Here is a 115,343-nt window from a genome sequence, read left to right on the forward strand (position 1 = left end):
TATCCATTTAAATCTGATGGGAGAAAACACCAAGCTACAACTTGTATCTGAAGGTAACGTCTCCATTTCTGTCGCATTTGATATTGAATCAGATCAGTGGTCTGTCAATGCCACAAGTTCGAAGTGGCAAGTTCTTCCTCTGGATTCCTATCCAATACTAGAAGGATTGTCATTTGCAAAACCAGATTTGACTCTTTCTCACCGCTCACTGCAACAAAAGGATTACTTGCTGAATAAAAGACTGAATGAGCAGCTGGACATCGCTAAGGACTGAGCAGGTACATCAGTTTGGGCAAAGCAGAACCGCTTCGCCCAAACTATTTAAAAATCGTTAGTCTGCGTTTATCTATATTCATCTAAATGACTCTTCAGATAATACTCCCCCGACATAAACGTCGGGGGAAAATTTAGGTTATTGACACTTAGACACCATTACAGATTTTGGTTTTCCTGCATCATCAAATGTCAGGCTCCACACATATTTTCCATCTTCAGGGATCATTACTGCAGTATCTTTACCATAACCACCAAACACCAGACGCTTGCTCTCACCTAACTTCATGGAGAGCCCTTTCGCTGTGAACTGAGGTTTCCAGATACTCGACGCATATTGCATCTTATAGCGTCCGCGTTTTTCATCCACGACGGCTTGATACACGTTATTGCCTTTATATTGATACTCACGCTTAGGCACGTGCTTCCACTGAGAATCTTGGAAGTCACCGACAACGTAAAGCTGTCTACTAATTGGGCCGGCTTCTGTCGAGTTAGGATTGTCACACTGTGCTTCAAAGCCAACTGCACTCGTCGCAGCGACTGCGCTTCCCTTCACCACAGGCCCTGTTGCAATAGGCTCTGCAATAGAAAGGAATCGGCTCTGCAAACCTTCCAATGAAATATGATACTCACCACTTGATGGAACAAACTTCTCTCCGGTCAATAGATCAATGAGTGTGCCTGCTGACCCTGATTCCGCGGTAGAGATCTTAGCCTCAGCCCCTTTAGTTCCGGTGTTCAAAACAAATAAGATGGACTCCGAACTATCTTGCTTGTGGTCAACATAAATAAACTCATCTGCGATAATGTTCGTTCTCTTACCTTGATACATAGCTGGATGTCCCGCTCTTAATTTCATAAGCGACTGAACGTACTCCTTCAATGTTTTTTGCTCTGAGTTCAGTTCAGTATTCAAACCTTCAATCTTTGCGCTGGAACGAGCAACATGATCGTCACATAGGCCTCTTACCGCACAAGTATTCTGATCGGTTTTCCCCGCAAATTTATCAACCTGATCACCAATTTCGTCACCGTAGTACAGTGTTATAGGGCCGGTATATGCGGCCTGAAAAGCAAAAGCAGCCTTGTGTCTCAACCAGTACTCAGGATCTTCCGGGTTTGCAATCTGTCCACGTTGCAACAAGTCACCGAACCTGACCAGATCATGGTTACCCAACATAAGGTTAGGCTGTGCAAAATTAGGATACAGGCTGTGCAGAGACATCGTTTCATTCAGCCAGCTCGCTGGTTTTTCTCCAACACCATTTTCATTCACGGCTAATGTTTCGACTACGCTGTAGCGAACCGGAAAGTCAAAAGAAGAACATAATGCTGGTGCCTTTTCGGAGCCATACCCCTTAGCAGCAATGGTGTTTTCATTGTTCCAGATTTCAGCAACCATATATCCCAGCGGGTTGACCGACTCCCCCTCGGAATTTGTATAAGTAACACTTTTAGACGTTTCGTCTACGGCTTTTCTTATTTCAGTCCATGCTGCAGTAGGAACCTGGTAGGCCTGATCCAAACGCCATCCATCAATCTTTAGCTCTTTGATCCAATAGGTCGCGACTTCTTTATAAAAATCCAGGCTTTCAGGGTAGTCCACCGGATTGTTCGAACCAGAAGGCAGCTTACCCGTTGGAGAAGGCTTAATTAGGCCTTTTTTATGGTGGCCAAAAACTCCATCCAGAAAGACATATAGGCCGCGTTTATGTGCTTCTTCTACCAGTTCTTTCGCTTTTTCTAAATCACCAAATCTAGGATCAACCTTAAAATAGTCAGTCGAAAAATAACCAGTTGCATCCAATCGGTCAGCCCAGTGGTCTTGCCCTGGAATTGGCTCAGCCTCAAAGATCGGGGTAAGCCAGATAGCATTGACTCCTAGAGATTCAATATAGTCCAGAGAGTCGATGATACCTTGCAAATCACCATTGTGATGACTTGTACCATAACCAGTACCGTGACCAATGGAGTCATCACCATCAACAAAGCTCTCAACCATAATCTGATAGATACGCAGCTCATTACTTGCCTGGGCCAATGAACCAGAGCAAGCGTAAAACTCCGCTGAATTTTGATTCGTCGCCGTCTGCGTCTCATTGCTGGATGAACAAGCTTGTATAGCACCAGCGACAGCCAAAGCTACAATGGATTTCACTATGATGTTTTTCAAAATACAGATCCTTGTGTTTCAATTCTTATTTTTCAGATATAAAAAAAGACCTAATAAAGGTCTTTTTTTAAGATGTTTATTTATCTATTTATTATTAACAGCATTCACGAACGCTTCTTGAGCCCCTTCAACGTTAAGGGCCTTAGCTTCGTCCAACAGTCCTAGCGCTTTAGGTATGTTGCCTTCATTAACGGCATTTTCTATTGCTGATAGATAGTATTTTGTAGTCTCTGATTGTGGCTTTATCGCTGCTTTCTTAACGACTTCAGCTTGTGGTTTTGCTGGCTGTATTGCCTTAAAAGGGCGAAGTTTTAAGGTCTCAATATCGATGCCAATCTTACCTTCACTTTTATAGGTATAAACCGGATCCGTTACCATCGGCATTACTTCACCAAACTCTTTCGCTCGTATCTTAGCGGGGTGATCTATCGTTACTTTTTTCCCCAACTGATCCGCGGGAGTATAAATAACAATATATGGTGTTTTTGAAGCATTAATTTTTAATTTGCTAATATAGCTTGTTTTAGTAAATGCATCGGACGCTTGTACCTTAAACTCGCTTAAATCTATCTTTTCGACAGATTGGAATGATCCGTCAAGTAGCAAAATCTGTGGGGCAAAAACCGAGTCACTCATCATCTCACTGGTAACAATGACCTGCATATCAGCGGATCGTTCACTAAACCTAAAGGCAGTAAAGTGGCTATTACCTTCGCCAAACTTGCCAACAGGCGAGCCTTCATCAATATTGAACTTTAAGTCCTCATGGTCATCTAGTTGAGCAAATGGGAACTGAGAAAAATCTGTACAACAAACTTCCTGATTTGTGGGTGGGGTGATCTCTTCATATACCTTAGTATCGGAAGCACAACCTGTCAGTAATGCACCTAGTGCAAAGGCGAATATCGTTTTTTTATTTGTCATTTTATCCTCACTATAGGCTGTTATATAGGTTGTTATTTATTGGGGGGGAAGCCAAAAAGGCAGCCCGTGGGCTGCCTTTAACTTTAGTTCGATTAGAACCAGATTTCAGTGTGTACACCCACAACTACCTGGTCTTTACCGTTATCAATACCGATGATGCCGGCACTCGCTTCATCATCTGCTACGATGTAGCTCACGTAAGGTTTGATTTGTGGACGACCAAAGTAGTCAGCATTTACAGTGAAAGCTGTTGCAACTTCAAAGTTCCAAATATCACTTTCTAACGCATCACCAGAACGAGTCCAGTATCCATCTTTACCTTCTTCATGACCGTAAGAAACTGTCGCTTCTAAACGAACATTCTGGTTTAAGTTGTATGATGGACGAGCTGCCACCATGTAACGTTTCAGATCTTCGGCACCGAATAGTTTATCTAGTGCAGCCATATACACAACTTCTGTACCTAACTGGAACTTCTCAGTTACGTTCATCACACCGTAAGAAGTAAAGAAAATAGATTCAGCGTCGTCATCACCACCTGACCAGTTACCAAAGTTAACACCACGGTTTTGCATCACACCAGAGCCATACGCCAGAGCAGTTTGAGTCCAACCGTCCATACCATAGTAGCTGCTGTTTAGTGTCACAGACGCACCAAAACCATCTTCATCAGTATTAGCTTTGTTACCGAACTTAACATCTAGGTCAATACTACCGATACCAGCATCAATACCGTAGTAATATAGGTCGATAGATGAAAGTGTTTTACGGTCAGCATCAGGGATCATAGTATCTAGGTCACCTGGATCAGCCATTACATACGCAATACCTGCTGTTTTACCCGCAAGCTTAGTCTGGATACCAGCACCTACACCTGAAGACTGCTTCCAAAATTCACCTGAAAGGATACCAGCAGCACGGTTTAGATAACGTTGACCAGCCCAGATAGAGGTTTCGTCACCAAGGATACCACCTAACTCAACGAATGCTTCTTTTACTGCAAAACCGTCATCATTAGATACTTTCTGATCACCATCGGAAGAGTAAGCGTAAGAGTTACCGTTACCAAACTCACTACGTACTACGTAGTCAGCCCAAACACCGTTTGAATACTCTGAATGTTTCTTGATTACAAATTCAACTTGGTTAGTACTCTTACCGTGTGTACCTGCTGTTTTGTAATCTGGGCGACCAAACTCAGTGTCTGCAGATGCACCGTCAATAACTCGGGCGTTGGAAGACATGTAACCGTTTACTGACCAACCATCAGATGTCATTTCGGCTTTTTCTTCCGCGAAAGCCACACCGGTAGTTAACGCTGTCGCCACTGCTGCAGCAATAATACTTACTCTTTTCATTCTTAACTCCATTAAGGGTAATTTTATTTTTCCTTACTCTCTTTCCTGATGTTGAAGGCAGTTCAAATCCACCAGAGAAGAAGAGATAGGTTAGGGACGAGCCCTTGGTTTGTTTCAACGGAGACAATGTTAGAAAAGATAAGCCGGGATGACTTCCTCCACCCTCAATTAATTTTGGGGGGAGTAGAAAGGAGGAGTAATTCCTCCCTAATGTAAAATTGTTGGCGATGTCACTTATTTAGGGTGGAGAGATGGGGGAAACCCAAGAAATTCGAGCTACAAAATGTTACTGTCATCAAAGTTTCACCATTTTTGCGGTATAACAACTAATTTAAAAATTGTCGAAAAATTGAATCTAAGGATGTTGCCTTTATAGGACAAGACTATTAACTTTAAGTTCAGAAGCTTCGAAAAATTAAATAATAGAATTTAGAAATGAATAAAAAGCGCTCACGCCCCTATCCACTGGGAGCAACTCTGGATAGTGAAGGCTGTAATTTTTCCATATACGCGCCCAACTGTCTGGATATCTCACTCGCCTTGTTTAAAAGCGATAAAGAGTACGACCTCTATCCTCTGGTAGAAAATTACGCTGGTAACAGACATATCTATATAGAAAAAATAAAAGCAGGCCAGAAGTATGGTTATGTCATCGAAACCGATGAAGGCCAGCACCTGTTATCCGATCCTTACGCCAAATCATTAGACAAACCTCTCGATTACTCTCTTCCTTTCAGCAATAAAAAAACATGGCAAATGTCCAAATGTGTCGTTATCGACGACCAGTTTGACTGGCAAGGTACAGAGCCACCAAGAATTCCACGTGAAGAGATGGTTCTGTTCGAAACCCATGTAAAAGGGGTAAGTAAACTCAACCCAGAGATTCCACCTTCCAGACAAGGACGTTACCTTGGTCTGGTGAGTGATGCCATGCTTAAGTTTTATAAAGAGCAGAACATCACCTCTATTCAGTTGCTGCCAATCGCTGCCTGTATGCACGAGCCTCATCTGTTGAAAATGAACAAAGTCAACTATTGGGGATATAACCCATACTTATTCATGGTTCCTGACCCAAGGTATGCCAAAGACGACGCGGTAACTGAATTTAAAACGGCTGTCCGAGAACTGCACCGTAATGGCATAGAGGTGATTCTTGATGTGGTTTACAACCATACGGCTGAAGGTGGCAACGGTGGTCCTGTATTCAACTTGAAAGCTCTGGATCCAAGTTACTACATCATGCATGGCGAGAACTTCGCAAACTATGCGGGTACTGGTAACACGATGAACCTGATGCACCAGCCAACACTTAATCTGGTGATGGATTCTCTGAGGTACTGGGTAAATGAGTTTAAAATTGACGGCTTCCGTTTTGACCTGGCGGCAACATTAGGACGCGACGGAGACAACTACAATTACCACTCACCATTCTTTAAAGCAGTTGCACAAGACCCATCACTTAAAGAAGTTAAGCTGATTGCTGAACCCTGGGACATTGGCCCTAATGGATATCAGGTTGGTGGCTTCCCTGATGGCTGGAACGAGTGCAACGATAAGTTCCGCGATATTACCCGAAGCTTCTGGCGAGGGGATCAAGGCTATCTAAAAGAGTTTGCTACACGTCTGATGGGCTCTCGCGATATTTATAGTGCAAGCCGCTGGCCTCATAAACTCACAGTGAACTACATCACTTATCATGATGGTTTTACTCTGCAGGATTTAGTCTCTTATCGTCACAAGCACAATGAAGCTAATGGTGAAAACAACCATGATGGTCACGGAGACAATCGCTCTGACAACTATGGTGTTGAAGGTGAAACCGACAACATGCTTATTAAAGCCATCCGGGAGAAGCAAAAACGAAACTTCCTGGCTAGTTTGTTGTTTGCCTTCGGTATACCGCACATTCTGACTGCGGATATCCTTTCTCACTCGCAAAAGGGCAATAACAACGCCTATTGTCAGGACAATGATCTTAGTTGGCTGAACTGGTCACATACCGATCGAAAAGAGCACTTCAGAAGCTGGCTTAGCGATCTTGTACAAGCTCGCGCTAAATATATGACCCCATTCGTCATCGCCTTTAGTGGAGAGCAACGCAATCAAAACCGCGTTGGCTGGCGAAGACCAGACGGAGAGCATATGGAGCACGACGACTGGAATCAGTTGAACTCCGTCGCACTTCACCTTGGCATTGATAAAAACGGTAATGAGTTGATTTATCTGATAAACCAATCAAATGCACCAGCCCATTTCATCTTACCGTCAGACAAAGGTCAGAAATGGGAGACGATTTGCGATACCAACCTTCGCGATGTTTCTCATCAGATGGTAGATAAAGAGATGCTATTGGCACCAATGTCTCTGGCCATTTTGCATGCTGAAGGAAAAAGCTGTTAGTACTCTAAAACGGGCTTCCCGGAGCCCGTTTATATAAGCAAAAGCTTTTTTACACGAAAAATGATTAATATTTAGGCATTTATCCAAAATATTTTTAACCAAGTACGTGTAAACCAACTATATTTTAAGTGCACTATTTTTTAGAGCACTCATTTTAAGAGGGAAGTCATGGAAGACAAAAACTCAAACAGTGGAACTCATCACTCAGGGGAAATACCCGGTATTGGAGTCTACATTTGCACCCAATGCCATTTCGCTATCGTTGTTGTCAGAGATAATTTTATCCTCCCATCATGCCCTTGTTGCGAAAATAATAGCTTTACTGAATCCGATGATGGCGGTGAGTTTGATGACAAGCAATAGCCATCAACACTCACTCTTCGGTTCGATTCTCATCCATATCTATAAACTCTTTTCTTATTTTGTCTGATTATCAACGGAAGTACGTCTGTTAATCTATACGCATACAGATTTCCAACCAAAGGACATTCACAATGCAAAAAACCATTCTTGTTACCGGAGCTACTGACGGAATAGGCCTTGAAACCTCAAAAATGCTGGTTGCAGAGGGCCACCACGTACTGATTCATGGTCGAAACCCTGCTAAATTGCAGGCCGTACAAGAACAGCTGTCAAAGATTGCAGGTGAAGGTAAAGTAAAAAGTTACATCTCTGACCTATCGAGAATTGCAGATGTCGAAGCACTGATAGTTGCAATTGCGGCCGATCATCAAAGTTTGGATGTGATCATCAACAATGCTGGTGTTTACAACATTTCAAACCCAGTAACTCAAGATGGTTTGGACGCGCGTTTTGTCGTGAATACCCTCTCTCCTTACTTGCTAACACAGAGGCTTGCTCACCTGCTTGGTCCATCAGGTCGAGTGGTTAACCTCTCTTCAGCAGCTCAAGCCTCTATAGATCCTGTTGCCCTTTCTGCGCCGAGTTCACAGTCAGACGGAATGGTATATGCCCAAAGCAAACTCGCAATCACTATGTGGTCGCGCCACATGGCAAAGACATTTGCAGACAACGGTCCTTCCGTCATTGCTGTAAATCCCGCTTCAATGCTGGGAAGTAAGATGGTGAAAGAAGCTTACGGCGTTAGTGGTGGTGACTTGCGTATCGGTGCTGATATTCTTTTCAGAGCTGCACTGTCTGATGAGTTTTCTAATGCTTCGGGCAAATATTACGACAATGACGCAAGACAGTTTGCACAGCCACACCCTGATGCGTTAAACGATGACAAAAATAAAGCACTTGTTCAGGCCATAGAGAAAATCTTAGAAGAAAAAACACTATAGTTTTTTAAGAATATCTATGACAACAACGAAGCAAGCCTCTCCAACCCGTGCCCAAAGGCAGATAATCAGGGATGTTTTCAGCCAATTGGATGCACATTTCGGTCCGCTTCATTGGTGGCAAGACCACAAACCCTTTGAGGTCATGGTCGGTGCTATTCTGGTACAAAATACCGCATGGACCAATGTTGAGAAGGCACTTAAAAATCTCGGTGATGAACTTAACCCTCTCAGCATTACTAACATGCCGGAGCCTGAGCTTGCTGAAAAAATTCGCCCTTCCGGCTACTACAATCAGAAAGCAAAGAAACTAAAGTCACTGGTACAGTGGTACTGCAAGTACAATTTTCAGATTGAGCAGGTTCGCAAAGAAGAGGCATCCCTACTTAGACAAGAGCTTCTCGATATCAATGGTGTTGGAAATGAAACTGCGGATGCCATTCTTGTTTACGCAATCAAAAAGCCTTCTTTTGTGGTAGATGCTTACACGCGCAGGATCTTTTCCAGATATGGTTTAGATGTGCCCACGAAATATCAAGATTTTCAGTCTCTGCTTGAAAGTACATTTGCAAAAGATCTAGATGTTTACGCTCAGTATCATGGACTTATGGTTGAACATGCTCAGCAGTATTGTAAAAAAATCCCCCAGTGTTCTGGTTGTCCACTGGAGGAAAAATGCGTTCAAAAAGAAATAACTAAATAACGGGGTTGTTTGACATTGAGATTAGGAGGGCTAAGCCCTCCTGATAATTCACCCAAGCCTATAGGGGAGACTAAATGGTGAATTATATTTTTCCTTCACTACCGCATACACGGATCTTGTCCATAATCACTTGCTTCATTGCTTCCTTGCCAGGAACAATATATTTGCGAGGATCATTTGCTCCCGGATTCTCAGCGAAGTGCTGTTTCACTGCGTCTGCAAAGGCAATTTTCAACTCAGTCGCGACGTTCACTTTGCATATTCCAAGATCAATACAACGTCTAACCGCTTCATCTGGCACACCAGACGCACCATGCAAAACAAGAGGAATATCGACACGCTCGCGAATTTTACTCAACCTGTCAAAGTCCAGCTTTGGCTCTGATTTATACATCCCATGAGCCGTACCGATAGCAACTGCGAGTGAATCTACGCCTGTTGAGCCCACAAAATCCGCAGCTGACGCTGGATCGGTCATAAATGCGTCTGCGCTATCGACAATCAGATCATCCTCCTGACCGCCCAACCTGCCCAACTCAGCCTCTACGCTTGCATCAAACCGATTACAGTATTGAACCACACTCTTTACCAACGCGATGTTTTCTTCAAAAGCATAATGAGAACCATCGATCATAACTGAGCGGATACCATGCTGAACTTTGTGTTCAATATCTTGCTGTGACTCGTGATGATCCAGATGCAGCACTAGCGGGACAGAATGTCTATGTGCAGCTTCTTTACAAATACTCACCAGGTAATCTGTGCCCGCATAACTGTATGTACCCGGAGTACCAGCCAGAATGACCGGAGAACCCATTTCTGAGGCGGTTTCCACAACAACCTGTACCGTTTCCAGATTGTGGATGTTGAATGCTGGTACCGCGTAACCACCAGCCTGAGCGCGCTTTAACATTTCGCGTGAAGAAATCAGATACATACTGCCTCCGCTAAAGTATTTCTGTTGGCGGCAAAAACCTGTTTACCATCAACCCATGTATTCAAAATTTGTTTGTCATCTGCTACCGCTACCATCGAAGCCTTTTTACCGACTTCTAACGAACCATAGCTATCATCTATTCCCAAAAACCTGGCTGGAGTCAGAGACGCCAACATCCAGCACTGCTCAAAGGGTATTCTCAGCCAATCTGCTAAGTTCTTTACTGCATCAATCATGGTGAGCGTGCTTCCTGCCAGCCCACCCGCTTCTGTTCTGGCGATTCCAGCTTCCACATGTACAGGATTACCGCACAGGGCATATTGCCCATCGGGCATTCCAGCCGCCTGCATCGCGTCGGTTACTGGCATCAACCGTTCACGACAACAACGGTGTGCAACATCTACTGCGACCGGATGGACATGGTGTCCGTCTGCAATTAGCTCGATGTAACTGTTTGGCTCGCATAGGCCCACACCGACAACACCTGGATCTCTGTGATGCAGTCCTCGCATACCGTTGTAGCAATGAACCAAACCATCGGCACCTGCATCAAAGGCCGCTTTTACCTGATCTGCGTTAGCATCCGTATGGCCTAACATCACTCGGATTCCGTTGTGTTTAAGGTGTTTTATTGCCTTCCGGGCATCGTTCTTCTCTGGTGCAAGTGCGACCGTAAGCAAGCTACCGTCTGAATAAGAAATCCAACTATCAAGCTCCTGCGTATCCAGTTCACGAAACAACGCTTCAGAATGAGCCCCTTTGTTTTTCGCAGTAAAATAAGGCCCTTCCAGATACGCTCCAAGCAGACAGGCACCACTCACGCCCTTGCGTTTACTTTTGCCAATCTGCATCAACACTTCTTTTATTTCATTTACCGGTGCTGTCACCGTGGTCGCCACAAACCCTGTTACGCCTTTTGATGCAAAGTACTGAGACATCACCTCAAGACTCTCATGTTTAGCGTCCATGACATCACAACCCAGAGCACCATGAACATGAGTGTCGATCATCCCCGGCATTAATGTGCAGCTCTGCAGTTCGATACAAGGCTCGCTACAATCATCAGCCTCTAGAATTTGCTCGATAACGCCAAGTTTATTAATCACAAGCACCACGTTTTGACGCAGTTCGGAACCGATAAGCGCTTGTGAGGCTTTAATATGTTGATGCTCAGATGCCATCATCTGCCGTTTCCTGTTTTGCTGAGCTTGCCAGCTGTTCCGAGAGGCTTGTTATTCCTCTATGGCCACATTCGAGGGCTTGTTTTACAAACTCCCGGGCCGTTAAATCATCTCTATCCAAGAGCATTTCCGCAGCCATCTGAAGATTCGTACCTGCGATGACTTCCATATTGTCGTGCTCCTGGCTAAGCAAGGATGCAGAGCGGAAAGGTGTCCCTCCCAATAGGTCGGTCATAAATACCACGCCATCATCGCTATGCAGCTCAGTTAATGCTGTGCGCATAGACTGTTCCAGCTCTGGCGTTGTCGCTTCTGGCGGGAAATCAATGGCTCTGAATTGCTCTTGTTCGCCGATAATTTGATTGATCGCTTTTTCAAGTCCGGTAGCAAAGCCACCATGGCCGGATAGTATTACTGTCAACATCTTCGTGTTCCTTATGCGGAGCCGGGTTACCCGGCTCCTTTACTTACTGTTAGCTAAGGGCTTATAGGAAGCCGGCAAATCTTCCGACAACACCCAGTGTCATTGTGATTGCGATAAGGCGTAACGGACTCCAGCCACGCTTAACCAGTGCAAACATAAACAAGGTATAAACCAGCGGCAGGAATGCCGGCATTAGTTTGTCGATAACATCAGCCTGAAGTTTCACCACTGCATCACCTGCGGTGATCTCTGCTGTCGTAGCAAGTCTGACGTAAGTAGCAACCAGCGCTCCGATAACGGTCATACCCACCATGGAAGCAGCGTGCCCCACCTTCTTGGTGTTAGCCTTAATAACCGGTATTGCCGCTACCCCCATGCGGTAAGCGTAGTGAGCGAGACCGAAACGAAGACCGAAATGCACAACATTAAACAGAACCATGAAGAACACCGCGCCCATAATGGATCCCTGCAACGCGAGGTCTGCACCAATACCACCACAGATAGGTAGTAGCGTTAGCCAGAACATAGCGTCACCAATGCCTCCCATAGGTGCACCAACCGCAATCTTAGTGCTCTGAATACTGTTGATGTTCTGCTTTGAGCGCTCCATCGCCAGCACAATACCCATTACAAACGTCACCAGGAACGGGTGGGTATTAAAGAAACCCATGTGCCCTTTCATCGCTTTAGACAGATCCGCCTGATTCGGGTGGATTTTCTTAAGCGCTGGCAAGATGCCATACAACCAACCTGATGCTTGCATACGTTCATAGTTAAACGACGCCTGAAGAAGAAGTGAACGCCAAGCCATCTTGTTGATATCTGACTTCGTCAGTTCCGCACCAATTTCTTTGTTTTCGTACTCATCATTCGCGACACCCGGAGCCGGCTGAACACGGGTATTGGTCTGACGCAGGTCTAGTTCGTTACTTACATTAGATTCCATCGTTAAGTTCCTCAGCTGAAGCAGTTGCCGGAGCAGGTTCTGGTTTACGCATATAGTCAATGATTGCCATCGCAGTTACGGCAGCAGCAATTGCCAGAATAGGCAGTTCAAGCCATGCAGCGGCAACAAAGCCTAAGATGAAGTAAGGGATATACACATTCTTCATCATGATCTTCATCAGTACGGCAAAACCGATAGCTGGCATGATGCCACCCGCAACACCCAGTCCATCAATCAGGTCTTTCGGTAGCTTTTCAACAATTGCTCCTGCATGCTCAGCACCAAGGTAGATTGGCAGGAAGGCACACAAGAAATAGAACGTACCTAGCACAGCTAGAGCGAAGTAGTTAACTCGTTCAATGCCGTCAGTATCCGCATTTTCAGCGTATTCATCACAACGGGACATCACTGCAGACATGGCAGAGAAAAGTAGAGTGATACCCATCTGAACTGCGACGGCAAAAGGTACGGCTATACCCACAGCGACATTTGGTTCGACACCAGTAGTAATCGCAAAGGTAGTACCTACAATCGTACCTATGATTACGTTTGGTGGCTGAGCACCGGCCAGTGGAGCCAGTCCCATCCAGATGAGTTCCAGAGTACCGCCAACCAAAATACCAGTGTTAAGGTCACCAAGGATCAGACCAACCAAAGGCCCCAATACAACCGGGCGGTGAAAGTGGGTCAGACCATTGAATAGATCCAGACCAGCAAAGAAGGCAAGAACGCCAAGCATTGCTGCCTGTAAAATGCCTATTTCCATGTTTTGCTCCTTAAGGATTAAAGTAGAGTAAAGATGTCGGTAGCACTTTCTGTAGGCACGCCCTGCACGGTACAGGAAACACCGAGTGCTTTTAGTGTGTTAAAGTCGTCCACATCTGTTGCATCAACAGACACAGTCTTCGAAATCTGCGTTTTTCCTTTGGCATAGTGCATATTCCCCACATTTATCTGTGAGATAGGCACACCACCTTCAACCAGCTTTCGAAAATCAGACGGAGAGTTGCAGACAAGCAGAATTTTCTGACGGTCTGCCGCTTTGTGAATCGTGTCGATGGTTTTCTGAACAGACCAGAAGCGAATTGCAATCCCTTCTGCTAATACCATTTCCATCAGATTTTGCTGAATTTGATCCTCGGCAACTGCATCATTGGCTACAACAACAATGTTTGCGCCTGCAAAGCCTACCCACTGGACACCCACCTGCCCGTGAACCAGTCGCTCATCGATTCTGCTAAGTACTATATTTGGCATATGTTTTATCTCTCGTTAAATCAGTTACTTATTTTTGTTGTAGGTATGAATGGTGACCCCTTGAACCACGCGGTTAACCTCTCCGGTCGGGCATGGATTATCAGGGGTGAGGCCCAGTTTCAGAGACTTTCCGAGGGCAAGCATCTGGGCAAATACGATATACGGGAACAACAACCATTGTTCTTCAAGTTCATCGCAACCAAGTTCAATGGCACTGCTGGCGTGAAAACTTTCAGAGGTCAGCGCAACCTGAGCAAGCACTTGTTTGTCGTTGGCAATCTCATCATGCAAGTCGATGTCGTACTTTCGGGAATACGCGTCACTTGAGAAGAACTGAATGACTAATGAGGTGTTGTCGATAATAAATTTAGGTCCATGACGGAAACCTAATGGCGAATCAAATGCCGTCATAACGCGACCAGCACTAAGCTCTAGCGATTTAAGTGCAGCTTCACGAGCCAAACCGGAAAATCCTCCATTCCCTAACACAACTAGACGCTGGTATGGAAGATCGGTCAGTTCATCGATTTTTGATGGCCACGAACCGATAAGATTTTCGCAACGGGTCGCACAACTCTCTGCATTTAGAGCGAATGCAGTGAGGTCATCTGCACCCAGAATTGCAAGTGACGCCATCGTCATGCAGCTAAAGCTGGATGTCATAGCAAAGCTTTTGTCGTTTGAACGCTCTGGCATCAGTATGCAAAGCGCTCTTTCATCTTTTTGCGCATGCTTTGCTAGCTGGCCTTCCCCGTTACAAGTAAGGAAAAGATGGTAGCAATTAGGTACAACCTGACTTGCCAGCTCCACCGCAGCCACACTTTCCGGGCTGTTCCCCGAACGAGCAAATGAAACAACCAGGGTTGTGCGCTCAGGATCTAAGTATTGCTCCGGATTGGAAACAATATCTGTCGAAGCGATCGCCTCTACACAAAAGTCATTGTTGTGCTGCAAGAAAGGAACAACCGCATCACCTGCAAATGCGGACGTTCCCGCACCCGTCAGAATAATTCGAAGAGTCGAATCTTCCCGTAGTGGCTTCATAAAACGGCTAATCTCATCCTGTTTGCCAAACAAAATATCAACAAGCTCTCGCCATAGCTCTGGTTGTTGAGCGATCTCCCTGGCGGTATGAATGGCATTTTTTTCGACAAGCCAGGTTTTGTCGTATCCCAAATAACTGCTCATGTTTAGTACTCCAACGCTGGCGACTTTTCGGGAGAACAAGCGCGTGCGTATAGTTCAGTAACTTCCATTACTTTGTGAATGATTAAATCTTTTGGATTATTTTTGATAGCTCCCTCCATCACCGCTTTGGCCTGATTAGCCATGTACTGGCTGATCAAGGTGACAGGTGCAGGACGCTCCGTGAGGTTTTGAATAAGTTTGTCACACGCCTTTTCCACTTCTGGGTGTGGCCAGTAGTACCGAACGCGGTCGCTAAGGCTATAGGAGCAGTCCAGATATTGCTGACGTCCTTTCTCTTTGTAGTAAGAATGCCAATAGTCTCTGTTCTCATACATCACCTGATCAAGCGTCGCTCTCAGATGAGACGCTTCTCCCGGACCACACCACTCTTTCTCTATGGCATCCAAAGCAAACAAGGCTTCACGTAGCGCAAACGTCAGTGCCGGCCCGACTTTAAGAATGGCAAAGTGGTCCCTCACCAACGACTGATACACCTCAGCGACCTGATAGTCTGTCGAGTGAGCTTCAAACACCATGTTCGGATACTGTTCAATCATTTCTGACAGAGGTTGTGCTTTCTCCGCCTGATACCGAATGACGTTGTGATGGTCAAACTCAACACCCGGTTGAACAACCAGACCAATGACACGATCCCAGGCTAGCGTAAGTCCTACCGCATCAAACGCCTCTTTGTGAACGCGAATAGTCTGCTGTGCCGCTTCAGGAGAGGTAACTTCCACACCTTCATCCAGAGATTCCTGTGCACCACCGGGAACGGGTACTTCAGTTCCTACGATATAAACAGGCGCTTCACCACCAACGGATTGCCATGCCTTTTCAGCTACAAGACAAAGTCTTGCCGCCCGCTCAGCAACAATGGCGTCACTTAAAGGAACAGGATCACCTTTGCACGACATCGAGCAGTCAAGATGAATCTTTCGAAATCCAGCGGCGATGTAGTCGTGGATTAAGGTTTCTGATCTCTCCATCGCTTCATCGGCGTTCAAACTCTGCCAGCAGTTAGGACCCAGGTGATCGCCCCCAAGAATCAACTTATCCAGATTTAATCCGTTGTCTTCCGCTAACTCATAAACATAATCAACAAACGACTGAGGAGTCATTCCTGTGTACCCACCAAACTGGTTAACCTGATTGGAGGTCGACTCAATGAGTAATAGCTGCTCATCCCTGATGGCTTGCTTCATTGCGGCTTCAAGAACGTAAGAGTTTGCAGAGCAGACAGAGTAAATCCCCACTGACTCACCCTGTTTGTGCTTTTTAATTAAACTGGTTAATACCTTCATTTTTAGTCCTTAACAGGTAATCTTGTCAGCGATGATGACTTCTACACCCAGTTGGGTTAGCGTTTGGTAATAGTGTTCTGGTATCTGACTATCTGTAATCAGCGTATCTATCTGCTCGACTGAACGAATCATGCAAAAGCTCTTGCGACCAAACTTGCTAGAGTCCGTAACAGCAATCACCTGACGGGAAACATCGCACATCGCTCTGTTTACCTGCGCCTCACCCTGATTAGGTGTCGTAATTCCCGCTTCAAGATCAAACCCGTCAACACCCAGGAAAAGTTTGTCAAACCGATACTCCTTTACCTGTTGCACGCCTTGAGCACCCATCAATGAAAAGGAAGCACGACGAAGATTTCCACCAACTACGTACAGATCAACATTGTTAAAACCACTTAATTGATGAGCGGTATTGAGCGCATTGGTCATCACAACCAGGTCTTTCTTTTTGCTCAGATAAGTGGGCATATGCCCAATCGTAGAACCAGAATCCAGAATGACGGCTTCACCGTCATGAATCAGGGCTGCGGCACAAGCGGCAATTTTCTCTTTCGCGGATTTGTTGAGGAGCCCTTTGCGATGGAGTGGTTGGTCGAAAGCAAAGTTAGGATTGAGCGTCGCTCCACCGTAGCAACGATGCACACATCCTTGTTGTTCAAGGAGGTTGAGGTCGTGACGAATTGTCACCGCAGACACATTAAACATCGACGCGAACTGGTCGACTTTGCCATCGCCTTTTTGATGGATAATCTCAATTATCTTTTGTCTGCGTTCTGCACTTGTCATTTTTTCACTCACACTTTTCAGTTTATTTCGCTGAACAAGAAAACCTTTCGTTTTCTTTCGGTGAGAATTAAATCATTAGGGCAGAATGAATATTGTTGGCTAGATCACAAGGTTTTGGGCACTAAAATGAAAGAAAAAACCCTTTCACTTCATTAACAATGAAAGCAGAACGCAATTTTGTAACTTAAAGCGAATAATCATTAAACAGTGAATAACAAAGGATTTATTGATAACTAAAGTGAAAGAAGAAATAAAAGAGGTGAATGAGTAGGCATTTCGATATTCAGAACGATCAAGATCACACTTTGATAAATTGAGCTCAAAAGGAGCGTTATACTACTTACATACATCACTCCAAAAACAGGGGTTACTCTGCGATGATCACCTCAATATTATTTGCCTTAAGAGCGTCAACATAATGTAGAGGGATACCATTATCAGTTATCAATACGTCCACTTCCTCTAACGTGGCAATAATACAAAAACTCTTACGGTCAAATTTAGATGAGTCACAGACAGCAATAACGGTTTTCGCAACTTTGCACATCGCTCGGTTGACAAGCGCTTCACCTTTGTGCGGAGTTGTGACACCTAGATCAAGGTCGAAACCATCCACACCCAGAAACAATTTGTCAAAACGGTACTTACCAAGTTGTTCTTCTGCATTTTCACCATGCAGAGAAAAAGCATTTTTTCGGACTGTTCCGCCTGTGACCATCACTTCAACATTTTCGAAACTGGTTAGGTGGTAAGCAATATTGATAGCATTGGTCATCACCACCAACTGCTTGTCTGATTTAAGTTGCTGAGCAATTTTTTCTGTCGTAGAACCGGAGTCGAGGATGATATTGTCACCATCATCAATAAGCTCTTCCGCTTTTTTAGCAATCTTCAGTTTTACATCTGCGCGTATTTGTCCTTTCTCTTTTAGAGAGCGATCAAACGCAAAGTTCTTATTGATTGTGGCACCACCATAACAACGCACCACGCAGCCCCGCTTTTCCAGTTCGTTAAGATCGTTACGAATGGTCACGCTGGAAACCTGATATTTCTCGGCGAAATATTCAACATTACCTATTCCTGAAGTCTGGATAGTTTCAAGAATTTCTTCACGACGCTGGGCTGTTTTAGTCATAGTTTTCTGTTAGATATCATTCTTATATAAAGACATTTTTTGCTTTTATTCGTTAAGTTGCAAGCTCCAATTCGAACAGGGCTGTGTAACCAGAATGGCAACTATCTTTATATGGATGAAAACCTAAACTTAGACTCGCAATTTTATACATAATGTATAAAGTAATTATCCATTCAACCCCATTATCAACAATATATAACAATGCTAACCTTCTCTCATAAATTTTGGAGAAGAACTTATGCATTACGAAGGTAAAATTTATCGTCCATGGCCCGAAGCACAAAGCGTGCTTATTCAGACAACTCTGGGGTGTAGTAATAACCAGTGCACTTTTTGCAGTATGTTCGATGATAAGCGCTTTAAAGTAAGAGATTTGGAAGACATTTTCCTCGACATTGAAGAAGCGAGAAGAATCTACCCATTTGTTGAGTCCATTTTTCTGATTGATGGCAATGTCATGGCCATGCGTTCAGAGAAGTTAATAAAAATACTGGATAAGATCTCGGCTACTTTTCCTGAAATCAAAAACATCGCCCTTTATTCTGGCTTCAATGATTTCAGACGTAAGTCAGTACCTGAACTTAAAGAGATGGTTGATGCTGGCCTGACAATGGCCTATACCGGGTTGGAGTCTGGTGACCCTGTCGTACTCGAAAGAATTAAAAAAGGTATGACTCGGGAGCATGCAATTGAAGGAATGGCGCTAGCGAAAGAAGCAGGAATAAAGGTGCTCGCTTCCTTTATCTTTGGGTTGGGTGGCAAAGAACGCTCCAAAGAACACATTGAAGGGACAACAAGCTTACTGAACATTATTCAGCCTCATGAAATTGCTCCTATGGCTTTAGCGATTCAGCCAGGAACAGAGCTTGAAAAAGAAGTGCAACGAGGCGAGTTTGTTTTACCATCACCGTTGCAGATTCTGGAAGAAGAGAAGTACTTACTTGAAAACATGAAAGAGTTCGATTGCTTCTATTGGGGAGATCATGGCAACAATATTTCGCCAATGAAAGGCATGCTGCCTGCAGCACGCAAGCCATTTCTGGATAGGATTAACCGGGAGATAGCGGTTAACCCGGTTACAAAACAAAATGTCATTCAGACATTTGCCTGGTAGTTAAAGCCGTGACCTACAACAGATTTTTTACAAACACTTTTCTTTTGTAGGTCTGCTATCACATTTTTGTAGCACATCTGGGACTATGATATTTAGGACGTGCTTATCTTTTATACTAAGGGGTCATTATGCTAGGTGAAAACCATTCTCTACTAAACGAATTTCCTGAACACAAAGATCTAATTGCTCAACTCATTTCTGGTGACGAAAACTTCGCGAAAGATACAAAAACTTACGACGGTCTGGACGCTGAAATCCGCGAACTGGAACTCAACGGTGCCCCCGTTGACGATGAAACAATGCACAAAATGAAACATGATCGCGCGGAGCTTAAAGACTCGCTCTACCAGCGCCTTTTGAAAGCAAAATAAGAAATAAAGTACAAAACAATCAGGGCTGCATATGCAGCCCTGATTTATTTAACCTCTTCCAGCTCTCTGTCCCAAAATGGCGGGTTACCGTAAGAATCAGCCAAATGATCAATAAACACCCTCACCTTAGGTGCAAGCAATCTGGAGCTTGGATATACCGCCCAGACAGCAGCATCTGCAACAAGAGGATAATCTGAAAGGATTTCTACCAGCTCTCCCCTCTTCATATGTTCATACGCGATCCAGGTGGCACATAACGCAACTCCCATACCGTTGACACAGGCATCTCGCATTGCTTCACCATGGTCGGTCTTAAACACCCCTTTTGGTTTGATGTTTACCTGTCCATCAGGAGTATTAAACAAAATACTTTCAAAACCAGATAGGCTAAGGAAAGCATGCTCTTTAAGCTCATGTGGGGTTGTTGGCGTACCATGTTTCTTCAGGTATTCAGGAGAAGCGCAGATAATGCGTTTATCAACGGCTAATTTTCTCGCTATTAAACTGGAATCTTTCAGGTCAGCACTTCGAATGGCCACATCAAAACCACCTTCGACGAGGTCAACAATAGAGTCTGTCAGGCGTAAATCAATCATCAGTTCAGGGTATTTCTCCTGAAACGACTTAAGTACCGGCATCAAATGCATTCGGCCAAAAGAAGCTGGGGCTGTAATTCTTAATGTTCCTTTTGGTAAGGAACTTCCAGCTCCGACAGCGGCCCTTGCCGCTTCAACACTGGCGAGCACCTCTTCAGCGTGCGGCAAAAACGCCATTCCTTCTTCTGTTAACGACACTTTCCTTGTCGTCCGATGCACTAATCTGACACCTAAACCTTCTTCAAGTTTGTTGATATGCGAACTGGATACAGCAGGTGATAAACCCAACTCCTGGCCGGCCTGACTAATGTTGTGAGTCGCAGCGAGTCTTACAAATAATTTCAGGTGTTCAATGTTCATTTCATTATCAACAAAAAGTAGAAAGTGATTCTCAATATAGGCTATTTCTTTAGTAATGGCTATCTAATATATTGATAACTGCTAGATTCAAACTCGGAGTTTTAACTGGAATAGGATTGTTGCAAAACTGGCAAAGGTGAATTGTAAATTGAAACGTTACTTCACCATCAAATTTAGATTATTATCCACCTCCACATTAGCCAAAGAACCATTATGATAACCATTTCCCCAACACTGAAAATGATCATTGAGCGTACTGTTCCACTCACGTTAGGCGTATTTTCTATTATGCTGGTGCAGTTGGTAGATACGATTTTTATTGGTCAACTTGGTATCAATCAACTTACTGTTCAGGGGATTACTCTGCCCTTTTACACTATTGTCATCGGTTTTCAGGTTGGTATCGGTGTAGCGGCAACCTGTATTATTTCCCAGGCGGCAGGTGCAAAACAGGTAGAGAAAGCGACCACCACAGCCAGCATTACTGTGCTTTTCGGTACGCTATTCATTACACTGATTGCTTTGGTGTTCTGGTTGTTTAAAGAGCAAGTTTTCTCAATATTCATTTCTGAAGATGAAATTGCGGATAAGTCCGAAGTGTTAATGCAGATTTTCTTGCGATACTGGCCAATGTGGCTACTAAGTATTATTCCTAGCGCGGCATTGTATCTGATATCTGCTGTCTATAGAGCTAACCAGGACACTAAAACTCCAGGGATGATTCTCGTTGCTGCTAGTGCTATCAACCTGGTGCTCGATCCAATTCTTATTTTCGTACTCGACATGGGAATTGTTGGAGCGGCCGTTGCTTCCGCTATCGCATTTTCATCATGCGCGATCTATATGTGGTTCAAAGCAAGTGACAAAGCCTGGTTTGGTCCGGTCAAACTAAACGAAAAAACCATCAATTACTTTGTGGATTTGATCAAGATGGTTGTCCCTACAACGATGAATCAGATCCTGCCTTCAATAAGTGCGTTTTTTGGCATGTTGCTTATTTCCTCTTTAGGCGTTGACGCCATTGCATTCTGGAGTTTGCTCACTCGCTCTGAAACTTTCCTGCTTGTATTTACGCTTTCTCTTACCATGTCTGTCCCACCCCTTATCGGCAAATATCTTGGGGAAGGAAACTCTGAGCACATTGCTGACTTGCTCAACACAACAGCAAAGTTTGTCTTGTTTTTCCATACCAGCGTAGCAATAGTCATCGCATTGAGCTCCAGTTTGCTCGTACCCATTATGAGCAACGAACCTCAGTTAAGAGAGTGGATGTCATTTTCTCTCTGGATAATACCGTTTAGCTACGGACCTCTTGGGCTATGTATGGTTGTTGTCTCATCGTTTAATGCGCTGGGTGTCCCAAAAAGAGCATTGTTACTCTCTTTTGCCCGACTCTTTGTTTTCTACCTGCCCGCCATCTGGATCGGTACTCACACCAATGATGTGCCTACTACAGTAACCGCTGCGGCTGTCGCCAACTTATTTGCCGGCATAACAGCCTGGAAGCTGTTGAAGAGGCATCCTGTATTCTCGTCCACACATCGCTCTCCTGCCTTACATTCAGTTTCTGATTGACACAGGTAGAACGAATGCTTTACCTTAGAGGGTAGAACGAACGCTCTACCCTCTAAGGTTATTATGTTAAAAGAAAAGATTTCAGCAAATCTGGAGAAGGCTTTCAGCGAACACGGCTTTGCTGAATCCAGTGTCGCTATGCTCAAAGAAGCGTCCGGTGTAAGTCTCAGAACTCTCTACCGGCATTACCCCTCAAAAGAAGACATGATTGTCGGAGCGCTAGAATACCGCCACCGGAGATATATCCAGTTACTCACCGACAACACCTTTCCAGTCGGTGAAGAATCGATATTGCATGTACTCAACCTGTTAGAAGAATGGATGGAAAGCTCCGCTCCCAACGGTTGCATGTCCACTCAGGCCGTATCCGCTTACCCCGATAACCACCAAATTAAACAAGCTGTGAAAGAACATAAGCTAGAAGTGAAAGCACTGCTTGGAAAACTATGCGGCCAGGAAGAGCTTGCCACTGAGATTTTTCTCATCCACGAAGGTGTATCCGCAGCATGGCCTGTTTTACAAAAAGAAGCCATTTATGCAGCGAAAGCTTCACTGATCAAATTACTTAATGGAGTTCAGTCGTGACATACCACGTAAAAACAATGAAGGCAGTACAACTTACCGGACACGGTGGACCTGAAAAGCTGTTCCTTAATGAGGCTGTTTCTGTCCCCGAACTTTGCAATACAGATGTGCTAATCAAAGTTGCAGCTGCCGGAGTCAATAACACCGATATAAATACACGCATAGGCTGGTATTCCAAAAGTAATGACAGCGACGATGCAAGTTGGGCGGGTAAACCTCTCCCTCTTCCACTGATTCAGGGCGCTGATGTTTGTGGTGTCATTGTCGCGGTTGGCAGCGAGGTTTCTCAAGACCGTATTGGTGAACGCGTAATAATCGAACCCTGCATTATCGAAGCAGATGGTAAAGTTCTCGATACATCATGGTATTTCGGGTCTGAGTGTAACGGCGGGTTTTCTGAATACACCAAAGTAGCATCGCGGCACGCATTCAAAGTTGATTGCGACCTTTCGGATGTAGAACTGGCCTCTTTCCCATGCTCTTACTCTACGGCAGAAAACTTGCTGACAAGAGCCAACGTTAAGCAGGGGGACAGAGTCCTTATCTCTGGTGCTTCAGGTGGTGTTGGCTCCGCAGCTATTCAACTGGCAAAAGCGAGGGGCGCGTACACTATCGCAATTACAACGCAGAGCAAAAGCCAAAGCTTATTGGATATCGGTGCGGACGAAACCATAGATAGAAACCAGAATCTAATTGATGAACTGGGCACTAACAGCGTTGATGTGGTGGTGGATCTGGTGGCCGGAAACCAGTGGCCACAGTTCTTAGAAGTGTTACGCCCTAAAGGCAGATATGCGGTGTCCGGTGCGATAGGCGGAGCAATGGTCGAACTTGACGTAAGAACGCTTTATCTAAAAGATCTTAGTTTCTTTGGCTGTACATTTATAGAACCAGAAGTGTTTCCAAACCTGGTCAACCATATCGAGCAAGGCCGAATTTCACCGCTTGTTGCCCAAACCTTTTCATTGGAAAACATCGTCCAGGCTCAGGAAGAGTTTGAAAAGAAAAAGCACATTGGCAAAATTGTATTGAAAGTTAGCTAACGAAAAGGGCGTCGGGTTGAACCTGACGCCCTTATAGAAAAGACGACTAGCCTAGAAGCTTCCGGGTAGAGTTTATTGGGTCATTGATAAACAACAACCCGGTTTCTACCCTTTTGTTTGGCTTGATAGAGTGCGCGATCCGCATGTTCCAACCACTGAATGTAGTCATCCTCGCTGTCAGGAACTTTAGAGAACAGTCCGATGGATGCAGATAGCTCGCATGAAATGCCATTGTCTTCATTTTTTACCACTATCTTAGAGACTTTTTCACGAATCGCTTCCGCAAAAGATTCTATCTCCGCATCCGATGAAGAGCCTGAAATCATAATAAGTAATTCTTCACCACCCATACGAAAAGCAAAGTCACCAGAACGTTTGCACTGCTCGGCGACAGCATTACCCACCATGACCAGAGCTTCATCACCTTTCAGATGACCTAACTGATCATTCAGCTTTTTAAAGTAGTCCAAATCTAGAGAAATAAAGCTGATCTTCAGCTTTTCCCTAACGGCTCTTCTAAACTCGATTGGAGCCAGTTCATGGAAATAACGTCGATTAAACAACCCGGTCAAATCATCGGTGATAGAAAGCTTCTCAAGTTTTGCATTTGCCTCTCTGAGCTCTTTTTCAACCTTAACTCTTCTATGCCTTTCTCTGATTAACTCTAACGCGTGTGAAGAGAGGTTTTCATACATTTTCAGAACAGTATCGATCAGCACTCTGACAGATCCGCTCATCTGTCTATCTGCTTTCACTCTGGCTTCATCAGGGCTAAGACCATCTTTAATACCATGTATGACAAAGCTCATTTTTTTGTCTTCATCCAAAATATGAAACGCCAGCCATCGAATAAGAAAACGCAGTATTCCTTCGGTAGATTCCTGCCAGGCTTTGCCCGAACTCATCTCCTTCATTTCCAGAACATTAGGTAAAAAAGAAGCATGGCTTAATGTGTGCGTCACAAACCAGGTGTCTTCGAAATTAAAGTACTCGTCCCAAATTTTTTCTTCAGCATCAAAGTGATAGCTCGCATAATCAGCGAGTTCTTTAAAAACTTGATTTACTTCAACCGGATCATCATGGACCAGCGTATTCGCGAGTTTATTGAGCAACGCGACCAGCGTTTTATGCTGATCATCAATCTCCTCTATACCCGTTTCAAAATTTGTATTCCACGGAAATACTATGATTTCATCCATCTGATCTATCAATCTAACCAACCACTATTATCTTAATTCTTTATGCAACTATATACGAAACATAACCCCGCAGTACATAGTACGTTCATTAACTGCTTTGATGAAAAACCAATATCACTCGACACACATTTCTTATAGTTTGATTAATTGGATAAAAGTTAGTGATATATAAAAACAGAACAATCAATAAGCAATATCGACCAAGCCGACAATTGGTCAAATAACCACCACCAAACAACATCTATTAAACATAGATTTTTCACCAAACAAACATTACTTCACAAAATTAAACATAATATTCTGAAATATAAAGGAGTTAACAGAATAATTTGATTTTCACGGGTATGATGCGTATTTTTTAATAAAGAACTTATTAGAGAGCGCAGAGTTTTCATTCAACGGACTTATGAAAACTCTGCGCTTTCAAAACAATAAGTTTTTTTAGTTTCATTTCTGCTCGTAACGGATGAGCAAAAAAACAAACGAGAAAAGGAATTGATATGACTCGATTAAAGTCCCTGATCACTGCAACAGCATCCTCTCTGCTACTAGGCGCTTCATTCTCTGCTAGCGCAGCAGACACTTTCGTAACAATTGGTACTGGTGGTGTAACAGGTGTTTACTACCCAACAGGTGGTGCTATCTGTCGTTTAGTAAACAAATCGAAAAAAGAACACGGTATTCGTTGTTCAGTAGAGAGTACTGGTGGCTCTATCTACAATATCAACACAATCCGAGCTGGTGAACTGGATCTTGGTATCGCTCAGTCTGACTGGCAGTACCATGCATACAACGGAACAAGCAAGTTCGCAGATGCTGGCGCATATAAAGATCTTCGCGCGGTATTCTCTGTTCACCCAGAACCATTCACAGTTGTTGCACGTAAAGACGCAGGTATCAAATCATTTGAAGACCTAAAAGGTAAACGTGTAAACATCGGTAACCCAGGTTCTGGTCAGCGCGGTACTATGGAAGTACTAATGGAGCGTTACGGTTGGACTAAGGATGACTTCAAGCTTGTTTCTGAGCTTAAAGCATCAGAACAGTCTAAAGCGCTTTGTGACAACAAAATCGACGCAATGGTATACGTTGTTGGTCACCCAAGTGGTGCAATCAAAGAAGCAACAACTTCTTGTGACAGCGTAATTGTGACAGTAGCTGGTGAGAAGGTTGATAGCCTGATTGCTGACAACAGCTACTACCGTACTGCAACTGTTCCTGGCGGCATGTACTCTGGTAACGCAGACGATACTTCTACATTTGGTGTAGGTGCAACATTTGTATCTTCAACTCAGGTGCCTGATGAAGTTGTTTACAACATCGTTAAAGCAGTATTCGAAAACTTCGATACATTCAAGAAGCTGCACCCAGCATTCGCTAACCTGAAGAAAGAAGAAATGGCGATGGACGGACTTTCAGCTCCTCTACACCCTGGTGCACTTAAGTACTACAAAGAAGCTGGTATCATCAAGTAATTAACTTGCTGACATATAAGCACAAACACCCGGCTAATAAGCCGGGTGTTTTTTGTTTGATGCATATTACTTGTTGTCTAACTCAAGCCTGATCAAAGGTGCAGGTATTCTCTCTGATGTAACATAAATGCTCTCACCATCCAGACTAAACCCTACCGCCTCCGCTTGTTTCATTTTGGGTATATCTAAACGCTGCGGATCATTAGACATCGCTTCAATCCAACTCTCTTCACCCTTCTTCGAAAACAAGTACGCGCCTGTATAGGTAACAACCGCCAAAGAGCCTCCATCTCGTGAAATATCCATCGACGTTGGCATAGCGCCATAACCTATCAGGCTTAAGAAGCTGAAGTAGTTCGGGTTATTGTCGGGAAATGGTGAAATATCACCCAGCTTCTCTGCTATTACAAGGTCTGCTTGTTTGTGATGGAGTGATAACCCGTAGAGTTGAGGTCTATCCTCTCTCTTGCTCAGCAGCAACAAATTCTGGCTGATTGGATCAAATGCGACCGACTCACAATCTTTCGCACCATCTTCATAGCGAAAATCAATCGTTTTTACAGGCGCTGTTGACAGTATCGAACCATTTTCCGGCAACTCAGGTTCTTCGATGATGTGCAGTTGGTAGCTCTCTCGTTCAGCATAATTATCCCCAACATCTGCGATAACAATGTACTCCTTACCATTGTCATTGAAGACAGCGAGATCTTCCCAGTCGAAGTTTTCAACACCCTCTATACGAAGCGTAGCAAGATATGCCCCCTCACTGTTGATTGCATAGAGCTCGGGCAGCGAGAAGCTGTCATTGTGCACCCACATCACGCCGTCGTTCAGTTTCGAAACGACTATACCACTTGTTTCTCTTAACCTTTTGTCAGTGATATAGCCTTTGGAGTATCTGTCTTCCATCAACGCTTGTTCTTCCCTGAATACACAGGAAGAGAGTCCGCCAATTAAAGCTAGCGACCATATAAAATAGAGAGGAAACTTTACTCTACGCGGCATCATTCTGTTGCGCTCACTATTTGTATTTGTTCAGTGCTTAATAAGCAGTCATAAAGGCTGCTATAACATCTCTTTCGCGACTAAATGAAGTAGAAACGTTTCGCGCTCAATACTCATTCCCTTTTTAGGACTTTTGGCAATGGTTTCTTCGTTATGAGCAATGGCATCGTGAATGTTTACCCAAAGCGGCTTCATGCCGTTTTTTACTTCATAATCTTCATAGGCCGTCTCACCGAGTTCACGATCAATCTTACAGGTGTAGCAGTAAGAGAGCATATGCATGACATCGGCATCATCCTTGTACCATGGACGAAACTCCTCGTAGATCCCATATGGCTTAATGTTGTGGATGTTCTGAGCTCCGGTCTCTTCTTCAAGCTCTCTGACCATGCCAGCAATAACATCTTCCCCTTCGTCCAGGCCACCACCAGGTATTGAATAATCGTGATAGCGCTCTGTGTATAGGAGCAATATCTCCTCACCATCAATAACGATAGCTCGGGCTGCATTTCTTTTAATGATACTTTTATCATCCAGGTGATCTATGTCTGGATGAATCGTGGTTTTCAGGTGTCTCATATCGGGAGTGCTCTTGGATTTAATCGCGCGCATGGTAACACGCTACTTCCAAACTGAATAAATTTTTCTAAAAATTCGACAAAACATGACGTTATCAAAACCGTTTCTCCAAATTTTCTTCTACACTTAGAGCAAAATTCAGACTTGATTAGATTCGTCAGAACAAAGAATCCCTTCTTCAGGAGAAAAGAGATGAATAGAAAGATAATGTTAGCTGGTATAGGAGCAGTGGCGGTTTTAGCAGGATGTGCAGCAACTGAGCCTGATGAATATGATGTTGAAAGTTACGAATCCATTTCAAATCAAGCAGCCGTTTATTGCGTTCACCGAGGCGGAGAGCTTATTTCATTTACTGAAGACAACAAACGTGTGAAGTATTGTGTTTTCTCGGAAGAAGATAAAACAGAAATACATGAGTATTACGAACAGAGACACGAGCACGAGAAGAAGTAACGTCATATAAAACGCTGCTGAAATAAGCAGCGTTTTTCTTTTTCTACCCTGAAAGCCACTCTATTACAATAGCTCTGAAATGGACTCGATACACATAGCATCGTGACGCCAGTACTCTAAGCTGCACTCGATTAGCGCACCATCTGCACTATAGTTGTAGCGTTCAACAAGCAGAGCAGGTGTACCAGGTGTGGCATTAAGTGCTTGGGCCATCTCTCCTATCAGAGATATCATTCGGATCTTATAGCGAGATTTTTGACAGGCGACGCCATAGTTTTTTTCATATATCTCAGCCATCGAAAAGCCGAGGTCGTGTTCTAACAAACCCGGGAAAGGAATCTGTTTAATAAAGTGGCGAACATAAACAACCGGACGCTCTTCTAGGTGTCGAACACGTTCAACACAATACACGTCGCTAAAAGGCGGTAAATCGAGTAACGTAGCCGCTTCTTTCGACGCTAACATGCTTTTTGCCAAAACGACTTCGGTATCAGGTTTACGTCCCTGATCCAAAGCCATTACATGAAAATCTGATGTACTGGTTAGATCGTATTTAAACGGTGCTGGCGAGATAAACCATCCTCTTCTGTCCTCTCGGAAAATCCTTCCTTCAGCCTCAAGAACGGATAGCGCTTCTCGCAAGGTAACTCTCGTGGTATCAAACATTTCCGCCAACTTTCGTTCAGCCGGCAACTTCTGCCGCGGAGTCAGCAATCCTGAATCGATCTGCTCTATGATGGCATCTTTTATCTTGATGTATTGCATTGATTCTTATCCAACTTTGATCTGAATGGACTATACCAAGTCAGCCCAATAGGAACAATTGGCGATAACTCAAAAAGATGTGTTGGCCTTCTTTAAAGTATGAGAATCAAAAAGTCTGACTTTCAAAATGTTAAAAAATTGTATATTGTAACTGGTACGACCATTTGCAAGGATGCTTATCATGTCAACTTCGTCCCGAATTACCTGTTCAATAGACGAGAACAACATCGCAACTGTCGCTTTAAACCGATCGGATAAACTCAATGCCATTGATATGGAGATGTTTAAAGCGGTGAACAAAACCATAAAAGAGTTAAAAAAGAACAAAGAGATCCAAGCTGTTATCGTAAAAGGCAACGGTAGTGATTTTTGCTCTGGACTGGATGTCAAATCGTTACTCAATGACCGCATGGGTGCAATGAAGCTCCTGTTTAAATGGTGGCCCACATTGCCCAACGATGCACAGAGATTTTCCGTCGGCTGGCGTGATATCCCCTGTCCGGTTATATTTGCTATTCACGGTCGTTGCTGGGGAGGAGGCTTGCAACTTGCTAGTGGTGGGGATTTTAGAATCGCTCACCCAGATGCCCGATTCTCAATCATGGAAGCAAGATGGGGGCTCATTCCTGATATGGGTGGAGCACTGGCTTTTCGTGAACTGATGCGTCAGGACCATACCTTAGAAATGGCGATGTCCGCGAAAGAGATTGATGCATCAAAAGCGAAGGAGTACGGGTTAGTGACTAAGATCGCCGATGATCCTTATGCCAGAGCTTATGATTTAGCCTTAGAGTTGATAAACCGCTCTCCCGATGTTTTAGCTGCAACCAAAAAACTCTACCATAAAACCTGGTGGTCAAGCCCGGGAATGGCTCTGTGCTTGGAAACCTGGTACCAGATAAAAGTCATTGTAGGAAAGAATCGGGTAATCGCTGCTCGCAGGGAGAAAGAAGCGGAAAACAAGAGACCATATATGCCTAGGCAGTTCAGATAATCGATTCAAAACATCTATTTTGTTTAGCTTACTAGCGCTGCAACTTCCACTAAGAAAGGGGAATGCTCTTCGAAATCAGGATGATCTGAAAAGATGGATTCTATTTTCATAAACTTCTGATCAATTGACGACATTGTCATCATCGAAGTGAAGCCAAGGAGAACATCACTCTCATGTTCATCAATAAACTGAGAAATACTATCTAATCTGTAGTTGTGGATCTTCTCTACTTTGCTAATAGCAGCAGAGAGAGCCTCACGCGATATAGCCGTCATTGAGTCGCTCATTGGTGCCTCACTTATTATAAGTATCAGTGTAATGTTCTCGAGCTTTATATAGTTAAATGCAGCTTCTTCAAGAAGCTCTCCGACGCATTTTAAATTTGCTCTATTTTGTTATTTCTAAATATCAGTAATCCGATTCAACGCACTATGCTTTAGATCAATATAACGAGAAGTATTCTCGTTAGCGTTTCAAATCTGTTAGCTGAGAACATGTTTCGGCCTGAATTTGATCTGGATTAGGCTATCGTAAATTAACTTTAAATATTCCGAAGATCCCATTTACATTTCCACCCAGTGTAAATAATAATGATTATCATTACTTTATTGAGGTGTGTTTATGAATAGGTTAAATGGCATCAAGGAAGCAGGACAAGACTCCCAAATAATGACTCACAGTAGTATCGATAGTGAACGCTACTATCGCGGTGAAATATACTCTTTAGAGAAGAAGTTAAGCTCCAACCCTAAGTGCATTGATTCTATTAAATCCTGGATAGAAAATTACCACCATCTTGCTTCTATATATCAAGAGCGCGGTGAACATATGATGGCACAAAAGTGTTACCTTATTCCCCACCACTCTATGCTTTACATGGCCAGACATAAAAAGGATGAAGAGTCCGAGCTTATTGCAATACACGCGATAAACCTGACACTTCCAGCGCTTATGAAATTCGCTGAAGAGTACCCACCTTGTAAAAAATGCTTACGCGACCTAAGAGAGCAAATGCAGATGATAGAGAAAACCATCAGCAACTACCATTGAGGCCTTCTAATCACCTTCCGAAACTATCTGATTAGATCTCTTAAGTGTAAATACGTAAAGAAACGTAAAGCAATTTAAAGCTATGTAAAGTCGCTTTCATTGTTTCAGCTCATACATATTATTAGTGCAAATACATCAAACCACCTTTTATGAGCACATTTTATGTTTCGATTTACAGTACTACTAACCATTCTTTGGTTACCAAGCCTGCTAATGAGCTGGGAAAGCCTGGATAACTTTTTCGGCTGGCGTCATCAGTTAACCATGTACACCGGCTTTCTTGGCTTGGGTTATATGGGCCTTGCCGTCTTACTTGCAACTCGTTTTAGTTGGGTAGAAGAGAAAGTAAAAGGCTTGGATAAGGGCTATAAACTGCACAAGAATGTTGGAATCGGAGCGACAGTTGCTCTGTTCTTCCACTGGCTTACCGTTAAGAGCGGACACTGGTTGGTAGAAGGGGGATGGATAGCAAGGCCAAACCGCGGCCCTCGCCCTGAAATTCAAGGAATAAACTGGCATGCTATCGCCGAACAGGTAGGCGATATTTCCTTCAAGGTATTTCTTATCTTCGCCATCTTTAGCCTTGTACAAGCAATCAGTTACAAAAAGTTTAAATATACCCACAAGCTTGGTGGTGTACTGATGCTTGCCGGTGTTTTCCACACCGCATTCCTGTTGGATTGGAATATCGGAACCGTTCCAATGAACCTAGCCATTGCATCAATTTCAATTGTGGGTATCTGGTGCTCATGGTTATCACTATCAGGGCAAATCGGTAAAGTGAAAAAGGTAAAAGGTGAAGTAAGTTCAGTAAAACCGTTTACTGTTCAGTCTGGTACCAACATGGCCGTTCGTTTCTCAATTAAGCTAGAGTCTGGAATTAACTACAAGGAAGGCCAGTTTGCGTACCTAAACTTCCATGATGGTGAAGCACCCCATCCATTCTCAATTCTGAACTACAACTCTGAGAAGCGTACTGTTGAATTTGGTGTAAAAGATCTGGGTGACTACACAAAACAACTGGTGAATACGCTCAAAGCGGGACAACCTGTGACGGTAGAAGGTGGTTATGGACGCTTCCAGATGTCAGAGCTGAGCGAACAAGTGTGGGTTGGTGCAGGCATTGGAATCGTGCCGTTTATCTCTCGCTTGTACTGGCTAAAAAAACAAGCGGAAAAGCAGCAGTTGCCATTTAAGAAAATACACCTGTTCTATTGTGTAAACTCAGCGAAAGAAGCATTTTTCCACAATGAAATCGTTAGCCTGTTGCAAAAGCTCGACTTTATTGAACTACATCTTCTTGAAGCCGACAAAGGCCAGTTGCTTGACGGAAGTCAGGTAATGGAAAAAGTGAATGGAAAAGAATTCGACGTAAGTTTTTGCGGTCCAGAAGCGTTTGGTAAGTTGCTTAAAACTGAATTAGCAGCGGCTGGTATAGCAGACCACCGTTTCCACAGTGAGCTCTTTAAAATGAGATAACCAATAACAAATTGTTACTCCCACTTTAGCGTCTCTTTGAGGCGCTTTTTTTATGTCTAAAAACAACTTTACATTGCTTTACTCCCATTTACACTTACTTACAAACATTAGAATATACTAATAATAAAGAAGTCGGATGGGGACAAGGACATGAAAGCAAATAAAACACTTATCGCGTTAATCACAATTGCTATCGCATCAGGTGCAGTTGCCGGGAACATGAATAAAGGGCAAGGTCGTAGTGATAATTCTATGCAGCCACCAGCCTTTGCTCAGTTCGATCTGGATGGTGATATGTCCATCTCTCAGGAAGAGTTTGATGCCTTTCGGGAAAGCAGACAGCAATCAAGAGCTGCTGAAGGGATGAGAATGAAGAATGCCAACCGCACATCGATGTTTAATGAGCTAGACACAGATGGCGATGGATTTATTAGTGAAGAAGAGTTTCTCGCTAAGCGAAACCTGGGCAGAAACGGTAAAGGAAGGAAATTCTAATACGCCTAATAACTTAGTAAGACCTCTACCCTGAGGTCTTACTCATTACAGTAAAAAAATAATTTCATTAACGATACCAATCATTGTCTATTTAAACCGTTAAGGGACTAACAATGGCCAGATTCAGTTGGGTACAAAAGGTTCTATTTATTCCTCCCGTGTTAGTAGGTGCCCTACTCCTCGCACTTGCTCCGTCTATGAAAGCAGAACCACCAAAAGTTGAAAAAAAACCGGGGAAAAAGGTCGTCCGTGTTTTAAAAGTTTCACCAAGAAAAATACAACCAACAGCTATAGGGTATGGACATACTCAACCCGTACAAGAGTGGGAAGCCCAATCTGAACTGGATGGATCTGTAGTCTGGGTATCAGAACAGTTTCAAACAGGCGCGTTACTTGAAGCTGGAAGCGAAATTGCAAAACTGGATCCTTCAGCGTACCAACTCACGGTAGCCCGACTCGAAGCTGAATTGGAAGTATCACAGCTAACCAGCCAAACCATTCAGGCCTCTCTGAATATTGCTGAAAAAGAGTATCAGGTACAAAAAGCAGAGTATGACCGTTCAATCCGTTTGAGCAAAACTGGTCACATATCTCAGACAGAAAAAGATAAGGCAACAAGAGAACTGCTTAGCAGCCAACAGCAGCTGCAAACTCAGAAAAACAATCTCGCGATTAATAAAGCTCAACAGCAAGTAATAAAAACAGAGTTGGATCTGGCCAAGCGCGATCTTGAGCAGACCGTTATCGTAGCGCCTTATCCGATAAGAATCACAGAGAAATATATCGACCTCGCGGAGTATGTAAACAAGAGCGAGTTGATGTTTAAAGCTGACGGAATCGAAGCAGTAGAAATTAACGCTCAGTTTCCTCTAGGCAAGATGCGCCCACTCAGACGAGCGACCAACCTGAGTACCATGGATAACAAGGTTCACGAGAACCTTAGTGCAACAATAGAACTTCAGGCAGGTGATCGAATAATCGCATGGGACGCGATTGTGAGTCGCTCCGGTGGACAGGTTGATGCGCAAACTCAAAGCCAAAGTATCGTTGTTCAGATCCCAGAACCATATAAACAAGCCGTTCCAGGCAAGAAACCACCATTAATCCGTGACACTTTTGTCAAAGTCACACTCAAAGCACCAGTTATGAAGAAACAGATCCTTGTGCCTGTGACCGCTATTCATGATGGCAAAGCTTATGTCTTAAGTGAGGGAAAACTGAATATAAGACCGGTTAGCATCGATTTTGTGCAAGGTCAGGTTGCTGTGATCAAATCAGGATTGGAGAAAGATGACATCGTCATACTAAGCAAGCTTTCCCCAGCTGTCGAAGGGATGTCTTTAAAGCCACAACCGGATAAAAAAATTAATAAGTGGTTAGACAAAGAAACAGGGTTTAAAGCTGGTAAACCGGGAACCAAACAAAAGCCAGAAAGTAGCGAGGCCAAATCATGATCGCTTATTTCGCACGACATGCCACGGGTGCAAATGTGCTGATGATAGCCGTGCTATTACTCGGTGCGTTCGCTCTGCCCGCATTACAAAAAGATACTTTTCCGATCACTCCAACAAAAGACATAGAAGTTCGTATTAACTATCCGGGAGCAACACCCAAAGAGGTGGTAGAAGAGGTTTGCTATCCGTTAGAAGAGGCGCTAGACAAACTAACCGGGATAAAAGAGCTGAGTTGTGATGCCCGAGAAAATAGTGCTATCGCAACCGCAGAAATCAATAACGGAGAAGACATTGATATCCTGACGACAGATATCCAACAGCAAGTGAGCTCTATCAGCGATTTCCCAGAGAGAGTCGACCAAATCACTGTGTCCAAACTAGACCGAGTTGCCAGTGTTGCCAGCGTTGCGATAACGGGTGACATGTCCGATAGAGACCTCTTTCTATATGCTGAACAAATTAAGCAACGCTTAAAGTCAAACCCAATGATCGCGCAGGTCACGGTTAGCGGGTTCTCTGATCAGGAAATCGAAATAAAGGTTTCTCAGTGGAAATTAAAACAGTATGGGTTAAGTATTACCGACCTCTCTGATTTAGTTCAGCAGCAGAGCATAAGCACACCTGCCGGCGTTTTTGCCAATGATTTGGAAGAGATCAGTGTTCGCTTCGATCAGTTAGGCAGTAATGTTGCTGAGTTTGAAAACATCATCGTTAAATCAAATACGACAGGTACTCAACTGCGCCTCGAAGACATTGCGCAGGTAAGACAACAGTTCGTTTCAGAAGAAGATCGTATCTTGTTCAACAACCAACGTGCCGCGCTGTTACAAATCTCTAAAACTTACTCTCAAGATACATTAAAGGTAAAAGATACGGTCGCCAGACTTATCGAAAAGGAACAAGCAAATGCGCCAGAAGGCGTCAGGTTAACCATCACTCAGGACTCAAGCACCAATATCAAAGAAAGGTTGAGGATACTCACCAGTAATGGTGTACAAGGTCTTGCTCTTGCTTTCCTGATGCTTTGGGCATTTTTTAATCTGCGTTTTAGTTTTTGGGTTGCAATGGGACTTCCAGTCTCTTTCCTTGGTGCAGTGTTTACGATGCACCTGCTGGGTTACACCCTAAACATGATGACAATGGTTGGTCTGATCGTTGCAATCGGCCTTTTGATGGATGACTCTTTAATCATCGCTGAAAACATCGCAGCCAAACGACAAGCAGGGATGCCTGCAATTCAAGCTGCTATCGTCGGAACAAAACAAGTGTTTCCAGGAGTGATAGCCTCATTTGCAACTACGTTAATGGTCATAGGACCACTCATGTTCCTCAGTGGGAAGATGGGCGAAGTGCTACGTTATATTCCAATCGTTCTGCTCATCACTCTGTTAGTGAGCCTTATCGAAGCATTTTTGATTCTTCCGGCTCACCTGGCGCATAGCCACCCTGAATCCAGTTCTAACTCGGTCAGAAATGAGTTTATCGGCTCATTTGAAAAGATAAGAGATAGCTTTTTTGTGCCACTCACGACTAAAGCAATGGCAGCGTCTTACCTGACCATTGGTTTTCTGATGATGATTGTGATGCTTTCAACGGCAACCTTTTCAGCAGGTATGCTTAAGTTTAAAGCGATGCCATCGTTAGAAAGTGACGTACTGCAAGCCAGAATTCTTCTGCCTCAGGGAAGCTTGCTTGAACAAACTGAAACAGTAGTCATGAAGGTTTCTGATGCGCTAGATCAAATCAATCGCGAATATGCAGAAAAATACCCTCAATCAGACCCACTCATCAAAAACAAAACCATCATGTACAACACTAATATCGATGCGAATGAATCTGGCCCTCATATGGCAACGATAAGCGCGGATTTATTGCCGGCACAGATTCGACAGCAAAGTATAAAATCACTGGTACAGAGCTGGAAAGCAAAAACGGGCCCTACCGCAGACGTTGTGTCTCTTAAATTTACCGATAAAGAGCGCGGAATTGCAGGAAATGGTATCGATATACGCATTCAGGGAAGCTCACTGGCAGAACTCAATAAAGTCAGTCGCTCTTTGATTAAATGGCTGAAGGGATTTGATGGTGTGTTTAACCTTTCTTCCGATCTACGTTATGGGCGAACTGAGATTCACGTTTCTCTGAAAGATGAAGCGGGTGTTATGGGTGTTAATGCGACTCAATTGTCACGCACACTAAGAAGTGCGGTCAAAGGCAGTACAGATTTAACCATCTTTCAGGACGGTGAAACGGTCGATATTGCAGTACGACTGGATGAGTTTACTCATCAGGCTAGTTTATATGAGCTCAAAGATCTGATGGTGACCGCATCCAACGGGACTTTGGTTCCGCTCTCTGCTATTGCAAACTTTAAGGAGCAGCAAACATTTTCACGGATTAATCGTATCAATGGGGTAAACACGGTTACTGTGCAAGGGAATATCAATACTCGTATAGCCAATGCTCGTGAAATCATGCAACAGTTTCATAAAGAGTTTGTCCCTCAGATACAGGGAAAATTTCCGAATGTCTCATTTGTATCCCAAGGACAAGACAAAGAGAGTTCCGACACAGGTTCCTCTCTACTGACTTTCTTTGCACTAGGCGTTGTAGGTATCTATTTGATTCTCACTTTCCTGTTCCAGAGCTTTACTCAACCGTTAGCTGTATTGCTGGCCATCCCGATGGGCTGGATTGGTGTTATTTGGGGACATATGGGAATGGGTTTAGATTTAACTATCCCAAGCTTGGTTGGTTTCGCGACTCTTGCGGGTATTGTCGTGAACGATAACATCCTCCTAGTTAACTTCATAAAAGAGAATATTGCGAAAGGTGTCAGCTTAATGGATGCATGCAAAGAAGCAGTACATGACCGCTTCCGCGCCATTTTTATTACATCACTGACCACATTCGCAGGGCTATTACCGTTACTGACAGAAACCAGTACACAAGCGCAGTTCTTGGTTCCACTCATTGCCAGTATCGCGTTTGGATTGATTTCGGCGACATTGCTGGCATCCATTGTCGTGCCTTGCGTGTTCCTTATCTTAGACGATCTTAAACTAACCAATCTGTCCCAAAAAGTAATACACGAACAAGCAGGGCTAACGGCCCTTGCCGAGTAAACCTAAGAGTCGAGCTGGTTTACCGGCTCGGCTTCAATTTGAGCTCTTGGACCAGGTCCTGATCCATTACAACAACCTGCTAAAAAAAGAACAATGATGATTAAGATCCACTTTTTCATTTTTATCTCCAACCCTTACTTACGCAGTACAATTAGAGTGTAGAACCCAATCTATACGAAGGGTGTACTGTAAACACGAGAAACATTGATTTAGAACAAATGTTGCGATGAAATCATTAACGCAAATGATAGCGATTCCAATTTATTTCCCGTATAGTCCTTACAAATAGTAAGCTTTATGAGTTGGTAGGTATTTTAGATATTCCATATCCACCTTCATAAATGTAAATAAATATCATTTTTATTAGCGTTACGAGCCCACATGAAACTAAATAACCTTAAAGATGGGGACACCGCTACCATTGCTTCATTTTCTACCCTACCCGGCCAAATTAAAAAGAAATTGATGGTAATGGGCGTACTACCCCAAACCGAAATTCGATTGATCCGAAGAGCCCCAATGGGCGACCCTCTGCAAGTTGAGGTTCGCGGTGTGTCACTAGCAATTAGTAATAAAATTGCTTCACAAGTAGATGTAGAGGTGAAGTAATGAGCTCTCAATTCCAAGTTCTGACCGTTGGTAACCCAAACAGTGGTAAAACCACCCTTTTTAATGCACTAACCGGTGCGAAACAACATGTTGGCAACTGGGCCGGCGTTACCATAGAAAAGAAAACCGGACAGTTTAATCTGGGCAACAATCACTTTGATCTGACAGACTTACCCGGCATCTACTCTTTGGAAAGTGTCGATGGGGATAGCATTGACGAGTCCATTGCCGCTAAAGCCGTTCTGTCTCACCCAGCCGATATTATTGTCAACGTTGTTGATGCGAGCAGTTTAGAACGCAGCCTTTATACGACTCTCCAGCTAAGAGAGTTGGGCCGACCGATGATCGTTGTCCTAAACAAAATGGACAAACTTAAGCGTGAACGTCAGGTTCTGGATATTCCGGCACTAGAAAAACAAATAGGCTGCCCTGTTGTCGCTCTTTCAGCAACAAATAGCAAGGAAGTTGAGGCATTTAAAAACCAGCTTAATGAATACCTTGAAGGTAGCGAGGAGCAATCAGCGCTTACTCTTGCCTATGGTGAGCAGATCGAAAAAGCGCTCACTGCACTGCAGTCTTCTTGGAACAATGATTCTCTTACCGCCCGTGCATTAACGCTCAGAGCATTGGAGCGAGATGCTCTCGTACTAGAGTCATTATCTGATAGCGACAATGATGCTTTAAATAATGCGATTGCTAACATTGATCTCGACATAGACTTACAGATTGCCGATGTTCGCTATACGCACATTCACAACATCCTCAAGCAAGTCCGTAAAACCGAAGGGAAGTTAAGCCGCAGTATTACGGAAAAAGTCGACAAACTGGTACTGAACAAATGGGTTGGAATGCCAATGTTCCTGGTCATCATGTACCTGATGTTTATGTTCTCAATTAACATCGGTGGCGCGTTCATCGACTTCTTCGATATTGCTGCTGGTGCGCTTCTTGTTGATGGTGGTCACTTCCTCTTTGACGATCATTTACCAGTATGGCTAACCACATTGATTGCAGATGGTGTTGGTGGTGGTATCCAGACTGTCGCGACCTTTATCCCTGTTATCGCAGCCCTTTATCTGTTCCTTTCTGTACTGGAAAGTTCAGGCTATCTGGCTCGTGCTGCTTTTGTACTCGACAAAGCAATGCAGAAAATCGGTATCCCAGGCAAAGCTTTTGTTCCTTTGGTGCTTGGTTTCGGCTGTAACGTACCATCAATTATGGCGACACGTACCCTTGATCAAGAACGTGAGCGTAAACTAGCTGCATCTATGGCTCCATTTATGTCCTGTGGTGCACGACTACCAGTATACGTATTGTTCGCAGCTGCATTTTTCCCTGAAAGCGGTCAGAATGTTGTATTCGCACTATACCTGCTAGGTATTGTTGCTGCCGTTGCAACAGGCTTACTACTTCGCAAAACTTTGTACCCAGGCACCAGTGAAGCTCTGGTTATGGAAATGCCAGACTACGAAATCCCTACAGTACAAAACGTTCTACTTAAGACGTGGCAAAAGCTAAAGCGTTTCGTAATGGGCGCAGGTCGCACGATCGTTATTGTTGTGACTATTCTGAGCTTCTTTAACTCTATGGGTACTGACGGTTCATTTGGTAACGAAGACAGTGAAAACTCTGTACTTTCTCGTGCTGCGCAAGTTGTGACTCCAGTATTCGAACCTATTGGTATCGAGAAAGATAACTGGCCTGCAACTGTAGGGATCATTACTGGTATTTTCGCTAAAGAAGCCGTTGTCGGTACGCTAAACAGCTTGTACTCATCCGCGAGTGAAGAAGAGGCAGCTGAGTACGATTTAGCTGGCAGCCTTGAAGAAGCGGTAATGACTATTCCGGAAAACCTGCTTGGTCTGGATTACTCTGATCCTCTGGGTATCAGTGTTGGTGATTTGACTGACGCTGCAGGCGTAGCGGAAGATCAGGAAGTAGACAGCACTATTTTTGGTAACCTGAAGGCTAACTTTGTTTCCGCTCACGCAGCGTTTGCATACCTGATTTTCATCTTGCTTTACACTCCTTGTGTTGCTGCCATGGGTGCGTACGTGAAAGAGTTCGGCCGTTCATACGCAGGCTTTATCGGTGGATACACCATGCTACTTGCATATACTGGTGCTGCTTTCTACCACAACCTTATGCATTTCGGCATTCACCCTGTAACCAGCACTGTATGGGTAGCTGTGGTGATTGGAACCTGGGTAGGAACCTATGCTTTGCTAAAAAAGCAAGGTAAGAGAACATCACCTGTTCAGGCTTTGGCACAGTGATTGTTTCTCAGCTTAAGGAATATATAGAAGAACATGGCAGCGCATCTCGCTCTGCCATGGCAAAGCACTTTTCGCTCAGTGAAGACGGAGTGGAAGCCATGCTTGAGATATGGGCCAAAAAAGGCAAAATTTCCAAAGCAGTCGATACAGACAAGCAGGGAAACATTACCGAAATTCGTTATCGGATTATAGACTCTCTGACAATTCCAACTGATACGCGTTTTCGCTAAAACAGCACTAACGCTCCGCTTTAAAAAGATAGCTCAGGAAACTGGGCTATCTTTTTTTATTCTCACAGATTATTACTTTTCACATTGACTTAGTTTGACATTCAAACTAAATTGCAAATCAAATAATTTGAAAATCAAAATAGTTTGGATTACACATGCAATTTACAGCGGAACACCATCACCACTTTGTCTCCCACAACCAAAAGGGAGAGAAGCGAACTTTTTACGTCCTATTGCTCACTCTGGTTACCATGATCGTTGAGATAACCGCTGGTACACTATTTGGTTCCATGGCTTTACTAGCTGATGGCTGGCATATGGGAACCCATGCAGCCGCATTTTGTATCACGCTATTTGCTTATCGGTATGCCAAAAAACACGCGGGAGATGACCGATTCTCTTTTGGTACCGGTAAAGTGAGTGTCTTAGGTGGCTACACCAGTGCTATCGCTCTTGGCATAGTTGCGCTGTTAATGATCGTCGAGTCTGTCCATCGGTTGTTTGACCCTCAGGCGATTCAGTTTAATGAATCCATCATGGTGGCCTTTATTGGCCTGACGGTTAACGTTGCCAGCATGTTCCTGCTTCAAGATCACCATCATCACGACCACGGTCACTCACATGGACATGATCACCACCACCATCATCACGATCACAACCTTAGAGCCGCGTACTTGCATGTACTTGCCGATGCATTGACGTCTGTTTTGGCAATCGTCGCGTTGCTGTTTGGTAAGTTTTATGGTTGGAACTGGCTTGATCCGATTATGGGTATTGTTGGCGCGCTGGTCATCGGCAAGTGGACACTTGGATTGGTTCTTCAAACCAGCCCAGTGCTTCTGGATGAAAGTATTGAAAGCGGATATCGCCAGAAAATATCAGATAAACTGGCCCCTTATGCTGAAGTAAAAGATCTCCATATCTGGAAAATCAGCGGACATCACCACTCTGCTGCGATCGCCATCGAATCACATTGCGAAAAAACTGTAGAAGAGTACAAACAAATCCTATCTGAGTTTGATAAGATTCATCACTTGACTCTTGAAGTCCATTATCTTGATAAATAACTCGGATAAACAACGAAGCTAACGTATGCAGAAATTAGAAAAACTCAATCAGGCGCTGATTGAGTTTTATGACAAAATGTCCTCTTGGGAGCAGTCAGTTGTCAGAGAAACAGGCTACTCTCTGGCTCAGATCCACACGATTGAAGTGCTTGGTATTCATGGCCCTCTCAGAATGAAAGAGCTGGCTCAGAAGCTAGGAATCACGACTGGTACATTAACAGTTCAAATTGAGAAGCTGGTTAAAGCAGATGTGATTGAACGATGCGCACACCCGAATGACCGCAGAGCCATCGTTGTTAAACTTACCGAAGAAGGCCAAAGTATCCACCAGACTCACAACCAGTTGCATCTTGAGTTGGTTGAGGACCTTACACAGAGTTTTGAGCCTGAACAGGAAAAGCTACTACTAAGTTGTCTTGAAAAGATGAATCAGGAGTTTTAGCTTTTTCTTATCTCCTTAGTTTCAAACACACTGAGACCTGGCAAATCGGAAGCTAGTGTAAGGTGTTGCTTAACAGTCTATAAGGTACAAAGCACCTAATCCTCGTTGTTTCCCTTAGATATATTGTCCTTGCTGTTTTTATATTCTATTAAACAGGAGGGAAATATGAATGTAACTGCACCATCTCCGGCTCCCGCTCAGCCACAACAGGTAGCCAGAACACCAGCGCCACCACAACCTGCACCTCAGCCAGCCGCTCCGGCACCATCTCATGGTGGCGGATGCAGTGGTGGAGGGATTTCAATCTACGTATAACAGCTATATCAGAAGCTTAGTTCCACCCGGAAACCTAAACTCCGGGTGATTTATGGAATAAGCCCCACTCTTTCTGATTTTAAACTTCTACGGCAAAACTAAATCACTTTGAATTGTTCTACCTGTTGCTTCAGTTTAACTAAACCATTTCTAAACCAGCTCACCAATTACCCATGCTAATGTCAGGGTTATTTTATGTTCAATTAGTAAATAACTAGCAATGCAATGGTGGTAATTAAATGAAACTAACAAAAATAATAGTGTGCTTAGCTCTTGGAATTTGTGCATCTTTCGGGGTATCCGCTGCAGGAGATAGTGGGGGTAAGGTACCTAAGATCCTTAGCCTGACCGCTGAAGACTACAAACCGGATGGCTGTATGGCGTGCCACAAAGTAAAACAAATTAAAGGTGAAACGGTAGACCATCGTTTAATTACCAAGCCAGATATGCAGGCAGTAGAGGAACACAGGGAAGATCCTGAGTTCGCTAATATTCAGACCATACCGGGTGATGAGGAGCAAGGCTGTGTCAGTTGTCACGGCGATTTTGCTGATTTAATGCACCAGAAACACTTTGATAACCCTACGCCAGAAAAGATTGACGCCTTGTGCAAGTAACAACTGAACTGTTAAGCAGAATTAATGCCTCCGGAAATGGAGGCATTGTTACATTTTCCTGGATGCAAAATCACAGCATCATTCTAACGAAATTCCGCGCTATCCAGCCTGTTGTAGTCTTTATCAAACCTAACCGCACTGTAGCTCTCACCATCGTCAAATCTCATTACGTAATAGAGAGGATCGGACAGGAACTGGAATGTCATTGTTTTGTGGTCGAAGCCATCTAGCTCCAAGGGGATAAACTGATAGTCAGGATACGAGATAAGATAAACCTTGCTCTTGTCTGTAACCGCATATCCGTAGAACTTCTTATGACGGTTTTCTGAAACCTGAATGTAATCGATGTTACCTACTTCGTCAGGTATATTAACCGGATTCAGATGAACCAGGTCATCAGCACGATTTAGGTTAAAGATCTTGCCCACGTCATCTTTGATGAAGTACCCCCAGTCAAACGGCTTCATATTTGTCGTTTTCCCCCAAACTTCACGAATAGGAAAATTGACATTCTCCTTAGCAGCCAGTTGGTTTACTTCTTCTGTTAAATCTACATTAGGTGCTGCCGTCTCTGCTGCATAGACTTCAAACCTATCAGATTTTAGAGCAAAAGCATTTTCAGGAAAGCGAATAGAACCCTTGTGGCTGATAGGGTTGAAGAACGGATAGAGCGCTACTTCTGGCTTGTTTAGTCTTGTTGGATCGTATTGAAGGCTCATACGCGACTTACGTATTTGATTCTTATTGTAAGTCACACCATCGATAGTAACTGGCAACTTCCCTTGAATATCCAAGTTTTTCCAGTAAACAAATGGCAGTGATTCTTCAAAATCGTCTTTCTTTAGTTGTTCCGTAAGCGTTCCATAGAAGAAGGTATGATTGGCTCCGTTTTCCTGATATACAAAGTCGTTCAATACAGAAGAGTAGAAAACATAGTACTTTGTATGCTCCACCGCGTATTCGTTATGCAAACGTACGCCTGAGTTACCAGCCAGTAAAATTGCCACGAGCGGTATACTCACCAAAAAGCCCTTGTTTTCAATTCTACGTGTCTTTACGCTGAGGAAGCTATCTTTTACCGGGAACGTCAACCAGATCAAAACCAACAACCAGGCGGCATCAGCCAACATGTACTGTTCTTTTAGCATGACAAAGGTGGCTAGTGCAGCAACGATAAACTTGGTGGTTTTACGTCGCCAGTTACTTTCGATGATCACAGCAGCAAGACCAAGGTAGATAGCTATTGCTGGTAGTTGACCAAAGAGAATATCTCTTATTGCTACCTGAACAATATCACTCGGATAGTATCGACTGAATGCCAAAGTCACCAATAGACTAAGAGTTGCGTTTACCAGCAAAATCAGCAAGATTCCAGCCGACAAGTGCCTGAAAACTAAGCTGTTCAGAGAAACAGGCAAGTGAGTCAGGATACGAAGCTTTCTCCCTATTATCTCAGGAACAAACTGACACGCAGCAACAACGCCACCAACTAAAACAAAGTAATAAAGTAACCAGCTGTATGGCTTATCACCCAAATGCGAAAAGCGGTACCACATCATGGATTCAGGTTCGATATTGGCGTATTGACCAGCCAGATCAAACCAGAAGTAGTAACCAAGCACTATAGCCGCAGCAGCAAGAGCAAAAGCGTAACGCTTCAGCTTAAACCACTCTTTTTGATAGATTGGATTTATATTCATTAGTACTTACCTACATACCCTAAGAAACGCTCTTCAAATGTCATAGGCACTTCCACAAGAGAAGCGCCTGTGTCACTTTCCACTTCACTTCGACCACTAAATGAGTAAATCATTGGTTTCTCACGATGAACCTCTTTTCTGTGAATCAAAGGTGAATCGGGTATTTTCGTTATTTCATCAGATGTATAACAACGGAACATCTCATTGAAATGGCTCATACTGCTCTGAAAAACCGTCGTGCTTCGATCAACGATTGCGATCTGATCAACCAGGCTTTCCAAGTCACTCATTACATGGGTAGTGATAAGCACCGTCTTGTTAGTTCCATTCAGATAATCCCCCAAATAGTCGACAAACAGTCGGCGATAACCGGCATCAAGGCCCATCGAGTAATCATCCAGAATAAGTAGGTCCGCATCCTGAGCTAACAATAGCCCAAGAATTACCTGGGATTTTTGACCAAACGAAAGGGAGGATAATGGCTGGTGCATGCTGACATCCATCAGATCGATCAGCTCTATGAAGTAACGTTTTTGCCACTTAGGATAGAAAGACGAAAAGAACTTCTCTACCTGCTCGATACTCATGGTGTCGTAACTGATGAACCCTTCGTACAACAGTGCGATACGAGCTCGGGTTTCTGGTGAAAGGTAGTTCGCTGGTTCTCCAAAAATCAGGCATTCACCTTTTTGGGGCTTTAGGTACCCCATTAGCAGGTTAATTAACGTCGATTTACCTACGCCATTTTTCCCTAATAAACCAAAAATTGTTCTAGGCTCAATTTCTAAATTAAGCCCCTCGTAAATCTTCTTTTGGCCATAGCTGTGATGCAAGTTAGAGATGGATATGACGGTATCTCGCTTCTTACCGGTACTAGCGACTGCGTTCATTTTTACTCCGCAATATCTCTGCCATCTATATGTACTACATGCCCCTCACCACCATTGAGAACAACGGTAAACTTGCCAGCAGGTTTTTCGAAATAGACTTCACCAAACTCATCAAGTTTGGTTTGCATAATCACTGCGCTATTTTGTTCGATACGGAACTCAACACCTTCCGCACTCGCACCATCACTGAATCCACCTTCGCAGTTGATGTAACCATTACCTTCGTCATAACAAGCCATAAGTGCGGTGTGCGAAAATGCACTGAGAGAAACACAGCTAGTTACAAGCAATGTCAGGAGTTTCTTATTAAACACTTCTCTTTCTCCATTGAGTTATCGCAAGCAAACTATATTCAGAAAGCCTCTAGATATCTCTGAAAGCCGCCTGAATATAAATACGAACAAAGCTGGCACTTAGCCAGCTTTGAAAGTACCTAGATATCAAATCTAAATAGGCTATGCCTTATAAATCTTGTGCTTCGATCCATAAAACAGCGTCTTGAGAAAGCTCTTTGCCTTTGAACTCTGTATCTGGACCAGAGCCTAGGCAAGCAAAGCCCCATTTGCCCGCTTTAGGAATACCAAAAGTGAACATACCCTTGTCATCAGTTATCGCTACAATCGCAGATGCTGGTGGCTCACGGTGCGTGTCTTTCCCAAATGAATTGGCTTTAGTGTCGATATCTGTGTTTAGGAACTCGATCTCACACTCAACACCTGAAGCCGGCTTACCTTCAGAAAGAAGTTGACCAGTGAACGTGCTGCCAGCAAGAACCTGGTATGGCTTGTTCTTAGGAACAATTTCAGTCTTAAGACCTAGAGGCGCATCCCAACCCGTTGGGAGACCGCCTTTATTGATGTAACGCTTAGTAATCTGCTGAATGTAGATGTCTTCGCCACCTTCATAGTAAGGTGCCGGAACCATAGCAAAAATGTAATCACCATTACGCTTAGCTTTGTACTCTAGCTGGTAAGCATCTGCTTTATTATCGTGACCAGTCCAAGAGATTTTCTTAAGGTCTTTAAGAAGGTCTGTTTTCTTCTCTTTAAACATTACGAAGAACTCTTCTGGTTGACCCATGTCCATCACGTGGCCATTGTCCATTGGGTGACCGAATACCAGTTTCATATCAAGAGTGGTTGGCTTTTCAAGCTGTGATGTTGGGGTGTACATCAACTGGAAGTGAGCCTGAGATGCTGCAGAAAGAGTAAGTGCTGCAACGCCAGCTGCTAATGCAATCTTTTTCATTATTAACTTTCCCTAAAGAATATTGGATTTAATTGTTATTAAAACGATTTGTTACTCGACGATGTCTTTGCCATCAACTTCAATTGAGTGGCCCGGCCCCGCGTTAAACTGAACCTTGTAATCACCCGATGGTTTCTGGAACTCGAACTCACCATCTTCATTTATTTCACTCTTAATTAGCTCTTGCCCTGCACCATTCAGAACAAGTATTTCGACACCTGAAGCGGAAGAACCATCCGAGAATCCGCCTTCACACAGAATGGTGTTGTCACCGAAGTCGTAACAGGAGAAAAGAGGAGTGTGCGCAAGCGCTAACCCAGGCAGACAAGCTGTAATAAGTACAGAAAGTGTCAGTTTCTTCATTATTGTTCCTTAATTAACTGTATGTTTTGTAACGTGGATATGGAGAACACCTCGTCGACGAGCCCATTCGCTCTCCATCCAAATTTTCAACAATCTTAAAAGCCTGAATGCATTTATTAAAGTGATAATAAATATCATTCGCATAAATATTGATCGAAATCAATCTATTGATAATTATTATCATTCGTATATATCACTAGCTGTCTCGAGTTATTACAATCGGAATTAACTGCCATCAAACGAATAGTTACGAACATGAAAAAGCCCTTAACCGAACTAAAGCCTGGCAACCGAGGTGTGATAAATAGCCACCATTCTCAGGGCGCCATTCGCCAGCGTTTATTGGATCTCGGTCTGATGCCCGAAGTTGAAATAGAAGTCGTACGCTACGCCCCTATGGGTGATCCGGTTGAAGTGCGGGTGGGCATGACCAATGTGGTTATCAGAGCAACTGAAGCAGAAACTGTAATGATTGATGCATAAGCGCTGCAGTAGATTAGGAAAAGAATAATGCAAAGAAAAAAAATCCTGCTGGCGGGTCAGCAAAACGCCGGTAAGTCTACAATATTCAACATGTTAACGGGTGCTCGTCAACACGTAGCAAACTACCCTGGTGTAACCGTAGATAAAAAAACCGGTTATTTCTCAAACTCGAATGGCTCTTATCAACTTATCGACCTTCCGGGAACATACAGCCTCACCAGCTTTTCTCTCGAAGAACGCGTCGCACGAAAAGCATTGAGAGAAGAAAAAGCAGATGTCGTGCTTAATATCATGGATGCCGCGAATATCAGCCGTTCTTTGCACTTGACGCTTCAAATGCTTGAGCTTGAACTACCCCTCGCGATTGTATTAAACATGATGGATGTGGCTAAGAAAGAAGGCATCACGATCAATTCCGCGAAGCTTGCGGAAGCGCTGAATGTCCCTGTTACAGAATGTATCGGACGTCTTGGTCAAGGTGTGAATCAAATTGCTCAGGTAATCGCTGACGTTAAAGCCAGTCAGTTTACCGTGCCCTATCCTGAGCTAGAAGAGAGCATCTCCGAGATATCTTCTATGCTTGATGATAAAGAAATCAATCAATTGCCAGCTAAGCGCTGGTTGGCTTTAAGGTTGTTAGAGAACGATGAAGAAGCGACGCTTTGGTTAAAAGCAAACGCACCAGAGGATACTCAACGAGAAATTAGTTCGGTAGTCTCAGCAAAGCAAAAACAAGTTGTAGAGCACCTAAACACACAAGTTAATGACTACATCGTAGCTCAACGTCAGCGAACCGTTTCCAGCCTGCTTTCAAGCTGCGTTGTGTTTGAGCAAAAAGCTTCTGGCAAGAAGACCTTTTCTCAAAAGCTAGATTCCCTAGTACTGAACCGATTTGGCGCTCCACTATTCCTAATCGCGACCGTTTTTGTCATTTATCAATGTGCCATTGTTTATGGGTATGAGCTTACCAACTACTGGTGGCCTTATCTGGCTTCATTTAGGGAGATAGTCGCAAGCTTGTTACCTGAAGCTGGATTCCTACACGATCCGTATGTTCGTTCTCTCGGGCTGTGGATTGTCGACTCAGCTAACACTCTACTGAACTATATTCCAATCTTTCTGATTCTGTTTGCGCTAATCGCTATTCTGGAAGATTCAGGTTATATGGCTCGTATCGCATTTATCTCTGATAGGCTACTTAGCCAGTTTGGTCTGCACGGCCAAAGCACCTTGCCTATGATTCTTGCTGGTGTATTTGCTGGAGGATGTGCCGTACCAGGTGTTATGGCGACAAAAGGCATACCGGACAACAGGGCAAGACTTGCGACTATATTGACGGTTCCATACATGAACTGCCTGGCAAAAGTACCCCTATATACGCTGCTATTGGGGATTTTCTTTGTGAAAGACAAACCCCTGATGACGTTTTACATTTCGACAATCAGTATCATTGCGGCACTGTTGGTTGCAAAACTGCTAACAAAAACTGTTCTTCGTAAAACGGAAACCGCACCATTTGTGATGGAACTTCCACGTTACAACCTTCCAACTGTTCGAAGTGTTGTCACTCGCTCTCTGGAACGCACCTGGATGTACATCCGTAAAGTGGGGACCATTGTACTAGCCGTTTCTACCGTTATTTTTGTGCTTCTGCAATTCCCAGGTGTGCCTGAGAACGAACAAATGGCGTTTCAGATACAAGCTGAACAGGCTGTGGTGAAGTTCGAAAAATCAATTAAGAAAACCGATTACTCGGGTAAGTTTGATGAGAACTCATTGCCTGCCCTAGTTAACTTCTATACTGACTACAAACGAGCGAAACTAAATGCAAAAGGTGCTGAAGCGTCAAAAGCAGTAAACGAGACGTTTAAAGCACGTAATGCTGAATTCTATTCAGTTGTGGTTCCAACCAAAGGTGATAAAGGTGCGAAAACAACCAATCGTGCTTTGAGAAAACTCACATCTGCTCGTAAAAAGATTCGTCGCGAAATGAAAGAGATGCGTCTCGAAGCGTCGATGCTTGGCCAGTTCGGACGCTCACTTGAACCAGTGACTCAATACGCTGGCTTCGACTGGAAGATCAACGTTGCTCTGTTCTCATCTTTTGCGGCTCGTGAAAGTAGCGTTGCAACTCTTGGCGTGCTGTTCCAGCAAGATGAAGAGAGTAATCAGAAGCTTGAACAGCGCATGGGAGAGTCTGATGAGTTCTCAGCTCATGGTGAGATTGCAGCGGTTGCGTTAATCCTATTCTTTATTCTGTATCCACCATGTCTTGCCACGGTAATGATGATTAAAGTACAAACCGGAGAGTATAAGTGGATGCTACTATCTATCTTCTTGCCAACACTCATTGGGTTTACCGTTGCTACCATTGTTTATTCGATTGGTACCAACTTTAACCTGACAGGTATTCAACTGATGTCAATCGCCTACTTCAGTGGTTTAACACTACTTGTTTTCTTGGGTTTTAAAGATTGGCTAAAGAGAAAAATGATGCCCGACGAAATTCCCATTAAAGTTGTCCGCTAGGAGATACAAACATGTATGAACAAACCTTTGGCATTGTCGATATCGCTGTCACTGCCATCATCGTAGGTGGAGCAGGTTTTTATCTCTACCGTAAGATTTTCAAGAAGAAAAGTGTTTGTGGCGGTGGGTGCGACTCTTGCGCAAGCGCACCCAAGAAAAACCGTAGTTAACACCACCTAAACGCAGAACGAGGTCAGGTTAGTCACCTGACCTCGCTCATTTTGTATGACATCAGATTAAACCATTTACCATTCGATCTCTTCTATCAACTTAAATCTCGCCTCTCCAATTTCGGTATTCAGGGATATGTTCACTAACCCAAAGCGATTCCCCCACCAGTCGCACCCTTCAAGGCACATATGAGCGGATATAGAATTGTCTTCGTTGATCTGAAAAAGTTCTGGTGGATGAAAACCTTTAGAGCTTGGAAGCGAACCATAAACAAGATGCCAATCTTTAGAAGATTTTTCTCTCATTAATAGCACCGAAAAAGAGTCATACATTGGCTTATTGTAAACAATGGTCATCGCATCAATAAAACTATTGGTGAACTGACGAATTTCATAGGGTAAACCACCAATACTTTGTAGATCTGTCAGCGTTTTTTGCAGTTGCTCGTCACCTACAACTGTCGTTGATTGATTGTGAATCTCTCCATCAAAAAACGACTCTTCAAAATTGTCGATAGTTATCTTTTCTGTCACCTTCAACTGTTCAGTAACAGACTGCTCTAGCACTGCTATTTCTTCAATCCGATCAAGATCGCAACGACAAGGTATAAAATCGGAGCCATCAGTGGAATATGTTTTCTGTGATGGCCCACACTGGATAAAGTTCGCCCCATTTACATCTATGCTCTCTTCTTCATCCAGATAAGCCCCACCACCATAAAGATCCACGATAACTTCATCAAAGGTACCATCTAAACGGTTATATCGATTAGCGATTAAAGAAGCCTCCAGGGTGGCAGACCCACCCCACTGAGAGACTAAAATAGCGAGCTCTGATTTTTGCGTAAGGCAAACACCCGCAAACTCGATACTTTGTCCAGACGAAGCAGCAACTCCATTTATCAATAAGCTTTCGCGCGAGAACTCTTCATGCTCGTAACAACAACTTTCCTCAACCTTAACGGCTTCTGCACGACTACCATCCGTTAACTCGGTTTCGATGGCGTACACTTTTTCACTTATCTGATTTACGCTCACACTAGTGACAGTGTCACCTTTATACTGAGATGATTGAGACCAAATCAGAACAACAATTAAAACTAAAATGGCGACTGAGAGGAACCATATGCGTTTGCTTTTACTCATTTAACTTAATCACTCCATTTGATTCCGTTCTCAGGTTTAAAAGATCGATGCCTTGCTCGCCTCTTTGTTGAAACTTCAACACTTCTGCTTTCAGCCATTGAACAAATATCTGTATCTTATCTCTTCGAAAATAGCCCGACGGAGCACAGATAAAATAACTGTATTCAGATTTTGCGGCTTTGCTTCCTATTCTCACAAGTTTGCCTTCTTGCAAGTAGCGATAAGCCAAGCTGTGTTTTACCAATGCGACACCTTGTGCTGCCAACGCACCTTCCATAACAAACTGAGATCCGTCGTACTTTATTGATGCACACGGCTTAGTGTGCCTGAGCTTTTCAAACCATAGTGACCATGTCATATCCGGCCAGACATCTTCGATTAAATCCGCTCGGATAAGATCCTCTGTTTCATACAAACCATGATCTTCCTGATAACTCGGATGACAAACCGGATAGAGCACCTCATCCATCAGCTTGATGGTTTCTAGCCCTGAGTAATTCCCCCGACCATATCGAACACATATATCGATGAGGCCATTCTGGAAATTCACGAGCTCATTCTTTGGGTCTACCAGTAAAGACAAATCTGGATTGTTCTCTCGAAAACTTTTCAGCCTCGGAATAAGCCAATGCTGAGCAAAAGTGGGATGAGTGGATATGGCAAGTCGACCTGGTTCGGGGTCCTGGTTCAGCTTTCTCACGCCATCCTGGAGCTCAAAAAAACCTCTTTTGGCTGACTGAAAAAGTAGCTCCCCTTCAGCAGTGAGTTTTACCTTACGGTGCTGTCGTTCAAATAGCTCGCAATCGAGCCACTCTTCTAACTGGCGAATTTGTTGGCTAATAGCAGCAGCCGTTACGAATAGCTGCTCTGCAGCATCCTTAAAGCTCCCTTTCTCAGCCGCAATATAAAAATAATACATCCCCTGTAGTGGAGGCAGACGATCTTTCACTTAAGTCTTCCTTAACTCAATATCAAATTCTATCGTTTGATGGCTTCCTGCATCTGATTAATTATTAATCACGAAAAGGGAAATAAGCAAGGGGAATATTATGACTGACTTTACTCTAGAGCAACTCGATACTGTGATACAGAAACCTCTTAACTTGCATAAGAAAATCTTAGCAAAAATAAAATGCTGGCACCGAAACAGAATGACCAGACAGCACCTTAAAATGCTACCGGATCATTTATTGGATGATATTGGCTTGGACAGAACATCCGCAAAACACGAAGCGAATAAGCCTTTTTGGAAATAAGTTTCTGAAAGCAAAAAAAGCCTCCGAATCGGAGGCAACACAACATATATGAGGCTAGGCCTGCTTCTTAGTATTTTTATTAGGTACTTCAGAACCTTGAAGTACCTGCATACAAAATACCAGTGCTTCACTATCATTTGAAATCAAATAAACTCATCTAAGATATAACAATAATTCATAGTGATTTTCAGACTGTTTTGGCTCATAGTGGATGAAAACAAAACAAGGAAGTACCTATGTCAACAAACAAGAAACTCTACTATGTTTACGATCCTATGTGTGCCTGGTGCTGGGGATATAAGCCAACCTGGAACAAGATTGAGCAGTCTGTCTCTGACAAAGTAGAGGTTATCTATGTGCTCGGTGGATTGGCACCGGATTCTGATGTTCCAATGCCGCTGGAAATGCGTCAGGCTATAGAATCTTACTGGCACAAGATTCACGAGTTTCTGGGTACTCAGTTTAATCATGATTTTTGGACGTTAAATACACCAAGGCGCTCCACCTACCCTGCCTGCCGCGCAACCCTTGCTGCTCGTTATCAAGGAAATGAAAAGGAGATGTATTTCGCCATCCAACGTGCTTACTATCTCAATGCTTTAAACCCTAGTGACATTGACACGTTAATCCAGTTAGCAGAAGAGTTGAACTTGGATAAAGAGAAGTTTAAAAATGACTTCTTGTCTGAACAGACACACAGCGAACTGCTTAATGAAATCTCTTTTGCCCGCTCAATTGGGGGAAATAGTTTTCCATCGCTGTTTGTTGAAGTTGATGGACGAATCACAGAACTTCCTATTAATTACCAGGATCCAGAGGAAACTATCTCTCAGATTGAAAGTATCTAGTAATTTCTAGCTAACGTTAATTCCGTTTGTTCGATACTAACTTTCCAAACAAGCGAGTTGACCAGCGTTGTTTCGGCTTCGCCACTGGTTTCTTCGTTGTTGGTCGAGACTTTATTGATGGGATGGTGCCTTTATAGGCACTTACATTAGATAACGCCTTACCAATACGCATGATTCGCCTTTTGCTGTTGGCGATATATTGCTTAGCATCTGCATTGTTTTCAGAATAGCGTCTTAACGCATACAGGCTACGGTTAACCAGTTCATCGGAGTAGCGGAATTGGTTGCACACCATACTGACAACCAAATATTGGTGCTCATCATTAACACTATTACTCAGCGCACTCTCTGCCTCAACCAGTTCATGATAGCGATCCATCGTCAGACTGTAAGTAATGGTATCGGTAGTGATATTCTCATTTTGTTGAATGCGATTGTGACTACGATAAGCAAAGTTGTACTCCCCTGCTAACGATAAATACATAAGCTCTACAATTTGCAGCTCATCAAACAGATAGCCATGTGGGCCATTTGTGCGTCTTGCGAGGTCAAAAGAGAGCATCGCTTTGGCTGGTTTTCTGCTTAACTGCATTCCAATCGCATCGATGAGATAACCATAAACATACGCTTGTTGGCGTAAGTTAGCAGGCAGCCTTTTAGTATATCGAACCAAGAGCGGTGTCAGAGAGCGGCTAATACGGGTGAATCGCTTTGGATAGTCGATAACGGCTTCATACAGCACACCAAAGAACTCGATAAGCTGCTGCTCGTCCTGATTCATATTTTGCAGATATGTGGAAATAAAGCTTTCCAGCGGCTTTGTTCTGCCCTGTTTAACCAGTGCCATCACCGACTTCTTAAACAGAACCGTATCATCACTGCGGGTAATCTGAGATCGAACCAAAGCCTCGGTTGCCAACATCTCTTTACCCATGCTCATATAGGTTTCGTAAAGTACAGTATTCGCCTGAAAGTGGAATACGCCGATATCCACCAGCGAATTAAGAAGCACTTCAGAGCGTTCGGCTTGTAAGTCTACTAGTAGTTTTGCGAGCGTAAGTTTGTTGCGGCTAGAGAGAAACCGATCAGGTTGTCGTCGGGCGATAGCCCCAAATGCCGCCAATTTATTAACGAATCGCAACTGATCCAGAAGAAAGTTAAGTTTTACCGTATCGTTAATCTGATGAAGCTCTTCCCGGCAATGGTAAGTTAATGCATCAAGGTCTTTATAGAGCTTTGCGACCTCTTGGGTTCGCATTTGCAAAGTGGCACTTTTTGATACGGCATCGCCAACCAGTTTATTGGTGAGAGGAGAAGTGAAGAAAATGTCTGCCCCGCTTTCTCTCGCCTTTAGAATCTCTACTCTGTCAGTCACAATATGGCGAATATCCAAAATAAATACCGGTCGGTTTCCATAACTGGCCTGAACATGCTGTTGTTCGATGTACTGAGTAATCCTCTCAATAAAGTTAGTCTGATACTCAATAATCGTTATATCCGCGGCATTTCGGCTAATAATACCGTCTCTAACCGCTCTGGCATTGATGCTTTCGGTATCAATACCAGAAGATCGCAAACACTCCCGTATAAGGTTTCGCTTCCCTCTGTCATCGACAAACAGATTCACCGTTATATGGGGAAAAAGATTTGCTGTCCTGGATAGTGACTTCATATCGATTATTAGCTGGCCTACTGACGGTTCTAATTGTTACAAGCAGCAGAGAGACTAATCGTTTCATACTAAATTTGAAATAGTTAACTCAAAATAATATTGATTACTGAGTGTTTTATCTATTTCTTTAGCCCCAAGCCACACATTGAGTACATACAACACTTTGTTTTTTGATTAAACAAATGATAGTTGTTAGATGGGGCTGAGGCTTTGATTTTTTTAGAAGAAATAGAAATTATTTTCTATTTCTTCACCTTTACGTTTCTTGGACATGTTACCTGGGCATGTTACTTAGGCATAGTTTCGTATTCGATTATGAAGGCGTAGGCACGTCCAGGTAGTCTGTCACGTCCATAAGTACCTACATCATCCATATAATCTCCCCATGTTGGTACGGGTAAGTTCATTTCGCCGAAGCCCATAACTCGTTGTCCGTTACCTGAGTCATTAGGCTGATCATTTGGACGCGGATCTTTGTCCACGACACCGTCATCAAGGTTTACTGCCCAGTTGCTGTACTCCCATTTTTCACCGCTTAGCCAACTCCATCCACCTGCAGGTTCTTTTGAACCTTCTGGTTGATATCCGCCCAGGAAAGGACCAATTGAGATCTCATGATGGTTGTGTCGGCTCTTACCTTCAACGTATGGAGGGAAAGACCAGAAGTATTTCTTGTCGTTAACTAAATCGAAAACAAATGCGTTCTCTTCCGCAGATGTTATTGATGCAAGGTAGCCACCAGCATCTTGGGCAAGATACGCTGCCTGAAACCAGTTCAAATTGCCATCAGGCAGATGTACAACCTGATAATAATGGATATCACCATTACTGTTCATGAATGTCTTAATAGGTAACTTATTGTAGTTAAAGCCAGCGGGCGCATCATTCCAGCCAAAGAATTGATAGCTTTCAGAGACTGAGAAAGTAACACCATTGATAACAACATCTTGTGTACCGAAGTCCATGTTTCCAGGACCAGGAGGCGGCATATCCGCTTGTGTACATCCCACCATCAAAGCAGCACCCAAAGTTGCGAATACAATATGTCGTTTTGTTCTGTTCATTGTAACCATCCCATCTATTAATAAATCTGAGAGGCGATTAATCATCGCCTTCGTTTAATGGGAATACTAATGAGCAATATGGAATAACTGGTTTAGAACTCGTTTAGACAGGTGGGTATTTACATATCTTTACGCTGCAGTTTGAAATCAATAATAAAATGACTACCAGACTTACCATCACTTTCAACCCGTATGGTTCCACCCTGTATGTTTACCAGCCCCTGAGCAATACTCAGCCCTAACCCTATCGAGCCTTGCTTACCCGTTCTGGATGGGTCGGAACGATAAAATCGGTCAAATACAAAAGGCAAATCTTCTTGCTGTATACCGCAACCGGTGTCACTCACTTTTATCGTCAGGCACTGATCAACACAATAGGAAGCAACCTCAATTTTCCCGCCTTTAGGAACGTACCGAATAGCATTGCGGATAAGGTTTCCCAAAACCTGCACCATACGCTCCTCATCCAGTTCAGGGGCAGGCAAAGAATCTGCACAGTTCAAAGCCAGCGTAATTTGATTTTCCTGACAAGCCAGTTGATGCATTCGGATTACCCTTTCAAGAAGAGTTCGGATATCTGTAGACGTGGTATAAATTGAAAGTGCTTTGGCATCGGTTTTAGCCAACAAGCTCATATCTTTCAGTAGCCTCTGAATATGCGCTATCTCAGAAGAGATAATATCAACTCTTTCATCATCCAGATCTAAAACACCATCCTGAGCCATTTCAATGTATCCAGATATCACCTGAACTGGAGTCCCTAAGTCATGGGCAACATCAGCGGTTAACTGGCGTCGTTGTTTATCTGCTCTCGCGAGGTCTTTGCTCATTTTATTGAAGGAGCGAGAGAGATCACCGATTTCATCGTTGCTGTGATCTGAGACTTCCTGAGTTAAGTCACCTGAAGCGATTGCGGAACTCGCCTTAGTCAGTGACTCGACAGGCTTTAGAATATACTTGGCGATTGCAGCCCCAAATATAAGGGAAATAAGAATACTGACTGCCACTGACATCAGCAGGATGTCCAGAATATTGTCCAGAAACACCTGGAGTTGAGAATTCAAACTTATACCGGTTGCCTCTGGAGGGATAACCCATGCAACAACTTCGCCCTGATACTTTACAGGACTGGCGTTCTCCAGATACGCCTTTGGTACGATGTCTCCAGGCTGAAATTTTAGGTATCTAAGTAAAGCACGCTTATCCGCAGTGACTAATCCTGCTTTTTTGGATGCTTTATTTCCAGATTTATTGAGCTCTGCCTTCTCTATATCCGGCTTTCTACTATCAGGCATAGGAGGGTGGAGAGACTTAAAATACTCTGGAAAGCCCACCCACGTCTGTTCTGCGGCATACCAATGGCGTACTTCCTGAACCATCTCTTTTGTCTGGTAACTTTGCGCCAGATTTTGTACACGCTGCTCAGAGGTAAAATAGGTGAGTATATAGATAACGAGCGCAGTGAAGATGCTTATTAGTAAGTAGGTTGCTACAAGTTTACTTCGTAATGAAATCCTCACTAATGAACCATCCTTAACCTGTAACCGACACCAAAAACGGACTCAATCTCAATGTCGCCTTTTAATCGCAACTCGAGCTTACTTCGTAAATTTCTGACATGGATCTTTAGTGTCGACTCTGAGCCACTGTACCCTTCATCAATCAAGTGACGGCAAATATCCGCTTTATTAACCGTGTGCTCTGCCGACTTCATTAGAAGACTGAGAAGTGAAAGCTCAGCCAACGTAAGATCGACAGGAGCGGCCTCATCACTAACCCGAAGTTCATGGGTCACTGTGTTTAGCGAAAGGCTAGAGAATTTCAGCGTTGGATCGGTTGCGAACAGACGGGACGTTCTTCTTAAAACAGCCTGAACACGCACGATTAACTCACTCATTTTAAATGGTTTGCTAATATAGTCGTCCGCTCCAAGTTCGAATCCTTTAACGATATCTTGCTCTTGTTGTTTCGCGGTAATCATGATGACAGGCAGATCACTGGTTTCACGCAGTTTAGCAATGAACTCATAGCCATCCATTTGCGGCATCATGACATCGAGAAGTATAAGGTCTGGAGTATGCCGTTTTAATACGAGCTGTGCATCACGCCCATTGGACGCGCATAGCACCTCAAAACCCTTGCTAATAAGAACTTCCTTAAGCAAGGTTTGAACATTTATTTTATCATCAACGACAAGAATTGTTTGGCTCATTACGTTTCCGGCAAGTAGCTAGATTCAAAGAACGGTTTGATAGTACTAGTTTATACAGAGCAACGAGCAAAAGGTTTAGATCAAGTTTAGAAACCAGGTCTAAATCCTGTGATGCTACCCCAGAATCACCTCTACCCCCTGGTTCTTGAGGTGTTCAATATCCGCTTTCGGAGCAGACTCATCCGTCAGCAGAACGGATATCTCACCAACATCACCAATGCTAGAAGGGTAGATCTGTCCAAACTTACTGGAGTCGGTCAGTACAATATTTCTACGTTTCTTTGCAATGATAGTATCTGCGATTTCTGCTCTCATCATATCCCGACTGGTAAACCCGGTATCCTGCTGGTAACCATCAATGCCTAAAAACGCAGTGCTGAAATGAATATTCTCAATACAAAGCTTAGTTAAAGGACCAACCAAACTCTCTCCCTGATGCTGATACACACCACCAAGAAGAATGATATTCGCTGAGGAATTTCGTATCAGATGAGCGATATAAGCAGAAGGAGTAATAATGGTGACGTCACCACGATCGGCTAACGTTCTTGCCAATAAAGCGTTGGCACTTCCCCCTTCAATGAGTACCGTTTCATTCGCGGCAACCAGATCCGCAGCTTTCGTTGCCAGCGCCTGTTTTACATCAAAACGAACTTCAAGACGAGAATCAATATCATCACTCTGCAACGCCACTGCCGCGCCATGAACTCGCTTCAAATACCCCTGCTGCTCAAGAAAGTTGAGGTCTTGTCGGATTGTCACGCCAGACACACCTACAGTTTCCACTAATTCCGTTACCTGAACACGCTTATGCTCATTCACCAGCTGCAGGATTTCGTTTTGTCTTGAGTTCACGGTTTGATTCCCAAAATAGAAAAGAGGCTACTATTGTAACCTCTTTGACTTTCATGTGAAACTTAAATGAAATGTGAAACCTAAGTTCCGCTGCTTTTTACAGTTCGTGCTCAGTACGTGCAATGATGTCATCCTGCGCATCCGGTGACAGTGCGGTAAAGAAGGCCGAGTAACCCGCCACACGAACAACCAGATCACGATACTGCTCTGGATTTTCTTTTGCAGCTAACAAGGTATCTCGTGAAACAATGTTGTACTGAACATGCCAACCTTTATGGTGGTTAAAGAAGGTACGAATAAGCATTGATAACTTCAGCATATCCCCTTCTGATGCCACGGCTGCAGGGCTCAACTTCTGATTGAGCAATACGCCACCCAGAATTTTGTTCGCCTGAATCTTAGCAACTGAGTTGTAAACCGCGGTTGGACCTAAACGGTCAGAGCCTGAAGATGGGCTGGCACCTTCTGCCAATGGTGTTGTCGCCTTACGACCATCCGGAGTTGCCATTGTGGATGAACCAAATGGTACGTTTGCAGAAATACTGGATGTGCCAGCATAGTACCCACCACCAATCGGACCACGACCATGACGAGTATTCACAAAGTTTTCAATTTCATCGATATAAAATTGATAAGCCTGCGCCAGCAGGTTATCCACCGACTCATCATCGTTGCCGTACTTAGGCGCGAAGTTAAGAATGCGCTGACGAAGCAGTTCCTGCTCTGAAGACTCAAAGTTATCCTGCAGTGCTTTTGCTAGTTCTGGTTGAGAGATCTGAGCGTCATCAAACACCATGTGTTTGATAGCAGCCAGGCTGTTACCAAGATTAGCAATGCCTACCTGAAGACCAGAAACCCAGTCGTACTTAGCACCACCTTCCTTAACCGTTTTACCGCGCTCCAGACAGTTATCAACCAGCGAAGAACAGAAGATATCGTGTGCTTGTTGTTCAAGAACCGTATCAACGACCGTATCTATCTCAATCGATTTACGAGCGTAATAACGAACCTGCTGCTCCCATGAAGCCATCACTTCATCAAAGTTCGCGAAGCTACCTTCTGCCAACGATTTTTCATGTGGAAGGAAAGTTTTGCCGGAAGTAGCATCTTCACCTTTGTTAAGGGCCGCAAGTAAAACCCGTGCAAAGTTAATAAAACTCATACCAGTGCAGCGGTAGCCCCATTTGCCCGGTACTGCCGTTTCAATACAGCCGATAGAAGCGTAGTTATATGCATCTTCTTTCTCGACACCTAACTTAATAAATTCAGGGATGACAATTTCGTCGTTGTTAAACGCTGGCATACCGAAGCCACATTTAATGACATCGATACACCCCATCAGGAAGTCCTGGTTCAAACATTCGTGGTAACGAACACTCAAGTTCGGCTGAGTAGAACGTAGCTGACCACAAGATTCTAAAATTGCCCATGAAAGTGGGTTAACCGCATCTTCGGCATCACCATTTTCATTGAGTTTCTGACCGCCAATACAAACGTTCTGGTATAGCGGGGAACCTGCTGATGCTTTTGAATGAGCACCGGAACGGATCTTATTGACTTCCAGTAGTTTCAACCAACAGCTCTGAAGGAGCTCCAAAGCAAACGCTTTTTTAATTACTGCATTTTCTATGTCTCTTACATAAAACTCATTCAGGAACTGATCCATACGACCAAACGAAACCGAGTGGCCGTTAGACTCAATTTGCAGCATAAGCTGGACAAAGTAACTCAGCTGTAGTGCCTGCCAGAAGTTTTCTGGCGCATGGAATGCAATATGGCGACAGTTTTCTGCGATGGCCTCTAACTCGGCTTTGCGCTCTTTACGGCTCTCTTTCGTAGCCATCTCACTCGCAAGAGCAGCATAGCTTATGATGTGGTCCTGAATAGCAACCAGCACAATATCCGTTGCTTTATAGAATTGCTCTTTTTTCAAGCCTTCAAAGGTCGCGACATCATTGTCTGCACGATATTGGCGCATTTCTTTGATCAAACCTTCCAAACCCAGAGCCAGGATCTTGTCGTTATCTACCGCAAGATGCGCGTCACCAGAAGTCATGTTGCCTTCTGCTTTAATGATGGTAGTCGCGAGAATTTCCTGTTGTTCATCGGTAAACAAGCCATAGCAACGATCCTGCACAGTCTTGCCACGCCAGTATGGCGTTAACTTGTGGATGATATCTTTGTCTTCTTCCGTAACATCAAAACCTGCGCCCGGGCGGTCTGCCAGCTCATCAATCTCAGCCTCTATCCAACGCACGGTATACTCAGGGAAAATCGGTGCTGCACGTACTTTGCTTGCCTGGTTACCCACTATCAACTCATCATGCTTGATCCAGATAGTACGTGTTTCCAGGTGTTCCTTCAGTGCAAGGGCTCTTTGTACAATTACTGGTTTATCTTCATTGGCTTTGTACGCACGAGTATAGGCTTCTGCGCGTTCAGTACAGACAGGCGGAGTAACAATATTTACCAGCTCTGATTTATGCGCTCTAATGCGTTCTGGAAGGTAGTTTAAATCCATGATTAGCCTCTTACAGTCACGTTTAATTGTGTGTTGGTGTTTGCGTATTCTTTTGCCCGCTCAAGCAGCTCTGGGTTCTTCAGAGGTTGGTCTGAACACTCATATGGCATATCGAGTAAGCGGTATTTGTTGATGCCTAAGGTGTGGTAAGGCAATAGGTGAAGTTCTTTACAGCTTTCAAGTGAAGCAGCAAAATCAATAATCTCTTTAATCTCTTCGTCTGTATCGTTAAATCCCGGAACAACAGGAACACGAATAACGATACGTTTGGCAACAGAATCTAGCTTGCGAAAGTTCTCTTTAATGCGCTTTGCCGATCCTTTCGCCCAACTCAGGAATTTTTCTTCATTTCTATGTTTCAGATCCGCCAGCCAGCAATCGATATAAGGTGCTGCGGCTTCGATGTTTTTCCAGGGGACATGCATGCATGACTCGATGGCAGTAGGCACACCACTCTCTTGCAACCGGATTGCAACCTCTTTTACCAGTTGCGGTTGCATCAGTGGTTCACCACCAGAAAAAGTCACTCCGCCATTACTCTGATCGTAGAAAGGCTTATCTTTCATCAAGGTATCAAAAAGCGTATCAACCTGAGCTTCCTGACCGCACACTGTCAGCGCCTGAGTAGGACAAACACTTTCAAGTGCAATCAACTGTTCATCGGTAATCGCTTTGCGGTTGATTGTGATTGCCCCGTTTGTACGTTCAATACCTTCACAGACATTGGCGCAGAGGTTGCACTCCGCCATGCAGCTACGCTCGTCAAACAACAAAGAACGTTTCTCACTGCGACTCTCAGGGTTCTGACACCATGGGCAAGCCAAGCTACAGCCTTTGAGGAACAGTATCGTTCGAATACCATCACCATCGTGCGTTGAGAACCTTTGAATATTGAAGTACATACTCATTACCTATTTCATTTATAAGTTTCGTCTTTCGACTCAACTTTCGTTAAATGAAATTATTATACTTTCAAATGAAATTTAAATTGATCAAAATCAATATCAGATGAAGTTGTCGGTTTTATAGTAACCATCAACAAAGCAAAACTGTTTTCAAATAAAAGGTAATAAGATGATTGAACTGTACCTGGATACAGCTGACGTAGAGCAAACAGCACGTTTCAGCCACTGCTTGCCACTTAAAGGGATTACAACTAACCCAACTATTCTTGCTAAATCTGGTAAAGGATTGAACGAAACACTAACCGCAATGCAGGATGCACTCGGCGGTAATCCAAGATTCCATGCTCAGGTAGTAAGTACATCTGTGGAAGGTATGGTAGAAGAAGCTCGTCAACTCAATGAACTGCCTTACGACATGGTAGTAAAAGTGCCTGCGACAGAAACGGGACTGGCGGCCATAAAATTGATGAAAGACGAAGGCATTCAGGTTCTGGCTACAGCTATTTACTCAGCACAACAAGGCTTTCTGGCTGCGCTGTGCGGAGCAGATTACCTTGCTCCGTATGTAAACCGCATTGATGCTATCAACGGTAATGGCGTGGAGGTCGTTGCTGATCTTCAACTACTTCTGGACCAGAACCAACTTCAGGCCAAGATCCTTGCTGCGAGCTTCAAAAATACTCAACAAGTAATGGAAGTAATGAAACTGGGAATCGAAGCTATTACGCTTCCGGTGGATGTTGCCGCTGCCATGTTTGCACACCCTTCTGTTAAACCAGCAGTAGAGCAGTTTGATACTGACTGGAAGGAAGCATTTGGTGATAAGCTGTCTTTTGAAAGCTAATTCTCAATCTTTACTCATTTGTTCATGGGCCTGCATAGGCCCTTATTTCTTATTTATCGTGCTTCAACTCACTTTTCTTCGCTCATCATCCCTGTCTAACCAATGAGTTATACGTTTTCGTTCACAGAATCTGTTTATAGCCTTACACCTGATTTAATTTAACTCATTGAAATTATTTATATAAATAAACCCTTCTAAAAATCCGGCTATTTTTTTAAAAAACGAACTAGTTGCGTTAAAGCTCTATTGATAATCTCATCGCCATCAAATAGGTAAGTGACTTCAAGATGTTAATTTCAGAGTAACATCTTGAAATTTCTTAAATATTTAAATTAAAACTTTATTGGAGCAATATATGTCTACTGCATTTTACATCCCTTCTCTGAACCTTATGGGTGCTGGTTGTCTTGAAGAAGCCGTAAACAATGTGAAATCTCTTGGCTATAAAAAAGCCCTAATCGTTACTGACAAAGTACTGGAAGAGATCGGTATTGTTGGTAAGGTTGTTGGCCTTCTGAGTGAAGCAGGTGTTGAATCTGCAGTATTCGCAGAAACTAAGCCAAACCCAACTATCGACAACGTAAACGACGGTCTTGCAATGCTTAAAGAAGCAGAGTGTGACTGTGTAATTTCACTGGGTGGCGGTTCTCCACACGACTGTGCAAAAGGTATCGCACTTCTTGCAACTAACGGTGGTGAAATCAAGGACTACGAAGGTGTTGATCAGTCAGCGAAACCTCAGCTACCACTCGTTGCTATCAACACAACAGCAGGTACTGCATCTGAAATGACTCGATTCTGCATCATCACAGATGAAGCCCGTCACATTAAGATGGCTATCGTTGACAAGCACGTAACACCAATCATCTCTGTTAACGATCCAGAGCTAATGCTTCTTAAGCCTGCTGGCCTAACTGCTGCAACAGGTATGGACGCACTAACTCACGCTATCGAAGCTTACGTTTCAATTGCAGCAACACCTGTAACTGACTCTGCAGCAATCAAGGCTATCGAGATGATTCAGGCAAACCTACGCACAGCAGTAGAAAACGGTGATGACCTGACTGCACGTGACAACATGGCTTACGCTCAGTTCATGGCGGGTATGGCGTTCAACAACGCATCTCTAGGTTATGTACACGCGATTGCTCACCAGCTTGGTGGTTTCTACGACCTGCCACACGGTGTATGTAACGCAATCCTTCTTCCACATGTACAACAGTACAACGCACAGGTTGCACCAGAGCGTCTGGCTGACGTTGCTAAAGCAATGGGTGTTGATATTGCAGGTATGGAAGCTCCAGAAGCTGCTCAGGCTGGTCTTGATGCAATTCGTCAGCTATCAAAAGATATTAATATTCCAGCAGGTCTTGAAGGCCTTGGCGTTCGCAAAGACGACTTTGATACTCTGGCTGAAAACGCTCTGAAAGATGCTTGTGGTCTAACTAACCCTAAACAAGCTACTCACGAAGAGATCGTTGCTATCCTTGACGCAGCAATGTAATCCAACTGTCAGTTGGTTTTAAAAGGCTACCGGATTAGTCCGGTAGCTTTTTTGTTTTTGGATTTCGCACCTATAGATAAAACGAAAACGTTTGGCTATATCACAGCTCCCAATCTGCACCTTACCCCATAGATTTATTATTGATATTTCACTAACATCGCCCTGACTACCCCTTTAGAGTAATAAGAACAAATGCACGAGATTAGAGATTTTAGCCGAGTGGCTGAACGCGAATATGCGCTTTCTACAGATAGCATCAATTTGCTCTACTACGATCTACCGAAGCATTTTAACGATGAGTACCATTCTTATGATGCGCCTCGTCTTTGCACCATTTTAGAGGGAACCAAAGAAGTCAGCGTTAACCAGTCTGAAAAGTTTGTATACAAGAAAGATCAGTTTATCCTTCTTCCACCCAATGCCAATGTCCATATGTCGATGCCTGAGTACACCAAAGCGCTCGTATATGAATTTGGCGATCAGATAATAAGCAGCGTAAGCCAACAGGTATCCGACAACCTGAACATGGACCTGCCTGACGAGATGAACTATTCCAACTTTACCCTTGATAGAGTAGATAACCGCATCGAGTCTCTGCACCATCGAATGCAAGAGATACTAAGAGAAGACGACCCAAATATGCGTTTTCTTATCGATATCACGTCGCAAGAGTTGGTCTACGAGCTGCTTAAAAAGCAAGGCTGCCACGATATTATCTACCACTATAAAAATCACCCTATAAACAAGGCGATACGCATCATGAACAGCGTTAGTGGTAGTAACCTGAAAATTGCGGATGTCGCAGAAGAAGTGGATATGTCGCTTTCAAACTTTAGTCAGAAGTTCAAAGTCGTCACTAACCACAGTCCAAAAGATTACATAACAAAGCTAAAGTTGCATAAGTCAAAGAAGTATCTGAACTCGCTCTCTGTGACTGACACTGCTTATGAAGTGGGCTATGACAATATCTCTCACTTTATCCGGCTGTTTAAGAAAGAGTTTGGCATGACACCTAAGCAGTATCAGTTAAAAGAGCGGCATTAAGTAGCAGTATTTATAGTGCTGCTATCACTGACATTTCGACCAGAATAACGTCTCTCGCCATTCTCGCTTCTACGCAAGCTCTTGCTGGCTTTTCACTTTCCGCTACCCAAGCATCCCAGACTTCGTTCATAGCCGCGAAGTCTTTCATATCCCGAACATAAATGGTGACCGACAAGATCTTGTTTTTGTCACTTCCAGCTTTTTCCAGCAATTGCTCAACTTTCTCAAGACAACGACTTGTCTGTTCCTTGATATCCCAGTCTGCATCGCCGGCTGTTTGCCCACAAAGGTACACAGTACCGTTGTGCTTCACGATTCTGCTCATTCGTTCTGTGGACTCAATTCGTTCAATTGTCATCTGTTTTTGTTCCTTTTAATTAAAGTACTTTTCGTTCAAATCTGTCTACACGGAAAGCCGTGAGATCAAACTCACTTTCTCCGTGAGTAATCAGGTCGCTCATTACCTTTCCTATAATCGGTCCCATCTGAAATCCATGGGCAGAAAAACCAAAGGCGTGATAAGCGTTGCGGCTTCGGATACTTTTACTCACAACAGGAAGGTTGTCAGGCATATAAGCTTCTAGTCCCGCCCACATTCTATTAATAGATGCCGTCTTCATCACGGGGAAAAATTCAATCGCATTTCTGGCGCCGATGGCGAGTTTGGCATAATCCAGTCGGGTTTTATTCGCGTCTCTGTCAGCAAACCCTTTCGCCCCTCCGCCAATGAGAACCGTTCCATTTTCAAACTGCTTGAAAGACAAAGGACGGCTCACCGCACCAACAACGGGCCCGGCAAAATGGGGAACTCTGCTGGTGATCATCAGCATTGGTGCGCTATACGACATTGGTGCATTGTCTCCCATCATCACAGCTATTCTGTCAGCCCACGCACCTGCACAATTGACGATATGCCCGGCATCTATCTGCAAGTTGTCTGTATTGATGATCCAGGCATCGCCTACCTGCCGAATTGTTTTGACCTCTTCACCCTCATAAAAGCTTGCACCAAGTCTCTCGGCAGCGTTACGAAAAGCAAATGTAGATTTATAGGGAATCGCGTAACCATCATTTTCAGATACAACACCACCGACACACTGGTGATTTACATGAGGCAGCCTTTCTCTAAGCTCCTTCTGTTCAATGATTTTTTCGTGAAAATGACCGAGCTTATGCAGTTGATTTTCCCGCTTCGCTAACGTCTCCATGTCAGCATCATCAGCCGCGATATTAATAAGCGAGGTTTTTCGAAACCCCGTATCTGCTTCAAGCTCATCATCCAGAGTCTGCCATCGCTCCATAGAGGCAAGGCTCAACTTAATTTCAGCTTCATGACGCCCCAAAACCCTGACTCCACCGGCGTTTACTCCTGATGCATGACGAGAAACGCCATCTTTCTCAAGCACTGCTACCTTTACGCCATGACGAGCTAAATGGTATGCCGTCGAGCAGCCCTGAATGCCACCGCCAATAATGATCACATCACTCTTCATGGCTCACCTCCTTGCTTTGATGCTGCATGGCTGCGATGGGAAGAGATTTCGGCTCCTTAATGTTGAAGTGGCTAAATTCTTCCAACGTCAGTAATCGCATAGGTGAACGCAGTCGATAGTAACCGACTTCTGACACAGGCTTTCTCCTCCACGCTGCGAGTAATTCACTCACCGTGTGCCCGCACTGACGTCCCTGACATGGTCCCATACCGCACCGCGTCAAGCCCTTTAGTGCATTCGGCTCTTTTGCTCCGGATAAGAAGCCTTGTTTTAAATCCGCTACAGTTCTCTCCTCGCAGCGACAAACAATAACGTTTTGATATTTCGGTATTCTGTTTTCTTCAACAGGGCGATATAGCGTATCGATAAATTTCCGAAACCGATTTAATTTTTCAAGCTTCGAGAAGTTTTCACGAGCCTGATTATCTCTGACCTCTTTGGTGATTTTTCCTAATCGGTACAATACGTTAAGCGCACAATTTGATCCTGTGTATTCCGCACCATCAGCACCAACTATGGCACTACTGTCTCCAGCCACGGAGATATTTTCTACCGAGCTGTTTCCCCACTTATCCAGTTGAGGGTGCCAGCACAACTGTTGCTCATTCCAGATATGCTCCAGCCCTATCGCTCTGGTTAAATTGAGGTTTGGAATCACCCCCTGATGAAGAAAAACATGCTTTGTCTGTATCTCAACCTTCTTGCCACTTTGGGTAAAGCAAATCCCCTCGACTTTCTCTTTCCCAGATACGGTGAGTTGCTCAGCATACCGATAAAATGGCACCTTAGATCTTCGTATTTCATCAAGCAGTCCAATGCCCTTAAACGCCATATCAACTTTAGAGAGTGCATCAAAAAACTTAAAACCGGCACGAATAAAATGCTGTTTAGGCGTGGTATCCACCACGGCTTTCACTTTTACACCCAACCTTAAATACTGGGCTACGATGACATACAGAAGCGGACCACTCCCGGCGAACACTGCATCTTCTTTTACAAGTCCGTCGCTTTTTAGCATCACCTGAGCACTACCCGCAGACATCACCCCAGGAAGATGCCAGCCCTTAACCGGGAAAGGTCGCTCCATCGCTCCGGTGGCAATAATGACCTCTCTGGCTTGTAATGTATGAGTTTGCCCGTCGACTGAGTATAGGACCTCTCCGTTATCACCGACATGCCAGACACTCGCATCTAATAGAACCTCTGCACTGCACTCCTGAAAACGCTCTACCAGTGCCTGGCCTTTAACGTAATCTTTCCCAAGGATATTCGGGTCGGATAGCGGACTATCTGAGACATTACGGTATATCTGTCCGCCAACAGAACTCTTGTCATGAAGCACCACGACAGACGCACCATACGAGGCTGCAACATAAGCCGCTTGCATCCCGGCTGGGCCAGCACCGATAATAGCGATATCGTAACTTCTCATTTTAATTGCCCCTCTGGTTGCTCGCACACCGTCGACTCTGTTATTTGCTGACGGTTGATCCTCATCCCCTTCTGCACTTTCGTACTGCAAGCACGTTGATTTGGCATACCATCAATCTCCACAAGACATTCGAAGCAAACCCCCATGGCACAATAAGCCGAACGCGCCTCCCCAGTTACAGGTGCTAACCTAGTAGTGGTTAGTTCGAATAACGCAAGAGCAGACCATACGGAAATACCCTCAGGTACCTGATAACGATTGCCATTAATCACAACATCGATATCTTTCGATTTAGCTGTTCCTACCAACCGATACATCTTCTCTCCTGAGTATTTTTCTGAAAATTGCGCGTGCCAAGCCGACAGACAGCACCTCTGTACTATCTGCTCTTGGCAGCGCAATTGAGTTAAAAAGAAGTGAGAGCGGTATTACTGCTCTATTTGATCAAGGATTCCTTGCCCCCAGTCAGCACCAACATCGCTCAGGATTTGAGGCCAAACATCGGAACGAACTTTCTTCGCAACATTTGATAACTGATCATCAGAAAGCTTCACGATTTTCGCTCCGTAATCAGCCAGTTTCTGTTCATAGTCAGCCTGATCTGATTCAGCTTTGCCCCAGCGTTTTTTCTCAAATGCAACGGCTTGTTGCTGAAGAGCGACACGATCTTCTTCATCCAGGTCGGCAAATGTCTCGCTGTTTACAATCATGTACCAAACTTCAAAGTGGGTATTCACCGGAATATAGGTTTTAGTTACATCTCGGAATGAAGCATAATAACCTTCTGCACCAGAACCAATCACACCATCTACAACACCGGTTTGCACCGCTGTGAACGCCTCAGAGAAAGGAATTGGAGAACTAATGTAGCCAAGCGCGTCACTGGTCAACTGGAAGCTCTTGATGCCTGGAACTCGAACTTTAATCCCTTTAGTGATCTCTGGGTTGCCCGGAGAAACGGCTTCACGGTTTAACGCAACACCACCAAAGTAAACCGGGTAGGCTGCCAGCATTGTGATGTCTTGCTTGCTATACAAATCCTTCATTGCGTTATAGATCGCACCGCCAGGACCATAGATCTTACGAGCCTGTGTCCAGTTTTCAGCGACATATGGAAACGCACTGATCTGCATTTTACGGGAAGCCGCAGTTGCCGCAGGCTGCACAGCCATATCTACCGCACCAACAGAAATTCGCTCCTGAACCGTGGTGTAATCACCTAAAGCACTAGCAGCAAAGATTTTGATCTTTACATCACCATCAGTTGCTTTTTCAACGTCTGAGGCGAACGCTTTCAGCTCGTTATCAATGATTGCTCCCTGAGGGCGAATATGACTGATCTTTAGTGTCTTAGCCTGAGCAATCCCACTCAGTCCTACAGCACCTGCAATCATTGCTGCGAATACTGATTTCTTAAAAGTTACACCTTGCATAAGGTTCTCCTTACTTTATGTTTTGTTGCGAGTTTCAGCAGCAATCCAGCCGCTTCGCAATTGGTTTTGGCGATACAATTGCCAGTTACTTCGGCTTAGTAACCAAAGAATGCTGGTAGGAACAATGAAAGATCCGACCAAAAAGAAGTTAAAAACACGACCGGTAGGTAGCCAGTTACGATAAGTAGCAAGGCTGGTTTAATTACTTTTGTCACTTCAACATTACCTACTCGGGCACCGAGATAGAGGATAGAAGCATAAGGTGGTGTTACACCGCCCATTGCTGTGTTTACACCCATAATGGCTGCAAACTGGATTGGGCTGACTCCGATAGCCTGCATAAGTGGTAGCAACAGTGGTGCAATCAAAATAATCGCGGTTACGTCATTCACCACCATGCCAACGAAAAACAGCAGGAAGTTAATCAATATCAGGAGTACAACTTTGTTATCAGTAATAGAGAAAATAGCTTCAACCAGTGCCTGAGGAACACTTTCCAGAACAAACATCTGAGAAAGAATCATACTGAACAGAATCATCAGCATAATGGCACCTACTGAAGTAGCCGCTTCCTTATTGGCACCAAGGAAAGTTTTTAGATCCAAACCTTTATAGATAAGGAAACCGACGGGAATGGCATAAATAACTGCAACAGCCGCTGCTTCGGTCGGAGTCATAACACCACCATAGATACCACCCAGAATGATGATAGGCATAAGTAGCGCAGGCGTTGCTTTCAAGCCTCGATTCGTCGCTTCGCTAACAAACTCAGTGCCTTTTAATGGCTCTTCTAAAACCAGCGGAAACTTACGAGCCTGCCAGATATTTACGATTGAGAAGTTGGTCATGATCAGCAGGCCAGGACCAAGCGTTGCCAAGAAACAAGCCAGAATCGACGTATCGGTTACCCAGCCATAAACAATCATGGTAACGCTTGGAGGAATAAGCAGACCTAGCAGTGACGAGTTAGCAATTAACGCGGTCGCATACGCCTTTGGGTATCCTTGTTTTTCCATTTCTGGTATCAACAGCGGTCCAATAGCAGCAACCCCAGTCAGACCGGAGCCCGAGATTGCACCGATTAACGCACAGCTAACAGTTGCAACTACACCCAAGCCACCACGTAAGTGCCCAACAAAAATGTTAACAAATCGTAGCAGACTGGCGGCGATACCACTCACGCTCATGATGGTTCCAGCCAGCACAAAAAGTGGGATAGCAAGAAGTACCGGGTTGCCGAGTTGCTGGAATCCCCAGAGCATGTTTCCTTTCATCGTGACGTCACCTACAAAGTACATCACAGCTAATCCACCGCCAAAACAGTATGGTAAAGGGATACCCAATGTCAGCAGTATCACCAGTACGGCGACGGCTAATAAAGCAATTTCAACCATTGTAGATTTGTCCTTAAGAAGCGTTACGGGTAAATAAGCTGCGAACATGATTAACCAGATGAATAGCGGTAAACACCATCATTAGCACCAGTCCGACAAGCAAAGCGATATCAACATAAAACGTTGGAATATAAAGGGTTGGGCTCTCTTTCCATACGCGAAGTGAGTACTTGGTAAAATCCCAAGCCCAATAAGTTAGCCAGGAACCGATCACCAAACTAAGGGTTTCACCTATGATGGCCAGAATGGTTTTCTGCTGCTCTTTATGCAGGAAAATATCCAGCACATTGGCACGTATATGAGAGTTCTCTCTGGATGCATTGGCTGCCCCCAGAACGTAGAGCCATAGCGTTGGATACAGCAGAGTTTCGTCCAAACCCATCACTGGTATCTCAAGCACATAGCGAGTGATTACCTGGATAAACTGTCCTAAAGCAACCAGACAAATCAGCCCGGTAAGCAACAGACTTACAAATCGGTCCATCGTGTTGTTACGCCCTTCTGTTATTTTATTGTTAAATATGTTACAAACCGTAATTATAAAATCAAAGCAAATAAAATGATGACTCCATAGATTTTTCTTATGGGCTTAATTAACGCATTGAAATGGGTATGGGATGAACCTCAGCATTAGACAACTACAAGCATTTCGGGAAGTGATGAGAACTGGGTCGATTTCTGAAGCGGCAAGAGCGCTGCACAGAACACAACCTGCGGTAAGCGCCATGATTACAAGTTTGGAAGAAGAGTTAGGACTTGCTCTCTTTGTACGCCAGAGAGGACGGTTAACCAAGACTCCCGAAGCTTCATTTTTACTGGGAGAAAGCGAGGCTATTCTGGAACGTTTGGTTCGCGTATCGAGAACCATGAAAGAGCTAAGTAACTTACAAGAAGGTCAATTAAGGATCGCCTGTATGCCAGCATCTTCTCAGTTTTTGATCCCAAACCTGGTTGCTGGTTTTATCAAGGACAAACCCAAAGTAAAAGTGTCAATCATGATGCGGGCATCTTCCGTAATTGAGGAGTGGATCGCATCTCAGCAATACGATTTAGGCATAGCGGAGCTGCCTGCGCCCAACAGTGCGATTACAACCATTCCGTTAGATATGCATTGTGTTTGCGCGATGAGAGTAGATGATCCTCTTGCTCAAAAGAAAGTCATAACACCAGAAGACCTATCAGGAAAGCCACTCGCGACGTTACAGGAAGAGCACCCTAACCTACTTGCTACACGAAAAGCTTTCGAACAACACGGTGCCGACTTTAATGCGCGGTTTGAGCTAAGGAATTTTCAACCTGCACTAAAACTTGTCGAGGAAGGTTTATGTTACTCCATCTGCGATCCAATGACCGCAGACAGTTATTTTGAATATAAGATGGTTAGCCCCGAGCTCACTTTCCGCCCTTTCGCGCCCTCTATTCTGCTTTCAATTGGCATTCTCACCCCGTCCCAGCGACCAGCATCTTTGCTGACTGTAGCTTTTACAGAGATTCTGCATAAGTACCTGATTGAATTGGATAAGAAGTTTACACCGGATCGGCTTTAATGAGTTGTGCTAATGAGAAAGTAAATGAAGCGCCATAAGGGCGCTTCACAACAGGCTTACTCAACAATACTCCACGAGTGTGTCATCTCCACACCTTCACCCAACATCAGGCAAACAGAGCAATATTTTTCCAGAGAATCTGCTGCGACCTTGGCAACAATCGCTTCATCCAGATCTTCACCTGAAACGTCAAAGTGGATGTTCACGCTGGTGAAAATACGAGGTGCAGTATCGCGACGCTCCGTCGTTAGCTTCGCAACACAAGCTGTCACTTTCTGATTTGCTGTTTTTAAACCATCAACAACATCCACTGAGCTACAACCACCAGCCGCCATCAATACCATTTCCATCGGGCTTGGAGCTGTTGCTCCGCTATTTCCATCCATGACAACGGAATGGCCAGACTGCGACTGACCTAGAAACTTAAAATCTTCGACCCACTTTACTTCAGCTTGCATGTTATTTTCCTGTGTTCTTGCTTTTAGAGCGCATTGATTGCTGGTAAAGGTACTACCAAGCTCACCGGAAGACAAACCCTTGTAGAAAGATTGCTGTTAAATCTCCAGTTTGTAACCGACCCCATAAATGGACTTAATAAAATCGCATTCTGAGTTCACTTCTAACATTTTCTTGCGCAGATTTTTGACGTGGCTGTCGATAGTTCTGTCGGTTACCACTCTTCCGTCTTCATAAATGCGCCCCATCAACTGGTCACGACTAAATATTTGCCCCTGATGTTTATAGAGGTGGTTCAGCAACCGGAACTCTGCCGGAGTTAGCGTAACGTTATCGCCACTCAGCGTTACCTTCATACTTGCTTCTTCAATATTTAGAACGGATAGAGACTCTTGCGTCTCCAATACTGTTCTGCCTGTACGGCGTATTATGTTCTTAACGCGCGCCACTAACTCTCGTGGGCTATATGGCTTGCAAATATAGTCATCTGCACCAAGCTCTAATCCAAGCAGGCGGTCGATCTCATCCACTTTTGCCGTTGCCATAACAACAGGTACGTCACTAAAAGTTCGCAGCTCTCGATAGATGTCCAGACCATCCCTATGCGGCAGCATCAAATCCAGAACAATAAGGTCCGGTGCATTCAGCTTCACCCAACTGATGACATCCGCACCATCATCTATCCAGTGTTGGGTAAAACCAGAATGCTGCAGATACTCACAAAGCACCGCGGCAAGTGCTGGCTCATCTTCAACAACTAATACTGTTTTTTGTCTGTCACTCATTCTCTTTCCTTTAATCCACTACTTCAGATTAGCTGCTTTGGGGAGCTCTATAACCACCCGCAATCCACCTAAGGTCGAGTGTTCGGCATGAACGACTCCATTATGTGCATGAACAATGTTTTCACAAATCGCGAGCCCTAATCCAGAGCCTCCGCTCGCTCTGCTGCGAGATTTATCAACCCGATATAAGCGTTCAAACAGATGCGGCAGTGACTCATCAGGCACGCCTGGAGTGCTGTCTTCAAAGACAACCTGAACTCGGTCATTTTGCTCTGTAAGTGAAATAGCGGCATGACCACCTTCATCGGTGTAACGATAGGTGTTCTCAAGCAAGTTAGTGAATAGTTGATTCAGATATTTACTATCACCATTAATTATCACTGTATGATAATTGTCTTTGTCTAATTTCAGGGATATCTGCTTCTGCTCCAGCCTTGATGAGCACTGTGATGCTACTGACTCCAGCAGATCATCCAAATCTATTTCAGTTGATACGTCGATGCTCATTCCACTGTCAGTCAGGGAAAGCTGATGAAGATCATCCACTAGCTTGCCTAGCGTTAACACCTGATTATGGAGTGAATCGATATACCTGGGTTCAGGCTTACGTATTCCATCCTGCATCGCTTCGAGTTCACTTCTTAATACAGCAATCGGTGTTCGCAGCTCATGAGAGATATCCGAAAGCCACTGCTCCCTCATCACTTTTTGCATTTTTAGCGACGAAACAACACCATTAAAGGTCCGAATGAGATCGGCAAGCTCATCGGTTCCTTTCGTTTCTATATGAAAGTCGAGCTCACCCTCCGCAATAGATTGAGCGCCATCCGATAAAGCCTTTAGAGGATTTAGAAAGTGCCTTACCATAAAAAATGCGATAAGAAACGATAGAAAAATAGTGATGGAAGCAATCACGAATACATTGCGAGTTTGTTGTTCAAAGAAACTTTCAGCCAGATCACCTGACAGTTCATTGCTCTGCACAATAGAGACATAACCGACCGTTTTGTTATCTACAATAATATCGAGTTTAGTTAGCTTGTGGCTTTTCTCAGGCAATTGCAGGTTTTCCGGACGACCAATAACCGAACGACTGTCACTATCTAAAAGGTTAACTCGCAATCCAAAAGGAATCAGTGCAGTCTCAGCTGCAGATAACTTGTCCTTCTGGCTTGGTATTCGTATAGCACCGGGCCTTCCAGGAGGTGGTGGCAGTTCCCCAAGGTTGCCAATCAATCCTGCCCAAAGATGAGGTGCTCGCTCCAACCGCCTCCAACCAAATTTATCGGTGTAATACGCCTTAACATTCTCAACCAGAGTCTCTGCTCGCACGACTTCTTTGTCGTTTAAGTACCCTTGCAGCCCAACTCTAAAATTTGAGTTGATCATAAATGTCATAACACCAAGGCTCACAACGCAGACGAGCAATATAGAAACGAAGAGTTTTGTGAAGATAGAGAGGCGCACTGCTTTTCCTATTTAGTCACACTTGTTGGTTAGTATATATCCTGAGTAATAGTAAAACAGAAGTATGCAGAAATTATGGAGTTCAGACTTCGAATCATCAATTTAGGAATTAACGTTAAACAAAAACAGAGAGAAAAGAGCTGCCCGAAAACAGCTCTTGTTTGAATGAAATGTACTTATGGGTTCACCGTGATGGTCTCAATAGCACTGGTTACGCCATTTATTGTGGCACTAATATTCGTACTTCCTGCACTCTTACCAGTCACAGTACCTGCCTTTTCAAAATACTCGTCCACTGCCGCTGCAGCGGTGTCTGAACTGGTCCAGTTAGCCTGACTGCTCACATCAGCAGTTGAACCAGAACCATCACCACCTGTTGCTGTACACTTAATGGTACTGCCAACTGATACCGCTGATGCATCACAACTTATCGAGATGGAGTTTATCAATTCTTGATTCAAAACAGTCCAACTTACAGACTCGCTATAAGGACTCTCCGTCGCCTTAATGGTTGTGCTGCCCGCTCTCAAGCTGTGTACCAAGCCATAACGGTTAACACTCGCAACCTCAGGGTTACTGGAAGTCCAGTTTGTCGTATCCGTTATATTTTGATCTGGTGTACCACCAGACATACTAGCCGTTGCTTTTAACTGATATTCCTGACCTGTAACCTGGATCAAACTTGAAGGTGTCACTGTAAGTCCGGTTACAATCGCATTGGTTACTGTGAAGTTTGTTGTATCTGTATATACCGTGCCATTTTCTGCTGTATAAGTTGCGGTAACGACCGCGACACCCACACCCACCGCTTGTCCACTTGGCTGGCCTATATAAGAACCGTCAGCCGGAAAACTCAAAATGCTGTAATCAGAACTAGTCCAGTACGTTTTACTGGTCACATCTTGAGTGCTTGAATCCGAGAAGGTAAGAGTAGAACTAAATCGCTGACCACCACCGACATACACTTCAGAATTCTGTGGTGTTATAGCCAGTCCTGTTGGTGTTGCACTTGTCACAGTAATAGCCGCCGTACCGGAGACACCATTCAAAGTAGCGATAACATTGGTGCTGCCTGCTGAAACAGCCTTCACCGAGCCGGCAATTTCACTATCCATGGCTGCGACTGCTTTATCTGACGAACTCCATTGTGCACGTAACGTAACATCTTGTTTACTACCATCTGAATAGGTACCGACAGCATTAAACTCGTGATGTGTTCCTACCGCTATTGTTGCCGTACTAGGGCTAACATCCACGGAAACCAAAGTGGGCGCCGCGACCGTTACAGGAACTGTCGCTGTTTTCGTCCCAAAACTGGCGATGATATTGGCCTGCCCAACCGTAAATGCATAAGCATAACCCGGCAAAAATATCCCCGTGCCAACTTTTACTACGCTGGTGTTACTGCTCTGCCAGCTTGCTGCATTTGTTACATCTTCCGATGTCCCATCTGAGTAGTAAGCCGTCGCTCTAAGTGCCCCATATGCCCCAACATTTACGTCCGCTCTGGAAGGGCTGACCTGAAGTTCGGTTAATGTCGTTCCTTCAACAGTAAGAGAGCCCGTCTTATCAAAAACATTGGTTCCCCCACTACCGACAATGGATACGGTGCTGTGAATAGAAGCACTACCGGCTGCAAGTCCTTTCGCAAGCCCCATTTTACCCGTGCTATTTGATACCGATGCGACTGATTCAGTACCTGACCACCAGGTCATATTGTTGGTCACATCAACGATGCTACTGTTTGTGAGCTCTAAAAGAGCCTGATACTGGAGTGTATTTTGCTGTTGAATCGTTGCAGTACCCGGATTCAAATGCAGAGCGCTAGGAACACCAGCAACCACATTCAACTCAGCCGTACCTTGTATCCCTTTGAACGTAGCTTCGACTGTGGCACTACCAGCAGAATCTGACTTAATCACACCAGCGCTGACGACACTTGCAATCGCACTATCAGCGGCTTCAATCGTCCAGGTTGCCGAACTCGTTACATTCTGAACGGTATGATCCGCGTAATAAGCAACTGCATAGAAATTTCTGTTTAAACCGATAGTCGAGCTTTGAGTCGTCGGGAACACAACTACAGCCGAAACTGACTTATTGTGAACAACCAACAAAGCGGACTCACTTAATCCGTCATAGGTAGCGGTAATAATAGCGCTACCCGTGGCGACAGCTGTTGCCACACCGCTGCTGTTTACAGTTGCGACACTCGCATCGGAAGAACTCCATGTTGCTATAGATGACACATCCGTAGATGCTCCCCCTCTCTCAACTTGTTGAGCAAAAAATTGCTGAGTTGTCCCTAATAAAATAGAACTATCAAACGGAGATACAGTAAGGGTTTTCGTTCCATCATTACCACCGATGACAACCGGGTCAGATTTTGAACAACCGGTCAGCAAAGCCAATCCTAGAAACAGAACACTAACGAATCGACACGCAATATTTCTCATGGCTCAATCCTCTTAGCATTGTAGAAGGTTACTGTTACATGGCGGTTCAACGCACGACTCTCTGCACTTTCATTCGAATACAACGCCCCTCTTTCGCCTTTCCCCACCGTTGTAATCCGGCTTTCTGGGATGCCTTTATCTAACAGGAACTGTTTCGCTTCCTCAGCACGCTTTTCTGATAGTTCTTGGTTGAACTGTTCAGAACCTACATTATCGGTATGCCCTATGATAAGAACCTTAAACGTCCCATTTTTCTGCATAAACTCAGCGAACGGAAACTCTCTTTCTGTCGTAATGCCTGCAATCTGATATTTGGCGTACTCATAGTTCAGACTCATTTCAAATGCATCTAAAGGACAACCATCCGCATCCACTGGTACCCTATGTAACGTGTCTGGACATAAGTCATAACGATCATAGACACCATCCTGATCTCCATCTCGATATACTTCCACTTCGGCAACGGTTTCAACCCTTTGTGGCTTATTAAAACGATATGTCATCGACAACATGGCAGATAAACTTAGCGTTTCGTTTATTGTCGTGGCTGAGTTCCCAGCGACCAGTACCGAGCCGATATCGTAACTATCGATACGAGCGACCGCACCAAGGGCGAAATTCTCAGTCAGGTAGTAGTCGAAACCAACCTGCCCCGCGATGCCTAGACTTTGCCCTGAATTAGAACTAGCTATCACATTGGAGACAGGCGTTTTATCCCATTCCATATAGACGTATGTGACACCCAATTTAGAATACGGCTGAAACGCCTCTGTTTGCGGTTTAAAATCATACCGGAATCCGATACCCGGAATACTGAACTTCCGGTCATCCTGAATCAAAGCCTGAAAGTCCAGATACACCCGGGTAGAATCCATCAGCTCTGGAGAGAAAGTAAGAGCAAAATTGAGCCCAAGGCCATTTTCTTCTGGTTTATTGATACCGGAGACACCTTGATTAAGATCTTCCAGTTTAGACAGTGTTTTTCCATAACCGCCTGCGAACGAAACTGAATCAATCAATCCAATGTCATCATCCGCGATGGCATTGCTGGCGTGAAAAGCAGACAACAATAGCAGCAAACGAGAGAAAGATAATGGGATTGGGTTTCCTGCCCCAGAACTTAGGTATCCTTTCATTTAATTTTTACCTTTATCTATTTTATTAGGTAATCCAACGACATACCCAGCTTAGAGACAAAATAAAAATAAAACTTTGCCTGTTATCGCAAAGTAAAAAATATGTTTACTATTAACAATTTACTCACATAACCCTCCTAAATGAATAAGAGGGCTATTGATAAGTAATCTTTAGATAGAGTAGAAGAAGTACAACTGGGACTTCATTCGCAGGATGATGCCACGGATAACATCAAGAAATGCCATAAAGTCGACTGGTTTTGTGCCACTTACCCACGCCAGACCAACCGAACCAACTGGAATGTCATAACCTTCAGGTTCTTCAATTTTTAGCCTTACAAAGTGGTGCTTGTTCTGTAAGTTTTTTCCGGTTGTCGCTCTTACTGACTCATCAAAGCCAAGTAGTGTTCCCTGCGCTTCTCCTGTCGCTTCAACTATACCTTCAACTTCAGCAGAAAAAACTTTGCCCGGATAAACTGCGGAAGCAAACTCAGCTGCCTGACCTGGTTTAATGTTTCTTATTGCCTGATGATTCACTCTCATCAACACATATTTCTCATCGGTGTACATCTGTAACCTTGGCATTGTCGACACGCGCTGTCCTTCACGCAGGATGAAGTTAGTGACAAATCCATCTGCTGGTGCATTGACCATGGTACTGCTTAATTCCCACTCCGCTTGCTTAACATTCTCTTTCGCTGCCTCAACACTTGCTCGCTTCTTCGCGACAGCCAGTTGCGCACTTTCGATACCCAACCACGCTTTTTCACTGCTCAGTTTCTTAGATGTTAACTGAGATTCAAGAGTTTCCAGCTTCTGTTTCGCCAGCTCTACCGCAGTACGTTGCTTGTCTAGATCACTTTCCGTAATGGTGTGTTTAACGACCCGGTTTTGCTCCTCATAACGACGCAACGTTTTAATCTGTAGCGCTAGATCGGCTTTAGCTGATGCCACCTGCGATTGCGCGGTTTCAATATCCTGCTTGCTGGACTCATAACCGGAAGAGGCAATAACCACCTCCTGTTCAGCACTTTCAAGTTCTGCCTGTGCCGAGTCTAACTGAACGTTAGCTTTATTCAGCGCTATTTCATATGCCGTAGTATCTAGCTGATAAATCGGCTGTCCTTTCTCGATAGACTGGTTCGGTTTGATAAAAATAGTATCAACCTTGCCTTTTACGTTGGTTGAGTCCGGACGAAGCTGAATATGAGGAGACTGAACGACTGAACCTCCAGACAAGTCCATAGGCGTGTAGTTAATCAACCCAACCCACACAAACAATAACCAGGTTGAACCACCGATATAGGCAAAACTCTTGCTGTATTTATTCCAGGGCATACCTACCATTCTTAACAGGTAGATAAAAAGCGCCCAGATAGCTAAACCTTCTAGCATGATTCAACCTCCTTCTCGGGTGACTCTTGTGGTTTACTGCGGTTTTCTCCTTTCCATATATCCCTCAATCTGACGATCATTTTCTCGATATCTGCGAAAGCAATAATAACCGCTAGCACCCATACCCAGTGCCAGACAAACCCAATCCAGGTAAGTACAGTGATCAAACCTATCTGATGATGGTTTTGATTATGAGCTTTACTGATAGGTAATTCGTGCAAGCGCCAGACCCCGTAAATAGCACCACCCACCGTGGATAAAAGGACTATCCCTGCAACAACGTGTAAAGCGGTATCTGCTCCTGTACCGACAAATGGGACACTAAGTAAACTCATCAAACTCTCCGATTAACTCTGTAGGCACAGAATAGTCGGGATGCTATCCAGCAGAACAATAAATACATATCACGTCAATTTTTAGCTATAATTGAATCAATATGTAATTCACTCAATTAATCTAACGATGAAGTATCGACATTTTTTCCGGGCAATCACTCTGGACGGAATTTATCAGTCTGGCCTAGAAAAGCATGGTAAACAGGTGATGTTACAGAACATCCCTGAATCCGTATTCCGTGAACCGATGAGCCTGATTCCCATCAACGAAGTGAATAAGTGGTACCGGAACTTAGAATCAGCCCTAGACGATCCGGATTACATGTTCGCTCTCTCAGTTCCTATTGATATCAACAAACGAGGGGTTATCTCTCGTTGGTTCTTCTCTGGTCATGATCTGGCTGCGACTATCAGACGCATCAACACTTCAATATCCTGCTTTCAGTCTGGTGTATTTTTAGGGGGGAACGTTGCAGGTCCATATATGAAGTGGACATACGAAAATGCCTCGATAGAGCCCTACCTAAAGTTGCACGATGGCGTGCGTATGGCGATATTCCAAACCAAAGTGTTACGGCAATACTTAGGTCAGGATTTTTGCCCTGCGTTAGTCAAATTATCAGGAAGCAGCAAAAAACCGACACTTTACAACGACTTTTTTGGTTGCAATGTAGAGTGGAACCAGCCCAAAACGGAAATCTGGTTTCATAGCAAGCTGCGGATGACCACCGCACTTGTCGGCAGGCAGGAAAAGAAAAACCTGGCAATGAGCTATTCTGAACTGGACGACATCCTCGCTATGCCCACTTCAGAAGATGAGCTCAAGGTTATCTACGAAACCATAAACTACTCCCGACACTTAGGAATGCCAAAGGTGACCACTGTTGCCGATCTCCTTGGTTTATCTGTTCAGCAGTTCCAACGTCGGTTACGCAAACAAGGCATCGATTTCACCACCTTGTCTGCCTATGTTTTAAGTAACGTGGCGGTGAATCTTTTTAGCCATGGACATAGCATTGAAACCACGGCTCAAAAACTGGGGTACTCCAACACAGCCAGCTTTATCCGGATGTTTAAAAAGAATCGCGGAGTCACACCTGCTCAATATTTAGAACAGTTTCACGACACTTTTTAAGGTAAGTTGAACAATGGAATGCTTGTTAAATCGATAAACGCCCATACTATTGAATCAGACAGAAAAAAATAATGACCAAGGAGACACTCCAATGAACATCGCTGATGTTGCGTTATCTCGTTACTCTACAAAAGAGTTTGATTCCCAAAAGAAAATCCCGGCAGAGACCTTTGATCAGATTAAAAAACTACTTCGTTTTAGCCCATCAAGCGTTAACTCCCAACCGTGGCATTTCGTTATTGCTGAATCCGACGAAGCAAAACAGCGTCTGACTGCGGGTACGCACGATCGGTTTGTATTCAACCAGGCGAAAGTGACTGACGCTTCTCATGTGGTACTTTTCTGCGCGAAAACACAAATCGATGAAGAATATGTGCAACACATATTAGAGAGTGAAGAAAAAGCGGGGCGCTTCCCTCAGCCTGAGTTTAAAGAAACCGTCAATAACGGTCGTAGCTACTTTGTGAATATGCACCGATTTGATCTCAAAGATGCTCAGCACTGGATGGAGAAGCAACTCTATCTGAACATGGGTACTGTATTGCTTGGCGCTGGCGCTCTGAATGTCGATGCGGTACCAATTGAAGGTGTCGATCTAAAAGCACTGAATGAAGAATTTGGATTGCTGGAAAAAGGCTATACAGCTGTTGCTTTGGTAGCGATGGGCTACCGTAAAGAAACCGACTTCAACGCCTCTCTTCCGAAAGCGCGATTAGAAGAGGAAGAGATTTTCACCATCCTTCCATAATCACTAATAAATCGAAATAAAATTTTATGCCCGGTATCAATAAAACCGGGCTTTTTTACATAACAAGTTAAAACGCTAAACATCGTTGATATAAATGATACTTTTGCTTAGAAACAACTGTGATACAGGGCAAAAATTCGTGGATTATCAGGTTAAATAAGAATAAAAACCTCTATTCTTCATACGAATATCGTTGACTTCCTAAAATATTGATTTAAGCTGCCTAACGGCTAGAAAGAAGAGCTTTGGTTTTAGGTTTTACAAGTCGTTGGTAAGTTAGCCCTTTCCTCGTGTTGTAACTAAATAGCAATCTATTTTTTCCACGCTATAAGTACACCCTAAAGGGGTCAACACATTATTTATTTAGGAAAATGACTATGTCTAACACAGTGACTGGTACAGTAAAATGGTTCAACGAAACTAAAGGTTTTGGTTTCATTCAGCAAGAAAACGGTCCTGACGTATTCGCACACTTCAGCGCGATCCAGTCTGACGGCTTCCGTACTCTTACTGAAGGTCAAAAAGTTGAGTTCACTGTAACTCAAGGCCAGAAAGGTCCTCAGGCTGAGAACATCAAGCCTGTATAATTCTCTGTAGAATACAGAAAGAATTTCGATAGCCAGTCCATGTGACTGGCTATTTTTTTATACAACAAGGAGGTTACATGAGATTACTTGGCAATATTATCTGGTTTCTCTTCGGAGGCGTCTTTATGGGCCTTGCGTGGTGGTTAGTCGGTGTCCTGGCCTTTATCTCTATTATCGGTATTCCATGGGGCCGAGCCTGTATTGTGATGGGCAACTTTTCTTTCTTCCCGTTCGGAAAAGAAGCCATAGATAGAGAAGAGTTCAGCGGCAAGCGTGACATTGGAACAGGTCCATTGGGACTTATCGGCAACATACTGTGGTTCCTATTAGCGGGTATCTGGCTAGCTATTGGTCATATCATGTCTGCAATCGCCTGCTTCATTACGATTATTGGGATCCCATTTAGTATTCAACACCTTAAGCTCGCAGGCATCGCCCTGTTCCCAATCGGTAAAACTGTTGTGGATAAAGAGCATGCAGCTGCAGCCCGTCAAGCGAATGCGGAAGAGTACATTTCGCGCATGAGAAAGTAGGAGTGCCTTTTGGCTCTAAAACCAACGATATATAAGTTCCGAATCTCTCTGTCCGATATGAACAGAGAGTACTACGATTCACTCTCCCTTACGGTAGCTCAGCACCCGTCTGAAAATACCACTCGTATGATGGCCAGAGTTCTGGCTTATTGTCTTAACGCTGATCCCGATCTTGCTTTCACTAAAGGACTATCCACGATTGAAGAACCGGATATCTGGCAAAAAACACCTGACAACCAAGTTAGTTGCTGGATAGAAGTTGGTGAGCCTGATTCAGAAAGGGTGAAGAAAGCGTCGCGAATTGCAGACAAAGTCTCTATCTACAGTTTTAATAGAAAAGGTGACATCTGGTGGCAACAAAGTAAGAGTAAACTAGACTTTAATAATGTAAGTCTGTTTCAGTTTTCCCCAGATGCGATTCAACAGCTTAGTACTATGGTAACTCGTACTTCCGAGCTGTCAGTCATGATTAGCGGGAACTCACTTTTTGTATCAACTTCATCTGGTGAGTGTGAAGTAGAAGTAGTGACATTGAAAGGGATGTAATATGTCAGAAATTATTGTCAGCAACCTGAAGCAACAATTGGAAATTACAGGTGTTGATACTCTGCACCTGACAAACAAAGAAGCAGAGCTATTTAGCGCAGCGGTAGAAAACAAAGCCGACTTCTTTGATAAGCTGTGCGATGAGAAAGCAGACAAGCCCCCTGTTATGCTGCTTTTGGGGTTACTCACAAAGTCCCACATCGAAGCGGTTGCCAAGCTAGAGCCTCAAATAGAAACGATTCAGTCTATGCATGATGTCTTTGCAGATACTGTTGGCCATGAACAGGTACATAAGTTTGAAGCGGATGCACTGATAGAACTCTCCTTAGTAACAAAACTATGGTTAATGGTTCAGGGCTACTTGAACATGGACTTTAGCCTGGCGAATGATCACGCTCAGCAAAGCGCTGATATGCTGGCAAAAGCGCTAAATACTGAGTCTCAGGAGCTAAGAACCGAACTACTTTCCAGTTACTATCACGGCAAATCTAAACGAGACGAAGCTTCATCGGTAACCAGCTGGCCACACAAGCTTTTAGACTGGTTGAAAATTGGCGGATAAGAATCCGCCAAATACGATGTATACCTATTTCCTTCTCAGCCAACACGGCTAAACTATCAAGAGCAGATTTTTATCTTGACCATACCTGCATCCCAAAAATAGAGACAGAGGCACTATGATTAATCTCGCCATTATTGGCACAAACTGGATTACCGAAAAGTTTGTCGAAGCTGCGCTGGAGTCTGAAGAGTTCCAGCTAATGGGGATCTATTCCCGCGATCTAAGTAACGCTCAACACTTTGCAGTGGCACTTCAGCACGAGGAATGTCGATTCTACGATAGCCTGGATGCGTTAGCGTCTGCTACAGAAATTGATGCCGTCTATATCGCATCACCCAACAGCTTTCATTGCGAGCAGGCTTGCCTGATGATGCAAAATGGTAAGCACGTCATCTGTGAAAAACCGATTTCGTCAAATATTGCGGAAACGACCAAGATGTATGAGACCGCTCGGGCTAACGATGTGATTCTTTTTGAAGCTTTCAAAACCGAGTTTCTGCCAAATTTTGTCGAACTAAAAAGAAATCTTCCAGAGGTCGGCAGATTAAGAAATGTCTACCTGAGTTACTGCCAGTATTCTTCCCGTTATCAGAAATACCTTGCCGGGCAGAACCCGAATACCTTTAACCCGAATTTCTCCAATGGTTCGATCATGGATATCGGATACTACTGTGTTGCTGCAGCCGTATCACTCTTTGGTATGCCAGACTCAGTATTGGCCTCTGCTAAACTTCTCGATTCTGGTGTCGATGCTCACGGTACAGCCATTCTCAACTACGAAAACTTTGTTGTGACCGTGCAGCACTCTAAAGTGTCAGATGGTGTGATTCCAAGTGAAATTCAGGGTGAAGATGGCGCAATTATTCTTGATCATTTCTCGGAATGTACCGGATTTACTATCAAGAAAAAAGGAAGGGAAAAAGAGCACATTGCCCTGGAACAAGAAGAAAACTCTATGATTTATGAAGCGATTGCTTTCGCTGAACAGATAAACTCCGGTGAAATGCAGGAAGCAGCCGTTCAGCGATCTTTGGAGGTTTCAGAAGTAATCACCGAGATACGCCAGCAGACTGGCGTCGTATTCCCGGCTGATTCGCTATAGACCTTTCTTGTACTGTGAGTTGCCTGTTGGCGCTATATGCCGTTGAATCGTTTCAACGGCATTTTTATCTCCGTCTAATAAGTTCCTGAACGTTTTTACAATCTCTTCGTTTTTCATTGAGATTTTTGTTTCAGTGCGAATTTTTCTCAGATCAACCATATAGTCTGAGTAGAGACCCTGCATATCATCGACAACATCCATATTTAAATAGTGATACTGACTATAGAGGTGGTTGTACTGCCCCTTTTGCTTGTCGACGATATAAGGTGCGTCTTTCAAGTTAATGATGGATGTGTTCTTGCTGCAGCGTGGCAAGCAGCCATTGTTAATACGAATCTTCTTACAACCCGAGCTTTGCTGAAACAAACACTGACGACTGATCATAATGGATGCCGGATGGTAGATGCTGTAGAACAGCCTGAATCCTTCTGGAGCAACCAGTTTCTTCATCTGATTACCGTTAATCTCGTTAGAGATAAACGCACCCGAACAGCTAAACTCCTCTTTTAAAGCTTTCAGAGCAAACGAGTTGGCGATGTTCAGTTGAGGACCTGCAATCCAGTCAATATTAAGTTCATTCGCAATCCATACCAGCCCCGTATTGTTCAATACGATCTGCTTTGGCCTTACCTGATGTAAAAAATCCACGGCTGCATCGTAGTCTTTGTCAATCAGAATGGCGGGAAAAACAGCCGTCAAATCTGGGTTAGTTTCAAACGTAGCTACCGTGTTTTCAAGAAAACGAGATAAGTTAGCAGGCATCTGGAAGAACAACTCCGCGCCTTCAAACTGAGAAATCTCGTCAACCTCCGAAACCAATACGGATAACCCTAGCTTATCCTGCTGGGGTTCTGGCTGCTGTTTTTTTAGTTGTTGTTTTTGTAGACCCGTAGCTAATGTGCTCAATACGCGAGTTTTATCAATGCCCTTTCTCGCCAAAGCTTCATCACCAACGACTGGTTGTGTAGCCACAAGCTCTGCAATTTTTTCTTCTGTCGTTTTAAGGATCCGTGTTTTCGTATCGTACAATGCTTGTTTAATTTTTTTCTTTGTTTCCGGGCTCTTATCTTCACTCAAGGAAACAAAGTGATCAGCTGAGTTGTCGCGCGGATTCGCAGTATACATCTCTGTACTGATGTTCCCCTTAAGGTAGCCATCAGAGAAGTCACGGTTATAAACCGTGTATAGCTCTGTCATATCTTCCGATAGCGAGCCATTGTCACAATAACCATCTATCTGACGTCGCCAGTTATTCACTGTCGTATAAACGTAGTGCGGCCCTTTTATTCGACCTTCAATCTTTAATGAGTAAACACCTGCGTCTGCCAGCGACTCAAGATCCTGATAGGCTGAGTTGTCCTTCATGTTCAGCGGATACTTTGAGCCAGTTTCGGTTACCTCATACTCATCACGGCAAGGTTGGCTGCAACGCCCACGGTTACCCGAAGCACCATTTCTTACTGAACTCACGTAACAAAGTCCGGAGAACCCGATGCAATATGAGCCGTGGACAAACACTTCCATCAACACATTGTGTTTCTTTCCATAAGTTGCCAGACGCTTAATTTCAGGTTGACTGAGCTCACGCGACAAGTTCACCCTGCTAACACCAAACTGATGCAGGAACTTAATCTGGCCTTCATTGTGGGTGTTTAACTGGGTAGATGCATGCACATCAAACTGAGGATAAAAATACTTAATGATATATGCGAGGCCAACATCCTGAACGATAACACCATCGACTTCAGTATTGAGTAACCGGTTCAGCATCGCTATCACGGCTGAGATTTCCGATTCCAGAATCAGGATATTCAACGTAACAAATATCTTGCAGTCATATTGATGAGCGATATTCACCACTTCATTGAGTTCCTCAACAGACAAGTTTGTCGCACGGTTTCTGGCATTAAACCTATCCAGACCACAATAAACAGCATCTGCACCTGCAACGATAGCGGCTTTTATCGAGTCTGCATCGCCACCCGGGGCAAGGATTTCAAATCGGTTATTACTCATGAGTTCACTCATCAAAAATTGAGGCACGTATTTTATACGCAGCAATAAATTTTTTCCTGCAAAAATTGCGACTAATATTAGAGTAGCTTTTCTGGAGATATGGATAAGAATATGGTGATAGATAAAAACTACTTTGTTTATGAAGGAAAAATACCTCAGCCGCTCCGAGCACTGTTTTCTGAGCTTACAAACTATGTGCTGAGCTATATAGATCAAAAAACCTCTAGGGAAGAGGTGGTAGAGAAGATTGAAGAGGTATTAGCCCATCCATATTACGAAGGCAAAGAAGATAAAATTTATCACTTATGCAGTAATCTTGAATCCGTGTGCTATTGGTGGGAAGAAGATTGGCGATTTAAACATTGTTGGCCAGTGATAGAAAAGATACTGAAAGAAGAAAACATGGTGGATAAGGAAAACTAAACCCTTACATTCACAGAATGCAAGGGCATAGTTTTTATCTTCGTCCTTGCCCTGGTGGTGCAGGTATTTCAGACGCTTCAAGGTATCCATCGTTGTTTCTGTCAAAACGATCGAAATCTCTAGCCAGTGGCCCTTTCACCTCAGCCTTAGACAGCTTCCCGTCACCATTTCTGTCCATTTTATCGATCAGTTGATCGGAAGAAGGCCTGCCAGATGACATCTGTCGGTCATTTCCCATTTGAGGCAGGGAGTTATTGCTTCTTTTAGGCTTGGATGAGGTGCCCGCTTCGTTTCCAGTCAACGTATAGGTTTTTGATTCTCGAATATTGGTAACCGGATCCTGCACAAAGCTTGTATCACCATCGGTCACACATCGAACATAATTGTCCGTTCTCACTGCATCACCTTGCGGGCCATGTCCTTGAGAGTAGTCTTTACCATCATCGACCTTAGGATCACTGCGCTGTGAACCCGCCCCGTGAACATCCATCCAGCTTCCGTTCATATTCCCCATCGAGCGCCCAAACGCGATATATGCACCATTTTTATTGTTGCGAAGGTTTTTATGAGTTGTGCTGCTCCAGTAGTTTGCGTAGTCCAGTTTCCCCGCTTCATTCACGATGGATGTTGCTTTAAACATTGAATCAATCGAAGCACTACCTGAAGTATCAGGGGATTTACTGTAATCCACTATCGATTGCAGTTCTTTGGCATTTGGTAAGCGCCAGCTAGTGTTCCCGACCAGATCCAGATTTTCACAATAAGAAAGTGCTGTGGGCCAGTCCATGCTTATCTCACTGTCGCTCTGCTGCCATGTAAGGCCCGTTGCTTTATCAGTAATAGTGCCGTTGCGGTTATCCTGATAATCGTTGATACCGTAGTCTGTGTTGCCGCGTACGACCAATACGTAAAACGTCTTGTCTCCTCCTCTTGGGGAAGTCACGCCATAACCTTTAATCCTTCCATCAATAAAATTAACGCCAAATACAGTTTCATCTCCTTTCATGGTTGTTGAAACGTATTTAGTACTGCTCACGTATTGAGAGTCAATCAGACGCTCGCCTGCTTCTGTGTCACCAGAGTCGAATCCAAAATATTCGTGATTAATAAAAGGCATAATGGATACATCGCCTTTTTTGCCATCAATCCCGCTCGGATCTTCCCCATCAAACATCATCAGGGAGTAAAGCTCTTTTATGGTAGGCAGTCGCCAGTCAGAATATCCGGCTAAATCTAAGTTTTTGGCGTACGTCAGCGCTTCAGAGTAACTGAGTTTATCTGCCGCAGAGATCTTTCCATCACCGTCTAGATCAACGGTTTGTGCCCACATTAACCGGGTAACGTTGTCGGTAACCGTACCATTATTGTTGTCGGCATAATCCGGCTGAAAGCCTTTGTATTGCGAGTCTTGTCCGTAGGTTTCATCACCCGGTACAGGACAACTATCGAGATTATCGTTCAATCCCAGGCATTGGGTTTGATTGGTATCGACGACAGGATAGGAAAGTGATTGCTGAGAAGCCTGAACAGAGGCTGTGCATGACAATGCTGCCAGCAAATAAGCGGACAGTTTGGAAAGTCTTAATAGTCTTGGTTTATTGGTATTCATATTACCCCCTGCATAAGTTCCATTTTAGATTACTCAAACAATGAGCAGAAAATATGCAGAGAGTATGGAATCAAATAGGATTACTCCTCAGTATCCGGCTTTTTCGTTTTAATTAGCGTTGAAGCAATCGCAAATGAAACCGCTGCGGAAGCGATAACAGACAAAGCCACTCCAATCAATGATGACTGTGGAGACATAAGCAGTACCGAGAATATAGAGCCTGGGGACGCAGGACTAACCAAACCAGCATCAAAGAAAGAGAGCACAAATACACCGCTCATCCCGCCACCAATGAGGGCAAGGATCATTTTTGGATACATAAAGACATATGGGAAGTACACCTCGTGAATGCCCCCAAAGAAATGGATGATAGCCGCACCTGCTCCACTACGCTGCATGGTTCTTTGACCAAACAGGATATACGCTAACAACATACCAATACCGGGGCCTGGGTTTGCTTCAATCAGGAAGAAAATCGATTTGCCGTCTTCCAATGATTGCTGAATGCCCAGCGGAGAGAAGATACCGTGGTTAATGGCGTTGTTAAGGAACATCACTTTTGCTGGCTCAACAAAAATCGATGTTAGTGGAAGCAGCCCCATCTCTATCAGGAATCGAACCGCCATGGTCAGGAAGCCAGCAATAACGGCCATAAACGGCCCAACAAGATAGAACGCAAGAATGGTACAAAAAAGGCCAACAACACCAGCAGTCAGGTTGTTCACCAGCATTTCAAAGCCGCTTTTGATTTTACCTTCAAGCAAGCTATCAACCTGCTTTATTGCCCAGCCACCAGCAGGACCAACAACCATGGCTCCCATAAACATAGGTACGTCAGTGGCGACAATCGCCCCCATGGTTGTAGCTGCACCAACTATCGCACCTCGTTCACCACCAACGAGCTTGCCCCCTGTATAACCAATAAGAACAGGAAGAAAGTAGATAATCATAGGCTCAATGAGTTGAGCTAATGATTCATTAGGTATCCAACCTGACTGCTGAAAAAGGGCAGCAATGAACCCCCAAATAATGAACGCACCTATGTTTGGCAAAAACATATTTGAGAGAAATCGGCCAAAGCTCTGAACTTTAAGCTTGATTGAGGGGCTTATCATAAAAGCAATTATTCCCTGTGTACTTCACGAGTTAACGAACATTGTAGATTGACCAGACGCTAAATAACATCGACCAGATCTTTAATTCGTATAGTGTTTTCCTATGTAAATTTACATATAGCACATTTTTGCCATCACTTAACCTGCAATTGCTTTATCCTTTCTAACGGATCGTGCTTTTCCCTAATTTCTCCATATTTGCTCCACATTTTGTGATTACCTTTATTGGGTGAGTGAAAACCCAACCTTTTCACTCATTTTAAATAGACACTCTATTTGCATTTCGCGCCATAGATGAAGTCAGTTGCTTTTCTTTTATATTGAGCTTTTGATTTTACTATGGCGTTTTTTTTACCATCCCATTGCTCAGAAACCACCCATCTCGATTGTTATTGTATTACTAATAAACCCCAGCAACCCACAAAACATTCACCCAACCCATAGTGATCCAGATCACTATTGTATAAAAATTACAAAATCAACCCAGTAAACCTCCATTATTTATTTCCAGGTTCTAAATAAATAGAGTTAGGTGATATTGATCACACTATAGTTTTCATAAAGATCTAAAGTTTTGTATTTTGTGATTGACATCACTATAAGATCAATATGTAGTCGATTCGCTTTTGTGATGTTGATCTTTTTATTTTTATTGACATATTATTTTTTATCATAATGTAAAAATACTACAGACAGTAAATGTGATGCGTATCACTTATAATTAATTTGCAACCATATATTAATGTGACACAAATCACATTAAAGTCCCAACTCGTGCGTTTTGGAAATCGTGTGTTAGATTGAAATTGTACTAATTAATCAGCGAGCCAAATAACTCGCAATACATCAACCAAACACAATTTCAGAACATCGAACGGGGTACTCTTATGCTAACACCTGGAGCGAAGGTCAAAGTCCAAAGCTTTGGTCGTTTTCTATCAAACATGGTAATGCCAAACATCGGCGCATTCATTGCGTGGGGTTTCATTACTGCACTATTCATCCCAACTGGCTGGCTACCAAATGAAACACTAGCAAGCATGGTTGGCCCAATGATCAAATTCCTGCTGCCACTACTTATCGGTTACACCGGTGGTAAAATGGTTGGCGGTGACCGCGGTGCGGTTGTAGGTGCAATCACTACAATGGGTGTTATCGTTGGTACTGACATCCCAATGTTTATGGGTGCAATGATTGTTGGTCCTGCTGGTGGTTGGGCAATCAAGAAATTTGACGAAGCAGTTCACGGTAAAGTGAAGAGCGGCTTCGAAATGCTGGTGAACAACTTCTCTGCAGGTATCATCGGTATGATCTGTGCGATTATCGCATACATGATCGTCGGTCCTGCGGTAAAAGTACTGTCTAACGGTCTTGCTGCTGGCGTAAACGTTCTTGTTGAAACAGGCATCCTTCCTCTGACATCACTTTTTGTAGAGCCTGCGAAAATCCTGTTCCTAAACAACGCAATCAACCACGGTATCTTCTCTCCACTGGGTATCCAGCAGTCTGAAGAGCTTGGTAAGTCTATCTTCTTCCTAATCGAAGCAAACCCAGGTCCTGGTCTAGGTCTTCTACTTGCTTACATGATGTTTGGTAAAGGTAACGCTAAGCAGTCTGCTCCTGGTGCAGCTATCATCCACTTCCTGGGCGGTATCCACGAAATTTACTTCCCATACGTACTGATGAACCCACGTCTAATCCTTGCAATGATTGCTGGTGGTGCGACTGGCGTAGCTGTAAACGTAATGTTTGATGCTGGTCTTGTCTCTCCTGCATCTCCTGGTTCTATCTTCGCAGTACTACTGATGACACCTAAAGCAGCATTTATCGGTGTAATCCTGTCAGTAATCTCTTCTGCAGCAGTAACCTTCTTCGTGGCTTCTCTACTGATGAAGACTCAGAAGCAAACTGATGATGAAGACGCTCTTGAAGCAGCATCAGCTCAAATGAGCAACATGAAAGCAAGCTCTAAAGGCGCAGCTCCAGCAGCATCTGAAGCAGCAGTAGACATGAGCGCAGTTAAGAAAATCATCGTAGCGTGTGACGCTGGTATGGGTTCAAGCGCAATGGGTGCAAGTCTTCTTCGTAAGAAAGTAGACGCAGCTAACCTTGATATTGACGTAACTAACCTGGCTATCAACAACCTTCCAGGTGATGTAGATATCGTAGTTACGCACCAAGATCTAACAGACCGTGCACGTCAGCACGCAGGACAGGCGAAGCACATCTCACTATCTAACTTCTTGGATAATGCTCTTTACGACAACTTAGTAGCGGAACTGCTATCTGCTAAAGAGGGTGAGCTAAAAAAGCCTGATGCACCAGTAGACGCAGACGCTAGCTCTAGCGACGAGGACAAAACGCTAAAGCTTTCTAATGAGAACATCTTTCTAGGAATGAAAGCTGAAACCAAGGAAGAGGTAATCAAGTTTGCTGGTGAACAGCTTGTAAAGCTAGGAAATGTTGCTCAGGAGTATGTTGAAGGCATGCTAGCTCGTGAAGAACTGGTTTCAACATACTTAGGTGAATCAATCGCTGTTCCACACGGCACGATTGAAGCCAAACAATATGTTCAAAAGACAGGTATCGTTTTCTGTCAGTTCCCTGAGGGCGTTCAGTGGGGTGAAGACGAAGACGATGTAGCGAAAATGGTTATCGGTATCGCTGCACAAGGTGACGAACATATTCAGGTAATCACCGCTATAACGAATTCACTTGATGATGAAGACGCGGTTGAGTGTTTGCAGACCACATCGAATCCGGAAGATGTACTGCGATTACTAAACGCTTAATCACCAACTCATCATAACTCCTTAAGTGAATAAGGCCAGTTACCCCCCCATGTCGGCTGGCCTTTTTTTTAAAAATTTTTGTAGGAATAGACATATGAAAGCTCTACATTTTGGCGCAGGCAACATCGGACGCGGTTTTATCGGTAAGTTACTGGCAGATGCTGGCATTGAAGTCACTTTCGCGGATGTAAACGAAGTTGTTGTAAACGGACTTAAAGAAAAAAATGAATATCCGGTTAAAGTGGTAGGCGAAGAATGCAACGTCGAGATGGTAACAGGTGTTACTGCTATTAACTCTACAAGCTCAGAAGTTGTAGATTGTATTGCAGAATCAGATTTAGTTACCACAGCTGTTGGCCCAACAGTATTGAAAATTATTGCAAAAACAGTGGCTGAAGGTATTGAAAAACGCTTTGAAAATGGTATCAATACACCCCTTAACATAATTGCATGTGAGAACATGGTTCGCGGAACCAGCCAGTTAAAAGAAGCCGTTTTTGAGTTTCTTTCTGAAGAGAGCAAAGTTAAAGTAGAAGAACTGGTCGGTTTTGTAGATTCGGCAGTAGACAGAATCGTTCCACCAGCAGAAGATGGTGAAGAAAACCCTCTTGCAGTAACCGTTGAAACCTTTAGCGAGTGGATCGTTGACGAAACTCAGTTTAAAGGTGAGATTCCAAACATCGCAGGTATGGAAAGAACAGATAACCTAATGGCATTTGTCGAGCGTAAACTGTTCACGCTTAACACTGGTCACTGTGTTACCGCTTATCTTGGCAACTTGAAAGGTCACCAAACCATCCGTGAAGCGATTGAAAACCCTAGCATTCGCAGTGAAGTTAAAACTGCAATGGAAGAAAGCGGTGAAGTACTTATTAACCGATATGGTTTTGACCGCGAAGCACATGCTGCTTATATTGAAAAGATACTCGGCAGATTCGCAAACCCTTATCTTGTTGATGAGGTAGATCGCGTAGGCAGACAGCCAATAAGAAAACTTAGCGAAAATGATCGTTTGATCAAGCCACTAAATGGCACAATCGAGTATGGTACGGCTAACGACACACTATTAAAAGGTGTCGCTGCTGCGCTAAAATATAAAAATGATGATGACCCACAGGCGATTGAACTGCAGCAATCACTAGAAGAAGCAGGTATCAGGAAGACACTTGCCAAGTACACTGGGTTAAATGAAGACAGTAAGGAAGCAATTCAGGTAGAAGCCCTGTACTGTCACATAAACTAATGAAGTAGTCCGGAGAGGTATTCACCGGCCTCTTCGGACTGACTTTTAAAACGTAATATATATGACAGAAACAATCAGCGAATCAGAGATAATTGAAAGACTTAACGCCGCACCAAACGTTAGAGGCTTTTTCATAGCCGCAGTCGATGTCTTTAATGAGTCTGTGGATGCGTTGATACAACGAGTATTCCGCAAAGATGACTTTGCAGTCCAATCCGTTGTTGGCCCCCTCCTCCATGATTCCGGCCCCCTTGGAAACTTATCAGTTAGGCTAAAACTTCTTTTTGGATTAGGTGTGTTACCAGATGATGTTTATCACGACATCGAAGACATCATTAAAATAAGAAATACACTCAATCACGATGCAATGGAATACGAGTTTACTGACAGCAGTATCCTTGAACCACTTAAGAAGCTCAAATACGCTCAGAAAATGGGGATCGCCCAGGTTATCATTACAGAACCTGAAGAAGGTTTAGATCTTGAGTTTTACGAGTTGCAAAAACAAAGACAACAGCAGGTCATCAAATCGGGAATGTCACTGGCGATAGTCGATATTTGCAGCCAACTAGATAAAGAAAGTCCTTTCTAGCCCCGAAAGATTTCAATGATTCAAATAGAAGCAAACCGCCAAAAGGCGGTTTTTTTGCGCTCGTGAATTAAGCTAGTGCTAAAACTAGTCCAAGTGCGGTTAACGAGAAAAGACAAATACGCTCGATTAACCCAAACACCTGATATTCAACTTTTACTGGTTCCATAAGCTTCTCCTGACTGATTAGTTAATGTATATACATACTATATCATCAAGAAATACAAAGCAATTGCATTGCATCTACTTTTTGATTTTTTATTTTTAGCCAAGAGCTATAAATTAAAATTTATCACAAACTCCCTATTTTCTTGTCTGCCAAAGTAATAACCGATCGCATTAACAGATAATGACCCTAATATGACAGAGCACTAACAAAGTACGCTTCTCGATTAATTAATGTTCCATATTATCCTCACCATCTATCGGTTTAGGGCGATCGATAAACAAGACAAGAAGATTCATCTGACACCAGACCGCTGCCGAATCAACATCTACTTTGGAACATAACATTATGCTTGCTTACAACAGTTTGAACTCATACCTGCTGCATAAAACAAAGCAGCAACGCAAGAAGACAGCAAAGCCAACTATGACGACGACAAACATCACGCTAGCTCTACATTTAGATGGATGTGTAGATATACACGAAGCGTTGGAACTGAAAGAAGTAGAAGGAGTAAAGCGTTTTACCTGTATAGGCTGTGGTGAAGACTTAAAAGCAATGCGTGATTATAGCAACAGCGCCCAAGCCCACTTTGAACACTACATCAAAAACCCTAGTTGCAAGTACATTTAAGATAGAGCGTTCGTTACCATAGTCATCGATGGTAACGAGCAAAGTTATCGATTTAACAAACAGCTTTTCTTCACAATTGCCTCACAATTAAAATTTATTGTTTTAATTCAATTGATTAAAAAACTTACCACTTCATTTTTACTCTATTTTTCTTCGCTAATATTTCAACATCAATCAAATAAGTGGCAATACAACAGACTTGACCTCTCAGGTGACAATGATGAAGAAATTAACAAAAGCAATACTCGCGTGTTTAGTGATTAGTTCAGCTGGAGCCGGAGCATACTACTACCAGGTTGAGAGCACACAACAAGAAATGGTTTACACCACAGATATCGTGCGAAAAGGCAATATTGAAAATGTGGTGTTGACTAACGGTGTGCTATACCCAAATAAACTGGTTAACGTCGGCGCACAAGTCTCTGGCAAGATAGAACAAATCGCAGTGGAACTAGGGCAAGAAGTGCAACAAGGAGAGTTGATTGGACAAATTGACAACTTGACCCAACAGAATGAACTAAAGGAAGCAATCGCCTCACTCAACTCAATCGAAGCGCAAATTCGTGCAAAGCAAGCGATGATCAAGCAATCAACATCATCCTTTGAGCGGCAAACACTGATGCTTAAAAACCGAGCATCTTCTCAGGCAGATTATGATAATTCAGAAGCTGAACTGGCTATCTATAAAGCAGAATTGGACCAGTTATATGCGGAAAAGCAAAAGGCGGAAATCAATGTAGATACTGCTCACTTAAACCTCAGCTACACCACCATTGATTCACCGATAAACGGTACTGTCGTTTACGTCTCTGTTGAAGAGGGACAAACTGTAAATACCAACCAGTCTACCCCTACAATCGTCGAGATAGCCGAACTCGACACCATGGTCGTACGTGCTCAAATTTCGGAAGCGGATGTTATTCATGCTACCGAAGGACAGCAAGCTTACTTCTCCATTCTTGGGGCACCTAAAAAGCAATTCCGTGGCGTATTGCGCTCAATTGAGCCAGGTCCAACCCTGATGACAGGCGATGATAGTAATCTGGAGATCGGTGATAACGATGCGATTTATTACAATGCCCGCTTTGAAGTACAAAACCCCGATCACCTGCTACGCATTGGTATGACCGCTCAAGTATCTATTATTCTTGATCGTGCTGAAGGCGCACTAATGATACCAGCACAAGTTCTAAAACAAGTCGGCAATAACAGCTTCCAAGTACCTGTTCTAAACAATGGAAAAATGGAGTTTAGAAGCATTCAGGTGGGCATTAATAATAAAATTTATGCTGAAGTGCTATCTGGCTTGCAAGAGGGTGATGAAGTCGTCATTGGTCGCTCTTCATCGGTTGCTTCCAGCAGTATGCCGACGCGTGGGCGTGGCCAAGGTCCTATGGGGTTATAAGTTATGAGTCATCCATTACTTGAAATTCAAGATGTTAGCCGTACGTTCCACTCTGGCGAGCAAGAGCTTACTGTACTTAATAAAATCGACCTTACGATTAACCGAGGAGAGATGGTCGCAATAATCGGTGCATCTGGCTCTGGTAAGTCTACCTTAATGAACATCCTTGGCTGCCTTGATAAACCCTCCAGTGGCAGTTACATCATAGATGGCAAAGATATTTCTGAACTGCAGGATGAGCAACTGGCTCAACTAAGGCGCGAGAACTTCGGTTTTATCTTCCAACGCTACCACCTGCTCAGTGATCTGACCGCTATCGAAAATGCAGAGATACCTGCACTCTATGCTGATGCGACTAGGGAGTATCGCCGAAAAAGAGCTGAGCAGTTGTTAACACGACTGGGACTAGAAGACCGCCTAGACCACAAGCCAAATCAGCTGAGTGGTGGTCAACAACAACGAGTCAGTGTCGCTCGCGCCTTGGTTAACGGTGGTGATGTCATCCTTGCAGATGAACCTACTGGAGCGCTTGATAGCCGAAGCGGCAAAGAGATGATGAAACTCATTCAGGAACTGCATGCAGATGGACACACCATCATTCTTGTCACTCATGATCCCAAAGTGGCTGACTTTGCTGATCGTATCATAGAGATCAAAGATGGTGAGATCGTCAAAGATGTGCAGCATTCGAGCACAGAAACTCCGACTATAGCAAAAGATGCAAATACGGATAGCACTGGTGCCAAAACCCAATTGAGCCTTTTTCGCTATTTAGAAGCATTCAAAATGGCATTGCTCGCAATGTCAAACAACCGCCTGAGGACCTTTCTTACCATGTTAGGGATAATAATTGGTATCGCATCGGTAGTTTCTGTAGTAGCGATGGGCACAGGTTCACAACAAACTATTCTCGATAATATGGCTAACATGGGTACCAATACCATAGAGATAAAGCCAGGAACAGGCAGAGGTGATAGACGTTCGGGCCGCATACGGACTTTGACTGCTGAAGATGCGCTTGCATTAGAAAACCTCTCTTTTGTTGATAGTGTCACTCCCACCGTGCGAGCTAATGTCGCAATTCGTTATGGTAGCGAAGCACATACGGGGAGTGTGGAAGGTGTGGGGTTAGAATATTTCCGCGTCCGGGGTCATGAACTTGATAAAGGACAGTTCTTCAACCAGAGCAGTATCGATTCACTTGAGCAAGTCGTCGTCATTGACGCTAACACCGTTGCAGATATTTTTCCTCACGAAAATCCAATCGGAAAAGTGATTTTCCTGGGACAACTGCCTGTTAGAGTGATAGGCGTTACTGCAGAGCAGGATAATAATCTAAATAGCAGTGAAACCCTCAATGTCTGGTTGCCCTACTCCACTGTAGCCGGTCGTTTGCTCAACCAGAATTACGTCAACGACATCACGGTACGAATCAACGATGAAGTGTCCAGCGCAGCGGCTGAACAAGCCATCATTACTCTACTTAGGGTGCGCCATGGTGTTGAGGACTTCTTCACTATTAATACCGATGCTATTCGTCAGAACATTGAGAAAACCTCATCAACTATGACGTTACTCATCTCTGCAATCGCATTTATCTCACTCGTTGTAGGCGGTATCGGTGTGATGAACATTATGCTCGTATCTGTAACGGAACGTACTCGAGAAATTGGCATTCGAATGGCTGTAGGAGCCCGGCAAAACGACATCCTACGTCAATTTCTTATTGAAGCAGTCTTGGTTTGTATTCTGGGTGGTGTTATGGGAATCGGACTAGCCTATTTTATTGGCTATGCTCTCGAATATGCCAAAAGTGATATTCGAATGATCTATTCAACTGACTCAATTATCGCGGCATTTAGCTGCTCGACACTAATAGGTGTTATCTTTGGTTTTCTACCTGCACATAATGCCGCTAAGCTCGATCCAGTAGAAGCCTTAGCAAGAGACTAAACACTCTGTTTATCTTTGAACAGCTTTAATGATATACAGTGGATAAACTAGAATGACTGAATAGGTGCTACCACCAATTAAAGGAGTTAGCACCGACTATCTGCCAGGATGAACACTTGAAACTACTCTACAAATTCTTCTTCGCATTCAGTATTACCAGCTTTACTGCAGTTGGGTTGATGCTCTTATTGATCACCAACAACCTATCAACTGGTTTCAATGATTATGTAGAAGCCGAAGAACTTAAACATGTAATAGCACTGAAGCAGCAACTCATGCTTTTCTACAAAGAGGAAAAGAGCTGGGATCCGTTAAGACAAGATGATGCACGATGGAAAAGTATCGTTAATTTTCATCGTAAAACACAGAACTTAGAGCAGCCCGCAGAGGACGAATTTAGCCTGGGACATTTACTTCATGTACCAAGACGGGTCAGCCTTTTTGACCACAATAAGCAAGTTGTGATTGGACGCAAAGAGTTAAACCCTGAGGCCCATACCGAAAGTATTGAAGTAGAAGGCAAGGTGGTCGGTTATATTTCATTTAGGCCTGCTCAACTGGACACCTATAGTGCTGAAAATGAGTTTCTCGCTCAACAAACTAAAAGTTACTACATCATTGCATTAGCAGTAATCGCATTAGCGTTCATTACTGCATGGGTATTTTCGCAGCATCTGGTCTCGCCAATTAGTCGCTTAATTGCGGGTACCTATAGTTTGATTAAAGGTGACTACCAAATCCGAGTACACAAACAAACACAAGATGAAATTGCCCAGCTTGCGGAAAACGTGAATATTCTTGCTCAAACTCTGGAACAGAACCAAAACAATCGATCTATATGGATGTCTGATGTGTCCCATGAGCTCAAAACCCCCCTCACTGTAATGCGAGGTCAGTTGATGGCGATTCAGGATGGTGTTTTCAAAGCGGATGAAGATCGCATTCAATTGATAGTAGAGCAAGTGGATTCCTTGAGTCGTATTGTCAATGACCTATACCAACTATCAATCACCGATGTTGGTGGCCTATCTTATAAGAAAGAAACGATCCAACCTGTACAGTTGCTTCTAGAAGTACTTAGTGGCTTTGAAGCGAAACTTGATAGCAAACAACTGCAGGTTGATTGCTCTTCTCTAACTTCCATTTTGAACGATGATAGTTGCCAGGTATTAGGAGATAATGTTCGTCTCAAACAGCTCTTTACAAACCTATTGGAAAACAGTTTCCGATACACTGATGCCAATGGACAGCTATTGTTAAAGACTGAAATCATAGGTGCAAACCTATCAGTAACCATACAAGATTCAGCCCCTTGCGTACCAAAGGATCTGCAAGATAAGTTGTTCGACCGATTTTTCAGGGTTGAGTCGTCCCGCAACCGAGAGCACGGCGGTTCTGGTCTAGGGTTATCGCTATGCAAACAAATTGTCGATGCTCATCAAGGAACCATTACTGCCACTGATTCATCGCTTGGTGGCCTCAAGGTTACTATTCGTATTCCACTATTCAAGGAAGTCACCTCATGACCAAACCACGTGTTTTAATTGTCGAAGACGAGGCTCATATCGCTGAAGTATTGGTTGCGTATTGCAAAAATAGTGGCTTTGAAGTGACGCACATAGAAAATGGAGCAAGTGTCATCAACCATATCAAAACAAATAAAGTTGATATGATGCTACTCGATCTGATGTTGCCTGATATGGATGGCATGGAGATATGTAAACAGGTAAGAGCCTTTTCTCAACTTCCGATCATCATGATCACTGCCAAAAGCGAGGAAATTGATCGCCTGCTTGGACTAGAGTTCGGTGCAGATGATTATATCTGTAAACCATTTAGCCCCAGAGAGGTCATCGCTCGTATAAAAACCGTTTTACGCCGAGTAGCCCCAACTCAGGACTCTGGTTCTCAATCACCTATGATCATTGAATCCGGCTTTGAGATGAAGCCAGACGAATATGAAGTCCATTTTAAAGGAGTTTTTCTCGACCTGACACCAAGAGAGTTTAAAATCCTAAAGCTGTTTCTGGAGAATACAGGAAGAGTATTCAGCCGAAACGATATATTAAATAAAGCCTACTCAGACACAGCGGATATTTCTGACCGCAATATTGATACCCATATTAAGAATATCCGGAAAAAAGTAAGCCAGATATCGGCTGGAGAATCACCAATCCGCTCTGTTTATGGGGTCGGGTATAGGTTTTCTAAGTGATACAGCAGTTTCAATAAAGAGCCACACACAACTCTATTTCACGACCTTCAACTAAGTTTCCGGTAGGAACAAAACCACAACTTAAATAGAAAGCTTTTGGACCGTCAGCACTAGCCACAACACTTGTATAGAGAGTCGATACATCGAACTCGTTGAGTAACTCAGTTCGTAGAAGCTCTATTGCTTTGCGTCCATAACCTTTTGACTGCTCGTTTTTATCTATCATAAATCGCCAAAGGAAGAATTTCCCTGAGGATGTATCAGCGTTAACTAAGATGAAGCCTACAGGCTTGTCGTTAGCATAAATTCCCCTAAACCACGGAAAGTCCATAAAGTTCGCTTCTGCCAATGAAATAGCATTGCTATCAACATGATTTAGCTGATTCTTAGCAACTTCCAACTGGCAGATCTCGTAGAAATTTGCATAGTTAATACTTCTTAGTTCGAGATTCATACTATCGATTTTCTTCGGCGATATAACACTTAACTATTAGGCAAATATGCCCCCAATAACTTCAATGAAAACAACGATAACACCAAACCTGACGAGAACCCATAACTCCTGACGTTTTTGATTCTATAACAGCCTTGTTATGCGCTTTCTGCATATCTATGATTAATGCGCACAAACTACGCGCATCAAAGGACAATATGAGAAACGCATTTAATACGCACGCACCCAAAAAAGCTGCAAACTTGAGTTTAAATAGTGAATTACTAGCTGAGGCAAAACGCCTTAACATTAACTTGTCAGCTACTATGGAAAAGGCTCTTGAAAAAGAAGTAAGTCAACGTCTTAAAGCTGAATGGCTTGAACAAAACTCACAAGCCATTGAAGCTTGCAATGATCTTGCTGAAAACCATGGGCTATTTTCTGATTCTTACCGAGTGTTCTGATGTCACAGTTTTCGCTATACCACAACAACGATAAGAGTACTGCAACTGCTTAGCCTTACTTCGTAGATGTACAGAATGAGCTGCTTGATACATTAAACTCTCGACTAGTAATCCCACTAACACCAATTGAACTACTAGAGAAAAAAGCACCGAGTCACCTTTGTCCTGTAATCCATATTGATGAGGGTGACTTCGTTATTCTGACTCACCAAATGGCAAGCGTGCCTACCAAAATTTTGCGCGAACCAGTCAACGAGTTAAGTACATTCCGAGACGAGATCATAGCTGCTATCGACTTTCTGATTACTGGCATATAGCATCCAATCAGTAAGTTTACCTGCCAAAGTGCCACAACAGGACATAACAAAAATCTAGCCCAGATATAATCTGACAGGCACCGAGTCGAAAAGTGGGTAACTGCCAGATCAGGTCTGAATTAGTACACTTAATCACTAAACTAGACTCAAACCAAAAATGCCAAGCGTGCTGAATCACTCTTGAACGCTTTGTTAAGTGCGTTGCTTTAGATGTTTCATAATACTAGTCAGCTGTTCATGTGCTGTACTAAAAGAATGTTCACAGTTATCCCAAAATTCGTCATCCAACTCTAAGCGCTGTTGACTCCCCTGATAAAAGTCAATAAAACACCCTTTTGCACCATCGTACCCTAATGTTCCATGAGCAAAAGCATTACGCCACTTCATAATATCAGCTAGCGATTTTTTGAGTTTTTCCTTATCTTTGCCTGAGAGCAATGAAAATTGATTGACTAGTTTATTACATGTTTCTTTCTTAAATGAAAAGCTAAAGCCAGATGCCTCCAGTACTTCATGTTTGAAAAACATATACTTTTCATCTTCCTCTTCACCCAAAAAGAAGTGGATCAGTACTTCCTCGACTCTAGATTCAAGCCACGTCGTCGCATAGAGAATTTTTGCACCATTCGATTTTACAGTTTCAAATAACTCACCAGTTTCTCCAAAATCTATCTTCCCTAACGGGAACCAAGCCCGCCCATCTTCATCAACATTTGGTGAACCGGTCAGTGAATTCGAATCGAATGACACCATAAACTTCGGAACTGACGGTAAATCAATATGCCTCATAATTACCTCCTAGCACTTAACGCCCAATTAAGGGGTGAACAACGCCTCCACCCAAACCTAAAGCATTGTGTCATAAACACTAAATTCGAAGTAGAAGTAAAAGTGCCGAGCGTTGTGAATCCCTCTTAAATTGCTTGTTAGGCAAATTACCTGCGCATAAACTCATTTATTTCTTCGTCTAACCCATTAATAAGTGAAAGAGCGCTACTAAGGTAATGCTCTATAAATCCTGCATGAACCACTAGTTTTGAACCTGGTTTACCTGATAGGTGCTCGTTCAATTCTACATATTCATTTAGCTCTGCTGATTCGTCACTTGGTAGAAAGCCAGCTTCATGGACGAGCTGATTACGGAGCTTATTAATTTTCTGTATCTCGATCCAATCACTCGATACAGCCGATAAGTCCAATGACGCAACTTCCTTTACATAGCTGTAAGCACATTGAACAACTGAACCCTTTCCTCGGAATTTATTTTTATAAGACTGATAACGAGTAGGGTTTTTGACACTAAGTTCTAGTGTTTTTGCCAACTGATTTAATATATCTTCTAAATAACTGTGGATTGATATGATAATAGAAAATCGATGAATGCTTGGAAATAGCATCTGGTTCTCATGCAAATCTTCACCATAACTTGCTATATATTCATCATGATGCTTTTCCGGTATATTTTTCAATCGTTGGCTAAGATCATCTTGTAATTCACTGTCTTTTCTTTTCCATGATTCTTCGGTGAGTACATTAAATCTCTCTATTTCCCAAAGAGTTCTCTTAGCATCATCACAAAAGAACAATAACCCTGTTTCAAAATAATCGATCTCCATTTATGACTGACCTCTCCTGTTTGCCTAACGCCTTGCTAACGGGCGATAACGCTATACCACCCAAGTTAAAAATTTTATCCTAAACACTGAAGCCGATTTGTATGAAAGTGGCCAAGCGTTAGGAGTCCCTGTTGAGTAATTTGTTATATTTCTTCGACTTGAACTAGCTTTTTAACCTTGTCTATTGGAATCAAACCTGTTGCATTATTCTGCTTAAAATAGACAGCTTTTGGAGTTATAAGTAAGACTTCGACCTCCGACCCCTTTGGTGTGACATCATCGTACAAGGTCATTGGAATACTTCCACCTACACCGAAAGCTCTCAACCCGTTTGCGAATACTCTAGATGAAAGTTCTTGCTGAGAAAATGTCCCACCAATTGAAAGCAAAAGTAATACTCCCAGAGAAAGTAACTTTAATTTTAGTGTGCCAAATAAAAACAGTGTGTAGTGGACTGCTAAATATGCACTAATTGCCAATACAAAAAGAGGAAAAGTTTTATCTTCTGTAAAAATAATGGGATAAGCAACAATGAAACCAAAAATGATATTTATCAATAGCAAAGGCCAATACGCAGAGAGTGGAGCAAACTTCTTTTCTCCACTAGCAAAGTTCGAAAATGCAAAAATAGCTGAACCGAAAACTGCGAACATGGTCAACATCAAGCCCGCGATCATCGTCATTACAAATATATTGACTGCAAAAAGGCTTTCTGAGACGAGTTCATAGCTAAAAAAGTCGTTAACAGCCATGTAGTTTATCAACATTGAGTAGCCTAGTAGCGGAAAGAATATTATGTTGAAAAAATAGTTTGAAATAAGTGCGCTGACTATTGAGCGCAATACCTTTGCACTCAAGTTAAAAATCTTTGCGATTTTACCAGTTAGCAACCAGTAGTTTACTTTAAATATTTGTATAATTTTCATTGAAAAAGTCTAATCTATTTTTTTACCATGTCTTCGAACAACAAATGAAGTCAATTAGAAATATAACGCCGCGTTAAGTGGTGAGCAACGCTACCACCCTACCTAAACCATTGTGCCGTAAACACTAAAGCCCAATCAAACCGAAAATGCCAAGCGTTGGGAATCCGTCTTAAACGCTTTGTTAGCTTTTATCTGGACTAAAAACCCTTATATGACTTATAGTTAAGTCCCTTAAAACAACCACCTATTATAATGTCTAAAGAGAAAACTGCCCCAACAATTTTCGAAAATGGGGTTTTATTTATAACGTCAAACCAAGAGCTGACTATCATTGCTCTCTTAGCAATTACAACTTTAGCATCATTCTATTTCGCCAAATCAAATAGCACATCCATCCGCAATTTGTGCCTTGGTGCTACAAACTCGCTTTGGAGCTTAGTTCTACATCTTTCAGGTGTAGTTTGGGCGTCTAGTGTAAGTATTTACAATGATGAGCTTCAGCGACAAATAATCACTAGAACTGATAACTTAGATTCAATTGGTAGTATATTTCTAGCAGCAAACGTTACTGCAGTTATTCTCTTAACAATGAGAAACCGCGGAGAGAAGATTAAAGCTGAAATTGAGAAATCTTTACCGCCAACAGAAGTTATTCGGTTCAGTGCAGAAAAGTACAAAGAACACTTAAAGTTATTCGAGAGCACTGCAACTTCTGAGTATAGATTAGGTTTTGAGTTTATTAAGGATGCCGATAAGTTCAGAAAGCGTCAAGAGATAGCTATTAGTACTATCGCTAGTAACACAAAGTTGGTTGTTTCAGGGATTGTAGAAATAGCGAACAGCTGGACAAAACAAAGGCATGGCGAACTTAAATACTCTGCCAATATCTTTAGTATTATCGATAAAGATGGTTATGATATCGAAGCCGAAACGATACTAAATCAAGCGATCCTAAAATCTCCTTTTTTTCTATATACCGACAGTCTTGAGTCACGATTAGATTTTTGTGACAAATTAATAATTTCACAACAAGAGTTCTCAAGCTGTAACCAAGCCCAAGACAAACAAGGAAATCCCTTGGTGCTTCCATACACAGATCTCTCAGATCGACCGAAGAAGTACCATCCAAACTTTGAAGGTGCACCCGCAGCAATTGAGACAAGGCAAGCCCAGTACATTCCTGACACAAAAAAAGTAGCGTCCGTCTTCTTTGAACGTCTTAGTGCTAGCAACCATGCCGATCATGTTACGCAACACTATAAGAATTGTATTACGCAGTACTACAAAAAAGATAATACTCGCTCACTATTATCAATTCCCATGAACGGTGATGATGGCAACGTCTTTGCCATACTGAATATCTATAGTGAAACTAGGGATATGCTATCGAGTAAAGAGAGAGCCATTGCTTTCTACCAGTTCATTCGACCTCACATAGCTGTTTTAGAATATATGATCAATACCCAAATCAAGATAGCTAAGCTACTGCCACCGACTAGAAATTTTTGTGAAGAAATAATTGTAGAAGCAACTGCCGTCACTTATAATCTTCATATTCAACCAATGTTCGAGGATTAGATGACTAAAAATTACTGGGTACAAGCAGCGAAATTTCAGCAGGCTAAGATACAAGTAGTTGCGCAAAGCGAACATCAAGACACGAAAGCTGATGGTAATGTTGAAATTTTGTCGAGATCATTTAACGGTCAAAATAGCTTCTGTGAAGGAGACAGAGTTCTTTTGGAATTTTTAAATGATTTCAAGCGATTGCGTAGTGAGCTAAAATGCCTATCAACGGTAGAGCATCCCCCAGAAGAGCATCTAAACATCATTGGTTAGTTCACAATAAAAGGCAGCTTTCTAAGCTGCCTTTTTTGTAAGATGTTAGTGAGAAAAGCTAACGCCTTGCTAACGGGCGATAACGCTATACCACCCAACTTAAAATTTGTGTCCTAAACACTGAAGCCGATTTGTATAAAAGTGACCAAGCGTTAGGAGTCCCTGTTAAGCAATTTGTTATGCCACTTTTTGAGCACTCACTTACCTTTGAGTTCATTGATTTTGTTTTGAGCTACCGCTTTTCTTTCTTGCACCCAATCAACGGGTCTATCAGAATGAAATTCAACTAATTCTATCAACTCTTGAAGTGCCTCTCTAGCTTGTCCTATAGCAGCATAGCTAAAGCCAGCGTTAAAACATTGCCAACCAACGTCAACCCCAAAAGCATTTGATTTTGAAATATTGCCGTTTTCAACACTTTCAAGTAGTTTTCGCAATGAAGCGTACTCTTCCAAGTATGGTATTGCCCCCTTTAAAACAAGTTCTTTTGCTTTTTGAAAGTCTTCCTCAAGTAACTCCCCCTCAAAGGTCAGCCAAAGGTCCTTCCCATCTATTAATTCTCCGATCCGCCGAGTACCATCAAGTGAAATATAGTCCTTCTCAAAATACTTAAAGCGCCAATAAATATTCATGGTGTACTTACCTGTTAAATAACTCGTACCAGATTGAAAATTTATGCCTTGAATCATACCATCTACAGTTCTTTCAGCAGTCATTGGTACGACTAAGGAAAAGCCATAATCCGATAGCTCATTTTTAACAAAATTTTTAATTCGCGTCTTAAGCTTTGACTTTGTCATATTAAATCCTATTGCTTAAACGTAGAGTTGTACTAAACGTGTGGGGATTCGGGTGGCATAACGCCCAATTAAGGTGTGAAGCACGCGACCACTACACTCAACTTGACCACCGTAATCACTGAACTCAACCCAAGCCAAAAATGCCAAGCGTGCTGAATCACTCTTAAATTGTTTGTTAGCCCTTGTCCAACTTAGCCTGAATATTACTTATTAATGTCGAAAACTCATCATCATGGTGTTGGCTAATATGGATGCAAAATCGTTGTAATATATCGGGCGCCTCTAAGCCAACGTGACTACCTACAGCAAAAAACTCATCATGCTTACTAGCTTCTAACCCTCTTTCACAGGCTTCGATGGTTTCATCCTCTGAGGCACCCAATAACAAAGATAAAGGTCCAGCTTTTTCTAATGACTTTTGAATAATCCAAGCTTCCGGCCAAGTATTCCCTGGCAAGTAATCTATCGATGGTTTAACCCAATCGTAAAAATCAGCGTCAGAGTGAGCCTCCGACATTTTTAAAGCATGTTTTAGGTTTGTTGCTTCTAAAGATTTTTGATCACCATCAAACACGACGAGAATATTATCTTTTTTCTCCCTCATGTAGTTGGACGCTAGCTGACGTGATAATGCGCTAGATGAGCCAATAACTTCAATGATAACTCTCGACCGAATATGGCTCGGGAGTAGAGCTAAAAGTAACGCTTTAGCCACTTCATCCTCTACCAATATACATAGCTCTACCGTATTTTTAGAACTTAGTTTAGAGAATGCGAACTCTGGAGAAATATGATTAACAATGACTGAACTTGCATTTACACTGTCAATGAATACGCGAGCATCTTCTGGCAACTCTTCAAAGATTTCTTTCGAATGAGTCGTACATATTATTTGTAACTTTCTAGTCTTACATAGGTCTTTTAATGCTGAAACTAGCTTCGTTTGAGCATCAGAGTGAAGACCTAATTCAATCTCATCTACGACTATAAGCGATCCCTTTGGTACCGAGTACAAAATTGCAAACAATTCAAAAAGCGCATTTTCGCCAGCCCCCATATGAAAGCCGGAATATTTACGTCCATTCGATGTCACAATCGGCAACCGATACTTTGAGTGACTTACATACTTGAATGAGTCATATTTTTTCCCAAGTATTTTACCAACGCTGTCTTTTACATCGTTTTCCCAGCCTTGTTCCCCTGCGTGCTTGAACGTTCTTGAATAACTTTTGGATTGACTCTTTTCCGTATGAGGAACAATTCTATCGATACCCATGAATACTACATTTCGACGAACTCTATTTGCATAATCGTTCCATTTGCCACCTTTTTTCTTCTTTCTTGTCTGGTAAAGAGCACCAACACCATCAGGGCAATGTGTTGTTTTTTTCCAGTTATTATGAGCAATTTTATAATCGATTGAGATGCCTTCAGGAGGCACATCTTCAGAGTGCTGGATGAAAAAGTCTGCAAATGTATAATAAGACTGCTTGCGGTTCGCCAAAGCGAAACCAGTCTTAGAGTTATGAAAAGCACAACAAGCCAACGCCAGTATTGTAGATTTGCCTGAACCATTTTTACCTGCAATAGCAGTAATCGGGTATGAAAAATCAAGGCTAAAAGGAGTCAAGCCTCGCATCAAGCCTTCAGATAAACGGATTTGGCGCAACAATGCGCACGTATTATCATTAGCAAACCAACGTCTTAAGTTTCGATCTAAATTACTATCTTTGTACTTCATTCTATTTTATTTCTTTATATAAGTTCACTCAGGCCACCGCGAGGGCTAACGCTTTCTAAACGGTTTAATTCCATCTATCTCATTTAAACATTTCCGTTTATCACTACGTGACTGGTTCTAAAAAATTACGATAATCAATTGAATTATATAGACATAACGACTTTGCCACTAGCAACTGCCATCGGGATAAACGGAAATAATCTGTATATCACACCAAATTTCACTAAATGGAAGTCGATGCCAAAATGAATAGCAATTAACTCACAAACAACCAAACACCAACGCCCATCATTAGTGTTCCGGATACCCGATTCATAAACCGGACGTTTTTAGAGTGTCCCAAAACTCGTTTTAATCCCTTTCCTCCGGTGGCGTATAGCGTCATACAGATAAACTCGGAAATCATAATAATCCCCACCAGCACGATAAGTTGAAGAGTAATCGGTTGGCTGTGGTCGATAAAAGGAGGAAGCAGAGATATCATGAATGCCCAGCCTTTAGGGTTTGCGATTGCCGTAACAAAACCCTGAACAACAAGATCCCAGTCGCTGCCGGACTCTACCTGAGTATTCTCTTCACTTAACGCCAACTTACCTCTTGATAGCCACATCTGAACACCAAGATAGAACAGGTAACTCGCGCCTACAGCTTTGAAAGCAACAAATAACCATGGATAGTTGAGCATCACGGCAGCAATACCAAGAACCGCAGCAACAGAAACGACTGCCACACCAACAACTTCACCGGCCATCATCCATAGTGCACGTTTATACCCGACACTCATCCCCAGACTTAAGGCAAGCGTCATACACATACCTGGAGTAATAGAGACAAAAAAGAAGGTCGGTATAAACACACCGAGAAGTGCAAGATTCATTTACATGGTTTCCTTACGAACTTTGGTTTTACCTAAACCAAGGGAGCGAAAATGGTTCCCTAAAGTAACTTTATTTGAGTACTAATAACACCCGCTCAATGAACTTTTTCAAAACATTTCCATTTAATATGAAAGATTTCTGAATGTAGCTAGGTCTATTAATAGCATCAGTAAATACATAGAGAGCAAACATGGAATGGGTTAATGAATTAGATAATTGGATTGCGATGCCTGGCACTTTAGGCCTGGTCGTTTCCATTATTTTGCTTTCCTATCTCCTTGAAGATCTCGCCATTATTACAGCCGCGCTTCTTGCTGCTGACAATGCCCTACCCGTTGAGTATGCACTAGGAGCTATTTTTATCGGTATCGCAAGTGGTGATGCTGCCCTATACGGGCTTGGTTTGCTCGCATCTCGTTGGAGAGCATTAAGGTTCCGTCTGCTTAGCAATAAAAAAATGCGATATGTAAGAAAGAAGCTAGTAACAAAACCATTCCTGAATATCGCCATTATCAGATTTATTCCTGGGTTACGGACTCTTGGATTTACGCTTAGTGGTCTGTTCAGAATTAACTTCTACTCTTTTCTTGCATCGGTTGTCGCAGCGACAGCAGCATGGACCATGATCGTATTTTTCTGCATTTACCAACTTGGTTCAGTTGAATGGCTGCAGGATAGCTATTGGAAATGGATTGTCGCTCCGGTGGCCCTGCTTCTTCTTTGGCTACTCAACCGAATTTCATCACCTAAACGTGATCACAATAAACGACAAGGAGTGTCTGCGTGACTGCATTAACAAAAACAGAAAATCATAGAATCGGAGACACCAACAACGTGATCCCATTTCAGCTTTCGCAAACACCAAATATCGGTATGCCAGACATGGATACCTCCGGCCCGGCAGTGTCTAAATATGAGTTTTGGCCGACCTGGTTCTTTTATGCCCCTGTCGTCGTGCAGAGCCTATGGCATGGTGTGAAATACCGAGACTTTCGATTACCGCTCGTAGCGAATCCGTCAATCTGGTTAAGCGGCATGGTAGGCGAGTCCAAGAAAGACATTCTTGAACTTGCTGGGAAAGACGCAAATCAGTGGATCTTGCCTTTCACAACGCTAAGACGAAATACCAGCAATCTTGGGCTTCAGTTCAGAGATGCCAAAGAAGCGATTGAAGAAAACAGACTCAGCTACCCGTTGGTTGCGAAACCGGACAGAGGCTGTCGTGGTGCGGGTGTAAAGCTGGTTAAAAATGATAAGCAGCTAAAAGACTATATTGAGAGTTTCCCAGCGGGTGCCGACTATCTGCTTCAGAAAAAATCAGATTATGAAGCAGAAGCTGGTGTGTTTTGGGTACGTTATCCGGGAGAGTCAAAAGGGCAAGTGTTCTCAATCACGCTCAAATACTCTCCTTATGTAACCGGAGATGGCAAGAAGACGCTTGAAGAGCTGATCGACTCAGATGACAGAGCCAGTCAGGTTGCACACCTATACAAATCAAGGCATAGCGCAAAACTTGGCATTGTCATTCCTGAAGGACAGAAGTTCCAGCTTGCTTTTGCAGGCAGTCACAGTCGTGGTTCGATATTCAAAAATGGTAACCAATATATCTCCGAAGGACTGACCCGAAAGTTGGACGAGATCTTTGATGATTTCGATGGATTCCATTATGGACGACTGGATATCAAGTTTAAAAACATTGAAAGCCTGATGGCTGGTGAAGATTTCCAGATTATCGAAATCAACGGTGCAAGCAGCGAAGCCACTCATATATGGGACAGTAAAACACCGCTTTCTGAGATATTTAAAACCTTATTATTTCAATACAAAACACTATACAAGATTGGATATTTGCAGAAAAAGGCCGGGCATACCCCACCTTCTCTCAAGACACTATTTGAAACGCTGAAAGAAGAAAATGCGTTAGTTCAACAATACCCCGAGACCGACTGAGCCGGAGAATAATAATGACCAAAACAACTTGCCCGTCCATATCGGGAAATATTGAAGCTATTGATCAGGGGCTGGAACTGTTTTCTAAGCTCAGCGACGAAAACTACAACTACAAAGCCAAACCTTATGTCGACAGCTCAATGGGAGAGCACCTGAGACACATATTGGATTTGTACCATGCTGTTATCAATGAAGCGCAAACAGGTGTTATTGATTACGATCACCGCCGCCGGGGAGCGGCCGTTGAAAGAGAGCGTACAATCGGTATCGATGAGTTGCTACAAGTTAAGAACTGGCTTGAAAACATAGAAACAGAGACGCTTCAGAAACAAGTCACCATACTTTCGGAAGCTACTATATCTTCACAAAAGATTTGCGAGGTCAAATCGACATTACAGCGTGAACTGTTATTTGTTGGAAGCCATACTATCCACCATTTTGCGCTTATCAATGTTGTCGCAAAATACCTGAAGCTGGAAACTGACGCGCGTTTTGGTTATGCACCAGCCACAGCCACTTATCTGAGAGAACAAGCCTAATGTGTACAGCTTCATGGTTGCTGGAAGAAGATGGCTTCCAGTTATTTTTTAATCGCGATGAACAAGTTGGCCGAGTATTAGCAACACCTCCGAATCAGTTCGTTGACGAAAACGGAACTCGCTTTTTGATGCCGGTTGATCCTCAGGGTGGTGGAAGTTGGATAGCCGTAAATGAGTATGGTTTAGCTGTTTGTTTGCTGAATTATTATCAAGGTCAACTGCCTTCTGGAGAGTTGATTAGCCGCGGTCAGCTTATAAAAGGATTTGCACGCTACAAAGATGGAGAAGAACTGATTAGAGACTTCGCCACTCTCGATTA

General features: G+C 43.4%; 113 protein-coding genes and 2 pseudogenes (2 of these 115 only partly in view). 58 read left to right on the forward strand and 57 right to left on the reverse strand.

Annotation, left to right across the window (positions count from 1 at the left end; all coding sequences use genetic code 11):
* On the forward strand, positions 1 to 274 hold the 3' portion of the coding sequence (locus tag SNR28_RS06925) for an amylo-alpha-1,6-glucosidase (RefSeq protein ID WP_375748480.1). 2,498 nt of this gene lie to the left of the window's left edge; 274 of the gene's 2,772 nt are visible here — the last part of the coding sequence; the start codon falls outside the window, past its left edge; its stop codon occupies positions 272 to 274.
* 138 nt (positions 275 to 412) lie between these two features.
* Here the strand turns inward: SNR28_RS06925 and SNR28_RS06930 are convergent, their stop codons facing one another.
* The 3 genes from SNR28_RS06930 to SNR28_RS06940 all read right to left on the reverse strand — a co-directional run bounded on the left by SNR28_RS06930 (position 413) and on the right by SNR28_RS06940 (position 4,731).
* The gene (locus tag SNR28_RS06930) at positions 413 to 2,449 is read right to left on the reverse strand and encodes an alpha-amylase family glycosyl hydrolase (protein ID WP_375748481.1); all 2,037 of its coding nucleotides are present in this window, start codon (positions 2,447 to 2,449) and stop codon (positions 413 to 415) included.
* 84 nt (positions 2,450 to 2,533) lie between these two features.
* The gene (locus tag SNR28_RS06935; RefSeq protein ID WP_375748482.1) at positions 2,534 to 3,373 is read right to left on the reverse strand and encodes a MalM family protein; all 840 of its coding nucleotides are present in this window, start codon (positions 3,371 to 3,373) and stop codon (positions 2,534 to 2,536) included.
* Between the two features lie 92 nt (positions 3,374 to 3,465).
* Positions 3,466 to 4,731: a carbohydrate porin gene (locus SNR28_RS06940; RefSeq protein ID WP_375748483.1), complete on the reverse strand. Its 1,266-nt coding sequence runs from the start codon at positions 4,729 to 4,731 to the stop codon at positions 3,466 to 3,468.
* Positions 4,732 to 5,166: 435 nt separating this feature from the next.
* On the opposite strand from SNR28_RS06940, the gene glgX reads away from it, so the two are divergent.
* The 4 genes from glgX to SNR28_RS06960 all read left to right on the forward strand — a co-directional run bounded on the left by glgX (position 5,167) and on the right by SNR28_RS06960 (position 9,135).
* A complete protein-coding gene (gene glgX, locus SNR28_RS06945) occupies positions 5,167 to 7,131 on the forward strand; it encodes a glycogen debranching protein GlgX (protein WP_375748484.1) in 1,965 nt (654 codons plus the stop codon).
* Between the two features lie 168 nt (positions 7,132 to 7,299).
* On the forward strand, positions 7,300 to 7,494 hold the full coding sequence (locus SNR28_RS06950) for a hypothetical protein (protein WP_375748485.1): 195 nt from the start codon (positions 7,300 to 7,302) through the stop codon (positions 7,492 to 7,494).
* 131 nt (positions 7,495 to 7,625) lie between these two features.
* Complete coding sequence (locus tag SNR28_RS06955) at positions 7,626 to 8,435, forward strand: SDR family NAD(P)-dependent oxidoreductase (RefSeq protein WP_375748486.1); 810 nt, start codon at positions 7,626 to 7,628, stop codon at positions 8,433 to 8,435.
* A 16-nt stretch (positions 8,436 to 8,451) separates the two neighbouring features.
* Positions 8,452 to 9,135, forward strand: coding sequence for an endonuclease III domain-containing protein (locus SNR28_RS06960; RefSeq protein WP_375748487.1), 684 nt, complete (start codon positions 8,452 to 8,454; stop codon positions 9,133 to 9,135).
* Positions 9,136 to 9,217: 82 nt separating this feature from the next.
* Here SNR28_RS06960 and SNR28_RS06965 read toward each other — a convergent pair whose 3' ends face one another.
* From SNR28_RS06965 to agaR (SNR28_RS07010), 10 genes are all read right to left on the reverse strand, one after another.
* Positions 9,218 to 10,072: a tagatose bisphosphate family class II aldolase gene (locus SNR28_RS06965; protein ID WP_375748488.1), complete on the reverse strand. Its 855-nt coding sequence runs from the start codon at positions 10,070 to 10,072 to the stop codon at positions 9,218 to 9,220.
* Positions 10,063 to 11,253 carry an N-acetylglucosamine-6-phosphate deacetylase gene (gene nagA, locus SNR28_RS06970; RefSeq protein ID WP_375749912.1) on the reverse strand — a complete coding sequence of 397 codons (1,191 nt, stop codon included), beginning with the start codon at positions 11,251 to 11,253 and terminating at the stop codon, positions 10,063 to 10,065. Before nagA ends, SNR28_RS06965 begins: the two co-directional genes overlap by 10 nt.
* The gene (gene agaF, locus SNR28_RS06975) at positions 11,243 to 11,677 is read right to left on the reverse strand and encodes a PTS galactosamine/N-acetylgalactosamine transporter subunit IIA (RefSeq protein ID WP_375748489.1); all 435 of its coding nucleotides are present in this window, start codon (positions 11,675 to 11,677) and stop codon (positions 11,243 to 11,245) included. Before agaF ends, nagA begins: the two co-directional genes overlap by 11 nt.
* Before the next feature lie 61 nt (positions 11,678 to 11,738).
* Positions 11,739 to 12,623 (reverse strand): PTS N-acetylgalactosamine transporter subunit IID, encoded by an 885-nt coding sequence (gene agaE, locus SNR28_RS06980; protein WP_375748490.1) that lies wholly within the window; start codon positions 12,621 to 12,623, stop codon positions 11,739 to 11,741.
* Positions 12,613 to 13,389, reverse strand: a complete 777-nt coding sequence (agaW, locus tag SNR28_RS06985; RefSeq protein ID WP_375748491.1) for a PTS N-acetylgalactosamine transporter subunit IIC — start codon at positions 13,387 to 13,389, stop codon at positions 12,613 to 12,615. The genes agaE and agaW overlap by 11 nt, the downstream gene beginning before the upstream one ends.
* A 17-nt stretch (positions 13,390 to 13,406) precedes the next feature.
* Positions 13,407 to 13,880, reverse strand: coding sequence for a PTS N-acetylgalactosamine transporter subunit IIB (gene agaV / locus SNR28_RS06990; RefSeq protein ID WP_375748492.1), 474 nt, complete (start codon positions 13,878 to 13,880; stop codon positions 13,407 to 13,409).
* Between the two features lie 24 nt (positions 13,881 to 13,904).
* The gene (locus SNR28_RS06995; RefSeq protein WP_375748493.1) at positions 13,905 to 15,068 is read right to left on the reverse strand and encodes an SIS domain-containing protein; all 1,164 of its coding nucleotides are present in this window, start codon (positions 15,066 to 15,068) and stop codon (positions 13,905 to 13,907) included.
* Between the two features lie 2 nt (positions 15,069 to 15,070).
* The gene (locus tag SNR28_RS07000; protein WP_375748494.1) at positions 15,071 to 16,372 is read right to left on the reverse strand and encodes a D-tagatose-bisphosphate aldolase, class II, non-catalytic subunit; all 1,302 of its coding nucleotides are present in this window, start codon (positions 16,370 to 16,372) and stop codon (positions 15,071 to 15,073) included.
* A gap of 9 nt (positions 16,373 to 16,381) precedes the next feature.
* Entirely contained in the window at positions 16,382 to 17,158 is a 777-nt protein-coding gene (agaR, locus tag SNR28_RS07005) for a transcriptional repressor AgaR (protein ID WP_375748495.1), read from the reverse strand.
* Positions 17,159 to 17,525: 367 nt separating this feature from the next.
* Positions 17,526 to 18,293, reverse strand: a complete 768-nt coding sequence (gene agaR / locus SNR28_RS07010) for a transcriptional repressor AgaR (RefSeq protein ID WP_375748496.1) — start codon at positions 18,291 to 18,293, stop codon at positions 17,526 to 17,528.
* A gap of 238 nt (positions 18,294 to 18,531) precedes the next feature.
* Between agaR (SNR28_RS07010) and SNR28_RS07015 the strand changes: the two genes are divergently transcribed.
* Together SNR28_RS07015 and SNR28_RS07020 are read left to right on the forward strand one after the other, a co-directional pair.
* The gene (locus SNR28_RS07015) at positions 18,532 to 19,407 is read left to right on the forward strand and encodes a radical SAM protein (protein WP_375748497.1); all 876 of its coding nucleotides are present in this window, start codon (positions 18,532 to 18,534) and stop codon (positions 19,405 to 19,407) included.
* A 128-nt stretch (positions 19,408 to 19,535) separates the two neighbouring features.
* Positions 19,536 to 19,778, forward strand: a complete 243-nt coding sequence (locus SNR28_RS07020) for a YdcH family protein (protein WP_375748498.1) — start codon at positions 19,536 to 19,538, stop codon at positions 19,776 to 19,778.
* Between the two features lie 44 nt (positions 19,779 to 19,822).
* On the opposite strand, the gene SNR28_RS07025 is transcribed toward SNR28_RS07020, so the two are convergent.
* Positions 19,823 to 20,734, reverse strand: coding sequence for a LysR family transcriptional regulator (locus tag SNR28_RS07025; RefSeq protein WP_375748499.1), 912 nt, complete (start codon positions 20,732 to 20,734; stop codon positions 19,823 to 19,825).
* A 213-nt stretch (positions 20,735 to 20,947) separates the two neighbouring features.
* On the opposite strand from SNR28_RS07025, the gene SNR28_RS07030 reads away from it, so the two are divergent.
* The 3 genes from SNR28_RS07030 (at position 20,948) to SNR28_RS07040 (ending at position 23,937) form a co-directional block, all read left to right on the forward strand.
* Positions 20,948 to 22,309: an MATE family efflux transporter gene (locus SNR28_RS07030; RefSeq protein ID WP_375748500.1), complete on the forward strand. Its 1,362-nt coding sequence runs from the start codon at positions 20,948 to 20,950 to the stop codon at positions 22,307 to 22,309.
* A 63-nt stretch (positions 22,310 to 22,372) separates the two neighbouring features.
* Complete coding sequence (locus SNR28_RS07035) at positions 22,373 to 22,894, forward strand: TetR/AcrR family transcriptional regulator (RefSeq protein ID WP_375748501.1); 522 nt, start codon at positions 22,373 to 22,375, stop codon at positions 22,892 to 22,894.
* A gap of 17 nt (positions 22,895 to 22,911) precedes the next feature.
* Complete coding sequence (locus tag SNR28_RS07040; protein ID WP_375749913.1) at positions 22,912 to 23,937, forward strand: alcohol dehydrogenase family protein; 1,026 nt, start codon at positions 22,912 to 22,914, stop codon at positions 23,935 to 23,937.
* A gap of 80 nt (positions 23,938 to 24,017) precedes the next feature.
* On the opposite strand, the gene SNR28_RS07045 is transcribed toward SNR28_RS07040, so the two are convergent.
* Positions 24,018 to 25,136, reverse strand: coding sequence for a GGDEF domain-containing protein (locus SNR28_RS07045; protein WP_375748502.1), 1,119 nt, complete (start codon positions 25,134 to 25,136; stop codon positions 24,018 to 24,020).
* Between the two features lie 500 nt (positions 25,137 to 25,636).
* Between SNR28_RS07045 and SNR28_RS07050 the strand changes: the two genes are divergently transcribed.
* Positions 25,637 to 26,611, forward strand: coding sequence for a TAXI family TRAP transporter solute-binding subunit (locus SNR28_RS07050; protein ID WP_375748503.1), 975 nt, complete (start codon positions 25,637 to 25,639; stop codon positions 26,609 to 26,611).
* 66 nt (positions 26,612 to 26,677) lie between these two features.
* Here the strand turns inward: SNR28_RS07050 and SNR28_RS07055 are convergent, their stop codons facing one another.
* Both SNR28_RS07055 and SNR28_RS07060 read right to left on the reverse strand, forming a co-directional pair.
* Positions 26,678 to 27,619, reverse strand: coding sequence for a hypothetical protein (locus SNR28_RS07055; protein WP_375748504.1), 942 nt, complete (start codon positions 27,617 to 27,619; stop codon positions 26,678 to 26,680).
* Between the two features lie 57 nt (positions 27,620 to 27,676).
* Positions 27,677 to 28,195 carry an NUDIX hydrolase gene (locus tag SNR28_RS07060; RefSeq protein ID WP_375748505.1) on the reverse strand — a complete coding sequence of 173 codons (519 nt, stop codon included), beginning with the start codon at positions 28,193 to 28,195 and terminating at the stop codon, positions 27,677 to 27,679.
* A gap of 192 nt (positions 28,196 to 28,387) precedes the next feature.
* On the opposite strand from SNR28_RS07060, the gene SNR28_RS07065 reads away from it, so the two are divergent.
* Positions 28,388 to 28,648, forward strand: coding sequence for a DUF333 domain-containing protein (locus SNR28_RS07065; RefSeq protein WP_375748506.1), 261 nt, complete (start codon positions 28,388 to 28,390; stop codon positions 28,646 to 28,648).
* A gap of 63 nt (positions 28,649 to 28,711) precedes the next feature.
* On the opposite strand, the gene SNR28_RS07070 is transcribed toward SNR28_RS07065, so the two are convergent.
* Positions 28,712 to 29,413: a UTRA domain-containing protein gene (locus SNR28_RS07070; protein WP_375748507.1), complete on the reverse strand. Its 702-nt coding sequence runs from the start codon at positions 29,411 to 29,413 to the stop codon at positions 28,712 to 28,714.
* Between the two features lie 181 nt (positions 29,414 to 29,594).
* On the opposite strand from SNR28_RS07070, the gene SNR28_RS07075 reads away from it, so the two are divergent.
* Positions 29,595 to 30,407: a crotonase/enoyl-CoA hydratase family protein gene (locus tag SNR28_RS07075; protein ID WP_375748508.1), complete on the forward strand. Its 813-nt coding sequence runs from the start codon at positions 29,595 to 29,597 to the stop codon at positions 30,405 to 30,407.
* A 23-nt stretch (positions 30,408 to 30,430) separates the two neighbouring features.
* On the opposite strand, the gene SNR28_RS07080 is transcribed toward SNR28_RS07075, so the two are convergent.
* On the reverse strand, positions 30,431 to 30,694 hold the full coding sequence (locus SNR28_RS07080; RefSeq protein ID WP_375748509.1) for a hypothetical protein: 264 nt from the start codon (positions 30,692 to 30,694) through the stop codon (positions 30,431 to 30,433).
* A 334-nt stretch (positions 30,695 to 31,028) separates the two neighbouring features.
* Here SNR28_RS07080 and SNR28_RS07085 point away from each other — a divergent pair, with 334 nt between their 5' ends.
* From SNR28_RS07085 to SNR28_RS07140, 12 genes are all read left to right on the forward strand, one after another.
* Complete coding sequence (locus tag SNR28_RS07085; protein WP_375748510.1) at positions 31,029 to 31,457, forward strand: hypothetical protein; 429 nt, start codon at positions 31,029 to 31,031, stop codon at positions 31,455 to 31,457.
* A 162-nt stretch (positions 31,458 to 31,619) separates the two neighbouring features.
* The gene (locus SNR28_RS07090) at positions 31,620 to 32,936 is read left to right on the forward strand and encodes a ferric reductase-like transmembrane domain-containing protein (protein ID WP_375748511.1); all 1,317 of its coding nucleotides are present in this window, start codon (positions 31,620 to 31,622) and stop codon (positions 32,934 to 32,936) included.
* A gap of 150 nt (positions 32,937 to 33,086) precedes the next feature.
* Positions 33,087 to 33,431 (forward strand): EF-hand domain-containing protein, encoded by a 345-nt coding sequence (locus SNR28_RS07095; protein ID WP_375748512.1) that lies wholly within the window; start codon positions 33,087 to 33,089, stop codon positions 33,429 to 33,431.
* 113 nt (positions 33,432 to 33,544) lie between these two features.
* Entirely contained in the window at positions 33,545 to 34,885 is a 1,341-nt protein-coding gene (locus SNR28_RS07100; RefSeq protein ID WP_375748513.1) for an efflux RND transporter periplasmic adaptor subunit, read from the forward strand.
* A complete protein-coding gene (locus SNR28_RS07105; RefSeq protein WP_375748514.1) occupies positions 34,882 to 38,010 on the forward strand; it encodes an efflux RND transporter permease subunit in 3,129 nt (1,042 codons plus the stop codon). The genes SNR28_RS07100 and SNR28_RS07105 overlap by 4 nt, the downstream gene beginning before the upstream one ends.
* Before the next feature lie 381 nt (positions 38,011 to 38,391).
* On the forward strand, positions 38,392 to 38,619 hold the full coding sequence (locus SNR28_RS07110) for a ferrous iron transport protein A (protein ID WP_375748515.1): 228 nt from the start codon (positions 38,392 to 38,394) through the stop codon (positions 38,617 to 38,619).
* Positions 38,619 to 40,895: a Fe(2+) transporter permease subunit FeoB gene (gene feoB, locus SNR28_RS07115; protein WP_375748516.1), complete on the forward strand. Its 2,277-nt coding sequence runs from the start codon at positions 38,619 to 38,621 to the stop codon at positions 40,893 to 40,895. The genes SNR28_RS07110 and feoB (SNR28_RS07115) overlap by 1 nt, the downstream gene beginning before the upstream one ends.
* Positions 40,892 to 41,125, forward strand: coding sequence for a FeoC-like transcriptional regulator (locus SNR28_RS07120; RefSeq protein WP_375748517.1), 234 nt, complete (start codon positions 40,892 to 40,894; stop codon positions 41,123 to 41,125). The genes feoB (SNR28_RS07115) and SNR28_RS07120 overlap by 4 nt, the downstream gene beginning before the upstream one ends.
* Positions 41,126 to 41,280: 155 nt before the next feature.
* The gene (gene dmeF, locus SNR28_RS07125) at positions 41,281 to 42,192 is read left to right on the forward strand and encodes a CDF family Co(II)/Ni(II) efflux transporter DmeF (protein ID WP_375748518.1); all 912 of its coding nucleotides are present in this window, start codon (positions 41,281 to 41,283) and stop codon (positions 42,190 to 42,192) included.
* Between the two features lie 25 nt (positions 42,193 to 42,217).
* A complete protein-coding gene (locus SNR28_RS07130) occupies positions 42,218 to 42,634 on the forward strand; it encodes a MarR family winged helix-turn-helix transcriptional regulator (protein ID WP_375748519.1) in 417 nt (138 codons plus the stop codon).
* A 165-nt stretch (positions 42,635 to 42,799) separates the two neighbouring features.
* A complete protein-coding gene (locus SNR28_RS07135) occupies positions 42,800 to 42,949 on the forward strand; it encodes a hypothetical protein (RefSeq protein WP_375748520.1) in 150 nt (49 codons plus the stop codon).
* A 239-nt stretch (positions 42,950 to 43,188) separates the two neighbouring features.
* Positions 43,189 to 43,566, forward strand: coding sequence for a hypothetical protein (locus SNR28_RS07140; RefSeq protein WP_375748521.1), 378 nt, complete (start codon positions 43,189 to 43,191; stop codon positions 43,564 to 43,566).
* Positions 43,567 to 43,649: 83 nt separating this feature from the next.
* On the opposite strand, the gene SNR28_RS07145 is transcribed toward SNR28_RS07140, so the two are convergent.
* From SNR28_RS07145 to SNR28_RS07165, 5 genes are all read right to left on the reverse strand, one after another.
* On the reverse strand, positions 43,650 to 45,266 hold the full coding sequence (locus tag SNR28_RS07145; RefSeq protein ID WP_375748522.1) for a DUF4857 domain-containing protein: 1,617 nt from the start codon (positions 45,264 to 45,266) through the stop codon (positions 43,650 to 43,652).
* Positions 45,266 to 46,156, reverse strand: a complete 891-nt coding sequence (locus tag SNR28_RS07150) for an ATP-binding cassette domain-containing protein (RefSeq protein WP_375748523.1) — start codon at positions 46,154 to 46,156, stop codon at positions 45,266 to 45,268. The genes SNR28_RS07145 and SNR28_RS07150 overlap by 1 nt, the downstream gene beginning before the upstream one ends.
* A 2-nt stretch (positions 46,157 to 46,158) precedes the next feature.
* Positions 46,159 to 46,470: a hypothetical protein gene (locus tag SNR28_RS07155; protein ID WP_375748524.1), complete on the reverse strand. Its 312-nt coding sequence runs from the start codon at positions 46,468 to 46,470 to the stop codon at positions 46,159 to 46,161.
* A 148-nt stretch (positions 46,471 to 46,618) separates the two neighbouring features.
* Entirely contained in the window at positions 46,619 to 47,404 is a 786-nt protein-coding gene (locus SNR28_RS07160; RefSeq protein ID WP_375748525.1) for a DUF4198 domain-containing protein, read from the reverse strand.
* Between the two features lie 51 nt (positions 47,405 to 47,455).
* The gene (locus SNR28_RS07165) at positions 47,456 to 47,767 is read right to left on the reverse strand and encodes a hypothetical protein (RefSeq protein WP_375748526.1); all 312 of its coding nucleotides are present in this window, start codon (positions 47,765 to 47,767) and stop codon (positions 47,456 to 47,458) included.
* A 255-nt stretch (positions 47,768 to 48,022) separates the two neighbouring features.
* Here SNR28_RS07165 and SNR28_RS07170 point away from each other — a divergent pair, with 255 nt between their 5' ends.
* From SNR28_RS07170 to SNR28_RS07180, 3 genes are read left to right on the forward strand one after another with little or no spacing between them, the layout of a single operon-like run.
* The gene (locus SNR28_RS07170; RefSeq protein ID WP_375748527.1) at positions 48,023 to 48,250 is read left to right on the forward strand and encodes a ferrous iron transport protein A; all 228 of its coding nucleotides are present in this window, start codon (positions 48,023 to 48,025) and stop codon (positions 48,248 to 48,250) included.
* Between the two features lie 27 nt (positions 48,251 to 48,277).
* Positions 48,278 to 50,779 carry a ferrous iron transport protein B gene (gene feoB, locus SNR28_RS07175; RefSeq protein WP_375748528.1) on the forward strand — a complete coding sequence of 834 codons (2,502 nt, stop codon included), beginning with the start codon at positions 48,278 to 48,280 and terminating at the stop codon, positions 50,777 to 50,779.
* 11 nt (positions 50,780 to 50,790) lie between these two features.
* Positions 50,791 to 50,949: a FeoB-associated Cys-rich membrane protein gene (locus SNR28_RS07180; protein ID WP_375748529.1), complete on the forward strand. Its 159-nt coding sequence runs from the start codon at positions 50,791 to 50,793 to the stop codon at positions 50,947 to 50,949.
* 75 nt (positions 50,950 to 51,024) lie between these two features.
* Here the strand turns inward: SNR28_RS07180 and SNR28_RS07185 are convergent, their stop codons facing one another.
* A complete protein-coding gene (locus SNR28_RS07185; RefSeq protein ID WP_375748530.1) occupies positions 51,025 to 52,095 on the reverse strand; it encodes a hypothetical protein in 1,071 nt (356 codons plus the stop codon).
* Complete coding sequence (locus tag SNR28_RS07190; protein WP_375748531.1) at positions 52,088 to 53,044, reverse strand: LysR substrate-binding domain-containing protein; 957 nt, start codon at positions 53,042 to 53,044, stop codon at positions 52,088 to 52,090. Before SNR28_RS07190 ends, SNR28_RS07185 begins: the two co-directional genes overlap by 8 nt.
* 100 nt (positions 53,045 to 53,144) lie before the next feature.
* Between SNR28_RS07190 and SNR28_RS07195 the strand changes: the two genes are divergently transcribed.
* Together SNR28_RS07195 and SNR28_RS07200 are read left to right on the forward strand one after the other, a co-directional pair.
* On the forward strand, positions 53,145 to 53,351 hold the full coding sequence (locus SNR28_RS07195; RefSeq protein ID WP_375748532.1) for a DUF1127 domain-containing protein: 207 nt from the start codon (positions 53,145 to 53,147) through the stop codon (positions 53,349 to 53,351).
* 236 nt (positions 53,352 to 53,587) lie between these two features.
* The gene (locus SNR28_RS07200) at positions 53,588 to 54,199 is read left to right on the forward strand and encodes a DsbA family protein (protein WP_375748533.1); all 612 of its coding nucleotides are present in this window, start codon (positions 53,588 to 53,590) and stop codon (positions 54,197 to 54,199) included.
* A gap of 16 nt (positions 54,200 to 54,215) precedes the next feature.
* On the opposite strand, the gene SNR28_RS07205 is transcribed toward SNR28_RS07200, so the two are convergent.
* From SNR28_RS07205 to SNR28_RS07235, 7 genes are all read right to left on the reverse strand, one after another.
* On the reverse strand, positions 54,216 to 55,871 hold the full coding sequence (locus tag SNR28_RS07205) for a hypothetical protein (RefSeq protein WP_375748534.1): 1,656 nt from the start codon (positions 55,869 to 55,871) through the stop codon (positions 54,216 to 54,218).
* A gap of 287 nt (positions 55,872 to 56,158) precedes the next feature.
* Positions 56,159 to 56,935: a hypothetical protein gene (locus SNR28_RS07210; protein WP_375748535.1), complete on the reverse strand. Its 777-nt coding sequence runs from the start codon at positions 56,933 to 56,935 to the stop codon at positions 56,159 to 56,161.
* Between the two features lie 119 nt (positions 56,936 to 57,054).
* Entirely contained in the window at positions 57,055 to 58,455 is a 1,401-nt protein-coding gene (locus SNR28_RS07215) for a sensor histidine kinase (protein WP_375748536.1), read from the reverse strand.
* Positions 58,455 to 59,147, reverse strand: a complete 693-nt coding sequence (locus tag SNR28_RS07220) for a response regulator transcription factor (RefSeq protein ID WP_375748537.1) — start codon at positions 59,145 to 59,147, stop codon at positions 58,455 to 58,457. Before SNR28_RS07220 ends, SNR28_RS07215 begins: the two co-directional genes overlap by 1 nt.
* 114 nt (positions 59,148 to 59,261) lie before the next feature.
* Positions 59,262 to 60,002: a DNA-binding transcriptional regulator YciT gene (locus SNR28_RS07225; RefSeq protein ID WP_375748538.1), complete on the reverse strand. Its 741-nt coding sequence runs from the start codon at positions 60,000 to 60,002 to the stop codon at positions 59,262 to 59,264.
* Positions 60,003 to 60,099: 97 nt separating this feature from the next.
* Positions 60,100 to 62,523, reverse strand: a complete 2,424-nt coding sequence (locus SNR28_RS07230) for a formate C-acetyltransferase/glycerol dehydratase family glycyl radical enzyme (protein WP_375748539.1) — start codon at positions 62,521 to 62,523, stop codon at positions 60,100 to 60,102.
* A 2-nt stretch (positions 62,524 to 62,525) separates the two neighbouring features.
* Positions 62,526 to 63,425, reverse strand: coding sequence for a glycyl-radical enzyme activating protein (locus tag SNR28_RS07235; RefSeq protein ID WP_375748540.1), 900 nt, complete (start codon positions 63,423 to 63,425; stop codon positions 62,526 to 62,528).
* A gap of 172 nt (positions 63,426 to 63,597) precedes the next feature.
* Between SNR28_RS07235 and SNR28_RS07240 the strand changes: the two genes are divergently transcribed.
* The 3 genes from SNR28_RS07240 to SNR28_RS07250 all read left to right on the forward strand — a co-directional run bounded on the left by SNR28_RS07240 (position 63,598) and on the right by SNR28_RS07250 (position 66,820).
* Positions 63,598 to 64,272, forward strand: a complete 675-nt coding sequence (locus SNR28_RS07240; RefSeq protein WP_375748541.1) for a fructose-6-phosphate aldolase — start codon at positions 63,598 to 63,600, stop codon at positions 64,270 to 64,272.
* A gap of 355 nt (positions 64,273 to 64,627) precedes the next feature.
* Complete coding sequence (gene yiaY / locus SNR28_RS07245; RefSeq protein WP_375748542.1) at positions 64,628 to 65,776, forward strand: L-threonine dehydrogenase; 1,149 nt, start codon at positions 64,628 to 64,630, stop codon at positions 65,774 to 65,776.
* A 192-nt stretch (positions 65,777 to 65,968) separates the two neighbouring features.
* The gene (locus SNR28_RS07250; protein WP_375748543.1) at positions 65,969 to 66,820 is read left to right on the forward strand and encodes a helix-turn-helix transcriptional regulator; all 852 of its coding nucleotides are present in this window, start codon (positions 65,969 to 65,971) and stop codon (positions 66,818 to 66,820) included.
* A gap of 10 nt (positions 66,821 to 66,830) precedes the next feature.
* Here SNR28_RS07250 and SNR28_RS07255 read toward each other — a convergent pair whose 3' ends face one another.
* The 7 genes from SNR28_RS07255 to SNR28_RS07285 all read right to left on the reverse strand — a co-directional run bounded on the left by SNR28_RS07255 (position 66,831) and on the right by SNR28_RS07285 (position 73,056).
* Positions 66,831 to 67,178: a RidA family protein gene (locus SNR28_RS07255; RefSeq protein WP_375748544.1), complete on the reverse strand. Its 348-nt coding sequence runs from the start codon at positions 67,176 to 67,178 to the stop codon at positions 66,831 to 66,833.
* A 19-nt stretch (positions 67,179 to 67,197) separates the two neighbouring features.
* Positions 67,198 to 68,313, reverse strand: a complete 1,116-nt coding sequence (locus tag SNR28_RS07260) for an NAD(P)/FAD-dependent oxidoreductase (protein WP_375748545.1) — start codon at positions 68,311 to 68,313, stop codon at positions 67,198 to 67,200.
* Positions 68,303 to 69,745 carry an FAD-dependent oxidoreductase gene (locus SNR28_RS07265; protein ID WP_375748546.1) on the reverse strand — a complete coding sequence of 481 codons (1,443 nt, stop codon included), beginning with the start codon at positions 69,743 to 69,745 and terminating at the stop codon, positions 68,303 to 68,305. The genes SNR28_RS07260 and SNR28_RS07265 overlap by 11 nt, the downstream gene beginning before the upstream one ends.
* Entirely contained in the window at positions 69,742 to 70,062 is a 321-nt protein-coding gene (locus tag SNR28_RS07270) for a (2Fe-2S)-binding protein (RefSeq protein ID WP_375748547.1), read from the reverse strand. The genes SNR28_RS07265 and SNR28_RS07270 overlap by 4 nt, the downstream gene beginning before the upstream one ends.
* Before the next feature lie 111 nt (positions 70,063 to 70,173).
* Positions 70,174 to 71,178 carry a TRAP transporter substrate-binding protein DctP gene (gene dctP / locus SNR28_RS07275; RefSeq protein ID WP_375748548.1) on the reverse strand — a complete coding sequence of 335 codons (1,005 nt, stop codon included), beginning with the start codon at positions 71,176 to 71,178 and terminating at the stop codon, positions 70,174 to 70,176.
* Between the two features lie 95 nt (positions 71,179 to 71,273).
* Positions 71,274 to 72,572: a TRAP transporter large permease gene (locus tag SNR28_RS07280; RefSeq protein ID WP_375748549.1), complete on the reverse strand. Its 1,299-nt coding sequence runs from the start codon at positions 72,570 to 72,572 to the stop codon at positions 71,274 to 71,276.
* Positions 72,573 to 72,585: 13 nt separating this feature from the next.
* Positions 72,586 to 73,056 (reverse strand): TRAP transporter small permease, encoded by a 471-nt coding sequence (locus SNR28_RS07285; RefSeq protein WP_375748550.1) that lies wholly within the window; start codon positions 73,054 to 73,056, stop codon positions 72,586 to 72,588.
* Positions 73,057 to 73,189: 133 nt separating this feature from the next.
* Here SNR28_RS07285 and SNR28_RS07290 point away from each other — a divergent pair, with 133 nt between their 5' ends.
* Positions 73,190 to 74,119, forward strand: a complete 930-nt coding sequence (locus SNR28_RS07290; RefSeq protein WP_375748551.1) for a LysR substrate-binding domain-containing protein — start codon at positions 73,190 to 73,192, stop codon at positions 74,117 to 74,119.
* A 56-nt stretch (positions 74,120 to 74,175) separates the two neighbouring features.
* Here SNR28_RS07290 and SNR28_RS07295 read toward each other — a convergent pair whose 3' ends face one another.
* From SNR28_RS07295 to SNR28_RS07325, 7 genes are all read right to left on the reverse strand, one after another.
* Positions 74,176 to 74,577: an OsmC family protein gene (locus SNR28_RS07295; protein WP_375748552.1), complete on the reverse strand. Its 402-nt coding sequence runs from the start codon at positions 74,575 to 74,577 to the stop codon at positions 74,176 to 74,178.
* Positions 74,578 to 74,673: 96 nt separating this feature from the next.
* Positions 74,674 to 75,360 (reverse strand): response regulator, encoded by a 687-nt coding sequence (locus SNR28_RS07300; protein WP_375748553.1) that lies wholly within the window; start codon positions 75,358 to 75,360, stop codon positions 74,674 to 74,676.
* Between the two features lie 18 nt (positions 75,361 to 75,378).
* Entirely contained in the window at positions 75,379 to 76,749 is a 1,371-nt protein-coding gene (locus SNR28_RS07305) for an ATP-binding protein (RefSeq protein ID WP_375748554.1), read from the reverse strand.
* Positions 76,750 to 77,003: 254 nt separating this feature from the next.
* A complete protein-coding gene (locus SNR28_RS07310; protein ID WP_375748555.1) occupies positions 77,004 to 79,283 on the reverse strand; it encodes an Ig domain-containing protein in 2,280 nt (759 codons plus the stop codon).
* Positions 79,280 to 80,419: an OmpA family protein gene (locus SNR28_RS07315; protein ID WP_375748556.1), complete on the reverse strand. Its 1,140-nt coding sequence runs from the start codon at positions 80,417 to 80,419 to the stop codon at positions 79,280 to 79,282. The genes SNR28_RS07310 and SNR28_RS07315 overlap by 4 nt, the downstream gene beginning before the upstream one ends.
* A 171-nt stretch (positions 80,420 to 80,590) precedes the next feature.
* The gene (locus SNR28_RS07320; RefSeq protein WP_375748557.1) at positions 80,591 to 81,814 is read right to left on the reverse strand and encodes an HlyD family secretion protein; all 1,224 of its coding nucleotides are present in this window, start codon (positions 81,812 to 81,814) and stop codon (positions 80,591 to 80,593) included.
* Positions 81,808 to 82,149, reverse strand: coding sequence for an MFS transporter (locus SNR28_RS07325; RefSeq protein ID WP_375748558.1), 342 nt, complete (start codon positions 82,147 to 82,149; stop codon positions 81,808 to 81,810). Before SNR28_RS07325 ends, SNR28_RS07320 begins: the two co-directional genes overlap by 7 nt.
* A 127-nt stretch (positions 82,150 to 82,276) precedes the next feature.
* On the opposite strand from SNR28_RS07325, the gene SNR28_RS07330 reads away from it, so the two are divergent.
* The 7 genes from SNR28_RS07330 (at position 82,277) to SNR28_RS07360 (ending at position 87,362) form a co-directional block, all read left to right on the forward strand.
* Positions 82,277 to 83,284, forward strand: coding sequence for a helix-turn-helix transcriptional regulator (locus SNR28_RS07330; protein WP_375748559.1), 1,008 nt, complete (start codon positions 82,277 to 82,279; stop codon positions 83,282 to 83,284).
* Between the two features lie 91 nt (positions 83,285 to 83,375).
* Positions 83,376 to 84,032, forward strand: a complete 657-nt coding sequence (gene nfsB / locus SNR28_RS07335; RefSeq protein WP_375748560.1) for an oxygen-insensitive NAD(P)H nitroreductase — start codon at positions 83,376 to 83,378, stop codon at positions 84,030 to 84,032.
* Between the two features lie 377 nt (positions 84,033 to 84,409).
* Positions 84,410 to 84,619 carry a cold-shock protein gene (locus SNR28_RS07340; RefSeq protein ID WP_277823291.1) on the forward strand — a complete coding sequence of 70 codons (210 nt, stop codon included), beginning with the start codon at positions 84,410 to 84,412 and terminating at the stop codon, positions 84,617 to 84,619.
* Between the two features lie 77 nt (positions 84,620 to 84,696).
* Positions 84,697 to 85,152 (forward strand): YccF domain-containing protein, encoded by a 456-nt coding sequence (locus SNR28_RS07345; protein ID WP_375748561.1) that lies wholly within the window; start codon positions 84,697 to 84,699, stop codon positions 85,150 to 85,152.
* 9 nt (positions 85,153 to 85,161) lie between these two features.
* Positions 85,162 to 85,698, forward strand: a complete 537-nt coding sequence (locus SNR28_RS07350) for a YaeQ family protein (protein ID WP_375748562.1) — start codon at positions 85,162 to 85,164, stop codon at positions 85,696 to 85,698.
* A 1-nt stretch (position 85,699) separates the two neighbouring features.
* Positions 85,700 to 86,260, forward strand: a complete 561-nt coding sequence (locus SNR28_RS07355; RefSeq protein ID WP_375748563.1) for a hypothetical protein — start codon at positions 85,700 to 85,702, stop codon at positions 86,258 to 86,260.
* A gap of 115 nt (positions 86,261 to 86,375) precedes the next feature.
* Positions 86,376 to 87,362: a Gfo/Idh/MocA family protein gene (locus SNR28_RS07360; RefSeq protein WP_375748564.1), complete on the forward strand. Its 987-nt coding sequence runs from the start codon at positions 86,376 to 86,378 to the stop codon at positions 87,360 to 87,362.
* On the opposite strand, the gene SNR28_RS07365 is transcribed toward SNR28_RS07360, so the two are convergent.
* Positions 87,357 to 89,378, reverse strand: a complete 2,022-nt coding sequence (locus tag SNR28_RS07365) for a peptidase U32 family protein (protein ID WP_375748565.1) — start codon at positions 89,376 to 89,378, stop codon at positions 87,357 to 87,359. The genes SNR28_RS07360 and SNR28_RS07365 overlap by 6 nt on opposite strands.
* 99 nt (positions 89,379 to 89,477) lie before the next feature.
* On the opposite strand from SNR28_RS07365, the gene SNR28_RS07370 reads away from it, so the two are divergent.
* On the forward strand, positions 89,478 to 89,801 hold the full coding sequence (locus tag SNR28_RS07370; protein WP_375748566.1) for a hypothetical protein: 324 nt from the start codon (positions 89,478 to 89,480) through the stop codon (positions 89,799 to 89,801).
* Positions 89,802 to 89,835: 34 nt separating this feature from the next.
* Here SNR28_RS07370 and SNR28_RS07375 read toward each other — a convergent pair whose 3' ends face one another.
* Complete coding sequence (locus tag SNR28_RS07375) at positions 89,836 to 91,410, reverse strand: DUF1566 domain-containing protein (RefSeq protein WP_375748567.1); 1,575 nt, start codon at positions 91,408 to 91,410, stop codon at positions 89,836 to 89,838.
* A gap of 83 nt (positions 91,411 to 91,493) precedes the next feature.
* Positions 91,494 to 92,525: pseudogene (gene mtlA, locus SNR28_RS07380) on the reverse strand (mannitol-specific PTS transporter subunit IIC); the annotation flags it as partial.
* Between the two features lie 887 nt (positions 92,526 to 93,412).
* Between mtlA and SNR28_RS07385 the strand changes: the two are divergent.
* From SNR28_RS07385 to SNR28_RS07420, 8 genes are all read left to right on the forward strand, one after another.
* A complete protein-coding gene (locus SNR28_RS07385; protein ID WP_375748568.1) occupies positions 93,413 to 95,317 on the forward strand; it encodes a PTS mannitol transporter subunit IICBA in 1,905 nt (634 codons plus the stop codon).
* A gap of 94 nt (positions 95,318 to 95,411) precedes the next feature.
* Complete coding sequence (locus tag SNR28_RS07390) at positions 95,412 to 96,560, forward strand: mannitol-1-phosphate 5-dehydrogenase (RefSeq protein ID WP_375748569.1); 1,149 nt, start codon at positions 95,412 to 95,414, stop codon at positions 96,558 to 96,560.
* Positions 96,561 to 96,621: 61 nt separating this feature from the next.
* Positions 96,622 to 97,152, forward strand: coding sequence for an MltR family transcriptional regulator (locus SNR28_RS07395; RefSeq protein WP_375748570.1), 531 nt, complete (start codon positions 96,622 to 96,624; stop codon positions 97,150 to 97,152).
* Positions 97,153 to 97,663: 511 nt separating this feature from the next.
* Positions 97,664 to 97,948 carry a hypothetical protein gene (locus tag SNR28_RS07400; RefSeq protein ID WP_375748571.1) on the forward strand — a complete coding sequence of 95 codons (285 nt, stop codon included), beginning with the start codon at positions 97,664 to 97,666 and terminating at the stop codon, positions 97,946 to 97,948.
* 220 nt (positions 97,949 to 98,168) lie between these two features.
* Entirely contained in the window at positions 98,169 to 99,353 is a 1,185-nt protein-coding gene (locus SNR28_RS07405; protein ID WP_375749914.1) for an efflux RND transporter periplasmic adaptor subunit, read from the forward strand.
* A gap of 3 nt (positions 99,354 to 99,356) precedes the next feature.
* Positions 99,357 to 101,306 (forward strand): MacB family efflux pump subunit, encoded by a 1,950-nt coding sequence (locus tag SNR28_RS07410; RefSeq protein ID WP_375748572.1) that lies wholly within the window; start codon positions 99,357 to 99,359, stop codon positions 101,304 to 101,306.
* Positions 101,307 to 101,422: 116 nt separating this feature from the next.
* Complete coding sequence (locus SNR28_RS07415) at positions 101,423 to 102,832, forward strand: ATP-binding protein (RefSeq protein WP_375748573.1); 1,410 nt, start codon at positions 101,423 to 101,425, stop codon at positions 102,830 to 102,832.
* On the forward strand, positions 102,829 to 103,521 hold the full coding sequence (locus SNR28_RS07420; RefSeq protein ID WP_375748574.1) for a response regulator: 693 nt from the start codon (positions 102,829 to 102,831) through the stop codon (positions 103,519 to 103,521). The genes SNR28_RS07415 and SNR28_RS07420 overlap by 4 nt, the downstream gene beginning before the upstream one ends.
* Before the next feature lie 10 nt (positions 103,522 to 103,531).
* Here the strand turns inward: SNR28_RS07420 and SNR28_RS07425 are convergent, their stop codons facing one another.
* Positions 103,532 to 103,975: a GNAT family N-acetyltransferase gene (locus SNR28_RS07425; protein ID WP_375748575.1), complete on the reverse strand. Its 444-nt coding sequence runs from the start codon at positions 103,973 to 103,975 to the stop codon at positions 103,532 to 103,534.
* A 197-nt stretch (positions 103,976 to 104,172) separates the two neighbouring features.
* Between SNR28_RS07425 and SNR28_RS07430 the strand changes: the two genes are divergently transcribed.
* Together SNR28_RS07430 and SNR28_RS07435 are read left to right on the forward strand one after the other, a co-directional pair.
* Positions 104,173 to 104,418 carry a type II toxin-antitoxin system CcdA family antitoxin gene (locus SNR28_RS07430; RefSeq protein WP_375748576.1) on the forward strand — a complete coding sequence of 82 codons (246 nt, stop codon included), beginning with the start codon at positions 104,173 to 104,175 and terminating at the stop codon, positions 104,416 to 104,418.
* Positions 104,418 to 104,735, forward strand: a pseudogene (locus SNR28_RS07435) (CcdB family protein). The gene SNR28_RS07430 and the pseudogene SNR28_RS07435 overlap by 1 nt, the downstream one beginning before the upstream one ends.
* A gap of 192 nt (positions 104,736 to 104,927) precedes the next feature.
* On the opposite strand, the gene SNR28_RS07440 reads toward SNR28_RS07435, so the two are convergent.
* The 3 genes from SNR28_RS07440 to SNR28_RS07450 all read right to left on the reverse strand — a co-directional run bounded on the left by SNR28_RS07440 (position 104,928) and on the right by SNR28_RS07450 (position 107,277).
* Positions 104,928 to 105,524 (reverse strand): hypothetical protein, encoded by a 597-nt coding sequence (locus SNR28_RS07440; protein ID WP_375748577.1) that lies wholly within the window; start codon positions 105,522 to 105,524, stop codon positions 104,928 to 104,930.
* A gap of 146 nt (positions 105,525 to 105,670) precedes the next feature.
* Positions 105,671 to 106,351 (reverse strand): hypothetical protein, encoded by a 681-nt coding sequence (locus SNR28_RS07445; RefSeq protein WP_375748578.1) that lies wholly within the window; start codon positions 106,349 to 106,351, stop codon positions 105,671 to 105,673.
* Between the two features lie 143 nt (positions 106,352 to 106,494).
* Positions 106,495 to 107,277, reverse strand: a complete 783-nt coding sequence (locus SNR28_RS07450; RefSeq protein ID WP_375748579.1) for a hypothetical protein — start codon at positions 107,275 to 107,277, stop codon at positions 106,495 to 106,497.
* A 252-nt stretch (positions 107,278 to 107,529) separates the two neighbouring features.
* On the opposite strand from SNR28_RS07450, the gene SNR28_RS07455 reads away from it, so the two are divergent.
* A complete protein-coding gene (locus tag SNR28_RS07455) occupies positions 107,530 to 108,855 on the forward strand; it encodes a hypothetical protein (protein ID WP_375748580.1) in 1,326 nt (441 codons plus the stop codon).
* Positions 108,856 to 109,116, forward strand: coding sequence for a hypothetical protein (locus tag SNR28_RS07460; RefSeq protein ID WP_029799845.1), 261 nt, complete (start codon positions 108,856 to 108,858; stop codon positions 109,114 to 109,116).
* A 197-nt stretch (positions 109,117 to 109,313) separates the two neighbouring features.
* Here the strand turns inward: SNR28_RS07460 and SNR28_RS07465 are convergent, their stop codons facing one another.
* The 3 genes from SNR28_RS07465 to SNR28_RS07475 all read right to left on the reverse strand — a co-directional run bounded on the left by SNR28_RS07465 (position 109,314) and on the right by SNR28_RS07475 (position 112,534).
* The gene (locus SNR28_RS07465; protein ID WP_375748581.1) at positions 109,314 to 109,916 is read right to left on the reverse strand and encodes a DUF4304 domain-containing protein; all 603 of its coding nucleotides are present in this window, start codon (positions 109,914 to 109,916) and stop codon (positions 109,314 to 109,316) included.
* 175 nt (positions 109,917 to 110,091) lie between these two features.
* Positions 110,092 to 111,657: an ATP-dependent endonuclease gene (locus SNR28_RS07470; RefSeq protein WP_375748582.1), complete on the reverse strand. Its 1,566-nt coding sequence runs from the start codon at positions 111,655 to 111,657 to the stop codon at positions 110,092 to 110,094.
* A 256-nt stretch (positions 111,658 to 111,913) separates the two neighbouring features.
* On the reverse strand, positions 111,914 to 112,534 hold the full coding sequence (locus SNR28_RS07475; RefSeq protein ID WP_375748583.1) for a LysE family translocator: 621 nt from the start codon (positions 112,532 to 112,534) through the stop codon (positions 111,914 to 111,916).
* 191 nt (positions 112,535 to 112,725) lie between these two features.
* Between SNR28_RS07475 and SNR28_RS07480 the strand changes: the two genes are divergently transcribed.
* The 4 genes from SNR28_RS07480 to SNR28_RS07495 form a co-directional block, all read left to right on the forward strand.
* A complete protein-coding gene (locus SNR28_RS07480) occupies positions 112,726 to 113,322 on the forward strand; it encodes a DedA family protein (RefSeq protein ID WP_375748584.1) in 597 nt (198 codons plus the stop codon).
* Positions 113,323 to 113,408: 86 nt separating this feature from the next.
* Positions 113,409 to 114,485, forward strand: a complete 1,077-nt coding sequence (locus tag SNR28_RS07485; protein ID WP_375749915.1) for a D-alanine--D-alanine ligase — start codon at positions 113,409 to 113,411, stop codon at positions 114,483 to 114,485.
* Positions 114,486 to 114,499: 14 nt separating this feature from the next.
* Positions 114,500 to 115,024, forward strand: coding sequence for a DinB family protein (locus SNR28_RS07490; protein ID WP_375748585.1), 525 nt, complete (start codon positions 114,500 to 114,502; stop codon positions 115,022 to 115,024).
* A protein-coding gene (locus tag SNR28_RS07495) for an NRDE family protein (protein WP_375748586.1) crosses the window boundary here: on the forward strand, positions 115,024 to 115,343 show its 5' end (the start). Its footprint extends 433 nt past the window's final position; only the first 320 of its 753 coding nucleotides appear in the window; it begins with the start codon at positions 115,024 to 115,026; its stop codon lies off the right edge, out of view. Before SNR28_RS07490 ends, SNR28_RS07495 begins: the two co-directional genes overlap by 1 nt.

It is taken from the genome of Vibrio iocasae (assembly GCF_042245395.1).
Classification (GTDB): domain Bacteria; phylum Pseudomonadota; class Gammaproteobacteria; order Enterobacterales; family Vibrionaceae; genus Vibrio; species Vibrio iocasae.

Coding starts and splice junctions, on each gene's coding strand:
- SNR28_RS06935 (WP_375748482.1), bottom strand. CDS start 3,373: ATGACAAATAAAAAAACGATATTCGCCTTTGCACTAGGTGCATTACTG.
- SNR28_RS06940 (WP_375748483.1), bottom strand. CDS start 4,731: ATGAAAAGAGTAAGTATTATTGCTGCAGCAGTGGCGACAGCGTTAACT.
- glgX (WP_375748484.1), top strand. CDS start 5,167: ATGAATAAAAAGCGCTCACGCCCCTATCCACTGGGAGCAACTCTGGAT.
- SNR28_RS06950 (WP_375748485.1), top strand. CDS start 7,300: ATGGAAGACAAAAACTCAAACAGTGGAACTCATCACTCAGGGGAAATA.
- SNR28_RS06955 (WP_375748486.1), top strand. CDS start 7,626: ATGCAAAAAACCATTCTTGTTACCGGAGCTACTGACGGAATAGGCCTT.
- SNR28_RS06960 (WP_375748487.1), top strand. CDS start 8,452: ATGACAACAACGAAGCAAGCCTCTCCAACCCGTGCCCAAAGGCAGATA.
- SNR28_RS06965 (WP_375748488.1), bottom strand. CDS start 10,072: ATGTATCTGATTTCTTCACGCGAAATGTTAAAGCGCGCTCAGGCTGGT.
- nagA (WP_375749912.1), bottom strand. CDS start 11,253: ATGGCATCTGAGCATCAACATATTAAAGCCTCACAAGCGCTTATCGGT.
- agaF (WP_375748489.1), bottom strand. CDS start 11,677: ATGTTGACAGTAATACTATCCGGCCATGGTGGCTTTGCTACCGGACTT.
- agaE (WP_375748490.1), bottom strand. CDS start 12,623: ATGGAATCTAATGTAAGTAACGAACTAGACCTGCGTCAGACCAATACC.
- agaW (WP_375748491.1), bottom strand. CDS start 13,389: ATGGAAATAGGCATTTTACAGGCAGCAATGCTTGGCGTTCTTGCCTTC.
- agaV (WP_375748492.1), bottom strand. CDS start 13,880: ATGCCAAATATAGTACTTAGCAGAATCGATGAGCGACTGGTTCACGGG.
- SNR28_RS06995 (WP_375748493.1), bottom strand. CDS start 15,068: ATGAGCAGTTATTTGGGATACGACAAAACCTGGCTTGTCGAAAAAAAT.
- SNR28_RS07000 (WP_375748494.1), bottom strand. CDS start 16,372: ATGAAGGTATTAACCAGTTTAATTAAAAAGCACAAACAGGGTGAGTCA.
- agaR (WP_375748495.1), bottom strand. CDS start 17,158: ATGACAAGTGCAGAACGCAGACAAAAGATAATTGAGATTATCCATCAA.
- agaR (WP_375748496.1), bottom strand. CDS start 18,293: ATGACTAAAACAGCCCAGCGTCGTGAAGAAATTCTTGAAACTATCCAG.
- SNR28_RS07015 (WP_375748497.1), top strand. CDS start 18,532: ATGCATTACGAAGGTAAAATTTATCGTCCATGGCCCGAAGCACAAAGC.
- SNR28_RS07020 (WP_375748498.1), top strand. CDS start 19,536: ATGCTAGGTGAAAACCATTCTCTACTAAACGAATTTCCTGAACACAAA.
- SNR28_RS07025 (WP_375748499.1), bottom strand. CDS start 20,734: ATGAACATTGAACACCTGAAATTATTTGTAAGACTCGCTGCGACTCAC.
- SNR28_RS07030 (WP_375748500.1), top strand. CDS start 20,948: ATGATAACCATTTCCCCAACACTGAAAATGATCATTGAGCGTACTGTT.
- SNR28_RS07035 (WP_375748501.1), top strand. CDS start 22,373: ATGTTAAAAGAAAAGATTTCAGCAAATCTGGAGAAGGCTTTCAGCGAA.
- SNR28_RS07040 (WP_375749913.1), top strand. CDS start 22,912: ATGAAGGCAGTACAACTTACCGGACACGGTGGACCTGAAAAGCTGTTC.
- SNR28_RS07045 (WP_375748502.1), bottom strand. CDS start 25,136: ATGGATGAAATCATAGTATTTCCGTGGAATACAAATTTTGAAACGGGT.
- SNR28_RS07050 (WP_375748503.1), top strand. CDS start 25,637: ATGACTCGATTAAAGTCCCTGATCACTGCAACAGCATCCTCTCTGCTA.
- SNR28_RS07055 (WP_375748504.1), bottom strand. CDS start 27,619: ATGATGCCGCGTAGAGTAAAGTTTCCTCTCTATTTTATATGGTCGCTA.
- SNR28_RS07060 (WP_375748505.1), bottom strand. CDS start 28,195: ATGAGACACCTGAAAACCACGATTCATCCAGACATAGATCACCTGGAT.
- SNR28_RS07065 (WP_375748506.1), top strand. CDS start 28,388: ATGAATAGAAAGATAATGTTAGCTGGTATAGGAGCAGTGGCGGTTTTA.
- SNR28_RS07070 (WP_375748507.1), bottom strand. CDS start 29,413: ATGCAATACATCAAGATAAAAGATGCCATCATAGAGCAGATCGATTCA.
- SNR28_RS07075 (WP_375748508.1), top strand. CDS start 29,595: ATGTCAACTTCGTCCCGAATTACCTGTTCAATAGACGAGAACAACATC.
- SNR28_RS07080 (WP_375748509.1), bottom strand. CDS start 30,694: ATGAGCGACTCAATGACGGCTATATCGCGTGAGGCTCTCTCTGCTGCT.
- SNR28_RS07085 (WP_375748510.1), top strand. CDS start 31,029: ATGAATAGGTTAAATGGCATCAAGGAAGCAGGACAAGACTCCCAAATA.
- SNR28_RS07090 (WP_375748511.1), top strand. CDS start 31,620: ATGTTTCGATTTACAGTACTACTAACCATTCTTTGGTTACCAAGCCTG.
- SNR28_RS07095 (WP_375748512.1), top strand. CDS start 33,087: ATGAAAGCAAATAAAACACTTATCGCGTTAATCACAATTGCTATCGCA.
- SNR28_RS07100 (WP_375748513.1), top strand. CDS start 33,545: ATGGCCAGATTCAGTTGGGTACAAAAGGTTCTATTTATTCCTCCCGTG.
- SNR28_RS07105 (WP_375748514.1), top strand. CDS start 34,882: ATGATCGCTTATTTCGCACGACATGCCACGGGTGCAAATGTGCTGATG.
- SNR28_RS07110 (WP_375748515.1), top strand. CDS start 38,392: ATGAAACTAAATAACCTTAAAGATGGGGACACCGCTACCATTGCTTCA.
- feoB (WP_375748516.1), top strand. CDS start 38,619: ATGAGCTCTCAATTCCAAGTTCTGACCGTTGGTAACCCAAACAGTGGT.
- dmeF (WP_375748518.1), top strand. CDS start 41,281: ATGCAATTTACAGCGGAACACCATCACCACTTTGTCTCCCACAACCAA.
- SNR28_RS07130 (WP_375748519.1), top strand. CDS start 42,218: ATGCAGAAATTAGAAAAACTCAATCAGGCGCTGATTGAGTTTTATGAC.
- SNR28_RS07135 (WP_375748520.1), top strand. CDS start 42,800: ATGAATGTAACTGCACCATCTCCGGCTCCCGCTCAGCCACAACAGGTA.
- SNR28_RS07140 (WP_375748521.1), top strand. CDS start 43,189: ATGAAACTAACAAAAATAATAGTGTGCTTAGCTCTTGGAATTTGTGCA.
- SNR28_RS07145 (WP_375748522.1), bottom strand. CDS start 45,266: ATGAATATAAATCCAATCTATCAAAAAGAGTGGTTTAAGCTGAAGCGT.
- SNR28_RS07150 (WP_375748523.1), bottom strand. CDS start 46,156: ATGAACGCAGTCGCTAGTACCGGTAAGAAGCGAGATACCGTCATATCC.
- SNR28_RS07160 (WP_375748525.1), bottom strand. CDS start 47,404: ATGAAAAAGATTGCATTAGCAGCTGGCGTTGCAGCACTTACTCTTTCT.
- SNR28_RS07165 (WP_375748526.1), bottom strand. CDS start 47,767: ATGAAGAAACTGACACTTTCTGTACTTATTACAGCTTGTCTGCCTGGG.
- SNR28_RS07170 (WP_375748527.1), top strand. CDS start 48,023: ATGAAAAAGCCCTTAACCGAACTAAAGCCTGGCAACCGAGGTGTGATA.
- feoB (WP_375748528.1), top strand. CDS start 48,278: ATGCAAAGAAAAAAAATCCTGCTGGCGGGTCAGCAAAACGCCGGTAAG.
- SNR28_RS07180 (WP_375748529.1), top strand. CDS start 50,791: ATGTATGAACAAACCTTTGGCATTGTCGATATCGCTGTCACTGCCATC.
- SNR28_RS07185 (WP_375748530.1), bottom strand. CDS start 52,095: ATGAGTAAAAGCAAACGCATATGGTTCCTCTCAGTCGCCATTTTAGTT.
- SNR28_RS07195 (WP_375748532.1), top strand. CDS start 53,145: ATGACTGACTTTACTCTAGAGCAACTCGATACTGTGATACAGAAACCT.
- SNR28_RS07200 (WP_375748533.1), top strand. CDS start 53,588: ATGTCAACAAACAAGAAACTCTACTATGTTTACGATCCTATGTGTGCC.
- SNR28_RS07205 (WP_375748534.1), bottom strand. CDS start 55,871: ATGAAGTCACTATCCAGGACAGCAAATCTTTTTCCCCATATAACGGTG.
- SNR28_RS07210 (WP_375748535.1), bottom strand. CDS start 56,935: ATGAACAGAACAAAACGACATATTGTATTCGCAACTTTGGGTGCTGCT.
- SNR28_RS07220 (WP_375748537.1), bottom strand. CDS start 59,147: ATGAGCCAAACAATTCTTGTCGTTGATGATAAAATAAATGTTCAAACC.
- SNR28_RS07230 (WP_375748539.1), bottom strand. CDS start 62,523: ATGGATTTAAACTACCTTCCAGAACGCATTAGAGCGCATAAATCAGAG.
- SNR28_RS07235 (WP_375748540.1), bottom strand. CDS start 63,425: ATGTACTTCAATATTCAAAGGTTCTCAACGCACGATGGTGATGGTATT.
- SNR28_RS07240 (WP_375748541.1), top strand. CDS start 63,598: ATGATTGAACTGTACCTGGATACAGCTGACGTAGAGCAAACAGCACGT.
- yiaY (WP_375748542.1), top strand. CDS start 64,628: ATGTCTACTGCATTTTACATCCCTTCTCTGAACCTTATGGGTGCTGGT.
- SNR28_RS07250 (WP_375748543.1), top strand. CDS start 65,969: ATGCACGAGATTAGAGATTTTAGCCGAGTGGCTGAACGCGAATATGCG.
- SNR28_RS07255 (WP_375748544.1), bottom strand. CDS start 67,178: ATGACAATTGAACGAATTGAGTCCACAGAACGAATGAGCAGAATCGTG.
- SNR28_RS07260 (WP_375748545.1), bottom strand. CDS start 68,313: ATGAAGAGTGATGTGATCATTATTGGCGGTGGCATTCAGGGCTGCTCG.
- SNR28_RS07265 (WP_375748546.1), bottom strand. CDS start 69,745: ATGAGAAGTTACGATATCGCTATTATCGGTGCTGGCCCAGCCGGGATG.
- SNR28_RS07270 (WP_375748547.1), bottom strand. CDS start 70,062: ATGTATCGGTTGGTAGGAACAGCTAAATCGAAAGATATCGATGTTGTG.
- dctP (WP_375748548.1), bottom strand. CDS start 71,178: ATGCAAGGTGTAACTTTTAAGAAATCAGTATTCGCAGCAATGATTGCA.
- SNR28_RS07280 (WP_375748549.1), bottom strand. CDS start 72,572: ATGGTTGAAATTGCTTTATTAGCCGTCGCCGTACTGGTGATACTGCTG.
- SNR28_RS07285 (WP_375748550.1), bottom strand. CDS start 73,056: ATGGACCGATTTGTAAGTCTGTTGCTTACCGGGCTGATTTGTCTGGTT.
- SNR28_RS07290 (WP_375748551.1), top strand. CDS start 73,190: ATGAACCTCAGCATTAGACAACTACAAGCATTTCGGGAAGTGATGAGA.
- SNR28_RS07295 (WP_375748552.1), bottom strand. CDS start 74,577: ATGCAAGCTGAAGTAAAGTGGGTCGAAGATTTTAAGTTTCTAGGTCAG.
- SNR28_RS07300 (WP_375748553.1), bottom strand. CDS start 75,360: ATGAGTGACAGACAAAAAACAGTATTAGTTGTTGAAGATGAGCCAGCA.
- SNR28_RS07305 (WP_375748554.1), bottom strand. CDS start 76,749: ATGATCAACTCAAATTTTAGAGTTGGGCTGCAAGGGTACTTAAACGAC.
- SNR28_RS07310 (WP_375748555.1), bottom strand. CDS start 79,283: ATGAGAAATATTGCGTGTCGATTCGTTAGTGTTCTGTTTCTAGGATTG.
- SNR28_RS07315 (WP_375748556.1), bottom strand. CDS start 80,419: ATGAAAGGATACCTAAGTTCTGGGGCAGGAAACCCAATCCCATTATCT.
- SNR28_RS07320 (WP_375748557.1), bottom strand. CDS start 81,814: ATGCTAGAAGGTTTAGCTATCTGGGCGCTTTTTATCTACCTGTTAAGA.
- SNR28_RS07325 (WP_375748558.1), bottom strand. CDS start 82,149: ATGAGTTTACTTAGTGTCCCATTTGTCGGTACAGGAGCAGATACCGCT.
- SNR28_RS07330 (WP_375748559.1), top strand. CDS start 82,277: ATGAAGTATCGACATTTTTTCCGGGCAATCACTCTGGACGGAATTTAT.
- nfsB (WP_375748560.1), top strand. CDS start 83,376: ATGAACATCGCTGATGTTGCGTTATCTCGTTACTCTACAAAAGAGTTT.
- SNR28_RS07340 (WP_277823291.1), top strand. CDS start 84,410: ATGTCTAACACAGTGACTGGTACAGTAAAATGGTTCAACGAAACTAAA.
- SNR28_RS07345 (WP_375748561.1), top strand. CDS start 84,697: ATGAGATTACTTGGCAATATTATCTGGTTTCTCTTCGGAGGCGTCTTT.
- SNR28_RS07355 (WP_375748563.1), top strand. CDS start 85,700: ATGTCAGAAATTATTGTCAGCAACCTGAAGCAACAATTGGAAATTACA.
- SNR28_RS07360 (WP_375748564.1), top strand. CDS start 86,376: ATGATTAATCTCGCCATTATTGGCACAAACTGGATTACCGAAAAGTTT.
- SNR28_RS07365 (WP_375748565.1), bottom strand. CDS start 89,378: ATGAGTAATAACCGATTTGAAATCCTTGCCCCGGGTGGCGATGCAGAC.
- SNR28_RS07370 (WP_375748566.1), top strand. CDS start 89,478: ATGGATAAGAATATGGTGATAGATAAAAACTACTTTGTTTATGAAGGA.
- SNR28_RS07375 (WP_375748567.1), bottom strand. CDS start 91,410: ATGAATACCAATAAACCAAGACTATTAAGACTTTCCAAACTGTCCGCT.
- SNR28_RS07385 (WP_375748568.1), top strand. CDS start 93,413: ATGCTAACACCTGGAGCGAAGGTCAAAGTCCAAAGCTTTGGTCGTTTT.
- SNR28_RS07390 (WP_375748569.1), top strand. CDS start 95,412: ATGAAAGCTCTACATTTTGGCGCAGGCAACATCGGACGCGGTTTTATC.
- SNR28_RS07395 (WP_375748570.1), top strand. CDS start 96,622: ATGACAGAAACAATCAGCGAATCAGAGATAATTGAAAGACTTAACGCC.
- SNR28_RS07400 (WP_375748571.1), top strand. CDS start 97,664: ATGCTTGCTTACAACAGTTTGAACTCATACCTGCTGCATAAAACAAAG.
- SNR28_RS07405 (WP_375749914.1), top strand. CDS start 98,169: ATGAAGAAATTAACAAAAGCAATACTCGCGTGTTTAGTGATTAGTTCA.
- SNR28_RS07410 (WP_375748572.1), top strand. CDS start 99,357: ATGAGTCATCCATTACTTGAAATTCAAGATGTTAGCCGTACGTTCCAC.
- SNR28_RS07420 (WP_375748574.1), top strand. CDS start 102,829: ATGACCAAACCACGTGTTTTAATTGTCGAAGACGAGGCTCATATCGCT.
- SNR28_RS07425 (WP_375748575.1), bottom strand. CDS start 103,975: ATGAATCTCGAACTAAGAAGTATTAACTATGCAAATTTCTACGAGATC.
- SNR28_RS07430 (WP_375748576.1), top strand. CDS start 104,173: ATGAGAAACGCATTTAATACGCACGCACCCAAAAAAGCTGCAAACTTG.
- SNR28_RS07440 (WP_375748577.1), bottom strand. CDS start 105,524: ATGAGGCATATTGATTTACCGTCAGTTCCGAAGTTTATGGTGTCATTC.
- SNR28_RS07445 (WP_375748578.1), bottom strand. CDS start 106,351: ATGGAGATCGATTATTTTGAAACAGGGTTATTGTTCTTTTGTGATGAT.
- SNR28_RS07450 (WP_375748579.1), bottom strand. CDS start 107,277: ATGAAAATTATACAAATATTTAAAGTAAACTACTGGTTGCTAACTGGT.
- SNR28_RS07455 (WP_375748580.1), top strand. CDS start 107,530: ATGTCTAAAGAGAAAACTGCCCCAACAATTTTCGAAAATGGGGTTTTA.
- SNR28_RS07460 (WP_029799845.1), top strand. CDS start 108,856: ATGACTAAAAATTACTGGGTACAAGCAGCGAAATTTCAGCAGGCTAAG.
- SNR28_RS07465 (WP_375748581.1), bottom strand. CDS start 109,916: ATGACAAAGTCAAAGCTTAAGACGCGAATTAAAAATTTTGTTAAAAAT.
- SNR28_RS07470 (WP_375748582.1), bottom strand. CDS start 111,657: ATGAAGTACAAAGATAGTAATTTAGATCGAAACTTAAGACGTTGGTTT.
- SNR28_RS07475 (WP_375748583.1), bottom strand. CDS start 112,534: ATGAATCTTGCACTTCTCGGTGTGTTTATACCGACCTTCTTTTTTGTC.
- SNR28_RS07480 (WP_375748584.1), top strand. CDS start 112,726: ATGGAATGGGTTAATGAATTAGATAATTGGATTGCGATGCCTGGCACT.
- SNR28_RS07485 (WP_375749915.1), top strand. CDS start 113,409: ATGCCAGACATGGATACCTCCGGCCCGGCAGTGTCTAAATATGAGTTT.
- SNR28_RS07490 (WP_375748585.1), top strand. CDS start 114,500: ATGACCAAAACAACTTGCCCGTCCATATCGGGAAATATTGAAGCTATT.